This window comes from Pseudorhodoferax sp. Leaf274 (genome assembly GCF_001422445.1).
GTDB lineage: Bacteria > Pseudomonadota > Gammaproteobacteria > Burkholderiales > Burkholderiaceae_C > Pseudorhodoferax.
In genome coordinates this window covers 1-112,161 of sequence record NZ_LMNA01000005.1, presented here as the reverse complement: position 1 = coordinate 112,161, position 112,161 = coordinate 1, and the positions used below count along the sequence as shown (strand labels likewise).

General features: G+C 69.0%; 97 protein-coding genes, 1 tRNA gene and 2 pseudogenes (1 of these 100 only partly in view). 56 read left to right on the top strand and 44 right to left on the bottom strand.

The genetic code is table 11. The features are described from left to right. Positions 1-1,053: the 5' portion of an argininosuccinate lyase gene (gene argH / locus ASF44_RS09795; protein WP_056899029.1), read on the bottom strand. Its footprint begins 345 nt before the window's first position; 1,053 of the gene's 1,398 nt are visible here — the first part of the coding sequence; the start codon lies at positions 1,051-1,053; its stop codon lies beyond the left edge, outside the window. Positions 1,054-1,154: 101 nt separating this feature from the next. Here argH and ASF44_RS09790 point away from each other — a divergent pair, with 101 nt between their 5' ends. The 3 genes from ASF44_RS09790 (at position 1,155) to ASF44_RS09780 (ending at position 4,879) form a co-directional block, all read left to right on the top strand. Beyond that, the gene (locus ASF44_RS09790; RefSeq protein WP_056899028.1) at positions 1,155-2,192 is read left to right on the top strand and encodes a sensor histidine kinase; all 1,038 of its coding nucleotides are present in this window, start codon (positions 1,155-1,157) and stop codon (positions 2,190-2,192) included. A gap of 24 nt (positions 2,193-2,216) precedes the next feature. Further along, entirely contained in the window at positions 2,217-2,957 is a 741-nt protein-coding gene (locus ASF44_RS09785; protein ID WP_200930586.1) for a LytTR family DNA-binding domain-containing protein, read from the top strand. 104 nt (positions 2,958-3,061) lie between these two features. Next, positions 3,062-4,879, top strand: a complete 1,818-nt coding sequence (locus ASF44_RS09780) for a methyl-accepting chemotaxis protein (RefSeq protein ID WP_056899027.1) — start codon at positions 3,062-3,064, stop codon at positions 4,877-4,879. A gap of 16 nt (positions 4,880-4,895) precedes the next feature. On the opposite strand, the gene recJ is transcribed toward ASF44_RS09780, so the two are convergent. Next, positions 4,896-6,614, bottom strand: a complete 1,719-nt coding sequence (recJ, locus tag ASF44_RS09775) for a single-stranded-DNA-specific exonuclease RecJ (RefSeq protein ID WP_056899026.1) — start codon at positions 6,612-6,614, stop codon at positions 4,896-4,898. After that, a complete protein-coding gene (locus ASF44_RS09770; RefSeq protein ID WP_056899025.1) occupies positions 6,611-7,555 on the bottom strand; it encodes a hypothetical protein in 945 nt (314 codons plus the stop codon). The genes recJ and ASF44_RS09770 overlap by 4 nt, the downstream gene beginning before the upstream one ends. A gap of 71 nt (positions 7,556-7,626) precedes the next feature. On the opposite strand from ASF44_RS09770, the gene ASF44_RS09765 reads away from it, so the two are divergent. Both ASF44_RS09765 and ASF44_RS09760 read left to right on the top strand, forming a co-directional pair. Then, positions 7,627-8,883: a lipoprotein-releasing ABC transporter permease subunit gene (locus ASF44_RS09765; protein ID WP_056899024.1), complete on the top strand. Its 1,257-nt coding sequence runs from the start codon at positions 7,627-7,629 to the stop codon at positions 8,881-8,883. After that, positions 8,876-9,580 (top strand): ABC transporter ATP-binding protein, encoded by a 705-nt coding sequence (locus tag ASF44_RS09760; protein WP_056899023.1) that lies wholly within the window; start codon positions 8,876-8,878, stop codon positions 9,578-9,580. The genes ASF44_RS09765 and ASF44_RS09760 overlap by 8 nt, the downstream gene beginning before the upstream one ends. Positions 9,581-9,614: 34 nt before the next feature. Here ASF44_RS09760 and ASF44_RS09755 read toward each other — a convergent pair whose 3' ends face one another. Then, the gene (locus ASF44_RS09755; RefSeq protein WP_056899022.1) at positions 9,615-10,340 is read right to left on the bottom strand and encodes a glutathione binding-like protein; all 726 of its coding nucleotides are present in this window, start codon (positions 10,338-10,340) and stop codon (positions 9,615-9,617) included. Positions 10,341-10,493: 153 nt separating this feature from the next. Between ASF44_RS09755 and ASF44_RS09750 the strand changes: the two genes are divergently transcribed. Both ASF44_RS09750 and ASF44_RS09745 read left to right on the top strand, forming a co-directional pair. After that, positions 10,494-11,342, top strand: coding sequence for an N-formylglutamate amidohydrolase (locus ASF44_RS09750; RefSeq protein WP_056899021.1), 849 nt, complete (start codon positions 10,494-10,496; stop codon positions 11,340-11,342). Next, positions 11,342-12,457, top strand: a complete 1,116-nt coding sequence (locus ASF44_RS09745) for an NAD(P)/FAD-dependent oxidoreductase (protein WP_200930585.1) — start codon at positions 11,342-11,344, stop codon at positions 12,455-12,457. The genes ASF44_RS09750 and ASF44_RS09745 overlap by 1 nt, the downstream gene beginning before the upstream one ends. Before the next feature lie 12 nt (positions 12,458-12,469). Here ASF44_RS09745 and ASF44_RS09740 read toward each other — a convergent pair whose 3' ends face one another. From ASF44_RS09740 to ASF44_RS09730, 3 genes are all read right to left on the bottom strand, one after another. After that, entirely contained in the window at positions 12,470-12,859 is a 390-nt protein-coding gene (locus ASF44_RS09740) for a hypothetical protein (RefSeq protein WP_056899019.1), read from the bottom strand. Positions 12,860-12,997: 138 nt separating this feature from the next. Continuing rightward, complete coding sequence (locus ASF44_RS09735; RefSeq protein ID WP_056899120.1) at positions 12,998-14,389, bottom strand: MFS transporter; 1,392 nt, start codon at positions 14,387-14,389, stop codon at positions 12,998-13,000. 2 nt (positions 14,390-14,391) lie between these two features. Further along, entirely contained in the window at positions 14,392-15,513 is a 1,122-nt protein-coding gene (locus tag ASF44_RS09730) for a quinone-dependent dihydroorotate dehydrogenase (protein WP_056899018.1), read from the bottom strand. Between the two features lie 45 nt (positions 15,514-15,558). On the opposite strand from ASF44_RS09730, the gene rpiA reads away from it, so the two are divergent. Beyond that, a complete protein-coding gene (gene rpiA / locus ASF44_RS09725) occupies positions 15,559-16,254 on the top strand; it encodes a ribose-5-phosphate isomerase RpiA (RefSeq protein WP_056899017.1) in 696 nt (231 codons plus the stop codon). Here rpiA and ASF44_RS09720 read toward each other — a convergent pair. The 5 genes from ASF44_RS09720 to ASF44_RS09700 all read right to left on the bottom strand — a co-directional run bounded on the left by ASF44_RS09720 (position 16,251) and on the right by ASF44_RS09700 (position 23,134). After that, entirely contained in the window at positions 16,251-16,889 is a 639-nt protein-coding gene (locus ASF44_RS09720; RefSeq protein WP_056899016.1) for a glutaredoxin family protein, read from the bottom strand. The two genes, rpiA and ASF44_RS09720, sit on opposite strands and share 4 nt — an antisense overlap. Before the next feature lie 8 nt (positions 16,890-16,897). After that, positions 16,898-18,952 carry a M3 family metallopeptidase gene (locus tag ASF44_RS09715; RefSeq protein WP_056899119.1) on the bottom strand — a complete coding sequence of 685 codons (2,055 nt, stop codon included), beginning with the start codon at positions 18,950-18,952 and terminating at the stop codon, positions 16,898-16,900. Positions 18,953-19,033: 81 nt separating this feature from the next. Next, complete coding sequence (gene folD, locus ASF44_RS09710) at positions 19,034-19,885, bottom strand: bifunctional methylenetetrahydrofolate dehydrogenase/methenyltetrahydrofolate cyclohydrolase FolD (RefSeq protein WP_056899015.1); 852 nt, start codon at positions 19,883-19,885, stop codon at positions 19,034-19,036. Positions 19,886-19,949: 64 nt separating this feature from the next. Next, a complete protein-coding gene (locus tag ASF44_RS09705; protein ID WP_056899014.1) occupies positions 19,950-20,573 on the bottom strand; it encodes a response regulator transcription factor in 624 nt (207 codons plus the stop codon). After that, positions 20,570-23,134 (bottom strand): PAS domain S-box protein, encoded by a 2,565-nt coding sequence (locus tag ASF44_RS09700; RefSeq protein ID WP_056899013.1) that lies wholly within the window; start codon positions 23,132-23,134, stop codon positions 20,570-20,572. The genes ASF44_RS09705 and ASF44_RS09700 overlap by 4 nt, the downstream gene beginning before the upstream one ends. A gap of 200 nt (positions 23,135-23,334) precedes the next feature. Here ASF44_RS09700 and aceE point away from each other — a divergent pair, with 200 nt between their 5' ends. From aceE to lpdA, 4 genes are read left to right on the top strand one after another with little or no spacing between them, the layout of a single operon-like run. Continuing rightward, positions 23,335-26,055 (top strand): pyruvate dehydrogenase (acetyl-transferring), homodimeric type, encoded by a 2,721-nt coding sequence (gene aceE, locus ASF44_RS09695; protein WP_056899012.1) that lies wholly within the window; start codon positions 23,335-23,337, stop codon positions 26,053-26,055. Positions 26,056-26,085: 30 nt separating this feature from the next. Next, positions 26,086-27,768 carry a dihydrolipoyllysine-residue acetyltransferase gene (aceF, locus tag ASF44_RS09690; protein WP_056899011.1) on the top strand — a complete coding sequence of 561 codons (1,683 nt, stop codon included), beginning with the start codon at positions 26,086-26,088 and terminating at the stop codon, positions 27,766-27,768. A gap of 4 nt (positions 27,769-27,772) precedes the next feature. Then, entirely contained in the window at positions 27,773-28,357 is a 585-nt protein-coding gene (locus ASF44_RS09685) for a hypothetical protein (RefSeq protein ID WP_056899010.1), read from the top strand. Positions 28,358-28,393: 36 nt separating this feature from the next. Beyond that, positions 28,394-30,229 (top strand): dihydrolipoyl dehydrogenase, encoded by a 1,836-nt coding sequence (gene lpdA / locus ASF44_RS09680; protein WP_056899009.1) that lies wholly within the window; start codon positions 28,394-28,396, stop codon positions 30,227-30,229. 54 nt (positions 30,230-30,283) lie between these two features. Here lpdA and ASF44_RS09675 read toward each other — a convergent pair whose 3' ends face one another. The 12 genes from ASF44_RS09675 to mfd form a co-directional block, all read right to left on the bottom strand. Further along, a complete protein-coding gene (locus ASF44_RS09675; RefSeq protein ID WP_056899008.1) occupies positions 30,284-30,832 on the bottom strand; it encodes a hypothetical protein in 549 nt (182 codons plus the stop codon). A gap of 125 nt (positions 30,833-30,957) precedes the next feature. After that, positions 30,958-31,707: a sulfur oxidation c-type cytochrome SoxA gene (gene soxA / locus ASF44_RS09670; protein ID WP_056899007.1), complete on the bottom strand. Its 750-nt coding sequence runs from the start codon at positions 31,705-31,707 to the stop codon at positions 30,958-30,960. Next, entirely contained in the window at positions 31,704-32,024 is a 321-nt protein-coding gene (locus tag ASF44_RS09665) for a thiosulfate oxidation carrier complex protein SoxZ (protein ID WP_056899006.1), read from the bottom strand. The genes soxA and ASF44_RS09665 overlap by 4 nt, the downstream gene beginning before the upstream one ends. Before the next feature lie 21 nt (positions 32,025-32,045). Further along, on the bottom strand, positions 32,046-32,495 hold the full coding sequence (locus ASF44_RS09660) for a thiosulfate oxidation carrier protein SoxY (protein WP_056899005.1): 450 nt from the start codon (positions 32,493-32,495) through the stop codon (positions 32,046-32,048). Then, entirely contained in the window at positions 32,492-32,944 is a 453-nt protein-coding gene (gene soxX, locus ASF44_RS09655; protein WP_156374435.1) for a sulfur oxidation c-type cytochrome SoxX, read from the bottom strand. Before soxX ends, ASF44_RS09660 begins: the two co-directional genes overlap by 4 nt. Beyond that, positions 32,944-35,118: a xanthine dehydrogenase family protein molybdopterin-binding subunit gene (locus ASF44_RS09650; protein ID WP_056899004.1), complete on the bottom strand. Its 2,175-nt coding sequence runs from the start codon at positions 35,116-35,118 to the stop codon at positions 32,944-32,946. Before ASF44_RS09650 ends, soxX begins: the two co-directional genes overlap by 1 nt. Further along, a complete protein-coding gene (locus ASF44_RS09645; RefSeq protein ID WP_056899003.1) occupies positions 35,115-35,615 on the bottom strand; it encodes a (2Fe-2S)-binding protein in 501 nt (166 codons plus the stop codon). Before ASF44_RS09645 ends, ASF44_RS09650 begins: the two co-directional genes overlap by 4 nt. 93 nt (positions 35,616-35,708) lie before the next feature. After that, positions 35,709-37,244, bottom strand: coding sequence for a SpoVR family protein (locus ASF44_RS09640; protein ID WP_056899002.1), 1,536 nt, complete (start codon positions 37,242-37,244; stop codon positions 35,709-35,711). Between the two features lie 30 nt (positions 37,245-37,274). After that, positions 37,275-38,546 (bottom strand): YeaH/YhbH family protein, encoded by a 1,272-nt coding sequence (locus ASF44_RS09635; protein ID WP_056899001.1) that lies wholly within the window; start codon positions 38,544-38,546, stop codon positions 37,275-37,277. Positions 38,547-38,558: 12 nt separating this feature from the next. After that, positions 38,559-40,481, bottom strand: a complete 1,923-nt coding sequence (locus ASF44_RS09630) for a PrkA family serine protein kinase (protein WP_056899000.1) — start codon at positions 40,479-40,481, stop codon at positions 38,559-38,561. 199 nt (positions 40,482-40,680) lie between these two features. Next, positions 40,681-41,394, bottom strand: a complete 714-nt coding sequence (gene serB, locus ASF44_RS09625) for a phosphoserine phosphatase SerB (RefSeq protein WP_056898999.1) — start codon at positions 41,392-41,394, stop codon at positions 40,681-40,683. Between the two features lie 23 nt (positions 41,395-41,417). Beyond that, the gene (gene mfd, locus ASF44_RS09620; protein WP_056898998.1) at positions 41,418-44,894 is read right to left on the bottom strand and encodes a transcription-repair coupling factor; all 3,477 of its coding nucleotides are present in this window, start codon (positions 44,892-44,894) and stop codon (positions 41,418-41,420) included. Positions 44,895-45,001: 107 nt separating this feature from the next. Here mfd and ispD point away from each other — a divergent pair, with 107 nt between their 5' ends. Beyond that, positions 45,002-45,742 carry a 2-C-methyl-D-erythritol 4-phosphate cytidylyltransferase gene (gene ispD, locus ASF44_RS09615; protein ID WP_056898997.1) on the top strand — a complete coding sequence of 247 codons (741 nt, stop codon included), beginning with the start codon at positions 45,002-45,004 and terminating at the stop codon, positions 45,740-45,742. Continuing rightward, positions 45,739-46,221 carry a 2-C-methyl-D-erythritol 2,4-cyclodiphosphate synthase gene (ispF, locus tag ASF44_RS09610; RefSeq protein WP_056898996.1) on the top strand — a complete coding sequence of 161 codons (483 nt, stop codon included), beginning with the start codon at positions 45,739-45,741 and terminating at the stop codon, positions 46,219-46,221. Before ispD ends, ispF begins: the two co-directional genes overlap by 4 nt. Here the strand turns inward: ispF and ASF44_RS09605 are convergent, their stop codons facing one another. Together ASF44_RS09605 and ompR are read right to left on the bottom strand one after the other, a co-directional pair. After that, positions 46,222-47,643, bottom strand: coding sequence for a sensor histidine kinase (locus ASF44_RS09605; RefSeq protein WP_235579178.1), 1,422 nt, complete (start codon positions 47,641-47,643; stop codon positions 46,222-46,224). A gap of 18 nt (positions 47,644-47,661) precedes the next feature. Further along, entirely contained in the window at positions 47,662-48,393 is a 732-nt protein-coding gene (gene ompR / locus ASF44_RS09600; protein WP_056898995.1) for a two-component system response regulator OmpR, read from the bottom strand. A 170-nt stretch (positions 48,394-48,563) separates the two neighbouring features. Here ompR and ASF44_RS09595 point away from each other — a divergent pair, with 170 nt between their 5' ends. The 4 genes from ASF44_RS09595 to ASF44_RS09580 all read left to right on the top strand — a co-directional run bounded on the left by ASF44_RS09595 (position 48,564) and on the right by ASF44_RS09580 (position 52,718). Continuing rightward, positions 48,564-49,289, top strand: coding sequence for an SIMPL domain-containing protein (locus ASF44_RS09595; protein WP_056899117.1), 726 nt, complete (start codon positions 48,564-48,566; stop codon positions 49,287-49,289). A gap of 118 nt (positions 49,290-49,407) precedes the next feature. Then, the gene (locus tag ASF44_RS09590) at positions 49,408-50,325 is read left to right on the top strand and encodes an alpha/beta fold hydrolase (protein WP_056898994.1); all 918 of its coding nucleotides are present in this window, start codon (positions 49,408-49,410) and stop codon (positions 50,323-50,325) included. Between the two features lie 10 nt (positions 50,326-50,335). Beyond that, positions 50,336-52,582, top strand: coding sequence for a bifunctional (p)ppGpp synthetase/guanosine-3',5'-bis(diphosphate) 3'-pyrophosphohydrolase (locus tag ASF44_RS09585; protein WP_056899116.1), 2,247 nt, complete (start codon positions 50,336-50,338; stop codon positions 52,580-52,582). Positions 52,583-52,641: 59 nt separating this feature from the next. After that, positions 52,642-52,718, top strand: a tRNA-Val gene (locus ASF44_RS09580). 184 nt (positions 52,719-52,902) lie between these two features. On the opposite strand, the pseudogene ASF44_RS32815 reads toward ASF44_RS09580, so the two are convergent. Then, positions 52,903-53,695, bottom strand: a pseudogene (locus ASF44_RS32815) (IS3 family transposase); the annotation flags it as partial. Positions 53,696-53,883: 188 nt separating this feature from the next. Here ASF44_RS32815 and ASF44_RS09575 point away from each other — a divergent pair. The 4 genes from ASF44_RS09575 to ASF44_RS09560 are packed head-to-tail and all read left to right on the top strand — an operon-like array spanning position 53,884 to position 59,298. Beyond that, positions 53,884-55,212, top strand: a complete 1,329-nt coding sequence (locus ASF44_RS09575) for an MFS transporter (protein ID WP_056898993.1) — start codon at positions 53,884-53,886, stop codon at positions 55,210-55,212. Positions 55,213-55,269: 57 nt separating this feature from the next. After that, positions 55,270-56,703, top strand: coding sequence for an FAD-linked oxidase C-terminal domain-containing protein (locus tag ASF44_RS09570; protein WP_156374432.1), 1,434 nt, complete (start codon positions 55,270-55,272; stop codon positions 56,701-56,703). Between the two features lie 47 nt (positions 56,704-56,750). Next, entirely contained in the window at positions 56,751-58,310 is a 1,560-nt protein-coding gene (locus tag ASF44_RS09565; RefSeq protein WP_056898991.1) for a tannase/feruloyl esterase family alpha/beta hydrolase, read from the top strand. Between the two features lie 25 nt (positions 58,311-58,335). Next, a complete protein-coding gene (locus ASF44_RS09560) occupies positions 58,336-59,298 on the top strand; it encodes a LysR substrate-binding domain-containing protein (RefSeq protein ID WP_056898990.1) in 963 nt (320 codons plus the stop codon). Between the two features lie 37 nt (positions 59,299-59,335). Here the strand turns inward: ASF44_RS09560 and ASF44_RS09555 are convergent, their stop codons facing one another. After that, the gene (locus ASF44_RS09555) at positions 59,336-59,812 is read right to left on the bottom strand and encodes an Lrp/AsnC family transcriptional regulator (protein ID WP_056898989.1); all 477 of its coding nucleotides are present in this window, start codon (positions 59,810-59,812) and stop codon (positions 59,336-59,338) included. A gap of 113 nt (positions 59,813-59,925) precedes the next feature. On the opposite strand from ASF44_RS09555, the gene ASF44_RS09550 reads away from it, so the two are divergent. After that, positions 59,926-63,405, top strand: coding sequence for an indolepyruvate ferredoxin oxidoreductase family protein (locus ASF44_RS09550; protein WP_056898988.1), 3,480 nt, complete (start codon positions 59,926-59,928; stop codon positions 63,403-63,405). Between the two features lie 88 nt (positions 63,406-63,493). Then, complete coding sequence (locus ASF44_RS09545) at positions 63,494-64,633, top strand: acyl-CoA dehydrogenase family protein (protein WP_056898987.1); 1,140 nt, start codon at positions 63,494-63,496, stop codon at positions 64,631-64,633. Here the strand turns inward: ASF44_RS09545 and ASF44_RS33255 are convergent. The 3 genes and pseudogenes from ASF44_RS33255 to ASF44_RS09535 form a co-directional block, all read right to left on the bottom strand. Continuing rightward, a pseudogene (locus tag ASF44_RS33255) lies at positions 64,580-65,110 on the bottom strand (alkaline phosphatase D family protein); the annotation flags it as partial. The gene ASF44_RS09545 and the pseudogene ASF44_RS33255 overlap by 54 nt on opposite strands. A gap of 36 nt (positions 65,111-65,146) precedes the next feature. Then, positions 65,147-66,703, bottom strand: coding sequence for a long-chain fatty acid--CoA ligase (locus tag ASF44_RS09540; protein WP_369820913.1), 1,557 nt, complete (start codon positions 66,701-66,703; stop codon positions 65,147-65,149). 135 nt (positions 66,704-66,838) lie between these two features. Further along, positions 66,839-67,159: a 2Fe-2S iron-sulfur cluster-binding protein gene (locus tag ASF44_RS09535; protein ID WP_056898986.1), complete on the bottom strand. Its 321-nt coding sequence runs from the start codon at positions 67,157-67,159 to the stop codon at positions 66,839-66,841. A 122-nt stretch (positions 67,160-67,281) separates the two neighbouring features. Between ASF44_RS09535 and ASF44_RS09530 the strand changes: the two genes are divergently transcribed. The 8 genes from ASF44_RS09530 to ASF44_RS09495 all read left to right on the top strand — a co-directional run bounded on the left by ASF44_RS09530 (position 67,282) and on the right by ASF44_RS09495 (position 75,694). Continuing rightward, positions 67,282-68,571: a Rieske 2Fe-2S domain-containing protein gene (locus ASF44_RS09530; protein WP_082524640.1), complete on the top strand. Its 1,290-nt coding sequence runs from the start codon at positions 67,282-67,284 to the stop codon at positions 68,569-68,571. After that, the gene (locus ASF44_RS09525; protein WP_056898985.1) at positions 68,571-69,062 is read left to right on the top strand and encodes an aromatic-ring-hydroxylating dioxygenase subunit beta; all 492 of its coding nucleotides are present in this window, start codon (positions 68,571-68,573) and stop codon (positions 69,060-69,062) included. Before ASF44_RS09530 ends, ASF44_RS09525 begins: the two co-directional genes overlap by 1 nt. A gap of 23 nt (positions 69,063-69,085) precedes the next feature. Continuing rightward, positions 69,086-69,916 (top strand): enoyl-CoA hydratase/isomerase family protein, encoded by an 831-nt coding sequence (locus tag ASF44_RS09520; RefSeq protein WP_082524639.1) that lies wholly within the window; start codon positions 69,086-69,088, stop codon positions 69,914-69,916. An 18-nt stretch (positions 69,917-69,934) separates the two neighbouring features. Beyond that, the gene (locus ASF44_RS09515; RefSeq protein ID WP_056899112.1) at positions 69,935-70,657 is read left to right on the top strand and encodes an SDR family NAD(P)-dependent oxidoreductase; all 723 of its coding nucleotides are present in this window, start codon (positions 69,935-69,937) and stop codon (positions 70,655-70,657) included. Further along, entirely contained in the window at positions 70,654-71,592 is a 939-nt protein-coding gene (locus ASF44_RS09510) for an alpha/beta hydrolase (protein ID WP_056899111.1), read from the top strand. Before ASF44_RS09515 ends, ASF44_RS09510 begins: the two co-directional genes overlap by 4 nt. Beyond that, positions 71,589-73,049, top strand: a complete 1,461-nt coding sequence (locus ASF44_RS09505; RefSeq protein ID WP_056898984.1) for a 3-oxoacyl-[acyl-carrier-protein] synthase III C-terminal domain-containing protein — start codon at positions 71,589-71,591, stop codon at positions 73,047-73,049. The genes ASF44_RS09510 and ASF44_RS09505 overlap by 4 nt, the downstream gene beginning before the upstream one ends. A gap of 9 nt (positions 73,050-73,058) precedes the next feature. Beyond that, positions 73,059-74,261, top strand: a complete 1,203-nt coding sequence (locus ASF44_RS09500; RefSeq protein ID WP_056898983.1) for an acetyl-CoA acetyltransferase — start codon at positions 73,059-73,061, stop codon at positions 74,259-74,261. Positions 74,262-74,365: 104 nt separating this feature from the next. Beyond that, positions 74,366-75,694 carry an NAD(P)/FAD-dependent oxidoreductase gene (locus ASF44_RS09495; RefSeq protein ID WP_056898982.1) on the top strand — a complete coding sequence of 443 codons (1,329 nt, stop codon included), beginning with the start codon at positions 74,366-74,368 and terminating at the stop codon, positions 75,692-75,694. Positions 75,695-75,803: 109 nt separating this feature from the next. Here ASF44_RS09495 and ASF44_RS09490 read toward each other — a convergent pair whose 3' ends face one another. Beyond that, positions 75,804-76,406 carry a TetR/AcrR family transcriptional regulator gene (locus tag ASF44_RS09490; RefSeq protein WP_056898981.1) on the bottom strand — a complete coding sequence of 201 codons (603 nt, stop codon included), beginning with the start codon at positions 76,404-76,406 and terminating at the stop codon, positions 75,804-75,806. Positions 76,407-76,477: 71 nt separating this feature from the next. Between ASF44_RS09490 and ASF44_RS09485 the strand changes: the two genes are divergently transcribed. From ASF44_RS09485 to ASF44_RS09450, 8 genes are all read left to right on the top strand, one after another. Continuing rightward, complete coding sequence (locus ASF44_RS09485; protein WP_156374431.1) at positions 76,478-77,737, top strand: NAD(P)/FAD-dependent oxidoreductase; 1,260 nt, start codon at positions 76,478-76,480, stop codon at positions 77,735-77,737. 33 nt (positions 77,738-77,770) lie between these two features. Beyond that, complete coding sequence (locus ASF44_RS09480; RefSeq protein ID WP_082524637.1) at positions 77,771-78,523, top strand: NAD(P)H-dependent oxidoreductase; 753 nt, start codon at positions 77,771-77,773, stop codon at positions 78,521-78,523. 116 nt (positions 78,524-78,639) lie between these two features. Beyond that, positions 78,640-79,470, top strand: a complete 831-nt coding sequence (locus ASF44_RS09475; protein WP_056898980.1) for an ABC transporter ATP-binding protein — start codon at positions 78,640-78,642, stop codon at positions 79,468-79,470. Next, a complete protein-coding gene (locus ASF44_RS09470; RefSeq protein ID WP_056898979.1) occupies positions 79,467-80,252 on the top strand; it encodes an ABC transporter ATP-binding protein in 786 nt (261 codons plus the stop codon). The genes ASF44_RS09475 and ASF44_RS09470 overlap by 4 nt, the downstream gene beginning before the upstream one ends. After that, positions 80,245-82,107, top strand: coding sequence for a long-chain fatty acid--CoA ligase (locus ASF44_RS09465; RefSeq protein ID WP_056898978.1), 1,863 nt, complete (start codon positions 80,245-80,247; stop codon positions 82,105-82,107). The genes ASF44_RS09470 and ASF44_RS09465 overlap by 8 nt, the downstream gene beginning before the upstream one ends. 61 nt (positions 82,108-82,168) lie before the next feature. Further along, positions 82,169-83,041 carry a branched-chain amino acid ABC transporter permease gene (locus ASF44_RS09460; RefSeq protein WP_056898977.1) on the top strand — a complete coding sequence of 291 codons (873 nt, stop codon included), beginning with the start codon at positions 82,169-82,171 and terminating at the stop codon, positions 83,039-83,041. Then, positions 83,041-84,087, top strand: a complete 1,047-nt coding sequence (locus ASF44_RS09455) for a branched-chain amino acid ABC transporter permease (protein ID WP_056898976.1) — start codon at positions 83,041-83,043, stop codon at positions 84,085-84,087. Before ASF44_RS09460 ends, ASF44_RS09455 begins: the two co-directional genes overlap by 1 nt. Before the next feature lie 41 nt (positions 84,088-84,128). Then, on the top strand, positions 84,129-85,283 hold the full coding sequence (locus ASF44_RS09450) for an ABC transporter substrate-binding protein (RefSeq protein WP_082524636.1): 1,155 nt from the start codon (positions 84,129-84,131) through the stop codon (positions 85,281-85,283). A gap of 1 nt (position 85,284) precedes the next feature. On the opposite strand, the gene ASF44_RS09445 is transcribed toward ASF44_RS09450, so the two are convergent. Further along, positions 85,285-85,878 carry a TetR/AcrR family transcriptional regulator gene (locus ASF44_RS09445; protein ID WP_082524635.1) on the bottom strand — a complete coding sequence of 198 codons (594 nt, stop codon included), beginning with the start codon at positions 85,876-85,878 and terminating at the stop codon, positions 85,285-85,287. Positions 85,879-86,017: 139 nt separating this feature from the next. Between ASF44_RS09445 and ASF44_RS09440 the strand changes: the two genes are divergently transcribed. The 5 genes from ASF44_RS09440 to ASF44_RS09420 all read left to right on the top strand — a co-directional run bounded on the left by ASF44_RS09440 (position 86,018) and on the right by ASF44_RS09420 (position 94,328). Next, the gene (locus ASF44_RS09440) at positions 86,018-87,178 is read left to right on the top strand and encodes an acyl-CoA dehydrogenase family protein (protein WP_056898973.1); all 1,161 of its coding nucleotides are present in this window, start codon (positions 86,018-86,020) and stop codon (positions 87,176-87,178) included. A 112-nt stretch (positions 87,179-87,290) separates the two neighbouring features. Then, entirely contained in the window at positions 87,291-88,469 is a 1,179-nt protein-coding gene (locus ASF44_RS09435) for an ABC transporter substrate-binding protein (RefSeq protein ID WP_156374430.1), read from the top strand. A 143-nt stretch (positions 88,470-88,612) separates the two neighbouring features. Continuing rightward, positions 88,613-91,396: a LuxR C-terminal-related transcriptional regulator gene (locus ASF44_RS09430; protein ID WP_056898971.1), complete on the top strand. Its 2,784-nt coding sequence runs from the start codon at positions 88,613-88,615 to the stop codon at positions 91,394-91,396. A gap of 175 nt (positions 91,397-91,571) precedes the next feature. Next, complete coding sequence (locus tag ASF44_RS09425) at positions 91,572-93,128, top strand: class I adenylate-forming enzyme family protein (protein WP_056898970.1); 1,557 nt, start codon at positions 91,572-91,574, stop codon at positions 93,126-93,128. A 63-nt stretch (positions 93,129-93,191) separates the two neighbouring features. Continuing rightward, positions 93,192-94,328, top strand: a complete 1,137-nt coding sequence (locus tag ASF44_RS09420; protein WP_056898969.1) for an acyl-CoA dehydrogenase family protein — start codon at positions 93,192-93,194, stop codon at positions 94,326-94,328. A 9-nt stretch (positions 94,329-94,337) separates the two neighbouring features. Here the strand turns inward: ASF44_RS09420 and ASF44_RS09415 are convergent, their stop codons facing one another. Continuing rightward, a complete protein-coding gene (locus tag ASF44_RS09415) occupies positions 94,338-95,261 on the bottom strand; it encodes an acyl-CoA thioesterase II (protein WP_082524634.1) in 924 nt (307 codons plus the stop codon). Between the two features lie 90 nt (positions 95,262-95,351). Between ASF44_RS09415 and ASF44_RS09410 the strand changes: the two genes are divergently transcribed. The 6 genes from ASF44_RS09410 to ASF44_RS32525 all read left to right on the top strand — a co-directional run bounded on the left by ASF44_RS09410 (position 95,352) and on the right by ASF44_RS32525 (position 101,933). Beyond that, positions 95,352-96,158: an enoyl-CoA hydratase-related protein gene (locus ASF44_RS09410; protein WP_056898967.1), complete on the top strand. Its 807-nt coding sequence runs from the start codon at positions 95,352-95,354 to the stop codon at positions 96,156-96,158. Between the two features lie 81 nt (positions 96,159-96,239). Further along, positions 96,240-97,031 carry an enoyl-CoA hydratase/isomerase family protein gene (locus ASF44_RS09405; protein WP_082524658.1) on the top strand — a complete coding sequence of 264 codons (792 nt, stop codon included), beginning with the start codon at positions 96,240-96,242 and terminating at the stop codon, positions 97,029-97,031. A gap of 61 nt (positions 97,032-97,092) precedes the next feature. After that, positions 97,093-98,301, top strand: a complete 1,209-nt coding sequence (locus tag ASF44_RS09400) for an acetyl-CoA C-acetyltransferase (protein WP_056898966.1) — start codon at positions 97,093-97,095, stop codon at positions 98,299-98,301. 29 nt (positions 98,302-98,330) lie between these two features. Next, on the top strand, positions 98,331-100,457 hold the full coding sequence (locus ASF44_RS09395) for a 3-hydroxyacyl-CoA dehydrogenase NAD-binding domain-containing protein (protein WP_056898965.1): 2,127 nt from the start codon (positions 98,331-98,333) through the stop codon (positions 100,455-100,457). 8 nt (positions 100,458-100,465) lie between these two features. Next, on the top strand, positions 100,466-101,629 hold the full coding sequence (locus ASF44_RS09390) for a CaiB/BaiF CoA-transferase family protein (RefSeq protein ID WP_056898964.1): 1,164 nt from the start codon (positions 100,466-100,468) through the stop codon (positions 101,627-101,629). 67 nt (positions 101,630-101,696) lie between these two features. Then, on the top strand, positions 101,697-101,933 hold the full coding sequence (locus ASF44_RS32525) for a hypothetical protein (RefSeq protein ID WP_056898963.1): 237 nt from the start codon (positions 101,697-101,699) through the stop codon (positions 101,931-101,933). A gap of 130 nt (positions 101,934-102,063) precedes the next feature. On the opposite strand, the gene ASF44_RS09380 is transcribed toward ASF44_RS32525, so the two are convergent. Together ASF44_RS09380 and ASF44_RS31635 are read right to left on the bottom strand one after the other, a co-directional pair. Continuing rightward, on the bottom strand, positions 102,064-103,017 hold the full coding sequence (locus ASF44_RS09380) for a dioxygenase (RefSeq protein WP_056898962.1): 954 nt from the start codon (positions 103,015-103,017) through the stop codon (positions 102,064-102,066). Beyond that, positions 103,014-103,226, bottom strand: a complete 213-nt coding sequence (locus ASF44_RS31635) for a hypothetical protein (RefSeq protein ID WP_156374428.1) — start codon at positions 103,224-103,226, stop codon at positions 103,014-103,016. The genes ASF44_RS09380 and ASF44_RS31635 overlap by 4 nt, the downstream gene beginning before the upstream one ends. On the opposite strand from ASF44_RS31635, the gene ASF44_RS09375 reads away from it, so the two are divergent. Further along, positions 103,206-104,063, top strand: coding sequence for a LysR substrate-binding domain-containing protein (locus ASF44_RS09375; protein ID WP_235579177.1), 858 nt, complete (start codon positions 103,206-103,208; stop codon positions 104,061-104,063). The two genes, ASF44_RS31635 and ASF44_RS09375, sit on opposite strands and share 21 nt — an antisense overlap. Before the next feature lie 253 nt (positions 104,064-104,316). Here ASF44_RS09375 and ASF44_RS09370 read toward each other — a convergent pair whose 3' ends face one another. Then, a complete protein-coding gene (locus ASF44_RS09370; RefSeq protein ID WP_056899108.1) occupies positions 104,317-105,117 on the bottom strand; it encodes a GntR family transcriptional regulator in 801 nt (266 codons plus the stop codon). Positions 105,118-105,314: 197 nt separating this feature from the next. Between ASF44_RS09370 and ASF44_RS09365 the strand changes: the two genes are divergently transcribed. The 4 genes from ASF44_RS09365 (at position 105,315) to ASF44_RS09350 (ending at position 109,378) form a co-directional block, all read left to right on the top strand. Next, complete coding sequence (locus ASF44_RS09365) at positions 105,315-106,562, top strand: enolase C-terminal domain-like protein (RefSeq protein ID WP_056898960.1); 1,248 nt, start codon at positions 105,315-105,317, stop codon at positions 106,560-106,562. 13 nt (positions 106,563-106,575) lie between these two features. Continuing rightward, entirely contained in the window at positions 106,576-107,343 is a 768-nt protein-coding gene (locus ASF44_RS09360) for an SDR family oxidoreductase (RefSeq protein WP_056898959.1), read from the top strand. A gap of 23 nt (positions 107,344-107,366) precedes the next feature. Then, complete coding sequence (locus ASF44_RS09355) at positions 107,367-108,335, top strand: tripartite tricarboxylate transporter substrate binding protein (protein WP_056898958.1); 969 nt, start codon at positions 107,367-107,369, stop codon at positions 108,333-108,335. Between the two features lie 128 nt (positions 108,336-108,463). Further along, positions 108,464-109,378, top strand: coding sequence for an alpha/beta fold hydrolase (locus ASF44_RS09350; protein ID WP_056899107.1), 915 nt, complete (start codon positions 108,464-108,466; stop codon positions 109,376-109,378). 248 nt (positions 109,379-109,626) lie between these two features. Here ASF44_RS09350 and ASF44_RS31630 read toward each other — a convergent pair whose 3' ends face one another. From ASF44_RS31630 to ASF44_RS09330, 7 genes are all read right to left on the bottom strand, one after another. Continuing rightward, positions 109,627-109,824: an AlpA family transcriptional regulator gene (locus ASF44_RS31630; RefSeq protein WP_156374427.1), complete on the bottom strand. Its 198-nt coding sequence runs from the start codon at positions 109,822-109,824 to the stop codon at positions 109,627-109,629. A 59-nt stretch (positions 109,825-109,883) separates the two neighbouring features. Further along, positions 109,884-110,228 (bottom strand): hypothetical protein, encoded by a 345-nt coding sequence (locus ASF44_RS09345; protein ID WP_056898957.1) that lies wholly within the window; start codon positions 110,226-110,228, stop codon positions 109,884-109,886. Continuing rightward, the gene (locus ASF44_RS31625; RefSeq protein WP_156374426.1) at positions 110,221-110,427 is read right to left on the bottom strand and encodes a hypothetical protein; all 207 of its coding nucleotides are present in this window, start codon (positions 110,425-110,427) and stop codon (positions 110,221-110,223) included. Before ASF44_RS31625 ends, ASF44_RS09345 begins: the two co-directional genes overlap by 8 nt. Before the next feature lie 97 nt (positions 110,428-110,524). Next, positions 110,525-110,884, bottom strand: a complete 360-nt coding sequence (locus tag ASF44_RS09340) for a phage protein NinX family protein (RefSeq protein WP_082524632.1) — start codon at positions 110,882-110,884, stop codon at positions 110,525-110,527. Further along, positions 110,881-111,477 carry a hypothetical protein gene (locus ASF44_RS09335; protein ID WP_156374425.1) on the bottom strand — a complete coding sequence of 199 codons (597 nt, stop codon included), beginning with the start codon at positions 111,475-111,477 and terminating at the stop codon, positions 110,881-110,883. The genes ASF44_RS09340 and ASF44_RS09335 overlap by 4 nt, the downstream gene beginning before the upstream one ends. Positions 111,478-111,619: 142 nt before the next feature. After that, the gene (locus ASF44_RS31620; RefSeq protein WP_156374424.1) at positions 111,620-111,763 is read right to left on the bottom strand and encodes a hypothetical protein; all 144 of its coding nucleotides are present in this window, start codon (positions 111,761-111,763) and stop codon (positions 111,620-111,622) included. Next, positions 111,756-112,118, bottom strand: coding sequence for a hypothetical protein (locus ASF44_RS09330; protein ID WP_056898954.1), 363 nt, complete (start codon positions 112,116-112,118; stop codon positions 111,756-111,758). Before ASF44_RS09330 ends, ASF44_RS31620 begins: the two co-directional genes overlap by 8 nt. Positions 112,119-112,161: the final 43 nt, after the last annotated feature.

Genomic DNA, 112,161 nt, shown 5'->3' with positions numbered 1-112,161 from the left:
GGCGAAGATGCGCAGCGTGTCCTTCAGGGTGTCCACCGTGTCGAACAGCGGCTCCTTGTCTTCCTGGTTGTCCTTGTTGTAGGCCAGCGGCTGGCCCTTCATGAGCGTGATCAGGCCCATCAGGTGGCCGACCACGCGGCCGGTCTTGCCGCGCGCGAGTTCGGGCACGTCCGGGTTCTTCTTCTGCGGCATGATGGAACTGCCGGTGGTGAAGCGGTCGGCGATCCTGATGAAGCCGAAGTTCTGGCTCATCCACAGGATCAGCTCTTCGCTGAAACGGCTGATGTGCACCATGGCCAGGCTGGCGGCGGCCGTGAACTCGATGGCGAAGTCGCGGTCGCTCACGGCGTCCAGGCTGTTCTGGCAGACCTCGTCCATGCCCAGCGTCCTGGCCACGCGCTCGCGGTCCAGCGGGTAGCTGGTGCCGGCCAGCGCCGCGGCGCCCAGCGGCAGGCGGTTGACGCGGCGGCGCACGTCGGCCATGCGCTCGGCGTCGCGCGCGAACATCTCCACGTAGGCCAGCATGTGGTGGCCGAAGCTCACGGGCTGGGCCACCTGCAGGTGCGTGAAGCCGGGCAGGATCACGTCCACGTTCTGCTCGGCGATGGCCACCAGCGCCTTCTGCAGGTCGGTCAGCAGGCCGGCGATCAGGTCGATCTCGCCGCGCAGCCACAGCCGCACGTCGGTGGCGACCTGGTCGTTGCGGCTGCGGCCGGTGTGCAGGCGCTTGCCGGCGTCGCCGACGAGCTGCGTGAGCCGCGCCTCGATGTTCAGGTGCACGTCCTCCAGGTCGAGCTTCCACTCGAACTGGCCGGCCTCGATCTCGGTCGTGATCTGGGCCATGCCCTTCTGGATGGACGCCAGGTCGTCGGCACCGATCACCTTCTGCGCGGCCAGCATCTCGGCATGCGCCAGGCTGCCTGCGATGTCGGCCTGCCACAGGCGCTTGTCGAAGAACACGCTGGAGGTGTAGCGCTTGACCAGGTCGCTCATGGGCTCGGAGAACAGCGCGGACCACGCCTGGGATTTCTGGTCGAGTTGGTTGTGGGACATCGGATGCCGTCGTCGCAAGAGGAGAGGGGAGCAGGCTGGAGGCGGGCTGTGCCGCCGCGCCGGACGGTGCACCATAATCGAACGCCGCCCGCAGCCTGCGCATGAAGGATCCGCAAATTTTATCGACCTTCCAAGAGCCCGCCGCCCCGCCGCAGCGGGGCCGCACGAGTTCTGTCCTGGTCTTCGACGCCTGCCACCCGGGCGTGGTGCTGCGCGCCATCCTGTTCGTGGAAGCCGTCATGGCCGTGGGCGCCATGTTCGGCAGCGACAACCCCCTGCAATGGGTCGAGCGGCTCGCCCTGCTGACCGCCGGAGCCCTGCCGGCCACGCTGTTGTGGCTGCTGCTGGCCTGCAGCTTCAAGCACCGCCTGGGCCGCCTGGGCCGCCAGGCGCATTACCCCGTGGGGGTGGTGCTGGGCGCGCTGGCGGGGGTGGTCGCCTGCGCCGTGCTGGCCGGCATCGGCGTCACGGCCAGTCCGCCCTGGCTGGCCAGCGCGGTCACCGGCCTGCTGCTGTCGGTGCTGCTGGTGGCCGGGCTAGGCCTGCGCGCGCGTGCCCGCACGCCGGCCGCCACGGCGGCGTTGCTGGCCGAACTGCAGGCGCGCATCCGGCCGCACTTCCTGTTCAACACCTTGAACAGCGCAATCGCGCTGGTGCGCGCCGAGCCGGCCAAGGCCGAGGCGCTGCTGGAAGACCTGTCCGACCTGTTCCGCCATGTGCTCAAGAACCCTGGCGAGTCGGTGACCCTGGGCGAGGAGATCGCACTGGCCGAACGCTACCTGGCCATCGAGCAGGTGCGCTTCGGCAACCGGCTGCGGGTGCAGTGGTCGCTCGACCCGGCGGCCGACCAGGTGCGCCTGCCGCCGCTGCTGCTGCAGCCGCTGGTGGAGAACGCCGTCAAGCACGGCGTGGAGCCCAGCGACAGGGGTGCCGACATCCGCATCGCCAGCGAGCGGCGCGGCGAGACGGTGCGCATCACCGTCGTCAACACGGTGCCGGCCGGGCAGGGCGCCAGCGGCCACGGCGTGGCGCTGGACAATGTGCGCACCCGGCTCGGGCTGCTGCACGACGTGCGCGGCAGCTTCCGGGCGGGCCTGCGCTACGGTGTGTTCCGCGTGCGCATCGAAGTGCCGGCCTGAGCCAGAACGAGAAACGGAAGAAGCATGGCCCTGCGTGTGTTGATCGTGGACGACGAACCCCTGGCGCGCACGCGGCTGCGCACGCTGCTGGGCGACTGCAATTCGCCCTCGGCGCTGGTCTGCGGCGAGGCCGGCAACGCCACCGAGGCGCTGGCCCTGCTGCAGCGCGAACGCTTCGACCTGGCGCTGCTGGACATCCACATGCCCGGCAGCGACGGCCTGGTGCTGGCCAACACGCTGCGTGCGTTGCCGGCACCGCCGGCCGTGGTGTTCGTGACGGCCTATGCCCAGCACGCGCTGCAGGCCTTCGACGTGGAGGCCATCGACTACCTGACCAAGCCCGTGCGCCTGCAACGGCTGCAGCACGCGCTGCAGAAGGTCGAGCGCCTGCGCGGCCTGGCCGGGCAGCCGGCGGACGCCGACGCCGACGCCTTCATCCTGATCCAGGACCGCGGCCGCACCGAACGCGTGCCGCTGGCCCAGATCCTGTACCTCAAGGCCGAACTCAAGTACGTGACCGTGCGCACGCTGGCCCGCAGCTACATCCTGGATGGCGCCCTGAACGAGCTGGAGACGCGGCACCGGCAGCACTTCGTGCGCGTGCACCGCAATGCGCTGGTGGCGCGCAAGGCGCTGCGTGCGCTCGAGAAGCACCACGATCCCGAGGAGGGCGAGGGTTGGGCCGTGCGCCTGCATGGCCTGGACGAGCCGCTGGCCGTTTCGCGCCGCCAATTGGCCGCGGTGCGCGAGGTGCTGGCCGGCTGATCCCGTGCGATAGAAGGCAGGTTTCGGTCAAGTCTTCCCCCTAAACTGCGTGCGGATTTGTGCGCCAGTTGCGCCAATCGAGTGCGCAAACAAGGGAAGACAACATGAAGTGGAACGACATCGGGGTGGGGCGCCGGCTGTGGCTGGTGGTGCTGGGGCTGCTGCTGGCCATGCTGGCGATCGCTTCGTGGGCGCAGCTGAATTCGGCCACCGCCATGGACACGGCCCTGCGCGCGGTGCAGGACTACGAGGCGCGCATCTCCGATGCGATCCGCTGGCGCGGCCTCACCGCAACGGCCACGACCATGGTCGAGGGCACGGCCATGACCAGCGATGCGGCGCTGGCGAAGATGTACGACGGCCGTGTCAAGGCCCTGATCACGGAGATCTCGGCCGTGCAGGAGCGCGTCACCAAGGCCACCACCACCGAGGAGAGCAAGGCGGCGCTGCAGACCATCGCGGACCGGCGCACGCGCGTGCTGGCCATGACGGCACGGGTCACCGAGCTCAAGAACGCCGGTGGCGATGTGCAGGGCTTCGTCGAGCGCGACTACCGCCCGGCCATCGACAGCTACCTGAAGGCACTCGACGATTTCGTCGGCGTGCAGGAAGGGCTGCGCGACCGGGCCCGCGGGGCAGCCGAGGAGGCACGCCGTACCGGCTCGTTCGTGGGCCTGGGGTTGATCGGCCTGGTCTTCCTGGTCGGCATCGGGCTGACGGTGGCGCTGGTGCGCTCCATCGTGCAGCCGCTGCAGCGCGCGCTGAAGGCGGCCGACGCGATTGCCAGCGGCGACCTCACGCAGCGGCTGGACGATCCGCGCCGCGACGAGTTCGGCCAGCTGCTGCGCGCGCTGTCGTCCATGACGGAGCGGCTGCGCGGCCTGGTCAGCGAGGTGCGCAGCGGCGTGGAATCGGTGTCATCGGCCTCGGTGGAGATCGCCAGCGGCAACCACGACCTGTCGGCGCGGACCGAGCAGACCGCCTCCAACCTGGAGGAGACGGCCGCCAGCATGGAAGAGCTGACCAGCACGGTCACCCAGTCCGCCGACACCGCGCGCCAGGCCAACCAGCTGGCCAGCACGGCGGCCCAGGCTGCCACCCAGGGCGGCGAGGTGGTGGGCCAGGTGGTGCGCACGATGCAGGACATCAGCGATGCGTCGCGCAAGATTGCCGACATCATCGGCACCATCGACGCCATCGCGTTCCAGACCAACATCCTGGCGCTCAACGCGGCGGTGGAAGCTGCGCGCGCCGGCGAGCAGGGCCGCGGCTTCGCCGTGGTGGCCTCCGAGGTGCGCGCACTGGCCGGGCGTTCGGCCGATGCGGCCAAGGAGATCAAGGCGCTCATCGGCGCCTCGGTGCAGACCGTGGAGGCCGGCTCGGCCCAGGTCGAGCATGCCGGCACCTCGATGCAGGAGATCGTGGCCAGCGTGCGCCGCGTGAGCGACCTGATCGGCGAGATCAGCGCCTCGTCCACAGAACAGCGCGACGGCATCGCCCAGGTGAACCAGGCGGTCACGCAGCTCGACCAGATGACGCAGCAGAACGCCGCGTTGGTGGAAGAGTCGGCCGCGGCCGCGTCGGGCCTGAAAGACCAGGCGCAGCGGCTGGCCGAGGTGGTGGCCGTGTTCAACGTCGGCAGCGGGGTGGTGTCGGTGGCCCGTGCTGCGGCCGTGGCCGCGCCTGCGCCCGCCCGACCGGCCGCCATCGCCCCGGCCAGGCGGCCGGCACCGGCGGTGGCGGCGCCCGCCGCCAAGCGCCTGGGCACATCGCCCGTGGCCGGCAAGGCACCGGCCAAGCCCGCGCCCACGCCGCCGGCCAAACCCGCGGCGCCCAGGACGCTGGCTGCGCCGGCGCGCACGCTGCCGCCCGTCCGGGCCAAGGCCGCGACCGCCGAAGAAGGCGAGTGGGAGAGCTTCTAACCCGCGCTGGCGGCGTTCAGCCGGCCATGCCCTCGACCAGGAAGCGCACGCGCCGCTGACCCTGCCACTCGTCGGCATCGAGCCGGAACGCCAGCACGGCGCGGTTGGGCAGCGGCTCCACGCGGCCGAACCAGATGCCATCCACCGGCTGGCCCTGGTGGCGCAGCTTGAGCGCCAGGTGCCGTTCGCCGACCAGGCGCTGCGAAACGATCTCCACCTCCTCGCTGAAGGTCGGCGCGGCAAAGCCCTGGCCCCAGACCTCGCGGTGCAGCGTGTCGACCATCTCGGCACGGCGGTACTCGGGTGCCAGCGGACCGTCGGTCTCCAGGCGGCGCGTGAGCGCGGCCTCGTCCAGCCATTCGCGCGCGATGGCGCGCAGGCCGGCGTCGAACTCGGGCCAGCGCCCGGCCGCCACGGTGCAGCCGGCCGCCATCGCGTGGCCACCGAAGCGCAGCAGCACGCCCGGGTGGCGCTTGGCCAGCAGGTCGAGCGCGTCGCGCAGGTGGAAGCCCGCGATGGAGCGGCCCGAACCCTTGATCTCGCCCTCGTGGCCCGGCGCGCGCGAGGCCGCGAACACGAAGCAGGGCCGGTGCAGCCGGTCCTTCAGGCGCGAGGCGACGATGCCCACCACGCCTTCGTGGAAGGCGGGGTCGTAGACGCTGATGGCCGGTGGGGCCTCCTCGCCGTCCCCGAACAGCGATTCGGCCACCAGCTCGGCCTGCTCGCGCATGTCGGTCTCGATGCTGCGGCGTTCCCGGTTGATCGCGTCCAGCGTGCGCGCCAGCTCGGCGGCGCGGCCGGCGTCGTCGGTCAGCAGGCATTCGATGCCCAGCGTCATGTCGGCCAGCCGGCCGGCGGCGTTGATGCGCGGCCCCAGCGCGAAGCCGAAGTCGAAACCCGTGGCCTGGCTGCTCTTGCGGCCGGCGGCCTCGAACAGCGCGGCCACGCCGGCCGGCATCTGGCCGGCGCGGATGCGGCGCAGGCCCTGGGCCACGAGGCGGCGGTTGTTGGCGTCGAGCTTGACGACGTCGGCCACGGTGCCGAGCGCGACCAGCGGCAGCAGCGCGTCGAGCTTGGGCTGGGGCTGGTTGCCGTAGGCGCCGCGCGCGCGCAACTCGGCACGCAGCGCCAGCAGCACGTAGAACATCACGCCGACGCCGGCCATGCACTTGCTGGCGAAACCGCAGGCCGGCTGGTTCGGGTTGACGATGACCTCGGCCTCGGGCAGGGCAGGCGCGGGCAGGTGGTGGTCGGTCACCAGCACCGCCAGGCCCAGCGCGCGCGCATGGGCCACGCCGTCGATGCTGGCGATGCCGTTGTCCACGGTGACGAGCAGGTCGGCGCCGCGCGCGTGCACGCGGTCGGCGATCGGCGCGGTCAGGCCGTAGCCGTCCACCACGCGGTCGGGCACCAGGTAGTCGACATGGCGGGCGCCCAGCAGGCGCAGGCCGCGCATGGCCACGGCGCAGGCGGTCGCGCCGTCGCAGTCGTAGTCGGCCACGATGCAGATGCGCGCGTCGCGCGCGATGGCGTCGGCCAGCAGGCGCGCCGCGGCATCGGCGCCGAGCAGGCCCTGCGGGCCGGTGGGGGGCAGCAGGCGTGCCAGGCCGTCGTCGAGTTCGTCGAAGGCCTGCACGCCGCGCGCCGCGAACAGCCGCGCCAGCAGCGGGTGCACGCCGGCCTGCTCCAGCGCCCAGGCCGCGCGCGGGGGCACGTCGCGGGTGCGGATCTTCACAGGCCCTCCAGCAGCTGGGCCAGCGGCGGCTTGCGCCAGCCGGCCAGCCAGCGCGCCAGCGCGCCGCGCGGCTGGCCGTCGAACCGGCGGCTGCCCCTCGGGCCGCACAGCGTCAGGGCCACGGCTTCGCCGGCGCGCAGGCGCTGCAGCAGCGGTGCGCAACAGGTGCTGTCGATGTGCTGCCAGGCGGCGGCCCAGCCGGCCCAGTCGCCCTGCCGGGCGCTGGCGCGCAGCGCGTCCACGACCTGCGCGGCGGCTGGCCGGGGCGGCACGGCCGGCCAGGTGCCGCAGCCGCTGATCCACAGCGTGTTGACGGTCATCAGGCGCTGTGCCTCGCGCGCGTCGTTGACGGGGTGGGTGTAGAGCAGCATCTGCATTTCGTTCTGCAGGCGGCGCAGCAGCGGGCTGGCGGGCAGCCAGGCGTTCAGGTTGTCCTCGCCCAGCACGCGCTCGGGCGAGGCCGTGGCCAGGCCATGGAAGGGCGCGCCGTGGGCCAGCCAGCGGCCGTCCTGCCAGCACTCGACCACGATGCCGTCCTCGGCCAGGTAGGGCGCCATGCTGGCGAGCAGGGCATCGGCCTGGTCGGCCGGCAGTGCCAGCAAGGCCGGGTCGGCCAGGCGCACCTGGTTCATGCCGACCTCGAGGTGGCCAGGCGTGAGGAAGGCCCAGTCCTGCCCGGGCGGCAGGCCGGCCGCCACGGCCGCGGCGGCGGCCCAGGGCAGGCGGCCGTCCTCGCCGGCCAGGCCCTGGGCCTGGGCCAGCGCGCGCTCGGCCGGTGTGTCGAGTGCCTCCTCGGGCAGGCGCGCCAACGGCGCGGGCGCCAGTTCGGCCAGCAGGGCGGACAGCGCAGGCAGTTGCAAGGACGCCAGCGCGCTGCGGCAGGCGGGCGCATCGCTGGCGGCGTCGAGGATCAGCAGGTGGGCCGGGGGGCTCGGAGGCATGGGCGGGGACATCGGGGGGATTGTCCGGGATGCCACAATCCCTGCTTTTTTGCGGGCGCTGCCTGCGCGCGATGCACCTTCCCTACGAACTGGCCGTTGGCTGGCGCTACACCCGCGCCGGCCGCGCGACGCGCCGCAACGGCTTCATCTCCTTCATCTCCGGCGTCTCCATGCTGGGCATCGCGCTCGGCGTGGCGGCGCTGATCATCGTGCTCTCGGTCATGAACGGCTTCCAGAAGGAAGTGCGCGACCGCATGCTGGGCGTGGTCTCGCACATCGAGATCTACGCGCCGCAGGGCCAGGCCATCCCCGATCCCAAGAAGACCATGGAGGAGGCCAGGCGCAACCCCGCGGTGATCGGCGCGGCGCCCTTCATCGCCAGCCAGGCGCTGATCGCGCGCGGCGAGGACATGAAGGGTGCGCTGGTGCGCGGCATCGACCCGGCCACCGAAAGCCAGGTGACCGACGTGGCCGGCGGCGCTGGCGCCGCGGCCATCGCGCGGCTGGTGCCCGGCCAGTTCGGCATCGTGCTGGGCACGGACCTGGCGCGCAGCCTGGGCGTGCGCGAGGGCGACCCGGTGACGCTGGTGGCGCCCTCGGGCCAGGTCACGCCGGCCGGCGTGGTGCCGCGGCTCAAGCAGATGACGGTGGTCGGGCTGTTCAGTTCGGGCCACTACGAGTACGACTCGGCGCTGGCCATGGTGCACATCGAGGACGCCGCCCGGCTGTTCCGGCTGGAGGGGCCGAGCGGCGTGCGGCTCAAGCTGCGCGACCTGCACCAGGCGCGCGAGGTGGCCTTCGAGCTGGCCCGCACGCTCTCGGGCGACCTGCTGATCCGCGACTGGACGCGCCAGAACCAGACCTGGTTCGCGGCCGTGCAACTGGAAAAACGCATGATGTTCATCATCCTCACGCTGATCGTGGCGGTGGCCGCGTTCAACCTGGTCAGCACGCTGGTCATGACGGTGACCGACAAGCGCGCCGACATCGCCATCCTGCGCACGCTGGGCGCCAGCCCGCGCAGCATCATGGGCATCTTCATGGTGCAGGGCGCCATGGTCGGCATCATCGGCACCTTCGCCGGGCTGGCCCTGGGCCTGGCCGTGGCCTACAACATCGACGTGATCGTGCCGGCGCTGGAGAAGATCTTCCATGCCAGCTTCCTGCCGCGCGAGGTGTATTTGATCAACCGCATGCCCAGCGACCCACAGCAGGGCGACATCCTGCCCATCGCCGTCATCTCCTTGATCCTCGCCTTCCTGGCCACGATCTACCCGAGCTGGCGGGCCAGCCGCGTGAACCCTGCCGAGGCGCTGCGCTATGAGTGATGCGATCAAATCCGCCCCTGTCGGCCAGCCCGTGCTGCAGGCCCGGGGCCTGTCCAAGCGCTTCCACGAGGGCCGTCTCGACGTGACCGTGCTGCAGGGCGTGGACCTGACCGTGCACGCCGGCGAGACGGTGGCCATCGTCGGCGCGTCGGGTTCGGGCAAGAGCACGCTGCTGCACCTGCTGGGCGGGCTGGACGCGCCGACCACGGGCCGCGTGCAGCTGGCCGGCCAGGACCTGGGTGCGCTGAGCCCGGCCGCCCAGGGCGAGCTGCGCAACCGCGAGCTCGGCTTCGTCTACCAGTTCCACCACCTGCTGCCCGAGTTCAGCGCCCAGGACAACGTGGCCATGCCGCTGTGGATCCGGCGCCAGACCCGGGCCGCCGCCGGCGCCACCGCCGCCGCCGTGCTGGCCGAGGTTGGCCTGGCCGAACGCATGGCGCACCGGCCGGCCGAGCTGTCCGGCGGCGAGCGCCAGCGCGTGGCCATCGCGCGGGCCCTGGTCGGCGCGCCGCGCTGCGTGCTGGCCGACGAGCCCACCGGCAACCTGGACCGCGGCACGGCCGAGGGCGTGTTCGGCATGATGCTGCGGCTCGCGCGCGACCATGGCACGGCCTTCATCGTGGTCACGCACGACGAATCGCTCGCCGCGCGCTGCGGCCGGCTGCTGCGGCTCAACCGCGGGGTGCTGAGCGGTTAGGAGGCTGCCCGGCCGGGGCCAGGCCCGGCGCGCGCTAGTCGCCCCAGCGCTGGCGGGCCACGCCCTGCGCGCCGGAGCCGCTGCCGAACAAGGCCTCGCGGGCAGCCTCGCTGAGCACTGGCGCCCGCAGCTCGCGGCCCAGGGCGAGGCCGCGCTGCACCCCCGGACGCGCCAGCACGGTCTCGTACCAGCGACCGATGTGGGCGAACGCCGACAGGTCGATGCGCTGGGCGTTGTGCATGCGGATCCAGGGCAGGATGGCGATGTCGGCGATGGAGAACTCCGCTCCGGCCACATGGCTGCCGGTCTGGCCCAGCTGGTGGTCCAGCACACCGTACAGGCGGCGCAGCTCGTTGGCATAGCGGGTGATGGCGTAGGGCACCTTCTCGCTGGCGTACTGCAGGAAGTGGCTGTTCTGGCCCGTCATGGGGCCGAGGCCGCCGACCTGCCACATCAGCCACTGCAGCACCTGGAGCCTTCCGGCGCTGTCGGCCGGCAGGAAGCGGCCCGTCTTGCCGGCCAGGTAGACCAGGATGGCGCCGGCCTCGCTGATGTGCATGGGCTCGCCACCGTCCAGCGGTTCCGGGTCGATGATGGCCGGCATCTTGTGGTGCGGATTGATCAACGCCACGAACTCGGGTGTGAACTGCTCCCCGCGGCCGATGTTGACCGGCACCATGCGGTAAGGCAGGCCGCACTCCTCCAACATGATGGAACAAGTCCATCCGTTGGGCGTGGGCCAGTAGTGCAACTCGATCATGGAACCTTCACCAATGTGTACGACAGGACATCCCGGCGTGGGCCCCGCATGACGGATACAAGTATTCCATGTTTGGTTCCGCGCCAGTAGGACGGCATCGCAAGGCGGTGGCGTTGCGCGACTACGCGTGGGCGTGCTGCACAATCGCGCCCCATGTCCGCCGCCCTTCTCACCGCCGCGGGGACCACCCCGCTGGTTCTTGATTCCCCGCACAGCGGCACGGTCTATCCGGCCGATTTCGACCACGCCTGCGACCCCCTGGTGCTGCGCCGCGCCGAGGACACCCATGTCGAGAAGCTCTACGCCTTCGCGCCGGCGCTGGGCGTGGCCTGGGTCGAGGCGCTGTTCCCGCGCAGCTACCTGGATGCCAACCGCGACGTGACCGAGATCGACCAGGCGCTGCTGGACGCGCCCTGGCCCGGCCCGGTGGCCACCGATGCGCGCGTGCTGTCCAAGGTGCGCCTGGGCAAGGGGTTGATCTGGCGGACCACCGACGAGGGCACGCCGCTGTACGCGCGGCGGCTCACGGTGGCCGAGGTGCAGGCCCGCATCGCGCGCTGCTGGCAGCCCTACCACGCGGCGGTGAAGGCGGCCATCGACGCGGCCCACGCGCGGCACGGCTACAGCCTGCACCTGAACTGCCATTCGATGCCGGCCGTGGCCTCGCGCTTCGCGACCGATTTCCCGGGCCTGGCCCATGCCGACTTCGTGGTCGGCGACCGCGATGGCAGCACGGCGTCCGTGGCGCTCTCCGCCCGCATCGTCGACCACCTGCGCGGCTTGGGCTACGACGTGGCCTACAACCATCCCTACAAGGGCGTCGAGCTCGTGCGCCGCTATGGCGACCCGGCCCGGCAGCGCCACAGCGTGCAGCTGGAGATCAACCGCAGGCTCTACATGGACGAGGCCACGCTGGCCCTGCACGCGGGCGCCGAACCCCTGAAGGCCCACCTGCGCTCGCTGGTGGCGTTGCTGCTGGCCACCGACCCGCGGAGCCTGTGATGGACCGGGTCGATGCGGTGGTCATCGGCGCCGGCGTGGTCGGCCTGGCGGTGGCACGGGCGCTGGCACTGTCGCCGGCCTTTGCCGGGCGCGAACTCATGGTGCTGGAGGCGGCGGACGCCATCGGCACCGGCACCAGCTCGCGCAACAGCGAGGTGATCCACGCAGGCATCTACTACGCGGCCGGTTCGCTCAAGGCCCAGCTGTGCGTGCGTGGCAAGGCGCTGCTGTATGCCTACTGTGCCGAGCGCGGCATCGGCCACCGGCGCTGCGGCAAGCTGATCGTGGCCACCGACGAAGCCCAGGTCGCGCAGCTGCAGGGCATCGTCGCCAAGGCCGCTGCCAACGGCGTGGACGACCTGGTGCTGCTGTCGGCCGACGAGGCCCGCGCCCTGGAGCCGCAGCTGCGCTGCACGGCGGCGATCCACTCGCCGTCCACCGGCATCGTCGACAGCCATGGACTGATGCTGGCGCTGCAGGGCGATGTCGAGAACGCCGGCGGCCTGGTGGCGCTGAACACGGCGCTTGCGCAGGCGCGCTGCACGCCGGACGGCCTGGTGCTGGCCATGGCCGATGGCACCGAACTGCTGGCCGGCACCGTGGTCAATGCGGCCGGCCTGTCGGCGCAGGCGTTGGCACGGCGCTTCGAGGGCCTGGACGCGGTGCACGTGCCACCCAGCCATTTCGCCAAGGGCAACTACTTCACGCTGGCCGGCCGTGCGCCGTTCACGCGGCTCATCTACCCGGCGCCCGAGGCCGCCGGCCTGGGCGTGCACCTGACGCTGGACCTGGGTGGCCAGGCCAAGTTCGGGCCCGACGTGCAGTGGGTGGACGATCCCGGCGACCTGGTGGTCGATCCGCGCCGCGGCGACGGCTTCTACGCCGAGGTGCGCAAGTACTGGCCCGGCCTGCCGGATGGCGCGCTCCAGCCGGGCTATGCCGGCATGCGCCCCAAGATCCAGGCCCCGCACGAGGCGGCGCGCGACTTCGTGCTGCAGGGCCCCGCGGTGCACGGCGTGCCCGGCCTGGTCAACCTGTTCGGCATCGAGTCGCCGGGCCTCACGAGTTCGTTGGCCATCGGCGAGCAGGTGGCGCGCATGCTGCAGCCCGCCTGAACAGGCCGCCGCTCACAGCGCCATCGGCCGCGTCACGGGAAAGTCGGCCGGCGGCGCGGGGCGCGCGTTGGCGGCCAGCGCCATGCGGCGCGCGCGCAGGCGCTGCAGTTCCAGCGCCACGTCGTGGCCGAAGCCCCGGCGGTTGCCGCGGCGGTCGGCCTGCAATTCGTCCAGGTAGTCGAGGCAGCGCAGCGGCAGGCTCCACAGCGCGGCAATGTTGTTGAGCACGCGCGGATGCTGGCGCGCGCACTGGTGCGGTCGCAGCGGCTCGGGAAGGGCCTTCATCCATGCCATGGTCAGGCGCTGCAGGGAATCGTCCAGCGTGTCGTGGCCGCTGCGCTTCCAGCGCGGCACGGCCGGGGTCTTGAGCGCGAGCACGGTGGGGCGGACAGGGGGCAGCATGGCGGGCCGGACGGAGTGGGAGGCAACGGCAGCATAGGCCGCGCCGGCCGCCGCCGGAGCCCGCCACGGGCCCGCACCGACGGGCGGCGGCCCGTTGGCGACGGCCGCAGCGGTCGGCCATCGGTTCCGCAAACGCTCTCAGGCCCTGCGTGTCCGCAGCAGGCTGAACAAGCCGGCCCCGGCGGCCAGCATGGCGGCCAGGCCCAGCGCCAGCTTGGCGCCCGCGGCATGGCCGGCCTGCGGCGCCGACAGGCTGAACAGCATGGCCAGCAGCACCGCGCCGATGCTCTGGCCCGTCAGGCGCGCCGTGCCCAGCATGCCGCTGGCGCCGCCGGCGCGGTGCGGTGGCGCCGAGGTCACGATCAGGTAGTTGTTGGGCGACTGGAACAGCGCGAAGCCGATGCCGCACAGCGCCATGCGCCAGGCGATGTCTGCGTTGTGCGGCTGCTCGGGCAGCAGGGCCAGCAGCGCCAGGCCGCTGGCCATGGTCCACATGCCGGCGCAGCCCAGCAGCGCGGGCTGCACGCGGCCAATCAGCCGCCCGGCGATGGGTGCGGTGACGATGCTGCCCAGCGGCCAGGCCGTGATGAGCAGGCCCGTGTCCACGTGCGAGCGGCCGTAACCCTCCAGCAGCAGGAAGGGCAGCGCGATGTTGGACAGCATCTGCGCGGCAAAGGCCGTGACCGAGCTGCACATGGACAGCGCGAACACGCGGATGCGCAGTAGGTCCACCGGGAACAGCGGCACGGCCTGGCCGAGCTGGCGCCGCACATAGACCACGCCGACCCCCAGGCCGACGGCGATCAGCAGCGTGGCCTGCAGTGCCACGCCAGGTTCGCGCGCGCGGGTGCCGAGCTGGTCCACGCCCAGGAAGACCAGCGCGAACATGGCGGCGTTGAGCCCCACGTCGAGCAGCGACAGCCCGCCCTTGGCCAGCGGCAGCGGATTGGCCGGCAGCGCGCGCAGGCCCAGCAGCAGCAGCGCCGCCGTGATCGGCAGGTTGATGGCGAACAGCCAGGGCCAGCTGGCGACCGACAGCACGGCCGCGGCCACGCTGGGGCCGGCCACCGAGGCCACGGCCACGGTCATGGAATTGATGGCGATGCCGCGGCCCAGCAGCGCGCGCGGGTAGGTCAGCCGCACCAGCGCCGAATTGACGCCCATGACGCCGGCCGCGCCCATGCCCTGCAACGCGCGCGCCGCCACCAGCGTGCCGAGGTCGCGCGCCAGCACGCAGCCCAGCGAGCCCAGCAGCAGCACGGCCACGCCGGCCAGGTAGACGCGGCGGTAGCCCAGCAGGTCGCCCAGCTTGGCGCAGGGCAGCAGCAGCACCAGCACGCCGAGCTGGTAGGCGTTGACGATCCAGATCGCGTCGGATGCCGGGCGGTTCAGGTCGCGCGCGATGCCGGGCAGCGCCAGGTTGACGATGGTGGCGTCCAGCACCGAGATGCCGATCCCGAGCAGGATCACCGCCATCGACCAGTAGCGGGCCGGCGTCGGCAGGCCGTCCGCGGGCGGCGCGACGGCCATCATCAGGCCTTGCGGTCGCGGATCGCCTGCGCGGCCTCGCGCACCAGCGCCGGGCCCTGGTAGATGAGGCCGGTGTAGATCTGCACCAGGTCGGCGCCGGCCTCGATCTTGGTCAGCGCATCGCGCGCCGACAGTACGCCGCCCACGCCGATGATGGGGAAGGCCGGGCCCAGCGCCTGGCGCAGCTGGGCGATCACGCGGTTGCTGGCGGCCAGCAGCGGCGCGCCGGACAGGCCGCCGGTCTCCTCGGCATGCGGCAGGCCCTGCACGCTGTCGCGCGCCAGCGTGGTGTTGGTGGCGATCAGGCCCCAGCCGAGCTGGTCGGCCGCGTTGTCGGCATCCGCATAGCGCCGGAGCGTGGCGGCGATCACGGCGACCTGGGCTTCGTCCAGGTCGGGTGCGATCTTCACGAACAGCGGCACGCGGCGCAGCAGCGTGCGGCCATCGGCACTGGTGGTCGCGTGCTCGCGCGCGAGCAGGGCACGGCGTTCCGCCAAGGCGCCCAGCAGTGCGTCCAGCGCCGCGTCGGCCTGCAGCGTGCGCAGGTTCTGCGTGTTCGGGCTGGAGATGTTGATGGTGACGTAGTCGGCGTGCGGGTACACGCCGGCCAGGCCGGCCAGGTAATCGTCGGTGGCACGCTCGGTCGGCGTGGCGGCGTTCTTGCCGATGTTCAGGCCCAGCAGCATGGGCTGGCCGGGTTGCTGGCGGAACCTGGCGCGCTGCACGTTGGCGATGAACGCATCGAGCCCGTCGTTGTTGAAGCCCAGCCGGTTGATCAGCGCCTGCGCGCGCGGCAGCCGGAACATGCGCGGCTTGGGGTTGCCGGGCTGCCCCAGCGGCGTGACGGTGCCGACCTCGACGAAGCCGAAGCCCAGCGCGCCCAGCGCATCGATGCAGCGCGCGTTCTTGTCCAGGCCGGCGGCCAGGCCGACGCGGTTGGGAAAGTGCAGGCCGGCGACGGTGACGGGGTCGTCGACGCGGCGGTCGCACCAGGCCCACGACAGTGGCGTGCCGTGGCTGCGGGCCAGGGCGGACATGGTGGCGTCATGGGCGGTCTCGGCGTCCAGGCCGAAGAGCAGGGGCCGGGCCAGGGCGTAGGAGAGCCGGGTCGGCAGCAAGGGCATCGGATAATTCTCGGCCAGTTCTCAACAAACGCCGGATTCTCCCAGATGACTTCCAACGCTCCGCTGACGCAAGACCAACTCAAGGCCCTGGTGGGCCGCGCCGCCCTCGCCTATGTGGTGCCGGGCGAGATCCTGGGCGTGGGCACGGGCTCCACCGTCAACTGCTTCATCGATGCGCTGGCCGGGCTCAAGGACAGCATCCCGGGCGCGGTCTCGAGCTCGGAGGCCAGCACGGCCCGGCTCAAGGCGCTCGGCATCCCCGTGTTCGATGCCAATGCCGTCGGCGAGCTGGCGGTGTATGTGGACGGCGCCGACGAGATCGATGGCCAGGGCCACATGGTCAAGGGCGGCGGCGCGGCGCTGACGCGCGAGAAGATCGTCGCGGCCCAGTCGCGCCGCTTCGTCTGCATCGCCGATGCGTCCAAGAAGGTGCCGGTGCTGGGCCGCTTCCCGATCCCGGTGGAGGTGGTGCCGATGTCGGCGCAGCAACTCGTGCGCCGTTTCGCGGCCATGGGCGGCCAGGCCACTCTGCGCCAGGCCAAGGACGGCAGCGGCCCGCTCGTGACCGACAACGGCCAGCACATCCTGGACGTGGCCGGGCTGGCCATCGCCGATCCGCTGGGCTTCGAGACCCAGGTCAGCCAGTGGCCGGGCGTGGTCACGGTGGGCGTGTTCGCGCACCAGCGTGCCCAGGTCTGCCTGCTCGGCACGCCCGAAGGCGTGCAGACGCTGACGTTCTAGAACACGATGCCGGCCGGGTTGGACGGGGCCGGCGTGGAAGTGGGTGCAGGGGCGGGTGCCGCAGCGGGCGATGCGTTGCTGCGAGGCGCGGGCGGGTCCACCGGCTCGGCACTGCGCACGGCCACCAGCGGCTGCGCCGGCGGCGCGCGGTAGCCGGGCGGCAGCTGCGACGTGCGCGGGTAGCCCGCGCTGTCCAGGTACTGCGTCCATTCGCCGGGCGCGAAGCCCTTCAGGCGCTGGCCGCCGATGGTGACCACCGGCAGGCTGTTGTCGCCGGCCAGGCGGCGCAGGGCCTCGATGTCCTCGTTGCTTTGCACCGTGCGTTCGCTGAAGGGCACGCCCCGTGCCGCCAGCAACTGGCGTGCGCTGTCGCACGGCGCGCAGTCGCCACCGGTGTACAGCGTGACCGGAAAGCGGCCCGCGACCTGCCGCAGCTCGTACGGCAACGCGGGCACGGCCGGCGGAATGCCGCTGCGGCTGGCCGTGGTCGCGGTGTTGGGCCCCGTGTTCACCGGCCGGTCGGAGAACGTGACACGGCCGTCCGGCCCCACGCTGCGGTACACCGCCTGCGCCGCGCACAGCCCGGCCCCCAGAAGCAGCGAAACGGCCAGGGCATGCTTGCTGCCGGAAGCCATCCCCCCCATCAGGCCATGCCCTGGTGGCGCAGCAGGGCGTCCAGCGTCGGTTCACGCCCACGGAACGCCTTGAACGACTCCATCGCCGGCCGGCTGCCGCCAGCTTCCAGGATTGCCTCGCGGTAGCGGCGGCCGGTCTCGATGCTGGGCAGGCCGTCCGGCCCGGCGGTTTCCTCGAAGGCAGCGTAGGCGTCGGCGCTCAGCACCTCGGCCCACTTGTAGCTGTAATAGCCGGCCGCATAGCCACCCGCGAAGATGTGGCTGAAGGTGTTGGGCGTGCGGCTGAACTTCGGCGATGGCAGCACGGCCACCTCGGCGCGCACGCTGGCCAGCAGCGCCATGAAATCGGCGTCGGGCGCATGCTCGGTGTGCAGCAGCATGTCGAACAGCGAGAACTCGATCTGGCGCAGCGTCTGCATGCCGCTCTGGTAGTTCTTGGCGGCCAGCATCTTGTCGTACAGCGCACGCGGCAGCGGCGCGCCGGTTTCCACATGGGACGTCATGTGGCGCAGCACGTCCCACTCCCAGCAGAAGTTCTCCATGAACTGGCTGGGCAGTTCCACGGCGTCCCATTCCACGCCACTGATGCCGGACACGTCGCGCTCGTCCACCTGGGTCAGCATGTGGTGCAGGCCGTGGCCGAACTCGTGGAACAGCGTGGTCACGTCGTCGTGGGTGAGCAGCGGCGGATTGCCGTCCACGCCGGCCGCGAAGTTGCAGACCAGCTGCGCCACCGGGGTCTGCAGCCGGCCGTCGTCCGGGCGCAGCCAGCGTGCGCGCACGTCGTCCATCCAGGCACCGCCGCGCTTGCCGTTGCGGGCCGAGGGGTCGAGGTAGAACTGGCCGACCAGCTGCGGCGCGCCGCCAGCCTGCGCCGCCGCACGCTCGATGCGGTAGAACTCCACCGTGGGATGCCACACGGGCGCGGCGTCGCGCCGGATGCTGACCTCGAACAGCGTCTCGATGATCTTGAACAGGCCGGCCAGCACCTTGGGCGCGGTGAAGTACTCCTTGACCTCCTGCTCGCTGAAGGCGTAGCGGGCTTCCTTGAGCTGCTCGCCGACGTAGCTCCAGTCCCAGGGCTGCGGGTCGGCCAGGCCGAGCTTCTCGGCCGCGAAGGCGCGCAGGTCGGCCACGTCCTTCTCGGCGTAGGGGCGGGCCCGCTGGGCCAGGTCGCGCAGGAAGCCGACCACCTGGGCCGGCGAGTCGGCCATCTTGGCCACGACCGAGACCTCGCCGAAGTTGGCGTAGCCCAGCAGCTGGGCCTCCTCCTTGCGCAGGGCCAGGATCTCGCGGATCAGCGCGGTGTTGTCGAAGCGCGTGGCGTCGCCCTCTGCCTGGTCGGAAGCGCGCGTGGCATAGGCACGGTACAGGCGCTCGCGCAGCGCGCTGCTCCTGGCGAACTGCATCACGGGCAGGTAGCAGGGCAGCTTGAGCGTGAGCTTGAAGCCGGCCCGGTCATCGGCCTGGGCGGCGGCGCGCGCGGCCTGGCGCACGTCCTCGGGCACGCCGTCCAGCTCTTCTGCGGTGGCGTAGTAGGCATAGGCGTCGGTGGCGTCCAGCGCGTTCTCGCTGAACTTCTGCGACAGCTCGGCCTGGCGTTCCTGGATCGCGGCGAAGCGCTCCTTGGCCGCGCCCGTCAGCTCGGCGCCGCTCAGCACGAAGTTGCGCACGGCATTGCGCAGCGCTTGCTGCTGGGCCGGTGCCAGCGTCTTGGCGTCGATGGCCTTGTACTTGGCGTACAGGCGTTCGTCGGCGCCCAGGCGCGTCCAGAACTCGGTCACACGTGGCAGCGCCTCGTTGTAGGCGGCGCGCAGTTCGGGCGTGTCGGCCACGGCGTTCAGGTGGCTCACGGCGCCCCAGGCCCGGCTCAGCCGTTCGGTGGCCGTGTCCAGCACGCGCGAGATGGCACGCCAGTCGGCCGGGAAATCCGGCGCCGTGGCCTGCTCCAGTGCGGTGCTGGCGTCCGCCAGCAACTGGTCGATGGCGGGCGCCACGTGCTCGGGCCGGATCTGGTCGAACAGCGGGAGGTCGGAGAACGAAAGAAGGGGGTTGGACTGCATGAAGGGCATTTTGCGCCAGCCCCGGCAATCACAAGCCCCGGTTGCGGCTATCGCCGTCTTGGTGCCGTCCCCGGCGCCGGCTCAGGCGGCGGCGCGCTCGGCCGCCTGCAGCGTGTTGACCAGCAGCATGGCGCGGGTCATCGGGCCGACGCCACCCGGCACGGGGGTGATCCAGCCGGCCACCTCCTTCACGCCGTCGAAGTCCACGTCGCCGCAGAGCTTGCCCTCGGCATTGCGGTTCATGCCGACATCGATGACCACGGCACCGGCCTTGACCATGTCGGCCGTGACCAGGTTCTGCTTGCCGACCGCGGCGACGATCACATCGGCCTGGCGCGTGAAGGCGGCAAGATCCGGCGTGGCGCTGTGGCAGACCGTGACCGTGGCGCTCTGTGCCAGCAGCATCATGGCCATGGGCTTGCCGACGATGTTGCTGCGGCCGATCACCACCGCATGCTTGCCGCGCAGCGCGTAGCCGATGGATTCCAGCATCCGCAGGCAGCCGTGCGGCGTGCAGGGCCAAAAGCCCGGCTGGCCGACCATGAGCGCGCCGGCGCTGGCCACGTGGAAGCCGTCGACGTCCTTGGCCGGCGAGATCGCCTCGATGACCTTGTGGGCGTCCATGTGCCTGGGCAGCGGCAGCTGCACCAGGATGCCGTGCACCGAAGCGTCGGCGTTGAGCGCGTGGATGCGTGCCAGCAGGTCGGCCTCGGCCATGTCCGCGGGGTGGCGTTCGAGCGTGGCCTGCAGGCCGGTCTCGCTGCTGTCGTTGACCTTGTGCTTGACGTAGACCTGGCTGGCCGGGTCGTCGCCGACCAGCACGATGGCCAGGTGGGGCTGGACGCCGCGGGCCTTCAGCGCCGCCGTGCGGCCGGCCACGTCGGCGCGGATCTGGCGGGCGAGGGCATTGCCGTCGATCAGTTGAGCAGTCATGGGGATTCTCCAAGAACAACGCCCGCCAACCGCGAGGTTGGACGGGCGTGGCGGGGTAGGGTGGTCAGGCTTTGGCGGTCTGGCCCAGGGCGATCTTGAGCAGGTCGGCCACGGTGTTGGCGTTCAGCTTTTCCATGATGTTGGCGCGGTGCGCCTCCACCGTCTTGATGCTGATGCCCAGGTCGTCGGCGATCTGCTTGTTGAGCCGGCCGGCGACGATGCGTTCGAGCACCTGCGATTCGCGCGAGGTCAGCTTGGACAGCAGCGCCCCACGGCTGGCGGCCTGCTGGTGGTCGGTGAAGGCGTCCTTGGCATGGTCCAGCATGCGCTCGACCAGGGCCACCAGTTCCTCTTCCTTGAACGGCTTCTGGATGAAGTCCATGGCGCCCTTCTTCATGGTGTCCACCGCCATGGGCACGTCGCCGTGGCCGGTGATGAAGACGATGGGCAGGGGCGACTTGCGTTCGAGCAGCTTGTCCTGCAGTTCCAGGCCGGTCATGCCGCCCATGCGGATGTCGACCAACAGGCAGGCGACTTCGCGCGCGTCGTAGCGCGAGAGGAAGGCCTCGGCGGATTCGAAGCAGCGGACGCGGTAGTCCTTGCCCTCCAGCAGCCACTGGAGCGAATCGCGCACGGCTTCGTCGTCGTCGACAACATAGACCGTGCCTTTCTTGGGAATCAGGCTCATGCGGGTACTCCGGGGTTCTTGGCTGCGTTGGCTGGATTTGGCAGGGCGTTGGCGGCTTTTGCCAACGGGATCCAGAAGGAAAACCGGCACCCCATGCACTCGGCGCCATTGTAGATATTCTCGGCCTGCATCCTGCCCAGGTGCGACTCGACGATGGAACGGCACAAATTGAGGCCGATGCCCATGCCGTGTGCCTTGGTCGAGAAGAAGGCCTCGAACAGGTGCTCCATGACCTCGGGCGCCAGGCCCGTGCCGGTGTCGGTGACCGCGAACTCGATGCCGGGCACGTCGGCCTCCAGGCGCGGAAGCACGCGCAGCTCGATGTTGCGGCGTTGCGGCGCGCGCTGGGCCGAGTCGATGGCCTCGGCGGCATTGCGCAGCAGGTTGACGAGCACCTGCTCGATCAGGATGGGATCGACCATCAGCGGCGGCAGGCGTGCCGCGACGTAGTGGCTCAGGCGCACGTTGCGCCGGCGCAGTTCGATTCCCGCCAGCTCGACGGACTCCTGCACGATGTCCTGCACGTTGGTCAGGCTGCGCTGGGGCTCGCTGCGCTTCACGAAGGATTGGATGCGGTGGATGATCTGGCCCGCGCGCTGGGCCTGGCGCGAGGTCTTCTCCAGCGCGGCCAGCAGGTCCTCGTGCGCGATGCCGTTGCCCTTGAGGCGCGACACCATGCCGTTGCAGTAGTTGGTGATGGCCGCCAGCGGCTGGTTCAGTTCGTGGGCGACGCTGGACGCCATCTCGCCCATGGTGATGAGCCGGCTGGAGGTCTGGGCGCGCTCGGCGTGGTGCGCCGCCTGTTCCTCGGCCTGGCGGCGCTGGGTGATGTCGGTGGCGATCACCATCTGCACGAGGCGGCCGTCGACCCAGCTCAGGTAACGCGCCCGCACCTCCAGCCACTTGCCCATGTCGGGCACGTGGATCTCGGCGGCCTCGGTCTCGTTGCTGTCGATCAGCGAATCGGTGGGCAACCCGGCGAAGGCGTCGACATCGTCGAGATGCTCGTCGTTGGGCGGCGTGGTGGGCATGCCGGCCAGTGCCACCATGGTTTCGTGGCCGTGCGTCTGCGAGCCGAACCACTGGCGGTACAGCTTGTTGGCGAACAGCAGTTCGGGGCTGCCCAGCGGCGCCACGGACACGGCGGCATCGAGCGCTTCCAGCACCGTCGTGAAGCGCTCGTACGAGGCCGAGAGCTGCTCGCGGATGCGGTTGGGCTCGGTGATGTCGGTGATCGAGGCCATCCAGCCGGTCTGCTTGCCCACCGCGTCGATCAGCGGCGAGATGTACAGCCGTGCATCGAAGATGGAGCCGTCGCGCCGCTTGATGCGCAGCTGGAAGCCCGAGGGCGTGCTGCGGCCGTTCAGCTCGTCCTCCAGCCGGGCGATCAGGTATTCCAGGTCTTCCTCGGGCCAGTAGGGGAAGGGCGCGGTGCGGCCGACCAGTTCGCCCTCGCTCCAGCCCGTCATCTGGCAGAAGGCCGCGTTGACGTAGGTGATGCGGCCCTGCAGGTCCATGGCCCGCATGCCGGTCAGCATGGAGTTCTCCATGGCGCGGCGGAAGTTGGTCTCGGCCATCAGCGCCTGCTGGGCCTGCTGGCGCCTGCGCGTGTGGCTCCAGCTGCCGATCAGCATCCAGGCGGTCAGCACCGACAGGGCACCGACCAGCCAGAACAGTCCGCTGCCGACCACGCCCTGCGAGGTGCGGTAGGCCTGCGCGCGCAGCACCAAGCCGTTGCCGACCGGCGAAACCGGGATCTCGTAGGGCTCGGCCTGGCTCGACCAAGGCAGCAGGCGCGAGCCCGAGGTGGGCTGCGGCATGACCGTGCCGGCCAGCATGCGCCCGTCGCTGGCCACCAGGGCCACGGCGTACTTGTTGAGCACCTCGGCCGGTACGCCGTGGCGTAGCAGCGCGTCGGTGCCGTACTCGGCCAGCACCACGCCGGCGAAGCGGCCGCGGTCGGTCAGCGGGATGTGCAGTTGCAGCAGCGGGGTCGGATCGCCGGCCGTGCCCAGCGGCTGGCCGTAGACCGGTTGGTGCAGGTCGCGCGCCAGGCTGAAGTTGGTCTCGGTCTCGCCCGGGCGCAGCACGTCGTCCACCATGCGCATCAGCGGCGTGTGCAGGCTGGGCGCGGAATAGCTGGTCTTGATGCGGCGCCGCTCGTCGATCCAGCTGACGGCCTGCAGTTCGGGGTATTGCGAGATCAGCGACTGTGCGCGGCTGACGAACTCCTCGACGTCGATCTCTTCGTTGGCCACGTCGCGTGCCACGCGCATGAGCTGCTCCTGCCGCTCCAGCAGGCGCAGGCGGATCTGTTGCTGCGCATATTCGACATCGCGCTTGACGGCCTCCTGCTCGCGGTCGATCTCCTCCAGCCGCAGGTAGAGAAAGGACGAGGCGATGGCCGCGAGGAACAGCACCACCGCGACCAGCGGCGCAAGCGCCGCGAAACGGTCCTGCCGGTGGGGTGCCTGCCGTCCCCACCAGGCGCGCCAAGGCTCGCGCAGCGGTGCTGCGGCAGGCCTCGTTTGCGGCCGCTGGTCAGGGGGTGGAACGCGCATGGGCGGCAGTGTATGTGAGGGTTTGCAGCAGTTGCCCAGGGACGGGCTTGGTGTGTCGAATGGCCGGGCCTCTAAAGGCTTCGACTTTTCATAATACAAAATTGTAAATTGCTATTTGAAAATTAAAGTGCGTGTGCGACACTCGCCGCGCGGCCGAGAGTCGGCCCCCAAATACCGCCCATCTATTTCGAGGAGACCGCATGTCAGCCCAACCCCAGAACCTCTCTGGCGCCGCCAACGACCCCAAGGACACCGACAACCAGGAGACCCGTGAGTGGATGGACGCGCTGTCCGCCGTCATCGCCAGCGACGGTCCCGGACGCGCCCATTACCTGCTCGAGCAACTGCTGGAACACGCGCGCCAGAACACGGTGGACATGCCGTTCTCGGCCAACACCGGCTACGTGAACACCATCGAGCCCAGTGAGGAAGCCCGCAGCCCCGGCAACCTGGAGATCGAGCAGCGCCTGCGCGCCTACATGCGCTGGAACGCCATGGCCATGGTGGTCAAGGCCAACCGCCACCACCCGCCCGAAGGCGGCGACCTGGGCGGCCACATCGGTTCCTTCGCCTCGCTGGCCAGCATGTTCGGTGCCGGCTTCAACCACTTCTGGCAGGCCGAGAGCGAAAAGCACGGCGGCGACTGCATCTACATCCAGGGCCACGTCTCGCCCGGCGTCTACGCGCGCGCCTACCTGGAAGGCCGGCTGACCGAAGACCAGCTGCTCAACTTCCGCCAGGAAGTGGACGGCAAGGGCCTGTCGAGCTACCCGCACCCCAAGCTCATGCCCGAGTTCTGGCAGTTCCCGACCGTCTCCATGGGCCTGGGCCCGCTGATGGCGATCTACCAGGCGCGCTTTCTCAAGTACCTGCACGCGCGTGGCATCGCCGACACCGCCAACCGCAAGGTCTGGGTGTTCTGCGGCGACGGCGAGATGGACGAGGTCGAGTCGCTGGGCGCGATCGGCCTGGCCGCACGCGAGAACCTGGACAACCTGATCTTCGTCATCAACTGCAACCTGCAGCGCCTGGACGGTCCTGTGCGCGGCAACGGCAAGATCATCCAGGAGCTGGAAGGCGAGTTCCGCGGCTCGGGCTGGAACGTCGTCAAGCTGATCTGGGGCAAGGGCTGGGACGCGCTGCTGGCCAAGGACCATGACGGCGCGCTGCGCGACCTCATGATGAAGACCAACGACGGCGACTACCAGGCCATGAAGGCCAACGACGGTGCCTACGTGCGCAAGCACTTCTTCGGCCGCGACCCGCGCACGGCCAAGATGGTCGAGAACATGACGGACGACGAGATCTGGAACCTGCAGCGCGGTGGCCACGACTCGCAGAAGGTCTACGCCGCCTTCCACGCCGCGCAGAACCACAGCGGCCAGCCCACCGTGCTGCTCGTGAAGACCGTCAAGGGCTTCGGCATGGGCAAGATCGGCGAAGGCAAGAACACCGTCCACCAGACCAAGAAGCTCAGCGACGAGGACATCAAGTCCTTCCGCGACCGCTTCAACATCCCGATCCCCGACAGCCAGATCGCCGAGCTGCCGTTCTACAAGCCGGCCGACGACACGCCGGAGATGAAGTACCTGCACGAGCGCCGCAAGGCCCTGGGCGGCTACCTGCCGCACCGCCGCACCAAGGCAGACGAGAGCTTCACCGTGCCCGCGCTGGAGACCTTCAAGTCGGTCATCGAGCCGACCGCCGAAGGCCGCGAGATCAGCACCACCCAGGCCTACGTGCGCTTCCTCACGCAGCTGCTGCGCGACCAGGCCCTGGGCCCGCGCGTGGTGCCCATCCTGGTGGACGAGGCCCGCACCTTCGGCATGGAAGGCCTGTTCCGCCAGGTCGGCATCTACAACCCGCATGGCCAGCAGTACACCCCGGTCGACAAGGACCAGGTCATGTACTACAAGGAAGACAAGGCCGGCCAGATCCTGCAGGAAGGCATCAACGAAGCCGGCGGCATGGCCAGCTGGATCGCCGCGGCCACGAGCTACAGCACCAGCAACCGCATCATGGTGCCGTTCTACGTGTACTACTCCATGTTCGGCTTCCAGCGCATCGGCGACCTGGCCTGGGCGGCCGGCGACATGCAGGCGCGCGGCTTCCTGTTGGGCGGCACCTCGGGCCGCACCACGCTGAACGGCGAAGGCCTGCAGCACGAAGACGGCCACAGCCACATCCTGGCCGGCACGATCCCGAACTGCGTGAGCTACGACCCGACCTTCGCGCACGAGGTCGGCGTGATCCTGCACCATGGCTTGAAGCGCATGGTCGAGCGCCAGGACAACGTCTACTACTACATCACGCTGCTCAACGAGAACTACCCGATGCCCGGCCTGCAGCCCGGCACCGAGGAGCAGATCATCAAGGGCATGTACCTGGCCAAGCAGGCGCCCGCGCTGGCCACCGGCGCGCCCACGGTGCAGCTGCTCGGCAGCGGCACCATCCTGCGTGAATCGTTCTTCGCCCAGGAACTGCTGGAGAAGGACTGGGGCGTCGCGGCCGGCGTCTGGAGCTGCCCGAGCTTCAACGAGCTGGGCCGCGACGGCCAGGACGCCGAGCGCTGGAACCTGCTGCACCCGACCGACACGCCGCGCCAGAGCTTCGTGGCGCAGCAGCTGTCGGGCTCGACCGGCCCCGTGGTTGCCTCCACCGACTACATGAAGTCGTATGCCGAGCAGATCCGCCCGTACGTGCCGGCCGGCCGCAACTACAAAGTGCTGGGCACCGACGGCTTCGGCCGCAGCGACTTCCGCAGCAAGCTGCGCGAGCACTTCGAGATCAATCGCCACTACATCGTCGTGGCTGCGCTGAAGGCGCTGAGCGAAGATGGCACCGTGCCGGTCGCGAAGGTCGCCGAGGCGATCGCCAAGTACGGCATCAAGACCGACAAGGTCAACCCCCTGTACGCCTGATACCCACCCACAACGAGCGAGACGAACAACATGGCATTGGTGGAAGTGCAAGTCCCCGACATCGGGGATTTCGATGAAGTGAGCGTGATCGAGGTCATGGTCAAGCCGGGCGATACGGTCAAGGCCGAGCAGTCGCTGATCACGGTCGAATCGGACAAGGCCTCGATGGAGATCCCGTCCAGCGCTGCCGGCGTGGTCAAGGAGATCAAGGTCGCGGTCGGCGACAAGGTCAAGCAGGGCTCGCTGGTGCTGGTGCTCGAAGGCGCCGGCGAGGCGGCCGCTCCCGCCCCGGCGCCAGCCCCGGCCGCTGCCGCCGCACCGGCGCCGGCCCCCGCGGCCGCTGCACCGGCGCCCGCACCGCAGGCGCCTGCCCAGGGTGGCGGCACGGTCGAGATCCGCGTGCCCGACATCGGCGACTTCAAGGACGTGGCCGTCATCGAGATCATGGTCAAGCCCGGCGACAGCATCAAGCTGGAGCAGTCGCTGATCACGGTGGAGAGCGACAAGGCCTCGATGGAGATCCCGTCGTCCGCCGCTGGCGTGCTCAAGGAACTCAAGGTCAAGGTCGGCGATACCGTGAACATCGGCGATCTGCTGGGCACGGTGGAAGCCTCTGGTGCTCCGGCCGCTGCCAGCCCCGCACCGGCGGCCGCAGCGCCTGCCGCGGCCAAGAGCGAAACGGCCGCGCCGGCGCCCGCGCCCGCCGCGGCCCCCGCGCCCGCATCGGCACCCGCCGCCGCACACAACCCCACGGTCGCGCCCACCGGCGCGTTGCCGCATGCCTCGCCCTCGGTGCGCAAGTTCGCGCGCGAGCTGGGCGTGCCGCTGGCCGAGGTCAAGGGCTCCGGCCCCAAGGGCCGCATCACGCAGGACGACGTGCAGGGCTTCACCAAGTCGGTGATGAGTGGCGCCGTGCAGACCAAGGCCCAGGCCGCCAAGGCCCCGGCCGGCGGTGGCGGTGGCGGTGGCGACGGTGCTGCGCTGGGCCTGATCCCCTGGCCCAAGGTCGATTTCACCAAGTTCGGCGAGATCGAGCGCAAGCCCATGGGCCGGATCAAGAAGATCTCGGGCGCCAACCTGCACCGCAACTGGGTCATGATCCCGCACGTCACCAACCACGACGACGCGGACATCACCGACCTGGAGGCCTTCCGTGTCTCCACCAACAAGGAGAACGAGAAGTCCGGCGTCAAGGTGACCATGCTGGCCTTCCTGATCAAGGCTTCGGTGGCGGCACTCAAGAAGTTCCCCGAGTTCAACGCCTCACTCGACGGCGACGAACTGGTGTTCAAGAAGTACTTCCACATCGGCTTCGCGGCCGATACGCCGAACGGCCTGGTCGTGCCCGTGATCAAGGACGCCGACAAGAAGGGCGTGCTGCAGATCAGCACGGAGATGGGCGAGCTGGCCAAGAAGGCGCGCGACGGCAAGCTGGGCCCGGCCGACATGAGCGGCGCCTGCTTCACGATCAGTTCGCTGGGCGGCATTGGTGGGCGTTACTTCACGCCCATCATCAATGCACCCGAAGTGGCCATCATGGGCGTGTGCAAGAGCGCCATCGAGCCCAAGTGGGACGGCAAGGCCTTCCAGCCGCGCCTGATGCTGCCGCTGTCGTTGTCGTGGGACCACCGCGTCATCGACGGCGCGGCCGCCGCGCGCTTCAACGCCTACGTGGGCCAGGTGTTGGCGGATTTCCGCCGCGTCATGCTCTGAGCGGATGACAACGGTCGTCGTCGTCAAGAAGGGCGGGCAGGTCGCGATCGCGGCCGACACGTTGGTCACTTTCGGCGACACGCGGCTCACGCACCGCTTCGAGGCCAACAGCAAGATCTTCCCGCTCGACACGCCGGACGGCCCCACCTACGTGGGCATGGCCGGCACCGTGGCGCACTTTCCCGTGCTGCGCAAGGCCCTGGCGGGCCTGCCGCGCGAGGAGCTGCGCCTGTCGAGCAAGGACGAGGTGTTCGAGACCTTCACGCGGCTGCACCCGGTGCTCAAGGAGAAGTTCTTCCTGCAGACCAAGGAAGACGACGGCGACCCCTACGAGTCCAGCCAGTTCAGCGTGCTGCTGGCCAACGCCAGCGGCATCTACGGGCTGTACAGCTACCGCGAGGTGTTCGAGTTCAAGGAGTTCTGGGGCATCGGTTCGGGGCGCAGCTTTGCGCTCGGGGCCATGCATGCGGCGTCCAGCCATGCCAAGACGGCGCGCGAGCTCGCGCTGATCGGCGTGCAGACCGGCTGCGAATTCGACAAGAACTCGGCCGGCCCGGTCGAGGTCTTCACGGTCAAGATGAAGAAATAAGCCGCGGCGCGAACGCACGGCATTGGAGAGAGATTCATGGCAAGCATCGACATCAAGGTTCCTGACATCGGCGACTTCAGCGAGGTCTCCGTCATCGAGCTGCTGGTCAAGGTGGGCGACACCATCAAGCCCGAGCAGTCGCTGATCACGGTGGAGAGCGACAAGGCTTCGATGGAGATTCCGTCCAGCCACGGTGGCAAGGTCACCGCGCTCAAGGTCGCCGTGGGCGACAAGGTCGCGGAAGGCTCGGTCGTGCTGACGCTGGAAGCCGAAGGCGAGGCCGCTGCGCCCGCGTCCGCTCCCGCCCCGGCTCCCGCGCCGACCGCTGCAGCGCCTGCACCGGCCGCTGCATCGGCGCCCGCACCCGCGCCCGCACCCGCACCGGCACCCGCCGGCAGCTACGGCGGCGGCGTCGACCTGGAGTGCGACACGCTGGTGCTGGGCGCCGGTCCCGGCGGCTACTCGGCTGCGTTCCGCAGCGCCGACCTCGGCATGAAGACCGTGCTGGTCGAGCGCTACGCCACGCTGGGTGGCGTCTGCCTGAACGTGGGCTGCATCCCGTCCAAGGCGCTGCTGCACGTGGCCGCCGTGATGGACGAGGTCAAGCACTTCGCCGACCTGGGCATCGACTATGGCGCGCCCAAGATCGACCGTGCCAAGCTGCTCGCGCACAAGAACAAGGTGGTCGGCAAACTCACCGGCGGCCTCACGGCCATGGCCAAGATGCGCAAGGTGACCACCGTGCGCGGCGTCGGCAGCTTCATCGATCCGCACCACCTGGAGGTGCAGGAGACGTCCGGCGACGGCCAGGAGCTCAGCGGCAAGAAGCAGGTCATCAAGTTCCGCCACTGCATCATCGCGGCCGGTTCGCAGGCCGTGCACCTGCCGTTCATGCCCAAGGGCGATCCGCGCGTGGTCGACTCCACGGGTGCGCTGGACCTGGCGACCGACCCCAAGCGCATGCTGATCCTGGGCGGCGGCATCATCGGCCTGGAGATGGGCACGGTCTACTCCACGCTGGGCGCGCGCCTGGACGTGGTGGAGATGCTGGACGGCCTGATGCAGGGCGCCGACCGCGACCTCGTCAAGGTCTGGCAGAAGATGAACGCGCCGCGCTTCGACAACATCATGACCAGCACCAAGACCGTGGGCGCCGAGGCGACCAAGGATGGCATCAAGGTGATGTTCGAAGGCGCCAACGCCCCCAAGGAGCCGCAGGTCTACGACCTCGTGCTGCAGGCCGTGGGCCGCACGCCCAACGGCAAGAGGATCGGCGCCGAGAAGGCCGGCGTGGCGGTGACCGACCGCGGCTTCGTGCCGGTGGACATCCAGATGCGCACCAACGTGCCGCACATCTTCGCCATCGGCGACATCGTGGGCCAGCCCATGCTGGCGCACAAGGCGGTGCACGAGGCGCATGTGGCGGCCGAGGTGATCGCCGGCGAGCAGAAGGGCGACAAGGAACTGGCAAGCGCGGCCTTCAACGCCCGCGTGATCCCCAGCGTGGCCTACACCGATCCCGAGGTCGCCTGGGTCGGCCTGACCGAGGACCAGGCCAAGGCCGAGGGCATCAAGGTCAAGAAGGGCCACTTCCCGTGGACGGCTTCGGGCCGGGCGATCGCGAACACGCGCGACGAGGGCTTCACCAAGCTGCTGTTCGACGCCGAGACGCACCGCATCCTGGGCGGCGGCATCGTCGGCACGCATGCCGGCGACATGGTCGGCGAGATCGCGCTGGCCATCGAGATGGGCGCCGACGAGATCGACATCGGCAAGACCATCCACCCGCACCCCACGCTGGGCGAGAGCATCGGCATGGCGGCAGAGGTGGCGCACGGTACCTGCACGGACCTGCCGCCCGCGAGGAAGTAAGGCCGTCCAGGCCGCACCTGCAAGGGCCGCCGCGTGCGGCCCTTCTTCATGGCCTCATTCCAGCTGGATCTTGATGCCCTGGTCCAGCACGGTGATCGCGCTGACCTCGTAGGTCTTCAGGCCCACCGTCATCTCCTCCTTGGTGAAGCTGCGCAGCACATGGTCGTGCAGCAGCTCCTGCGCGACCACGGTGGCGATCCGGCGCAGCCGGTCGGCATCGCCGCCATGGAGGCCTTGCAGCTCCAGGCTTTCGACGTTCGGCCGGTCCAGCCGCAGCGCGCGGGCGGCCGCGTCCCAGCGCAACGCGCTGCTCATGGCCACGGTGCCGTCCACCTTGCCGCCGCGCAGCCAGGGGCTGGCGATCGACAGCGCCGCCGTGAGGCCCGTGCGCTGGGTGCTCGCGTTCAGGCCCAGCCGCGGTTCCTGCAGGCGCACGCGGAAGATCTCGGCATAGCGCTGTTCCAGCGGAAATTGCCGCTCCACCAGCGCCTGCAGCTCGGCATGGCTGGCGGTGTACTCGCCCGTGAAGAAGTTGAAGCCTGCATGGCCGATGGCGGGCAGTGCGGCGATGGCAAGCAGGCAGTGGCGGCGGGACAGGAGCATGGCGGTCGGGCGGGCGGAACAGCGCGGAACGGGCGGGTACGTGGAAGGGTGGACGGCTATTGTGGTCGGCCCATCCGGCGTGCGCCTGCAAAGGCAGCACCGCGCTGCGGGCTTGGCCGCGCGGCTCAGGGCCGCACGGCCGGTGTCTCCAGCGGCAGGCCACGCGCGCGCTGGGCCAGGTAGAGCTCCAGTTCCACGAGTTCGGCGGCGCCGAACGGCGGGGCCTGCGCGCGCACCCCGGTCATGCAGTTGCGCAGCCGGCGTTGCAGCGAGCCCATGCCCTGCCATTCCAGCCGGTAGATCGGATAGCCGGTGGCCTGGCCCTGCGTGATGGGGTTGCCCGCCAGCTTGCGGTCCCAGGCCTGGTCGTGGCATTGGGCGCAGGACATGTCGATCTGGCCGATGCGGCGTGCATAGGCCGCCTGGCCGCGCGCCGTGAAGGGCGCCAGCCGCGCATCGTCGGGCGGCGCGATGGGCAAGCCGCGCGACTGCTGGGCGACATAGGTCTCCAGGCTCAGCAAGGGCGCGCTCTCTGGCGCCCAGGGCGCAGCCTGCTGGTGCTGCACGCGGCATTGCAGGATGCGCTGCGACAGGTTGAGCGGCCCCTGGCTGGCGGTGTCGAAGGCCGGATAGCGCGTGGCCACGCCGCGCATCGCCTGGGCGGCATCGCCATGGCAGGACTGGCACGACTGCTGCGCACGGCCCTCGGGCCGCTGCCACAGCGCCTGGCCTTCGTGCAGCCACAGCATGGCCGGGTTCTGGCTGTCGTCGCGTTGCATGGCCTGGGTGGCCGGGCCCATGAAGTCCAGGCCCGAACGCGCTGTCTGCGCGCCCACTGGCGCCCACACCAGCAGCAGCGCGGCCAGTGCCTTCATTCGACGCGCACGGCGACCGTCTCGGCCTGCGCGAAGCCGTTGTCGCCTTCCCAGGTGATGCGCAGCTCGCCGCTGCGCTCGGCGCGCACCAGGAAGGCCACATAGGGGTTGGCGGCGATGGCGGGGAACAGGTCGGCGCCGAACACCAGCGCCCCGTCCAGCGTGCACTGCAGGCGCGTGACGATGTCGCGCGGCAGCACGCGGCCGTTCTCGTCGGGCCGGTAGCCGGTTTCCATCGGATGGGCGATGGTGGTGCGCACCTCGAAGGGCTCGCCGCGGCGCACGGTGGGCGGCAGGTGGATCAGGGTACGTGCCATGCGGGCTCCTGTTTGCGGCACCTATTCGATGCAGGCGGCCAGCGTGACCACCACGTCCACGGTGTGCGAGAAGGCCGAACCATCCTCCAGCAGCGCCACCGCCACGAGCTTCTGCGAAGTGGCCAGCCGGATGCGCGTGGCGGCCCAGGCCCGGCCGGCCGCAGGGCCGAAGCGAAAGCGCGCCACGTCGCGCTGCGGGTTGCGTTCGTTGAACAGGGCCAGGCTGCGCAGCTGCGGCAGTGGCAGGCCGTCGTCCACCGACAGCGTGACCGGCACCGCGTTGCCGTTTTCCACCAGCGTGGAGATGTCCAGCCGCACACGGCCGGGCTGCGGCGTGCGGCCCCCCGTGAAGGCAGCGATGGCGGCCGCCAGGTCGCCGGTGGCGGCGCTGCCCTGGCGCACCACCAGGCTGGCGGCCAGGCCCGTGCCCAGCACGAGGGCATGGCGGCGTTGCGGGTCGAAAGCGTTCACGGGGCAGGCTCCTTGAGGCCGGAGAGGTAGGCCACCACATCCTCGATCTGCTGCGCGTCCAGCAGCGGCTTGCCGCGCCATGCGGCGCCCACCTGCTGCAGGCCTTCGGTGCGGTAGTAGGCCGGCATCAGGGTGCCGGGCGCCAGCCGCTGCGGCTCCACCAGCCGCAGCCGCAGCTGGCCGGTGCTGAAGCGTGCGCCGGCGCCGGCCAGGTGGGGCGCCAGGTCGCCCTGGAAGCGCTCTTCGGGGATGGGCGCGCCATGGCACAGCAGGCACAGCCCCTGCTGCCGGCTGGCGACGATGGCGCGGCCTCGCGCGGCATCGCCCGCCAGGCCCGCCAGCGGCGCCGCGATGGCGTCGCCCTGCACCTGGTAGGGCGCCAGCGGCTGCGCGGCCGCGGGGCCGGCCTGCAGCAGCAGCCACAGCAGGGCGCACGCCGGACCGCGCATCAGGCCTTCTTGAGGTCGTGGTTCTTGAGCGGCAGCGTGCGGATGCGCTTGCCCGTGGCCGCGAAGATGGCGTTGAGCACGGCCGGCGCCGCCACGGCGATGGTCGGCTCGCCCACACCGCCCCAGAAGCCGCCCGAGGGCACGATCACGGTCTCCACCGCCGGCATCTCGTCCATCTTCAGCACCGGGTAGGTGGCGAAGTTGTCCTGCTCGATGCGCCCGTCCTTCACCGTGCATTCGCCATACAGCGCGGCCGACAGGCCATAGGCGAACGAGCCCTCGACCTGGGCCTCGATCTGCTGCGGGTTGACGGCGTAGCCCGGGTCGGTGGCGGCCACGATGCGGTGCACCTTGAGCTGGCCGTCGTTGTTGACCGACACCTCGGCGCAGGCCGCCACGTAGCTGCCGAAACCCATGGTCTGCGCCAGGCCGCGAAAGCGGCCGGCCGGTGCCGGCTTGTCCCAACCCACGCGCTCGGCCACGGCGTTGAGCACGGCCAGGTGCTTGGGGTGCTGCGCCATGAGCTTGCGGCGCAGGGCCAGCGGGTCCTGCTTGGTGGCGTGCGCGATCTCGTCGATGAAGGACTCCAGGTAGATCGCGTTCTGGTTCAGGTTCACCCCGCGCCAGAAGCCGGGCGGCACATGCGGGTTGCGCATGGCGTGGTCGACCAGCAGGTGCGGCACGCTGTAGCCGATGGAGGCCTCCGGCCCCGGCGCGTTGAGGCCCTGGAACACCACGGGGTCGCGGCCGTCCTTGATGTTCTGCGGAAAGATGCCGGCCACGATGGACTGGCCCGAGATGCGCATGTGCAGCGCCTGCAGCTCTCCCTGGGCGTCCAGCCCGGCCACCAGGCGGCACTGCGTGATGGGGTGGTACAGGCCGTGCTGCATGTCCTCTTCGCGCGACCAGACCATCTTGACGGGCACGCCCGGCATCTGCCTGGCGATCGCGACCGCCTGGCGCACCCAGTCGTGCACCGCGCCGCGGCGGCCGAATCCCCCGCCCAGGTGGATCTTGTAGACCTCGCACTGCGCCGGCGGCAGGCCGGCGGCCTCTGCCGCGGCGGCCAGCGCGGCCTCGCCGTTCTGCGTGGGCGTCCAGACCTCGCAGCGCTCGGGCGTCCAGCGCGCCGTCGCGTTCATGGTCTCCATGGTCGCGTGGTTCTGGTGCGGGTAGCTGTAGACGGCCTCGATGCGCCGCGCAGCACCCGCCAGCGCGGCCTTGGCGTCGCCATTGCTGTTGCCCACCACGGCCTGCTCCGCCGTGAGGCCGGCCTTCAGCACCTCGGCGAAGCCGGCGCTGGAGGCCTGGGCATGCTGGCCGAAGTCCCACTCGACGGGCAGGGCGTCCAGCGCGGTCTTGGCGCGCCACCAGGTGTCGGCCACGACGGCGACGGCGTTGTCGCCCACACGCAGCACCTTCAGCACACCGCGCCGCTTGTCCACCGCTGCCGCGTCGAAGGACTTGAGCGTGCCGCCGAACACCGGGCAGGCCTTGATGGCGGCGTTCAGCATGCCGGGCATCTGCAAGTCCATGCCGTAGACCTGCTTGCCCGTGACCTTCTCGACCGTGTCCAGCCGCGCCAGGCGCTTGCCGATGAGCTGCCAGTCCTTGGGGTCCTTGAGCGGCACGTCCGCCGGCGGCTTGAGCTTGCCGGCGGCTGCGGCCACCTTGCCGTAGGTGGTGCTGCGGCCCGACGGCTGGTGCGTGATGACGCTCTTGGCCGCGCGGCATTCGGCCACCGGCACCTTCCAGCCGTCGGCCGCGGCCTGCACCAGCATCACGCGCGCCGTGGCGCCGCCCTTGCGCACGTAGTCGTGCGATTCGCGGATGCCGCGGCTGCCGCCGGTGGAGAAGTTGCCCCAGGCACGCTGGCGCGCCAGGTTCTGGCCGGGCGTGGGGTACTCGGTCGTGACCTTGGCCCAGTCGCAATCGAGCTCGTCGGCGACCAGCTGCGCCAGGCCGGTCAGCGTGCCCTGGCCCATCTCGGAGCGCGCGATGCGCACGACCACCGTGTCGTCGGGTTTGACGACCACCCAGGCGTTGACCTCGTCGGGCAGCGGCGTCTGCGCCAGGCTCTTGCGGGGTATGTGGAAGCCGACGACCAGCGCGCCGGCCGTGGCTGCGGTGCCGCCGATGAAGCGGCGGCGGGTGGGCGCGAGGGCGGCGCTCATGTCACGCTCCCGTCCACATGGCGGATCGACAGCCCGGCGGACTTGGTGCTGCCCTGGGCAACGGCCTTGATCGCGGCGCGCACCCGGTTGTAGGTGCCGCAGCGGCAGATGTTGGTGATGGCCTCGTCGATGTCCTGGTCGCTGGGATTGGGCTTGGTCTTGAGCAGCGCGCTGGCGGCCATGACCATGCCGCACTGGCAGAAGCCGCACTGCGGCACATCCAGCGCCACCCAGGCCTTTTGCACCGGGTGCGAACCATCGGGCGACAGCCCTTCGATGGTGACGATCTTCTCGGTCGGCTCGACCGTGGAGACGGGCCGCACGCAGCTGCGCGTGGGCACGCCGTCCAGGTGCACGGTGCACGCGCCGCAGGCCGCGATGCCGCAGCCGTACTTGGTGCCGGTCAGGCCGAGCTGCTCGCGCAGCACCCACAGGAGAGGCGTGTCGTCCTCGACATCGACCTCGCGTTGCACACCGTTCACGTTCAATCGTCGCATCGGGGGGGCTCCTGGCTGTTGGCTGAGAACTGCGGATAGACGAGGCAAACCGGCCGGAGTTCCGCGGAACCGGCCGGGCAGGGGCTGTGGACTTCAGGCCGGGTCGCCGGCGCGCCGGCGCCTGTCCTGCCGGTGCTCGGCCACCAGCTCCACCGAGCCATCGGCGTTCTGGCGTTCGAGCCGCACGTTGAACCCCCACAGCGTGCCGAGATGCGAGAGCATGGTGCCGGCCGAATCGCCCAGCGGCCGGCGCTGGTGCGCGAAATGGCGCAGCGTGAGCGAACGGTCGCCACGCAGGTCCACGTTCCAGACCTGGATGTTGGGTTCGCGGCTGCCCAGGTCGTACTGCTCGGCCAGCTGGCGGCGCAGCGCACGGTAGCCCGTCTCGTCGTGGATGGCCTGGATCTCCAGCTTGCTGCGGCTGTCGTCGTCCAGCACCGAGAACAGCCGGAAGTCGCGCATCACCTTGGGCGACAGGAACTGCGCGACGAAGCTCTCGTCCTTGAAGTTCTGCATCGCGAAGTCGAAGGTCTTGCGCCAGTCCGAGCCCGCGAAATCGGGGAACCAGGCGCGGTCCTCGTCGGTCGGCTCCTCGCAGATGCGGCGGATGTCGCGCCACATCGCAAAGCCCAGCGCGTACACGTTGATGCCCGAGAAATGCTGGCTGTTGTAGGGCGGCTGGTAGACCACGTTGGTGTGGGACTGCAGGAACTCCATCATGAAGCCGTCCGACAGCTGGCCTTGGTCGTACAGCGTGTTCAGGATGGTGTAGTGCCAGTAGGTGGCCCAGCCCTCGTTCATGACCTGGGTCTGGCGCTGCGGGTAGAAGTACTGGCCGATCTTGCGCACGATGCGCACCACTTCGCGCTGCCAGGGCTCGAGCAGCGGGGCGTGCTTCTCGATGAAGTACAGCAGGTTTTCTTCCGGCTCCTTCGGGAAGCGTTCCTCCTTGGCCTGCTGCTCGGCCTCATGGCGCGGCGGCAGCGTGCGCCACAGGTCGTTGACCTGGGCCTGCAGGTATTCCTCGCGCTCTTTCTGGCGCAGAGTTTCCTTCTCCAGCGACAGGCGCGGCGAGCGCTTGTAGCGGTCCACGCCCACGTTGGTCAGCGCGTGGCAGGCATCGACCAGCCGCTCCACGGCCTCCACGCCATGGCGTTCCTCGCACTGCGCGATGTAGTTCTTGGCGAACACGAGGTAGTCGACGATGGCGTCGGCGCTGGTCCATTGCCGAAAGAGATGGTTGCCCTTGAAGAACGAGTTGTGCCCGTAGGCCGCGTGGGCGATCACGAGGGCCTGCATCGGCAGCGTGTTCTCGTCCATCAGGTAGGCGATGCACGGGTTCGAGTTGATGACGATCTCGTACGCCAGGCCCATCTGCCCGCGCTTGTAGCGGTTTTCCGTGGCGAGGAAGTGCTTGCCGAACGACCAGTGGTGGTAGTAGACCGGCATGCCGATGGAGGCGTAGGCGTCCATCATCTGCTCGGCGCTGATCACCTCGATCTGGTGCGGGTAGCAGTCCAGGCCGTAGTCGCGTGCCACGCGTGCGATGGCTTCGTCGTATTCCTCGATCGCCTCGAAGGTCCATTCCGAGCCGGCGGGAAGGGGTTTGAACTGGGCCTTGGTCAGCATGGGTCTCCCTTGGGGCGGCCGGGCAGGGGCTCAGGCCCGGCGCTTGAACAGTTCGCGGAACACGGGGTAGATGTCGGCCAGGTTGGCGATGCGTTGCATCGCAAAGCGGCCGGCCTGGGCCTCCTGCAGCTTCAGGTATTCCTCCCAAAGGTTCTGCGGCGGCCCGTCGGTGATCTCGATGTAGGCGAAGTACTGCGTGAGTTCCAGGATCTGGTTGCCCAGGATCTCGCGGCAGCGCGGCGAATCGTCGTGCCAGTTGTCGCCATCGGACGCCTGCGCGCCGTAGATGTTCCACAGGCTGCTGGGGTAGCGCGCCGTGATGATCTCGTGCATGAGCGTGAGCGCGCTGGACACCACGGTGCCGCCGGACTCGCGCGAGGTGAAGAAGTCCTCCTCGCTCACCTCGCTGGCCACCGTGTGGTGGCGGATGAAGACCACCTCGATGTGTTCGTAGTTCCTGTTGAGAAACAGGTACAGCAGCATGAAGAAACGCTTGGCCACGTTCTTGCGGCCCTCGTCCATCGAGCCCGAGACGTCGAGCAGGCAGAACATCACGGCCTGCGTCGACGGCTTGGGCGTCTTCACGCGGTTGTTGAAGCGCAGGTCGAAGGTGTCGACGAAGGGGATCTGGTCGATCTTGGCGCGCAGCTTGGTGATCTCCTTGCGCACGCGCTCGACCTCGGGGTCGTCCTCGGGCAGCTTCTCGCGCAGCTCGGCCAGTTCCTTCTCGAGCGCGCGCAGCTGCGTCAGGTAAGGGCCGCCGATGGCCACGCGCCGGCCGGCCGCGCCGCGCATGGTGCGCGTGAGGTTCACGTTGGTCGGCACGCCGGTCTGCACGAAACCGGCGCGCGTGCGCTTGAACTGCTCGATCTGGGCCAGCTGCTGCTTGACGAGGTTGGGCAGTGCCATCTCGTCGAAGAAGATGTCCAGGAACTCGTCCTTGGTCAGCGTGAAGACGAACTCGTCCAGGCTCTCGCCCTCGTTGCTGGCCTGGCCCTTGCCACCGCCCCCGCCAGTGCCGCCCTTGGGCCGGTCGACCTGGTCGCCCGCGTTGAAGCGGTCGTTGCCGGGCCGCACGGCGTCCCACACGCCGCCGCGTCCGTGCTCGAACTGCGGCTCGTCGATGTCCTTGCCGGGAATGCCGATCTTCTCGCCTTCGTCCAGGTCCTTGAGGCCGCGCTTGTTGATCGCGTCGGAAACTGCCTTGCGGATCTGGCCCTTGAACCGCCGGATGAAGCGGCTGCGGTTGACCGAACTCTTGTTCTTGCTGTCGTTACGCCGGTCGACGATGCGCACGGTCATCTAAGGCCTTTCTCACGAGGACTTGCGTACGCGCAGATACCACTCGCACAGCAGGCGCACCTGCTTCTCGGTGTAGCCCTTGGTGATCATGCGGTTCACGAAGTCCGCATGCTTCTTCTGCTCCTCGCCGCTGGCCTTGGCGTTGAACGAGATCACCGGCAACAGCTCCTCGGTGTTCGAGAACATCTTCTTCTCGATCACGGCGCGCAGCTTTTCGTACGAGGTCCAGGCCGGGTTCTTGCCGTCCTGCCGGGCCCGCGCGCGCAGCACGAAGTTGACGACCTCGTTGCGGAAGTCCTTGGGGTTGGAGATGCCGGCGGGCTTCTCGATCTTCTCGAGCTCGTCGTTGAGCGCGCCGCGGTCCAGGATCTCGCCCGTGTTGGGGTCGCGGTACTCCTGGTCCTGGATCCAGAAGTCGGCGTAGACCACATAGCGATCGAAGATGTTCTGGCCATACTCGGAGTAGCTCTCCAGATAGGAGGTCTGGATCTCCTTGCCGATGAACTCGGCATAGCGCGGCGAGAGGAATTCCTTGATGTAGCGCAGGTACTTCTCGCCGACCTCGGGCGGGAACTGCTCCTGCTCGATCTGCTGCTCCAGCACATACATCAGGTGCACCGGGTTGGCCGCCACCTCGCGGTGGTCGAAGTTGAACACGCGCGACAGGATCTTGAATGCGAAGCGCGTCGAGAGACCCGTCATGCCCTCGTCGACGCCGGCGAAGTCGCGGTACTCCTGGAAGCTCTTGGCGCGCGGGTCGGTGTCTTTCAGGTTCTCGCCGTCGTACACGCGCATCTTGGAGAAGATGGACGAGTTCTCGGGCTCCTTCAGGCGCGACAGCACCGAGAACTGCGACAGCATGCGCAGCGTGTCGGGTGCGCAGGGCGCATTGCCGAGCGAGGAGTTGAAGACCAGCTTCTCGTAGATCTTGATCTCGTCGGCCACGCGCAGGCAGTAGGGCACCTTGACGATGTAGATACGGTCGAGGAAGGCCTCGTTGTTGCGGTTGTTGCGGAAGGCCTGCCACTCGGCCTCGTTCGAGTGCGCCAGGATCAGGCCGTCGAACGGGATGGCGCCGAAGCCCTCCGTGCCCTTGTAGTTGCCTTCCTGCGTGGCCGTCAGCAGCGGGTGCAGCACCTTGATCGGCGCCTTGAACATTTCCACGAACTCGAGCACGCCGCGGTTGGACAGGCACAGGCCGCCCGAATACGAGTAGGCGTCCGGGTCGTCCTGCGAATAGGTCTCCAGCTTGCGGATGTCGATCTTGCCGACCAGCGCCGAGATGTCCTGGTTGTTCTCGTCGCCAGGCTCGGTCTTGGACACCGCGATCTGCTTGAGCACCGAGGGCCGGATCTTGACCACGCGGAACTTGGTGATGTCGCCGCCGAACTCCTGCAGCCGCTTCACGGCCCACGGGCTCATGATGGTGGACAGGTAGCGGTTGGGAATGCCGTAGTCGTCCTGCAGGATCTTGGCGTCTTCGCCGGGGTCGAACAGGCCCAGCGGCGACTCGTGCACGGGCGAGCCCTTGATCGCGTAGAACGGCACCTTCTCGATCAGGTACTTGAGCCGCTCGGCCAGGGAGGACTTGCCGCCACCGACGGGCCCCAACAGGTACAGCACCTGCTTCTTCTCTTCCAGGCCCTGGGCCGCGTGGCGGAAGTAGGCGACGATGCTCTCGATCACCTCTTCCATGCCGTACAGGTCGCGGAACGCCGGGTACACGCGGATCATCTTGTTGGCGAAGATGCGCGACAGGCGCGGATCGGTGCGCGTGTCCACCAGCTCGGATTCTCCGATCGCGAGCAGCATGCGCTCTGCGACGCTCGCGTAGGCGCTCGGATCGCGCTTGCACAGTTCCAGGTATTCCTGGACCGACATTTCCTCTTCCTGGGCGGCTTCGAATCGGTCCTGGTAACGGGCAAAGATCGACATCGTTTCTCCTGTGAATTGGGATCAGCTGTCAACGCTTTGGGTGGCGTTTGGCGAGAAGGTTCGAACCATCATAGTCCTTCCCCGAAAGGCACAAGCCACAAATGTGCAAGGTGTTGCGGGACATCCAAACGTGCCCGTGCAGGCACCCGCAGCGGGCCGCACAATGGCCGTCCCGCGCAGTCTGCGGGAGGCTGCCCGCTCAGGCGCGCAGCAGTTCCAGCAGGCGGTCCAGCCCGCCGGCTTCGATCGACACCATGGCCTGTTCGCGCACCTTGGGCTTGGCGTGGTAGGCCACCGAAAGGCCGGCTTCGCCCATCATGGGCAGGTCGTTGGCGCCGTCGCCGACCGCGATGCACTGGCCCGGCGCGGCGCCCAGCAGCGAGGCCACTTCCAGCAGCGTGCGGCGCTTTTCCGCGCCATCGCAGATGTCGCCCCAGGCCTGCGGCACCACGCGGCCCGTCAGCACGCCATCGGCCTCGGCCAGCAGGTTGGAGCGGGTGAAGTCGATGCCCAGGCGGTCGCGCACGCGGTTGGCGAAGAAGGTGAAGCCGCCCGAGACCAGCAGCACCTTGAGGCCCGCGGCCTTGCAGGCTGCCACGAGTTCGCCGGCGCCAGGGTTCAGCCGCAGGCGCTCGTCGTAGACCTGCTGCAGCGCGGCCACCGGCACGCCCTGCAGCAGTGCCACGCGGCGCGTGAGGCTTTCCTTGAAGTCGCGGATCTCGCCGCGCATGGTGGCCTCGGTGATGGCCGCGACCTCGGCCTTCTTGCCGACCGCATCGGCGATCTCGTCGATGCACTCGATGTTGATCAGCGTGGAGTCCATGTCGAACGCGATCAGCTTGAAATCGGACAGCGCGAGCGGCGGCGTGAAGCCGCGCACGACGAGGCCGGGCGCGAAGGTGGATGCAGTCATGGCGGTGGTGGGGTCGGTGGATGTCAGGCCGTCTGCGCGACGGGTTGGCCCAGGTGGCGCAGCACGTCGCGCACCATCTGGGCGCGGTCCTTGGGTTCGGGCAGTTCGCGCTCGATGCGCAGCTTCTCGTTGCCCACGAGCTTGATGTGCCTGTTCTTCTGGATCAGCTCGATGATGCGCATGGGCTCGATCGGCGCGTCGGGCTTGAACGTGATGTGGATCACGCCGGGCGCGGCATCGACCTTGACCACGCCGTAGGGCCGCGCCAACACGCGCAGGCGGTGCACGTCGATCAGCGTCTGGGCCTGCGCGGGCAATTTGCCGAAGCGGTCGACGATCTCCTCGAGCAGCCGGTCGACCTGGTCGCTGTTCTTGGCGGTGGCCAGCTTCTTGTAGAAGGACAGGCGCAGGTGCACGTCGCCGCAGTAGTCGTCGGGCAGCAGGGCTGGGGCGTGCAGGTTGATCTCGGTGGTGACCGACAGCGGCGACAGCAGGTCGGGCTCCTTGCCTTCCTTCAGGCTGCGCACGGCCTCGGACAGCATCTCGTTGTAGAGCTGGAAGCCCACCTCCAGCATGTTGCCGCTCTGGTTCTCGCCCAGTACCTCGCCGGCGCCGCGGATCTCCAGGTCGTGCATGGCGAGGTAGAAACCCGAGCCCAGTTCCTCCATCTGCTGGATGGCTTCCAGACGTTGCGCTGCCTGCTTGGTGAGGCCCTCGATGTCCGGCACCATGAGGTAGGCATAGGCCTGGTGGTGGCTGCGGCCCACGCGGCCACGCAGCTGGTGCAGCTGGGCCAGGCCGAACTTGTCGGCGCGGCTCATGACGATGGTGTTGGCGGTCGGCACGTCGATGCCGGTCTCGATGATGGTCGAGCACAGCAGCACGTTGCTGCGCTGGGCGGTGAAGTCGCGCATCACGCGCTCGAGCTCGCGCTCGGGCATCTGGCCGTGGGCCACGGCGATGCGCGCCTCGGGCAGCAGTTCTTCGAGTTTGGCGCGCCGGTTCTCGATGGTCTCGACCTCGTTGTGCAGGAAGTAGACCTGGCCGCCGCGCTTGAGTTCGCGCAGCACGGCTTCGCGGATCACGCCGTTGTTCTCGCTGCGCACGAAGGTCTTGATGGCCAGGCGGCGCTGCGGCGCGGTGGCGATGACCGACAGGTCGCGCAGGCCTTCGAGCGCCATGCCCAGCGTGCGCGGGATCGGTGTGGCCGTCAGGGTGAGCACGTCGACCTCGGCGCGCATGGCCTTCATGGCCTCCTTGTGGCGCACGCCGAAGCGGTGCTCCTCGTCGATGATGAGCAGGCCCAGGTTCTTGAACTTGACGGAGGCGCTCAAGAGCTTGTGCGTGCCGACCACGATATCCACGCTGCCGTCTTCCAGGCCCTTGCCCGCAGCCGTGATCTCCTTGGCGGAGCGGAAGCGGCTCATCTCGGCGATCTTCACGGGCCACTTGGAGAAGCGGTCCACCAGCGTCTGGTAGTGCTGCTCGGCCAGCAGCGTGGTCGGTGCGAGGAAGGCCACCTGTTTGCCGCCCGTCACCGCGACGAAGGCCGCGCGCAGCGCCACCTCGGTCTTGCCGAAGCCCACGTCGCCACAGACCAGGCGGTCCATGGGCTGCGGCGAGATCATGTCCTGGATGACGGCGTGGATGGCGGCCTTCTGGTCGGCCGTCTCCTCGAAGCCGAAGTCGTTGGCGAAGGCCTCGTAGTCCTGCGGCGCGTAGCGGAAGGCATGGCCCTCGCGCGCGGCGCGGCGGGCGTAGATGTTGAGCAACTCGGCCGCGGCGTCGCGCACCTGCTCGGCGGCCTTGCGCCGCGCCTTGTCCCATTGGCCGGAGCCGAGCTTGTGCAGCGGCGCCTCGGCTGCGCTGACGCCGGTGTAGCGGCTGATCAGGTGCAGCTGGCTCACGGGCACGTAGAGCACGGCCTTGTCGGCGTATTCGAGGTGCAGGAACTCGGTGTTCCCCTGGCCCAGGTCCAGGCTCACGAGGCCCAGGTAGCGGCCGATGCCGTGCGCGGCGTGCACGACGGGGTCGCCCACGTTGAGTTCGGCCAGGTCCTTGATCAGCGCCTCGACGTCGCTGACCTGCTCCTGCTTGCGCCGGCGGCGCGCGGTGGGGCCGGCGGCGAACAGCTCGGTCTCGGTGACGAAATCGATGCCGCCCTCGAGCCAGGCGAAGCCGGCGCCGAGCGCGCCCGTGGCCATGCCCAGGCGCTCGGTGCTGGCCTCGAACTCCGCGAGGCTGTCGAACACGGGTGGCTGCAGCTCGCTGGCGCGCACGAAGTCCAGCAGGCTTTCGCGCCGGCCGTCGGATTCGGCCAGCAGCAGCAGGCGCTGCTGGGTGTTGCGCAGGTGGCTGGACAGGCGCGCCAGCGGCTCGTCGGCGCCGCGCACCACGGACAGCGAGGGCAGCGGCGCGAATTCGGCGTAGGGAACGGCGTCCGCGGCCTCGGCCTGGGCCGGCCGCAGCGCCAGCTGGCTGTGCGCGTTGGCCTGGCCGTAGAACTGCTCGCTGGACAGGAACAGCGCCTCGGGCGGCAACACCGGCCGGTCCGGGTCGCCCACCAGCACGCGGTGGCGCTCGCGCGTGTCCTGCCAGAAGCGCTGGAACGCGGCCTCCAGGTCGCCGTGCAGCACGACGGTGGCGCCGGCGCCCAGGTAGTCGAAGACGGTGGCCGTCTCCTCGAAGAACAGCGGCAGGTAGTACTCGATGCCGGCCGTGGCCACGCCGTTGCCCATGTCCTTGTAGATGCGGCTGCGCGTGGGGTCGCCTTCGAGCAGCTCGCGCCAGCGGCTGCGAAAGCGCGCGCGGCCGGCGTCGTCCATCGGGAACTCGCGGCCGGGCAGCAGCCGCACCTCGGGCACGGGGTACAGGCTGCGCTGGCTGTCGGGGTCGAAGGTGCGGATCGAGTCGATCTCGTCGTCGAACAGGTCCACCCGGTAGGGCACCGGCGAGCCCATGGGGAAGAGGTCGATCAGGCCGCCGCGCACCGCGTATTCGCCGGGGCTCACGACCTGCGTCACGTGGCTGTAGCCGGCCAAGGTGAGCTGCGACTTGAGCCGCGCCTCGTCCAGCCGTTGCTTGGCCTTGAACTGGAAGGTGGTGCCGGCCAGGAAGCTGGGCGGCGCCACGCGGTACAGCGCGGTGGTGGCGGGCACCAGCACCACGTCCACGCCGGCCTCGGGATCGCCCTGGGCGGCGCCGGCGTACAGGCGCCACAGCGTGGCGAGGCGCTCGCTGATCAGGTCCTGGTGCGGCGAGAAGGTGTCGTAGGGCAGGGTTTCCCAGTCCGGGAACAGCGCGCAGCGCAGCGTGGGCGCGAAGAACGGCAGTTCCTCCAGCAGGCGCTGGGCGTCGTTGGCATCCGAGGTGACGATGGCGACGACCTTGCGGCCGGCCTTCTCGCGTTCGGCCAGCCGGGCCAGCAGCAGTGCGTCGGCCGAACCGGGCGGACGGGGCAAGGTGAAGCGCTTGCCGGGGATGAGCTTGGGGAGATCCATGGACGAAAAGCGGTGGGCGCGCAATGCAAAAAGCCCCCCGCCGGGCGAGGGCGGGGGGTGTTGCTGCGATTGTAGGCAGCGCGTCGCGGCTTTCTAGAATCGCGGCAATGACTGAATCACCGACCCCGGCGCGCTGCTACGCGCTGATCCCGTGCGCGGGCAGTGGCAGCCGCGCACAGGCGCCGGGCGCCACGACCGGCAAACCCCTGGCCAAGCAGTACCAGCCGGTGGCTGGCCAGCCCATGGTGATGCACACGTTGGCCGCCTTCGCGGCCGTGGCCTGCATCCGCGACGTGCTGGTGGTGGTGGCGCCGGGCGACGACTTCTTCGAGCGCCACAGCGCGCCCTGCGTGGTGCGCGACTGCGGCGGCGACTCACGCGCGCGCAGCGTGCGCAACGGCCTGCACGACCTGTTCGAGCAGGGCGCGCGCGGCGACGACTGGGTGCTGGTGCACGATGCGGCGCGCTGCCTGGTCACGCCCGGGCAGATCGAGGCGCTGATCGCAGCCTGCCGGGACGACCCGGTCGGCGGCCTGCTCGCGCACAGGCTGCCCGACACGCTCAAGCAGGAAGACGGCGCCGGCCGCGTGGCCCGGACGCTGCCGCGCGCCGACAAATGGCTGGCACAGACGCCGCAGATGTTCCGCATCGGCGTGCTGAGCCGCGCGCTCGATGCGGCCCTGGCGGCCGACCCCGACGCCGTGACCGACGAGGCCAGCGCCATCGAGGCCCTGGGCCTGACGCCGCTGCTGGTGCCGGGCGGCGCGCTCAATTTCAAGGTCACCTATCCCGAGGATTTCTCGCTGGCCGAGCAGGTGCTGCGCGGCCGAGCCAAGGACCAAGCATGAACTTCCGCATCGGCGAAGGCTGGGACGTGCACGCGCTCGTGCCCGGCCGCCAGCTCATCATCGGTGGGGTCACGATTCCCTACCACCTGGGCCTGCTGGGCCACTCGGATGCCGACGTGCTGCTGCACGCCATCACCGACGCCTTGCTGGGCGCGGCCGCGCTGGGCGACATCGGCACGCACTTTTCCGACACCGACCCGCAGTTCTCGGGTGCCGACTCGATGAAGCTGCTGGTCGAGGCCGCGCGCCGCGTGGCGGCCAAGGGCTGGCGCATCGGCAACATCGACAGCACCGTGATCGCCCAGGCGCCCAAGCTCTTGCCGCACATCGCGGCCATGCGCCAGGGCATTGCACAGGCGTTGGGCCTGGATGTGGACCAGGTCAACGTGAAGGCCAAGACGGCCGAGAAGCTCGGCCCCGTGGGCCAGGGCCAGAGCATGGAGGCGCGCGCCGCCGTGCTGCTGGAGCGCGCCGGCTGATCAGCGCAGCGCGCGGCGCAGCTTGATGTGGGCGGCCAGGCCGCCCGAGCGCGTGTTTGCCAGCTGGAACACGCCGCCCATGCGCAGGATGGCGGTGTCCACGATCGACAGGCCCAGGCCCGCGCCGGTGGCCGCGGTGCGCGCCGTGTCGCCGCGGAAGAAGGGCTTGGACAGGTCGGCCAGCTGCGATTCGCTGACGCCGGGGCCGCGGTCGCGCACCTTGATCAGCACCCATTCGTCGCGCGGCTTGGCGGCGATGTCGATCTCGGCCACGTCGGTTCCGGGCGTCTTGCCGTAGCGGCGCGCGTTCTCCAGCAGGTTGGAGAGCACGCGCGCGAGCTCGGTGGCGTCGGACATCACCACCAGCGGCTCGGGCAACTGCACGTGGATGCGCATGTCCTCGTGGTCGCGCACCGCATAGCAGCAGGCCTCGATGATCTTGTTCAACGACACGGGCTTGAGGTCGATGTGGTCCGGCCGCGCATAGTCGAGGAACTTGTCGATGATGCGGTCCAGCTGCTCGATGTCGGCCACCATGTGGGCGCGCGCGTCGGCATCGGCCACGCTCATCTCGGTCTCCAGCCGCAGCCGCGCGAGCGGGGTGCGCAGGTCGTGCGAGATGCCGGCCAGCATGACCACGCGGTCCTGCTCGATCTTGGCCAGCCGCTGCGCCATGCGGTTGAAGCCGATGTTGACCTCGCGGATCTCGCCCGTCACGCCGCCTTCGTCGAGCTGGCCGGCGTCGAAATCGCCTTCGCGCACGCGGCTCGTGGCCACCAGCAGGCGCTTGAGCGGGCGGTTGATGAGGCCGGCGATCAGCGCCGCGCCGGCCAGCGAGACGCCGCCGGTGGTCAGCAGCCAGACCAGCCAGGTGCGGCCGCCGCCTGGGTTGAAGCGCTCGCGGTCGGTGTGCAGCCAGTTCGGATCGCCGTTGATCGTGAAGCCCACCCACAGGCCGGGCTCGCCGTTGACGGAACTGGCCACCACGGTGCCGGCGCCCAGGCGCGACTCCAGCGCGGCGACGATGCGCCGGCTCAGCGCATCGTCGTCCAGCGGCACGAAGACGTCCTTGGGCTCGTGCGGCGCGATGCGCACGCGCTCCTGCTCGGCCATGGCCTTGAGCAGCGACACGCGCGCGATCGGGTCGGCGTACTGCAGCGCTGCACGCGAGAGGTTGACCAGGGCCGCGATCTGCTGGGCGGTCTGCAGCGCGCGGGGCTCGAATTCGAGCTCGCGCATGGTCTTGAGCCAGGCCAGCATGCTGCCCAGCAGAAGCACCGCCAGCAGGATGAAGGTGCGCCAGAACATGTTGATCGCCAGCAGCGACCGGACCACGCTCTTCTTGGGGGGCAGCAGCTCCAGCGGCGCCGGACTGGTGGCGTCCGGGAAATCTGGAGGCTGCGTGCTGCGACTGAACGCCACGTCAGCGAACGGGCGTGGTCAGTTCGCGCCGTCCGGTACGAAGACGTAGCCCACGCCCCAGACCGTCTGGATGTAGCGCGGCGCGGCGGCGTCCTGCTCCACCAGCTTGCGCAGGCGCGAGACCTGCACGTCCAGGCTGCGGTCGAAGGGCTCGAACTCGCGGCCGCGTGCCAGCAGGGCCAGCTTCTCGCGCGACAGCGGCTGGCGCGGATGCCGCACCAGGGCCTTGAGCATGGCGAACTCGCCGGTCGTCAGCGGCAGCTCGTCGCCGTTCTTGCGCAGCGTGCGCGCGCCCAGGTCGAAGGCGAACGGCCCGAAGTTGGTGACCTCGTTGTCGGTGGATGGCGCGCCTGGCGCCTCCTTGACCGGCCGGCGGCGCAGCACGGCATGGATGCGGGCCAGCAGTTCGCGCGGGTTGAAGGGCTTGCCCAGGTAGTCGTCGGCACCGACCTCCAGGCCGACGATGCGGTCGATGTCCTCGCCCTTGGCCGTCAGCATGATGATGGGCGTGCGGTCGTTGGCGGCGCGCAGGCGGCGGCAGATCGACAGGCCGTCCTCGCCCGGCATCATCAGGTCGAGCACGATCAGGTCGGCGGTCTCGCGCAGCATCAGCCGGCTCAGCGCCTTGCCGTCTTCCGCGAGGATGACCTCGAAGCCTTCCTGCACGAGGTAGCGACGCAGCAAGTCGCGGATGCGCGAATCGTCATCCACTACCAAAATCTTGTCGGGTCGGGAAGAAGTCTGGGACATGGGCAGGCAGAGAAATGTGTAACAGCGGCAATTCTGCAACGGTCTGGTGGCGATTTCGGCCTAAGACCCCGTTCGGCACACACTGTTACAAGTGCGCGCAGGGGCTTCACAGGATGTATGCGATTTGCGTCGACCATGCCGGCCTTGTCTTGAAAGAAGGGTTCATGTCCATGTCCGTTTCTCGTTTGCCGTCCTCGCTGTGGCTGGCCGCCTGCCTGGGCGCCGCCGCCTTGCTGCCTGCCCATGCCCATACCCAGGGCGTGCAGCCGGTGCCGCAGAACGTGGTGCAGCTGTCCGCCTCGGGTGTGGTGGAGGTGCCGCAGGATTTCCTGACCATGACGCTCAGCACCACGCGCGAGGCGCCCGACGCCGCCGCGGTGCAGAGCCAGCTCAAGGCCGCCATCGATGCGGCGCTGGCCGAGGCGCGCAAGTCCGCGCAGCCCGGCCAGCTGGACGTGCGCAGTGGCGCCTTCAGCCTGTCCCCGCGCTACAGCAAGGAGGGCCGCATCAGCACCTGGCAGGGCACGGCCGAGATCGTGCTGGAGGGACGCGACTTCGGCCGCATCAGCAGCGCGGCCGGGCGCGTGCAGGGGCTCACCGTGGGCCAGGTCGCGTTCAGCCTGAGCCGTGAGGAGCGGGCGCGCGTGGAGGGCCAGGCCCAGGCCCAGGCCATCGCGCAGTTCAAGGCCAAGGCCACCGACATCGCCAAGAGCTTCGGCTTTGCCGACTACAGCCTGCGCGAGGTGTCCGTGATGGCCGACGAGGGCGGCATGCCGCGCCCGCGCATGATGCCCATGCAGGCCAAGGCCTCCTACTCCGACGCGGCGCCGGTGCCCGTGGAGGCCGGCAAGAGCACGGTGACGGTGACAGTGTCCGGCGGCGTCCAGCTGCGCTGACCGCCTGCGGCCGATGGCGTACGCCATTCGGCGGACCTGCTAGGCGATGCGCGCCGCAACCGTGGCGCCTATCCTTTAGGATGGGCCAGCCGCTCGCATTCCAAACGAATTTCGCACCATGACTGCTCCCGTTCTGCACCATGTCGTCTGTCCTGGTTCCGCCGCTGCCGCGGGCGCGGCGGACAGCCACCGCATGGCCTACTGGCAGTGGGGCGACACGGGCAACCCGCACGTGGTGGTGTGCGTGCACGGGCTGTCGCGCCAGGGCCGCGACTTCGACGCGCTGGCACGCATGCTGGCGCCGCACGTGCGCGTGGTCTGCCCCGATGTGGTGGGCCGTGGCCGCAGCGACTGGCTGGCCGATGCGGCGCATTACCAGATCCCGGTCTACGCGGGCGACATGCTGGCCATGCTGGCGCAACTGCAAGCGCAGGCGCCGATCGCGCGCCTGGACTGGGTCGGCACCAGCATGGGCGGGTTGATCGGGCTGGTGGTGGCAGGGCAGGCCGGCCTGCCGCTGCCGGCGCCCGTGCGCAAGCTGGTGCTCAACGATGTGGGTCCGGTGGTGCAGTGGGAGGCGCTGCAGCGCATCGGCACCTACCTCGGCAAGGGCGGAACCTATGCCTCGCTGGAAGAGGCGGCGGCCGCGATGTGGGCCGTTTCCACCGGCTTCGGCCCGCACAGCCCGCAGCAGTGGCTGGACCTGTCGCGCCACATGGTGCGCCCTGCCGTGGCCGGCGAGCCGGATGGCCCGCTGGTGCTGCACTACGACCCGCGCATCGCCGAGCCGTTCGGCGCGCTGACGCAGCAGGCGGCCGAGCAGGGCGAGGCCATGCTGTGGCAGCTGTACGACCGCATCGCGGCGGACACGCTGCTGCTGCGCGGTGCCGACTCCGACCTGCTCACGCGCGCGACGGCCGGGCAGATGGCGCAGCGCGGCCCGCGCGCGCGGCTGCTGGAGTTCGCCGGTGTCGGCCATGCGCCCACGCTGGTGGCCGACGACCAGCGCCAGGCCGTCGTGGAATTCCTGAAGTGAAGAGTTGCAGGTGAAGGCTTCCAGCGCGCAGCCCTCCGGGCCCCTGACCACACCCGTTCCCGTCAACGACCTGATCGCGGCCAGCGAACGCACCCTGGCCGACCAGGTCCATGCGCTGGCGCGCGCGCGCGCCTTCGCCGAGCCGCTGATCGCCGACGAGACGCTGGATTCGGGCGAGAACACGCTGGCCCACGCCGACGCCGTGGCCACCATCCTGCGCGACGTCGGCGGCTCCGAGGCCATGCAGGCCGCCAGCTACCTCGTGCATGCCTGCGTGCACCTGAACCGGCCCCACGAGGTCATCGCCAAGGCCTTCGGCGAGAACTTCGCGACGCTGGCCGTGGAGACCACGCAGCTCATGCGCGTGCAGCGCCTGTCGCGCGGCGCGCTGTCGTCCGCGCACCTGGTCGACGACGCCGGCGTGCAGACCGAGACCGTGCGCAAGATGCTGCTGGCGTTCTCGCGCGACCTGCGCGTGGTCATGCTGCGCCTGGCCTCGCGGCTGCAGACGCTGCGCTGGCATGCGGCCAGCAAGACCCCCGTGGCCGAGGCGATGGCGCGCGAGTCGCTGCAGGTGTTCGCGCCGCTCGCCAACCGCCTGGGCATCTGGCAGATCAAGTGGGAGATGGAAGACCTGGCCTTCCGCTTCCTGGAGCCCGTGACCTACAAGGAGGTGGCGCGGCTGCTCGACGAAAAGCGTGTCGAGCGCGAAGCCGGCATGGCGCAGCTGCGCAGCGCGGTCGAGGCCGACCTGCGTGCACAGGACATCGCCGCCACCGTGCAGGGCCGGCCCAAGCACATCTACAGCATCGTCAAGAAGATGCGCGGCAAGTCGCTGGACTTCGGCCAGGTGTTCGACGTGCGCGCGCTGCGCGTGATCGTGCCGGCGGTGGCCGACTGCTACGCCGTGCTGGCCTGGGTGCACGCGCACTTCCAGCCCGTGCCGGGCGAGTTCGACGACTACATCGCCAAGCCCAAGGGCAACGGCTACCAGTCGCTGCACACGGTGGTGCGGCCGCGGCTGGACGGCGGCGCGCTGGGCCAGCCGATCGAGATCCAGATCCGCACCCAGGCCATGCACGACCACGCCGAGCACGGCGTGGCCGCCCACTGGGCCTACAAGGAGGCGGGTGCAAAGGGCTATGCCGGTGTCTCGGCCAGCGGCGCCTACGACGCCAAGATCGCCGTGCTGCGCCAGCTGCTGGCCTGGGAGCGCGACCTGTCGGGCGCCATGCGGCCCGAGGGCTTGCCGGCCAGCGGCCCCGTCGACCTGCTCAGCGACTGCATCTACGTGTTGACGCCGAATGCGGCCATCGTCGAGCTGCCGGCCGGCGCCACGCCCGTGGACTTCGCCTACTCGCTGCACACCAACCTGGGCCACCGCTGCCGCGGCGCGCGCGTGGACGGCGTGATGGTGCCGCTCAACACGCCGCTGCAGAACGGGCAGACCGTGGAGATCACGGCGGCCAAGGAAGGCGGGCCCTCGCGCGACTGGCTCAATGCCGACCTGGGCTACCTGGCCAGCCACCGTGCGCGCGCCAAGGCGCGGGCCTGGTTCAACGCGGCCGCGCTGCATGCCACCGTGGCGCGCGGGCGCGAGGCCGTCGAGAAGCTGCTGCAGCGCGAGGGCAAGACCGCGCTCAAGCTCGACGACATCGCCACCCAGCTGGGCTTCAAGTCGGCCGACGGACTGTTCGAGGTCGTCGGCAAGGACGAGTACTCGCTGCGCAACATCGAGCAGCTGCTGCGCCCGGCGGCGCCGCCGCAGGACGAGGCGCCGCTGCTCCGCAAGGCGCGCGGCGCGAGCAAGGGCGGCGTGCTGGTGGTGGGCATCGATTCGCTGATGACGCAGCTGGCCAAGTGCTGCAAGCCCGCGCCGCCGGATGGCATCGTCGGCTTCGTCACGCGTGGCAAGGGCGTCAGCATCCACCGTGCGGACTGCAGCAACCTGCGCGAGATGGCCGCCCGCAACGCCGAGCGCGTGATCGAGGTCGAGTGGGGCCAGCAGCGCAAGGAGGTGGCTGCCGTGTACCCGGTCGACGTGGCGGTGGAGGCCGCCGACCGCCAGGGCCTGCTGCGCGACATCTCGGAGGTCTTCACCAAGGAGCGCATGAACGTCATCGGCGTGCAGACCCAATCCGTCAAGGGCACGGCCTGGATGACCTTCACGGTGGAGATCGCCGATGCCGCCCGGCTGGCCCGCGTGCTCGGCGTGGTGGCCGAGGTGCAGGGCGTGCGCTCGGCGCGCCGCCGATAAATTTTTGGGCCGCGGATGACAGAAGCCAAAAACCATGGCTATAATCGTGGGCTTACGACAGGCGCGTAGCTCAGCTGGTTAGAGCACCACCTTGACATGGTGGGGGTCGTTGGTTCGAGTCCAATCGCGCCTACCAAATTTGGTAGATCAATGAAGCACTTAGCGGAAACGCTAAGTGCTTTTTTGTTCTTCGGCCTGGCTGAAAGCCCCAAGGGGTAAACGCAGAGGCAAACGCAGGGGTGAACAGATTTCGGGTTTCTGGGACTCTGAGTAAATTCGATTGATCCACGTGACCTTGCCTCGTTTCCACGTACAGCAAGTCATGCATCTAAACGGGTGTTCTCCCAGATCACCGAAGGCAGGAAGCCGTTGGCCGAGTGCAGGCGCTGGCGGTCGTACCAGCCCTCTATCCAATCGACGATGGCTAGTCTGGCCTGCGCCCGCGTGTCATAGCGTACCGGATGGATGCGCTCGACCTTCAGCGTCTTGAAGAAGCTCCCATGGGAGCGTTGTCCCAGGCGTTGACCTTCCTGCTCATGGACGTCGTGATGCCTAGTTCGGCGGCCAGCGCCCGGTAGCGCCCACCGGCATACTGCGACCCCCGGTCGGTGTGGACCAGCAGCCCCTTGGCAGGATTGCGCAGCCACCATGCCGACTTCAAGGCGGTGCACACCAGCGTGGCATCGATAGTCTCGGACATCGACCAGCCTACGATGCGCCGACCTGCCAAGTCCATCACGGCGGCCAACTACAGCCAGCCCCCTGCGGTGGGCACGTACGTGATGTCCGCTACCCATGCCTGGTCACGCTGCCAACCATCAAAGCGCCGATCCAGCAGATTCGGCGCCACCGGCAAGCTTCGCACTCGCTCGGCGCTGACGACTTCGCCCTGCTGGCGCAGCTTGCGAACGATCCGAGTACGGCCATAGCTTCGGCGACTGGCATCGTGGATGGCCGCTACCTTGACGTCCAGCGCTTGGTTGGCCAGTGTGCTGGGACTGGCAGGCGCACGCGCCATTGGCCATAGCCGCTGCGAGACACCTGCAAGCGCGCGGTGCGTGACCACGTTGGCAACAAGTGTCCGGTCATATGTGCGGTCACGTGTGCGGTCCTGGGCTGTGCGCGCATCTCCATTGTTACGCGCCACCATTCGTGAGCTGCGTCCGCAGGGATGACTGCCGGCATCTCGGCCCGAGATGGCACGTTCTCCCATCGGTATGCATTTCGCGAGTTAACCCGATAGGCCCTACGGGGGCGCGGATCGACCATGCAGGCCGAGCAGAACCATCCGAGGCAACACGATGACATCCACGACTCTGTCACCGCCACATGGCGGCAGCACTTCTCTCTCGGCCGCCGACGCGGTCTACCGCAAGGTCAGTTGGCGTCTGATCCCGCTGCTGTTCGTCTGCTACATCGCGGCCTACCTGGACCGTGTCAACGTCGGGTTCGCCAAGCTGCAGATGCAGGACGCGCTGCAGTTCAGCGAAGCGGTGTACGGCCTGGGCGCCGGCATCTTCTTCATCGGCTACTTCCTGTTCGAAGTGCCGAGCAACGTGATCCTGCACAAGGTGGGGGCGCGCCGCTGGATCGCTCGGATCATGATCAGTTGGGGCCTGCTGTCGGCCGCCACGATGTTCGTGAACTCGCCGATGACGTTCTACGTGATCCGCTTCTTCCTGGGCGCGGCCGAAGCCGGCTTCTTCCCCGGCATCATCCTGTACCTCACCTACTGGTACCCGGCTGCGCGCCGCGGCAAGGCGACTTCGCTGTTCCTGGCCGCCATTCCGTTCGCCGGCATCCTGGGCGGGCCGATCTCGGGCTGGATCCTGCAGGGCATGGCCGGGGTCAACGGCTGGCAAGGCTGGCAATGGATGTTCCTGCTGCAGGGCCTGCCCACCGCCGCGCTGGGTGTGCTGGTCTGGCGCTATCTCGACGACCGCGTCAAGGACGCCGCCTGGCTGAGCCCCGACGAACGCGCTTTGGTCGCCCGTGACATCGCGGCGGAAGGCACCGGCAAAGCCGAGGTCAGCATCTGGAGCGTGATGTCCAATGGCCGGGTGTGGCTGCTGGCGCTGGTGTACTTCTGCTTCGTGTCGGGCCTGTACGGCATCTCGTTCTGGCTGCCCAGCATCATCAAGGCCATCGGGGTGAAGGGCGCGCTCGACATCGGCCTGCTCAGCGCGATTCCGTGGTCCTTCGGCGTGGTCGCGATGTACCTGACAGCACGCAGCGCGGACCGCCGGCTCGAGCACCGCTGGCACTCGGCCATCGCCGCTGTCGTCGGTGCCGCGGGCCTGCTGATGAGCGTGGCGATGCACGGCAACGCCACCCTGTCGATGGTCGGCCTGACCATCGCGACGATGGGCATCATGTCCACGCTGCCCGTGTTCTGGGGCATGCCGACCGCGTTCCTGGGCGGTGCTGCTGCGGCGGCGGGCATCGCCCTCATCAACTCGTTCGGCAACCTCTCGGGCTTCTCCGCGCCGTTCATGATCGGCCTGATCAAGGACGCGACGAAGAGCACCGATGCGGGCCTGCACATGCTGGCGGCATTCCTGGTGATCGGCGCCGTGCTGGTGTTGCTGGTCAAACCGCCGAAGCAGCCCCTCAATTCCTCGACGCGCTAGCGCGACCTGCCGCGGGCGGCCTGCGCGCGGCTTCATCCCCTGATAGGAATCGACGTCATGAACGCTCATGTGATGGACCCTGTGCGCCCGTCTGCTGCTGGTACCCGCCGCCGCGCACCCTCTGCCGAACTGCTCGCGGCATTGCGGGGCCGCTTCGCGGCGCGCCTCTCCACCGCCGACAGCGTGCTGCTGCAGCACGGCAGCGACGAGTCGAGCTACCGCCCGCAGCCGCCCGATGCCGTCGTCTTCGTGCACGACACCGACGAAGCAGCGTTCGTGGTGAAGGCCTGTGCGGCCGAGCGGGTGCCTGTCATCGCCTTCGGTGTCGGCTCGTCGATCGAAGGCCACCTGCTGGCTGTCGAGGGCGGCGTGTGCATCGACTTCTCGCAGATGAACGAAGTGCTGGCGATCCGCACCGACGACCTGACGGCCACGGTGCAGGCGGGCACCACGCGCAACCAGCTGAATGCGGCGCTGGCAGGCACCGGCTTCTTCTTCTCGGTGGACCCCGGCGCCGACGCCAGCATCGGCGGCATGGTGGCAACCGCTGCTTCCGGGACCAACACCGTGCGCTACGGCACGATGCGCGACAACGTCGTGAGCCTGGCGGTCGTGACGGCGCAGGGCGAGGTCATCCGTACCGCATCGCACGCGCGCAAGAGCTCGGCGGGCTACAACCTGACGCAGCTCTTCTGCGGCTCGGAAGGCACGCTCGGGCTCATCACCGAGGCGACGGTGCGCATCCACCCCCACCCCGAAGTCGTGGCCGCCGCGGTGGTGCATTTCCCGAGCGTGCGGGCCGCCGTGGATTGCGTCATCGAGTCGATCCAGCTCGGCGTGCCGCTGGCCCGCGCGGAGATGCTGGATGCGCTGACGATCCAGGCCGTGAACGCACACAGCCGCACCACGCTGGCCGAGAAGCCGACGCTGTTTCTGGAGTTCGCGGGCAGCCAGGCGCAGATCGACGAGCAGGCCGCGGTGGTGCGCGAGATCGCCAGCGGCCACGGCGGCGGCGCGTTCCAGTGGGCCAGCCTGCAGGAAGAGCGCTCGCGCCTGTGGACGCCGCGCCACCACGCCTATTTCGCTTCGCTGCAACTCAAGGCCGGCAGCCGCAGCATGACGACCGACGCCTGCGTGCCCTTGTCCGCGCTGGCCAGCTGCGTCGAAGAGACGCTCGACGACATCGCTGCCCATGGCCTGCTGGCGCCGGTGTTCGGCCATGTCGGCGACGGCAACTTCCATTGCCTGGTGCTGGTCGATCCCGACGCACCCGATGAGGTGGCTGCGGCGGAGGCATTCAGCCACCGGCTGGTCCAGCGTTCGCTCGGGCACGGCGGCACATCGACCGGTGAGCACGGCGTGGGCCTGCACAAGATGCAGTACCTCGTCGAGGAGCACGGCGCGCATGCGGTGGCGCTGATGCGCTCGGTCAAGCGGGCGTTCGATCCGCAGAACATCTTCAACCCTGGCAAGGTCGTCAGCTTCAGCTGAGGGCCGGACGCGCTCACACAACCCATCCAATGACGGAGACAACCACCATGCAGATCGCCCTCAGTGCTTCCTTGATCGCCGTGCTGGCCTGCGCCGGCTGCGGCGGCAGCGACGACGACGCCCCCAAGCTGACGCTCGCCGAACAGTGCCCGCTGCTCACAGGCAAGACCTTGAGCGGCGGCGCCACCGTGCAGGAGGCGAAGGTGGTGGCCGCCACCGGCGCGCAGCCCGAGGCCTGCGTGGTGCAGGCCCGGCTCGATGGCTCGACCCTGCGCCTGGAGGCCCGCATGCCGACCAGCGGCTGGAACGGCAAGATCGCGTTCCTCGGCGGCGGCGGCTTCGACGGCGCGATGCCGGTTGCCACCGACCAGCAGTTCAGCCCGTCGATCCTCAGCGAGCGCTACGCGACGCTCGGCACCAACGGCGGCTACGACTACCCGGGGGCGCGCGGCCTCGACTACTTCAAGGCCACCTTCGCGCTCAATCCCGAGCAGCTGGCGGACTTCACCTACCGCTCGGAGCACCGTGCGCTGCCCCCGGGCAAGGCGCTGGTCGCCAGCTTCTTCGGCACGGCCGCTTCGCGCAGCTACTTCGAGGGTTGTTCGATGGGCGGGCACGACGCGCTGACGCTGGCCCAACGCTACCCGGAGGATTTCGACGGCATCGTTGCGCGTGCGCCGGCCGGCAACATCATGGGCTTGTTCATGCAGTTCAACCGCATCTCCAAGCAGGTGCGCACGCCGGCCAACACGCTCAACGAAGCCAAGCAGACCCTGCTCGCGAATGCGGTGCTGGCCCAATGCGACGGGCTCGACGGCGTGGCCGACGGCATCATCTCCAAGCCCGAGGCCTGCCACTACGACGCGGCGCCGCTGCGCTGCGCGGCCGGTGCGGACACCGGCGACACCTGCCTGTCCGACGCGCAGATCGCCACCGTCAACACCGTGACCTCGGCCATTGCCACGGCCGATGGCGCCTGGTCGCATCCAGGCTACAACCCCGGCGCCGAGAACGCGGCCAAGGGTTGGGGCGAGTACATCTGGCCCAGCGCGGCGCTGGGCGGCACGTCGGTGCAGGGCCTGTTCTCGGACGGCTTCGTGCGCTCCTTCATCACGCAGGACGCCAGCTACGACACGCTCGCCTGGAACTACGACGACTGGCTGCCGCGCATGGGCGTGGTCGGCGGCATGTTCCAGGCCTTCGACCCGAACCTGGCTGCCTTGAATGCGCGCGGCGCCAAGCTGATCCTGTGGAACGGCACGACCGACTCATCGGTCAGCGCGCGCGACACGGCGCGCTACTACGACAAGGTCGTCGCCTCGCTGGGCCAGGCCCGGGCCGACCAGACGGTCGAGCTGTTCATGGCGCCGGGTGTGGGCCACTGCTTCGGCGGCGCCGGGCCCGACAAGGTCGATCTGCTGAAGGCGGTGGCGACGTGGGTGGAGCAGGGCACGCCGGCGTCGGCGCAAGCGCTGGTGCACCGCAAGCTCGATGCGGGCGGCGCCACCACCGTCGCCCGGCCGCTCTGCAAGTACCCGGCCTATCCGCGCTACAAGGGCAGCGGTGACGTGAACGACGCAGCCAGCTTCGCGTGTTCGACCAGCTGAGCAGGGAAGGTCCAGAATCGAGGCGATGGAACTGCGCCAACTCAAGTACTTTCTTGCGATCGTCGAAAACAAGAGCCTGTCCCGTGCAGCGGAGCATCTGCACGTGGCGCAGTCGGCGCTGAGCAAGCAGCTCGCCGAACTCGAAGCAGAACTCGGCGTGCAGCTTCTGTCGCGCAGCCGCAATGGCGTCGCGACGACCGAGGCCGGCAGGGTGTTCCACGAATACGCCCAGGGCATCACCAAGCAGGTCAGCGATGCCCGGGCTGCGGTGCTGCGGTCTTCCGAGACCGTGGTCGGCTCTGTACTGGCGGCCTTGCCGCAGAGCGTCGCCGCCACGCTGGCGCTGCCCTTGATGCGCGCGGTGGCACGCCGCCATCCCGACATCCTGTTCCAGCTGAACGAGGAACTCACCGGCAACATGGCCGAACAGTTGCTCGTCGGGCGTGTCGACGTGGCCATCTTCACCGACACCATGCCTTCGCGCGACATCGCGTTCACGCCGCTGGTCGAAGAAGCATTCGTGCTGATGCATTCGCCCCAGGACCCGCAGGCACCCGCGCCCGGTGACGTCTCGCTCGACCAGGCCGTGGCGCGGCCGCTGGTGCTGCCAAGCCCGCAACATGGGCATTGCACACGCTGGATCGTCGACGAGGCCCTGCGACGCGCCGGCCACGCGCCGCAAGGCATCGCGGCGGAGATCAACTCGGTCTACGTGCTCAAGAGCGCGGTCGAAGCCGGCATCGGGCCGACCATCATGCCGCTCGGCCTGGCGCAGCGCGAGGTGGAGGACGGGCGCCTCGTGGCCCACCGCATCGCCTCGCCAGACATGGTGCGTGTGCTGGGCCTGTGCGTGTCGCGCCACCTGCCGACCACCAATGCCAAGCTGGCGATCTGCCGCCTGATCGGCAAGGTGGTGCGCGATCTCTGCGAGAGCGGCCAATGGTCGGGCGCGCGCTACCTCGCCAGCGACGCGCCGTTCGGCCGCTAGCGGTCGGCAGCGGCCGGGGCCGGAGCCGGTCGACCTCTCAGACCAGTGGCGCCTGCCGCACCATGATCGCCTTCAGCGCAAAGCTCGACTTCAGGTGCGCCACGCCCGGCATGCGCGCGAGCTTGCCGGTCAGGAACACCTGGAACGCCTCCACGCTGGGCGTGACCACACGCAGCAGGTAGTCGAAATCGCCGGTCATCAGAAAGCAGCTCATGACCTCCGGCGCCAGCTTGATCTGCTCCTCGAAGCGCACGAGCGCATCGGCGTCCTGCTTGTCCAGCGTGATGGAGACGAACACGCTCAGCGTGCCGGCCAGGCGTGCTTCGTCGAGCGTGGCCGTGTAGCCGCGGATGCAGCCCGATTCTTCGAGCGCCTTCACGCGCCGCAGCACCGGCGTGGTCGACAGGCCGACCTCGTCCGCCAGCTCGCGCCAGCTGATGCGGCCGTCCTTCACCAGTGTCTGCAGGATCTTGCGGTCGATGCGGTCGAGGTCCTGGGTTGTTTCGGCTTGCATTTTCTTGATTGGCTAGATGAAACGGCCAAGGATAAGGCGATTCGATGGCCGAATTGGAGCATCTTGCCACGCACTCTTCAATAAGCTTGTGGTCCTGAACAGGAGCACAAGACATGGGCGCGGACGACAGACTTTTCGAGAAGCAGGACATCTACGGCGCCGACGACGGCCCAGCCTTCATGTCCGGCATCCAGGCGCTGGTGCGCTTGCCGATGGTGCAGCGCCGGCTGGACCGCAGCCGCGGCCTCGCCACCGCAGGGCTGGTGTCCGGCTACCGTGGCTCGCCGCTGGGCGCCTACGACCAGCAACTCTGGAAAGCAGCGGCCCAGCTGAAGGCGCACGACATCGTGTTCCAGCCGGGGCTCAATGAAGACCTGGCCGCCACTGCCTTGTGGGGCGCGCAGATGCACCGCGCATTCGGGCCGGGCAAGGTCGACGGTGTCTTCGGCATCTGGTATGGCAAGGGCCCCGGCGTGGACCGCACCGGCGACGTGTTCCGCAGTGCCAACGTGATGGGAACATCGCCGCTGGGCGGCGTGCTCGCCGTCTCGGGCGACGACCATGCGGCCCAGTCGTCGATGTATCCGCACCAGACCGATGGCCTGTTCCAGGCCGTGTCGATGCCGGTGCTGCAGCCCGCAAGCGTGGGCGAAGTGCTGGAGCTGGGCCTGGCCGGCATCGCGCTCTCGCGCTTCTCGGGCCTGTGGGTCGGCATGAAGACCATCGCCGAAGTGGTGGAAGCCGCCGGCGTCGTTCAACTGGCGCCGCCCACGCCGTTCGTGGTGCCGCAGCACGACGGCGATACGACGCCGCTGAACTGGGATCCGGCCATCCAGTGGCCGGCCCAGCGCTTCGAGCTCGAGCGCAGGCTCATCGACGCACGCCTGCCGGCGGCGCGCCGCTGGGCCCGTGCCAACCAGCTCGACAAGACCATCGTGGCCGCCCGTGAGCGCAGGCTCGGCGTGGTGACGGTCGGCAAGGCACACCAGGACCTGATGCAGGCCTGTGCCGACCTCGGCCTCACGGCGGCCGACCTGCAAGGCCTGGGCGTCTCGGTCTACAAGGTCGCGATGAGCTGGCCTCTCGAAACCACTGGCATCGTCGAGTTCGCCAAGGGCCACCAGGAACTGTTCGTCGTCGAGGAAAAGCGCGCCACCGTCGAATCGCAGATCAAGGAAGCGCTGTACCACGCGCCATCGCATTCACGGCCGGCCGTGACCGGCAAGCAGGATCCCGCAGGCCGCGCGCTGTTGCCCGAGACGTCCGAATTCACGCCCATCATGGTGGCGCGCGCGCTGGTCGAACGCCTCGGTGGCGTGGCCGATCTGCCGCAGCGCCTGGCGCGCATGCAGGCACGCCAGACGCCGGTCGACGACATGGCCGTGCCGGCGCGCACGCCGTACTTCTGCTCGGGCTGCCCGCACAACACATCGACCCGGACACCCGACGGATCGATCAGCGGCGGCGGCATCGGCTGCCACGTCATGGCCTTGATGCTGCCCGAACTGAAGACCGACACCTTCTGCCAGATGGGCGGCGAGGGCGTGCAGTGGGCCGGTGCGCAGCCCTTCTCCGAGACGCGGCACATCTTCCAGAACCTGGGCGACGGCACCTACCAGCATTCGGGCGTGCTCGCCATCCGCGCCGCGCTGGCGCTGGGCACCAACATCACCTACAAGATCCTCTACAACGACGCCGTGGCGATGACCGGAGGCCAGCAGGCCGAAGGCACCAACGACCCCGCACGCATCACGCGCCAGCTGCATGCCGAGGGCGTCACGACCATCGCGCTGGTGTCCGACGTGCCCGAAAACTGGGAAGGCAATACCGAGCTGGCACCGGGCGTGACGGTGCACCACCGCGACGCGCTGGATGCCGTGCAGCGCCGCCTGCGCGAGATCGAAGGCGTGACCGCCATCGTCTACGTGCAGACCTGCGCGGCCGAGAAGCGCCGCCGGCGCAAGAAGGACAAGGCCTTGGCCGCGCCGGCACGGGCACTGATCAACTCGCGTGTCTGCGAGGGCTGCGGCGACTGCTCGGTGCAGTCCAACTGCATTGCGATCGAGCCGCTCGAGACACCATTCGGCCGCAAGCGGACCATCAACCAGTCGAGCTGCAACACCGACATGTCGTGCATCAAGGGCTTCTGCCCGAGCTTCGTGGAGATCGAAGGCGGCAAGCCTGCCAAGCCGGGCATTCTGTCGGCCGAGCGCGAGCAGCAACTCGTCGCGTCGCTGGCGCCGGTGGTGCCGTCGCCCATGCAGCATCGGAGCTACAACGTGCTGTTTGCCGGCATCGGCGGGTCGGGCGTCCTGACCGTCGGCGCCTTGCTGGGGGCGGCGGCGCTGGTCGACCGCAAGGTGTCCAACGTGCTCGACTTCACCGGCCTGGCGCAGAAGAACGGTGCGGTGCTGAGCCAGGTGCGCATCAGCACGGACGCAGCCGGAATCCAGGCCTCGCGCATCGGCCCAGGTGCGGCCGACCTGCTGATCGGTGCCGACCTCGTCTACTCGGCCTCGGACGACGTCGCATCGCGTCTGTCGCCCTTGCGCTCGGCCGCCGTGGTCAATGCCGACCTCACGCCCACCGCGGCCGTCGTGCGCAACCGGGATGCCGCACTGCCTGCCGAGCAGATCGCGCGGCGCGTCGAAGGCCGGTGCGCGCCGGACGCCTGCCACAGCATCAACGCGAGTGCCTTGACCACCGCACTGTTCGGCGACTCGACCTCTGCCCATGTGCTGATGCTCGGCTACGCCTGGCAGAAGGGCTTGCTCCCCTTGTCGATCGCGTCGCTGGAAATTGCGATCGACAGTGCAGTGGCGCCGGCCACGAACCGCCGCGCGTTCAGCTGGGGCCGCATCGCTGCGCAGTTCCCGCAGGCAGCGCAGGAGCTGATCGAAGCCACCGTGCCAACCCAGGGCGCGGCCCAGACCCTCGACCAGTTGGTGCAGATGCATGCCCTGGAGCTGACGCGCTACCAGAACGCGGCCTATGCCAAGCGCTACCTGCAACTCGTCAACCGGGTCCGCAATGCCGAACGCGACGCCGCGCCAGGTACGCAGGAACTCGCGCGCGCCGTCGCCGTCAATGCCTACCGCGTGATGGCCTACAAGGACGAGTACGAGGTGGCGCGCCTCTATGCGTCGGCGGATTTCAAGGCCACGGTGCACAAGCAGTTCGATGGCGTCGGCAAGGTCTCCGTGTGGCTGGCGCCGCCCGGCATCGCACGCATCGACGCGAACACCGGCCGGCCCAGGAAGATCAAGTTCGGGCCCTGGATCTTCAAGGCGTTCGCGGTGCTCGCCGCGTTCAAGGGCTTGCGTGGCGGCATGTTCGATCCGTTCGGCCGGAACCACGAGCGTGTCGCCGAGCGTGAACTGGTCGCCGACTACTTCGACCTGGTCGATGGCCTGGTCAAGGAGCTGAAGCCACGCACGCACGCCAGCGCGGTGGAGCTGGCGAACCTGGTGTCGCAGGTGCGCGGGTTCGGCCCGGTGAAGCTGCAGGCCTTGCAGGCGTACCGGCACGACAAGGAGGCGCTGCTGCAGGAGTTCCGCGCGCCGGCCCGCATCGCCATTGCCAAAGCGGCATGACCCGGACCCTGCACGCCGCGCACCGACCATTGCCGGACCCGCTTGCGGCAGTCCGCTTCCTTCCACCTCCAAAGAGACGCTAGCCGCCATGCTGCTCAACCCCGACCAGGAAGCCATCCGCGACGCAGTGCGCGCCTTCGCGCAAGCCGAACTGTGGCCGCACGCCCCCACCTGGGACCGCGAGCACCACTTCCCGAAAGCCGCACACGCGGGCCTGGCCGCACTCGGCGCCTACGGCATCTGCGTGCCCGAGGAAGACGGCGGCGCCGGCCTGGACTACCTGACGCTGGCGCTCGTGCTGGAGGAGATCGCGGCTGGCGACGGCGGCACCAGCACGGCGATCAGCGTGACCAACTGCCCCGTCAACGCCATCCTCATGCGCGACGGCAACGCGCAGCAGAAGAAGCAGTGGCTGCAGCCGCTGGCGCAAGGCCGCATGCTGGGCGCCTTCTGCCTGACGGAGCCGCAGGCCGGCAGCGATGCAGCGTCGCTGCGCACCGTGGCCAGGCGCGACGGCGATGGCTATGTGATCGACGGCGTCAAGCAGTTCATCACCAGCGGCAAGCACGGCCAGGTCGCGATCGTCATCGCGGTGACGGACAAGACGGCAGGCAAGCGCGGCATGAGCGCCTTCATCGTGCCGACCGACACGCCGGGCTACCACGTGGCGCGGCTCGAAGACAAGCTCGGCCAGCACAGCAGCGACACCGCGCAGATCAACTTCGAAGGCTGCCGGATCCCGGCAGGCAACCTGATCGGCCAGGAAGGCGAGGGCTACCGCATCGCGCTCGGCGCGCTGGAGGGTGGGCGCATCGGCATCGCGGCGCAGAGCGTCGGCATGGCGCGCAGCGCATTCGAGGTGGCGCTGGCCTATGCGAAGGAGCGGCAGGCCTTCGGCGGCGCGATCTTCGATCTGCAGGCCGTCGGATTTCGCCTGGCCGACTGTGCCACGCAGCTCGAGGCCGCACGCCAGTTGATCTGGCATGCCGCCAGCCTGCGCGACGCCGGGCGGCCGTGCCTGAAGGAGGCGGCGATGGCCAAGCTGTTCGCCAGCGAGATGGCCGAGCGCGTGTGCAGCGCCGCGATCCAGACGCTGGGCGGCTACGGCTACGTCAACGACTTTCCGCTGGAGCGCATCTACCGCGACGTGCGCGTGTGCCAGATCTACGAAGGCACGTCGGACATCCAGAGGCTGCTGGTCCAGCGGGCATTGCTCAGCCAGTCCTAGATGCACGTCCGCGGTCAGCCACACCGTGCGGCGGATGCGCTGGCGTTGGATGAAACGCAGCAGCGCCGCGATCTCCCGTTCGCGGCCCAGCGGCGGGCCGTTGCCGTTCGCGACGGTCTCCCAGCGCGTACGGCCTTCGGTGTCTTTGCCATCGGGTACCTGCAGGCCGATCGGCATGTCCGACGCGATCACCTTCCACGTGGCCTGGCTCGCGGCGAGCCCCTGCTGCAGCCAGCGCAGTGGGGCGGGGCCGGGCAAGGCGCTGTCAGGGCCGCCCTGTTCCTGCCGATTGGGGCCATCCGCGCCACGGTAGCTGCGCATGTCGATCACGAACACGTCCAACAGCGGGCCCCAGGCGATGCGCCGGTAGATGCGCTCGTCCTCGACAGGCCGGCCCAGCGCATGGGCGCGTTGTTCGGGAAGGCGCGCGTGCCACGTGCCGTCAGCAGCGCACGTTCTTCTGGCGGTAGCGCGCATCGCCCGAGAGGCCAGGCCCACCCCGAAACGGTGCGATCAGTTCACACGTCGGTTGGCTTGGCTCCAATGGGCCTCGCGCAGCCTGTTCTTCATGATCTTGCCAGCCCCTGACAGCGGCAACTCCGACCGGAACTCGATGCTGCGCGGGCACTTGTAGCCGGCGATCAGGTTCTTGCAGTGCGTGCTCAGCGCGTCCGGCGTGCAGTCCATGCCGGGCTTGAGCACCACGACGGCGTGTACGCGCTCGCCCCATTTGTCGTCCGGCACGCCGATCACGGCGCAGCTGGCGATGGCGGGGTGCTTGAGCACTGCGTTTTCCACCTCGGCCGAGTACACGTTCTCGCCACCGCTCACGATCATGTCTTTCAGGCGGTCGACGATGAAGATGAAGCCGTCCTCGTCCATGTAGGCACCGTCGCCGGAGTGCACCCAGCCGTCGCGCAGCGTGCGCGCGGTTTCCTCGGGTTTGTTCCAGTAACCGAGCATGGTGGACATGCCGCGCGCCGCGATCTCGCCGACGGTGCCACGCGGCAGCTCCTGACCTTCGGAGTCGACGATCTTCACCTCCGCCATCGGCGCGGCGCGGCCGGCTGAGCGCAGCTTGCCGCGCGCGCGCCCCGCCGGGGTATGGAACTCGGGGCCCAGGTAGGTCACGCAGCCGGACAGCTCGGTCATGCCGTAGCCCTGCATGAACTGCAGGTCGGGGAAGGCGGTGGTCGCGCGGTCCAGCAGGGTCTCGCTGATCGGCGACGCGCCGTAGACCAGGAACTTCAGGCTGCCGAGGTCGTAGGCGGAGAACTCCGGGTGGTCCAGCACCATCTGCACCATGGTCGGGACCAGCAGCGTGTCGCTGACCTGCTCCTGCTGGACCGCCTGCATGAAGTCCAGCGGCGTGAAGCTCTTGATGACCATGTGGGTGCCGCCCGATACGAACTGCCAGAACACGCCCATGGCCCCAGCCAGGTGGAAGAGCGGGGCGGCGTGCAGGTACACCGGACCGACCGGATGGCCCTGCGCCAGCCGGTTCAGGGCGGCGCCCATGATGCTTTCGTGCGACAGCTGCACGCCCTTCGGGAAGCCGGTCGTGCCGCCCGTGTAGAAGACGGCGGCCAGGTCCCGGTCGGCCGCGCCGACGTCGTCCACGGGTGCCGTCGCCATCAGCGGCTCGTAGGCCTGCATCGCGGCGGGGCAGGGCGCATCGCCCAGGTAGATCCATTGCTGCACGCAGGGCGCCTCGGCGTGCACGGCATCGGCCAGCGGCAGATGTGCGTCGTCGATGAACAGCACGCGGGTGTCGCAATCGCGGAACGAGTAGGCCAGTTCGTGCGCGCTCCAGCGGGTGTTGGCCGGGTTGATGGCGGCGCCCAGCCAGAACACGGCCAGATAGACCTCCAGGTAGCGGTCCGAGTTCAGCGACAGGATGCCGACCCGGTCTCCCTTGGACACCCCCATTGCACGCAGTGCACCGGCCAGGCTCGCGACACGCGCGTGGATCTCGCGGTACGTCCGGCGTCGCGATGCGTGGATGGTCGCGAGCCGGTCGGGGTACTGCTGCAGTGCGCGGTGCAGGCACTGGGTGAGGCTCACGGTCATCGTCGGTTCTCTGCAGGATGGGAAGTCGTGTGGCGGCGCGTGCGTCGCAGTGCGACAAATAATAGACCGACCAGACGGCTTATTTATTGGGGTTGACCCTTTGTGCCGGCCTGCATGGCGGGCTGTGGTGCTTGCTCAGACCTGTTCGTCGGGCAGCTGGATGCGTATGCCGTCGAGTTCCGGCGCCATGCGCAGCTGGCAGCACAGCCGGCTGGTCGCGCGCAGATCCGGCACGCCTTCCAGCATGAATTCCTCGGTCTCCGTGCGCGCCGGCAGCCGCTCGGCGAAGGCCGGGTCGACATAGCCGTGGCAGGTCGCGCAGCTGCATGCGCCACCGCAGTCGCCCAGGATGCCGGGCACGCCGTGGTCGACGGCGATCTTCATGAGGCTGCGCCCCGATGGCGCTTCCACGCGGTGTTCGGTGCCCTGGGGATCGGTGAAAACAACGGTCGGCATGGGATGAAAGTCCTTCGAAAAAACTCCGCGACGGCGGTTTGACATAGACCGTCTCGTCGGACTATTATCGCGCCAACTCGGCCGCCGAACAACACATCCATCCCGTACGGAGGAACCCTGACGTGGACAACTGCCACCCCCTGATTCCGATTGCCAGCGCACCGGTCGCACAGCCACGCTGGGACGCGCTCGTCCGCGAGCAGCAGGTGCATGGCTCGCTCTACACCGACCCCGCCATCTACCAGGCCGAACTGGAGAAGATCTGGTTCAAGACCTGGGTTTATGTGGGCCACGAGAGCGAGGTGCCCCAAGCCAACGACTTCGTCATGAAGTCCATCGGCCCCGAGCCGGTGATCATGACGCGCGACCGCACCGGCCAGATCCATCTGCTGCACAACCGCTGCCCGCACCGCGGCAACCGCGTGTGCATGAAGGACCATGGCAACGCGCGCTCTTTCACCTGCCCTTACCACGGCTGGACCTTCGGCAACGATGGCGCGCTCAAGGGTTGGCCCTTCCCATCGGGCTATGACGGTGTCGACCGCAGCCAGCTCGGCATGGGCAAGGTTGCGCGCGTGGCCAGCTACCGCGGCTTCGTGTTCGGCTCCATGGCGGCCGAAGGGCCTGGCCTGCAGGAGCACCTGGGCGCCGCGATGCAGTCCATCGACGCGCTGTGCGAAACCTCGCCCGAGGGCGAGATCGAGATCACCGCAGGCTTCCTCAAGCACAAGGTCAAGGCCAACTGGAAGTTCCTGGTCGAGAACGAGACCGACGGTTACCACCCGTCCTTCGTGCACGCCTCCATCTTCGAGGTGGCGCAAAGCGGCATCGGCACGCTGTACAGCGCCGAGTCCACCGCCGTGTCGCGCGACCTTGGCAACGGCCACACCGAGAACGACCTGCGGCCCGAGTTCCGCAAGCGCGATGTGCCGATGTCCTGGTTCGGCACCACCGAGGACCGGCTGCCCGACTACGCCGCCAAGATGCGCGCGGCCTACGGCGAGGAGAAGGCCCGCAGGATCATGGTCGACGGGACGCCGCACGTCATGATCTACCCGAACCTGTTCATCGCGGAGATCCAGATCTTCGTGATCCAGCCGCTGTCGGTGAACGAGAGCGTGCAGCATGTGACGGCCCTGCAGTTCAAGGGCGCCCCGGACCTGAACCGCCGCATGCGCCAGCAGACCATGGGCTCGGTCGGCCCGGCCGGGTTCCTGCTGGCCGACGACGCCGAGATGTACGAGCGCACCCAGATGGGCGTGCAGATGCGCAACCCGGAATGGCTGTTCCTGGGCCGCGGCAAGCACCGCGAGCGGCGCGACGAGAACGGTTTCCTGATCGGCGACAACACCGACGAGGTGCCCACGCGCGGCATCTGGCGCCACTACCGCCAGACCATGGAGGCCGCGTGATGCCGATGACGCCGGAGCAACGCGCCACGCTGGAAGACGTGACGCAGTTCATCTACCGCGAAGCACGGCTGCAGGACGAGCACCAGTACGACGCCTGGGAAGCCCTGTGGGCCGACGACGGCGTCTACTGGGTGCCCGCCAACGGCAACGACGGCGACCCCGAGCTGGTGATGTCCATCATCTACGACAACCGCTCGCGCATCGCGTTGCGCATCCGCCAGTTCCACACCGGCAAGCGCTTTGCGCAGACGCCGCAGTCGCGCCTGCGCCGCCTGGTCTCCAACGTCGAGGTGCTGCAGGACGAGGGCGCGGAACTCAACGTCGGCTGCAACGTGCTGATCTTCGAGAACCAGACCCGCGGCGACGTGCTGTGGGCCGCCCGCCTGGACTACCGGCTGCGCCGCAACGGCGACAGCTTCCTGATGGCCCGCAAGAAGGTCAGCATCGTCAACAACGCCGACGCGCTGTATTCGATGGCCTTCCTCGTCTGAGACACCCCACTGGAGAACGACACATGGACACATCCCTCGCATCGCCGGCCGACACGCTGGTGGACGACGGTTTCGTGCGGCTGGCGTTGCACGCCGATGGCGTGGCCCACCTGCATCTGAACCAACCCGGCTCGGCCAACGGGCTGAACGTGGAGATGCTGCGCGCCCTGCACGCGGCCGTGCTCCGCGTGCACGGCGACGGCCGGGTGCGCGCGCTGCTGCTGAGCGGCGAGGGCAAGAACTTCTGCGCCGGTGGCGACGTGCACACGTTCCTGGCCCAGGGCAAGGGCTTGCCGGACTACATCCGCGTGGCGACCGCGCTGCTGCAACTCGCCACCGGCGCATTGATGCGGCTGAACCCGCCGGTCGTCACCGTGGTGCAGGGCTATGCGGCCGGCGGTGGCGGCATGGGCCTGGTGTGCGCGTCCGACTTCGTGGTGGCGGCGGAATCGGCGCGCTTCCTGGCCGGCGCGACCCGCGTGGCGATGGTGCCGGACGCCGGTGTGTCGGTCACGCTGACGCAACTCGTGGGCCTGCGGCGCGCGACCGAAATCCTGATGCTCAACCCGGTGTTGACGGCCCGCGAGGCGAAGGAGATCGGCCTCATCACGCGCGTCGTCGCCGACGGGCAACTGCAGGCCGAGGCCTGGGCGCTGGCACGCCAGCTTGCGGCCGGCGCGCCCAAGGCCCTGGCGAACACCAAGCGCCTGCTCTGGAACGGCATTGGGCAGACGGTCGAGTCGGCCATGCCGGAAGAGAACCACGCGCAGGCCATGCTGTGCGGTATGGACGACGCGCTGGAAGGCCTGGCGGCCGTCATCGAGAAACGCGCGCCGGTCTTCAAGGGGCATTGAATGGCGGCGGCTTCCAACGTGCGCCGGCGCGCACTGGTGACCGGTGGCGCCAGCGGCATCGGCGCTGCCATCGTGCGACGCCTGTCGGCCGATGGACTGGACGTGGTCTGTGCCGACCTGCAGGCCGAAGCGGCGCAGCGCGTGGCGGAGTCCTGTGGCGCCACCGCCGTGGTGCTGGACGTCTGCGACTTCGCGCGTGTGCAGGCCGAGGTGGCGCGGCTCGGCCCGTTCGACGTGCTCGTGAACTGTGCCGGTGTGGACCAGCATGCCTTCTTCACCAAGACCGGGCCGGCGGACTGGCGCCGGCTGCTGGCGGTGAACCTCGAAGCGGTGCTGAACACCACGCATGCCGTGCTGCCCGCCATGCAGGCGCAGGGCTACGGGCGCATCGTGAACGTGGCATCGGAGGCGGGCCGGCTCGGCTCGCGCGGCGGCTCCGTGTACGCAGCGGCCAAGGGCGGGGTGATGGCCTTCACCCGCTCGATCGCGCGGGAGAACGGCCGCAAGGGCATCACGGCCAATGTCGTGGCGCCGGGCCCGATCGACACGCCGTTGCTGCGCCAGGCCGTGCATGCGGGCGGGGAGCGGCTGCTCGGTGCCATGACCGATGCCACGCTGACGGGCCGGCTCGGCACGGGCGAGGAGGTGGCCGCCGCCGTGGCCTTCCTGGCTTCGGACGGCGCGGCCTATGTGACGGGCGAAGTGCTGGGCGTCTCCGGCGGCATGGGGTGCGGCGCATGACACAGCCGGTCGACACGCCGGCCGTCGAGGCCGTCATCGCGCGCGTCAAAGCGGTGTACGGCCGCTGGCGGCGCGATACCCCGGTGGCGCAGATGCGTGCCGATTGGGACCAGTTGTTCGGCGCAGCGGGCGAGGGCACGTTCGCGCCATTGCAGCTCGGCGGCGTGCCCTGCGCCTGGATCACAGCGCCTGGCGTGGCGCACGACCAGGCCATCGTGTACTTCCACGGTGGCGGCTTCCAGGTCGGCTCGCTGCAGTCGCACCGTGAGCTGATGCTTGCGCTGTCGGCGGCTGCGGGGGTGCGCGTGCTGGGCGTGGACTACCGCCTGGCGCCTGAGCACCGTTACCCGGCCGCGCTGGACGATGCGCTGGCGGTGCTGCAGGCGCTGCGGGCGCAGGGCTTCGCGGCGCAGGACCTGGCCTTGGCCGGCGACTCTGCCGGTGGTGGCCTGGCACTGAGCACGCTGCTGGCCTTGCAGGCGCAGCAACGGCCCTTGCCCGCGGCCGCATTCACGATGTCCGCCTGGACCGATCTGGCGGCCACCGGGGAGAGCTATGTCTCGCGGTCGGCGGCCGACCCGATCCACCAGCGCCCGATGGTCCAGGCCATGGCCCGCAACTACCTGGGCAGCACCGGCCAGGCGGACGATCCACTGGCCTCCCCGCTGTACGCCGACCCGGCGCAACTGCGTGCCCTGCCGCCCTTGCTGCTGCAGGTCGGCGACCGCGAGACGGTGCTGAGCGACACGGAGCGCTTCGCCCAGCGCGTCAACGCCGCCGGTGGCCAGGCCACCGCGCAGGTCTGGCCCGGCATGGTCCATGTGTTCCAGCAATTTCTGCACGCGCTGCCGCAGGCGCGCGATGCGCTCGGCCAGGGCGGCCGCTTCCTCGCGTCGCAGCTGCAGCGCCATCACCCAGGAGAAAGTCGACCATGATCGGAATCACCGCCTACGGCGGCTACGTGCCGCGGCTGCGCCTGTCGCGCCAGGCGGCTGCGCAGGCCAACGCCTGGTACGCGCCGCAGTTCGCCGGGCGCAAGGGCACGCGGGCCTTCGCCAATTGGGACGAGGACAGCATCACCATGGCCGTGGCCGCCGCCCGCGACTGCCTCGGTCCTGCCGAGGCGCGCAACCGCAGGGCCGTGCGCGGCCTGCTGTTCGCCTCGGACACCCTGCCATTCGCAGAACGCCTGAACGCCGGCATCGCGGCCGGTGCGCTGGCACTGGCGGAGGACATCGACGCCGTCGACCTGGGCGGCACGCAGCGCGCCGGCCTGTCGGCCCTGACCCAGGCCGTGGCCCGCGTGCAGGCCGGCGGTGGCGACACGCTGGTGCTGGCGGCAGACAACCGCCGCACGCGCGCCGGCAGCGCACAGGAGCTGGACTACGGCGACGCGGCCGCGGCCTTGGTGGTGGGCCGCGAGAACGTGCTGGCCGAGTACCTCGGCGCCGGCACCGTGACCGCCGACTTCGTCGACCGCTTCCGTGCCACCGGCGAAGACGTCGACTACCACTGGGAAGAACGGTGGGTGCGCGACGAAGGCATCGCCAAGCTGGTGCCGCGCGCGGTCAAGGCGGCGCTGGCGAATGCCGGCGTGCAGCCGGCCCAGGTCGACCACTTCATCTTCCCGAGCAGCTTCGCCAGGATGGACCAGCAACTGGCCAAGGCCTGCGGCATGCGCCCTGAGGCCGTGGTGGATGCCCTGACCGACACCGTGGGCGAGACCGGCGTGCCGCACGGCCTGCTGCTGCTGGCCCAGGTCCTGGAGGGCGTGCAACCGGGCCAGTGCATCGTGCTGGCGCAGTTCGGCAGCGGCGCCCAGGCCCTGGTGTTCCGCGCCACCGACGCCGTCCGCACGTTTCAGCCTGCGCGCGGTGTCAGCGCCTGGATCGCGCGCGGCGTCGAGGACCGCCAGTACACGCGCTTCCTGTCGTTCAAGGGCCAGCTGGCGCTGGAGCGCGGCATGCGCGGCGAGCAGGACAAGAAGACCGCGCTGTCCACCGCCTGGCGCCACCACCAGGCGCTGCAGGCCCTGGTGGCAGGGCGCTGCGAGGTGACGGGCAGCGTGCACTTCCCGCCCTCGCGCCTGAGCTACGACGCCCAGCCGCTGCAGGACACGCAGAAGCCCCATCCGCTGGCCGACCGGCCCGCGCGCATCCTGAGCTGGTCGGCCGAATACCTGTCCTGGCACCCCGCGCCGCCGCACCACTATGGCCAGATCGACTTCGAGGGCGGCGGCCGCATCCTGATGGACTTCACCGACCTGGACGTGGGCGAGGTCGATGCGGGCAGCGCCATGGAGATGGTGTTCCGCATCAAGGACGTCGACGAGCGCCGCGGCTTCACGCGGTACTTCTGGAAAGCCACGCCGGTGCGTGGCGCGCAAGGCTGAGGACGGAACATGGCACAAGGCATCAAGGACAAGGTCGCCATCCTCGGGATGGGTTGCAGCAAGTTCGGCGAACGCTGGGACGCCAGTCCCGAGGACCTCATGCTGGAGGCCTACAACGAGGCCATGGCCGACGCCGGCATCGCGCCCGACCAACTCGGCGCGGCCTGGTTCTCCACCCACATCGACGACGTGGGGACCGGGCGCGGCGGCACGCCCATGGGCATCGCGCTGCGCCTGCCCAACATCGGCGTGACGCGCGTGGAGAACTTCTGCGCGGGCGGCTCCGAGGCCATCCGCGGCGCCGTCTACGCCGTGGCCGCAGGCGCCTGCGACATCGCCATTGCCCTGGGCGTGGAGAAGCTCAAGGACACCGGCTACGGCGGCCTGCCCGTGGCCACTGTCGGCACCTACATTCCGCAGTGGTACCCCAATGCCGTGGCGCCCGCCAACTTCGCGCAGCTGGCCAGCGCCTACCGCGCCAAGCACGGCATCGACGCGGCCCTGCTCAAGCGCGCCATCTCGCACGTCTCGATCAAGAGCCATGCCAACGGTGCGAAGAACCCCAAGGCCCATCTGCAGAAGGCGATCACCGAGGAGCAGTGCATGAAGGCGCCGACGATCGCCGCACCGCTGGGCCTGTTCGACTGCTGCGGCGTGTCGGATGGCGCCGCCGCCGCGATTGTCACCACGCCCGAGATCGCGCGGGCGCTGGGCAAGAAGGACCTGGTGACCTTCAAAGCGCTGCAGGTCGCGGTCTCCAACGGTTGGGAGATGCAGTCCAACGGCTGGGACGGCAGCTACTTCCACACCACGCGCATTGCCGCCCGGCGTGCCTACGCGGAGGCCGGCATCGCCAGGCCGCGCGAGGGCATCAGCATGACCGCGGTGCACGACTGCTTTTCGATCACCGAGCTCGTGACCATGGAAGACCTGGGCCTGTCGGATGAGGGCCGGGCGGTCCACGACGTGCTGGATGGCGACTTCGACGCGGCAGGCCGCGTGCCCTGCCAGATCGATGGCGGCCTCAAGTGCTTCGGCCATCCTGTGGGGGCCAGCGGCATCCGCATGCTCTACGAGATCTACCTGCAGCTGCAGGGCCGCGCTGGGCCGCGCCAGCTGGCCAGCCCCAAGACCGGTCTGGTGCACAACCTGGGCGGGCAACCGTCGCAGAACATCTGTTCGATCTCCATCGTCGGCCAGGAAGGGGCTTGAGCCCTGGCCGATTCCGTGGTGCTGCTGGAACGGCCCACGCCGCGCGTGGCGGCCGGGCTCCTTTGGCTCCGACCCTCTCGACACATTCCTACACAGGAGAAGACATGACCCCAGCCCAGCAGACAGCCCACTACGACGCCATCGTGATCGGCGCCGGTGCAGGCGGCATGAGCGCCGCAGCCCACTTGGTGGCGGCCGGCCGCAAGGTGTTGCTGGTGGAATCGCAGGACCGCCTGGGCGGGCGCGCGTCCAGCGAAGAGATCGACGGCTTCATCGTCAACCGTGGCGCCATCGCCATCGAGCGCGGCAGCAGCTTCGAGCAGACGTTCGACCTGCTGGGCGTGCCGCTGGATGTGCGCGAACCCCAGCCGGCCACCGTGTTCCGCATCGACGGCAAGATCATCGACCCCAGCAAGGGCGGTGGCTGGAGCCTGATCCTCGGCGGCCTGACCAAGGCCGCCGCCAAGATCGGCGCCAGCTTCGGCGACGTGCGCAAAGGCAACGCCGAGTTGCCGGAAGAAACGCTGTCCACCGAGGACTGGCTCAAAAAGTTCACCAAGAACGAGACCGTGCACCGGTTGTTCCGCAACTTCTGCGCCGCCATCTGGGCCGCCAACGCCAATGAGTTGCCGGCGCGCGCCTTCCTTACCTACTTCGCGTTCAAGGGCGCCTTCAAGCGCTTCGGCTTTTGCCCGCGCGGCACGATCGGGCTGTGGAACGACCTGGGCGCCGGCATCCGCGCCAAGGGCGGCGAGATCTGGCTCGACGCACCGGTGCGCAAGATCCACGTGGCCGATGGCCGCGCCACCGGCGTGGACGTGGTGCGCGATGGCGTGACGCAGCGCGTCGGTGCCCGCGTGGTCATCAGCAACGTCGGGCCCAGCGCCACGATCCGGCTGGTCGGCGAGCAAGCCATGGGCGAGGCCTACGTGGCCAAGGCCCGGCGTGTGCTGCGCCCGGCGGCCAACATCGTGGTCAACTTCGCCACCCGGCAGCGCCTGATCGACCAACCCGGTCTCATCACCTTTGCCAACACCGAACGCCTGTGCAACCTGGGCGAGCTCAGCGCCATGTGCCCTGAAATGGCGCCCCCGGGCTGGCATCTCTACGTGGCCTACGTGGTGCCCAAGCCCGCGTTGGGCGACTTCGACGAGAAGGCCGAAACCGAACTGGGCCTGCAGGACCTGCGCAACGAGTTCCCTGGCTTCGCCGGTGCCAGGATCCTCTCCATCCGCGTGATGCGCGACGAATGGCCCGCCCAGCGCTCCTGCGCCGGCTACGACATGCCGCAGGAAACGCCGCTGGCCAACCTCTGGAACGTGGGCGACGCGGTCAAGGACTACGGCGGTGGCGGCACCCAGGCGTGCGTGGACACCGGCGAGGCGGCAGCGCGCATGGCGCTCGGCGTGCTGGGTGTGGGGCAGGCCGCCTGATGTCCGGCATGGTCCTGCCGGTGCAGGAACGTGTGCCGGGCGGCGATGCCGTGGCCCACGGCCACCTGCACGACCGTGGCGTGGCGGGGCGACGCCCATGAGCCGGCGCTCACGGAAACCGGCTGCCGCGAAAGCCCTGGATGAACAGTTGCGAGATGCGCGCCGCCAGTTCCTGGGGCTTGATGGCGCCGGTCTGCTGGTACCAGGTGAAGGTCCAGATGATCATGCCGAACAGCAGCATGGCGTAGGGCGTCTTCACCGTCTCGGGGGCCATGAGCCCGGGATTGATTTCTTCGAGCAGGCCGATCATCAGGCCGATCAGTTGCGCTTCGAGCGTGCGCACCTGTTGGCGCTCGGCATCGGGCAGGAAATTCAGGCAGCCCATGAGGACCAGGTGCTCGCTGCGCGACGCCGCGGAGCGCGCCACGAAGGCGGAGACGAACAGCTCGAAGCGGTCGAGCGCCGGCAGCGGACGCGCGACGATCTCGCCGAGTTCGGCGGCCTGCTGCGCAATGTGTTCGCTGACGATGGCGAACAGCAGCACTTCCTTGCTGGGGAAGTAGTGGTAGAGGTGCGATTTGGACGCGCCGCAGGCCGTGGCCACTTCCACCATGGTCGTGCCATCGAACCCCTTGCTGGCGAACAGGTCCGCTGCGCGGTCGAGGATGAGCTGCTTCTTGGCGTCGTAGTCGCCCGCGCGTTCTCTGGTCATGTGGTGCGGTGGGATGCGTGCAGCGGATCGCCAAAAGTATAGACCGACCCACGCGTCGGTGAATGAAAGGAATGCAGATGTCTTCCAATGGTCCCCTGGTCATCGTGGGCGCAGGCCATGCCGGTGCGGAGTTGGCCCTGTCCGCGCGGCAGCAGGGCTGGGCCGGCACCATCACGCTGGTGGGTGAGGAGGTGCACCTGCCTTACCAGCGCCCGCCGCTGTCCAAGGCCTACCTGTCCGGCAGCGCCGACGGCGCGGCGCTGGAGCTCCGCTCGCCCGAGGCGTTCGACAAGGCCGGTGTCACGTTGAAGACCGGCACCCGCGTGTTGCGCATCGACCGCGCAGCACGGCAGTTGCTGCTGGCCGATGGCAGCCACCTGGCCTACGCCAAGCTGGCCCTGTGCCTGGGCGGCCGGCCACGGCCGCTGACGGCGCCGGGCCTGGTGCCCGGCAGCACGCCGCCCAACCTGCACTGTCTGCGCACCCGCGGCGACGCCGATGGCCTGCGCGCGCAGCTGGCCCCGGGCCGGCGCCTGGTGGTGGTGGGCGGTGGCTACGTGGGCCTGGAGGTGGCGGCATCGGCGCGCAAGCTGGGTGCGTCCGTGGTCGTGGTCGAAGGGCAGCCGCGCGTGCTGGCCCGGGTCACGGGGCCGGCGCTGTCGGCCTTCTACGAGGAGGTGCACCGCGCGGCCGGCGTCGACCTGCGCACCGGCGTCACGGTAAACCGCGCCGAGTGTGCGCCTGGCAGCGGCGCCATCGAGGCGCTGGTCTGCAGCGATGGCAGCGTGCTGCACGCCGACCTGGTGCTGGCCGGCATCGGCATGTTGCCCAATGTCGAGCTGGCCGCCGCGGCCGGCCTGGCGGTGGCCGACGGCATCGTGGTGGATGCCTTCGGCTGCAGTTCCGATCCCGACATCCATGCCGCAGGCGATTGCACCAATCTGCCGAGCGCGCTCTATGGCCGGCGCCTGCGCCTGGAGTCCGTGCCCAACGCGCTGGAGCAGGCGCGCGCGGTCGCGGCTGCGCTGTGCGGCAAGCCCAAGGCCTACGACCCGGTGCCCTGGTTCTGGTCGGACCAGTACGAGCTCAAGCTGCAGATGGTGGGCCTGTCGCACGGCGAAGACCAGTGTGTGTTGCGCGGTGCGCCGGGCACGCGCAGCTTCATCGCCTTCTACCTGCGCGCGGGGCGCGTCGTGGCGGCCGAAGCGGTCAACCGGCCGCAGGACTTCATGGTCGCCAAACGGCTGGTCGCGGCCTCAGCGCCGGCCTTGCCGCAGGTGCTGGCCGACGAAAGCCAGCCGCTCAAGGGCCTGCTGGCGGTGCCGGCCTGATCCGTCCCGACCGATGTTCCGTGGAGTTGCCCGATGAAAGTACTGATCGTCTTTGCACACCCCGAACCCAAGTCGTTCGGCCGCGCCCTGCTGGACCGCTCGGTCGAGACCTTGCGCGGCTGCGGCCACGCGGTGGCGGTCTCGGACCTGTACGCCATGCGCTTCAATCCGATCGCCGCGGGCGAGGACTTCATCGAGCGGCGCTTCCCGGACGCGCTGCAGTACGACCGAGAGCAGAAGCAGGCTTCGCAGCGCCGCACCTTCACGTCCGACATCCAGACCGAGATCGACAAGCTCCAGGCCTGCGACCTGCTGATCCTGCAGTTCCCGCTGTGGTGGTTCTCGGTGCCCGCGATCATGAAGGGCTGGATCGATCGGGTGTTCGCCAACGGCACGGCCTACGGTGCGGGCGGCATGCGTTTCGACCAGGGCGGGTTCAAGGGCAAGAAGGCGATGCTGGCGTTCACCACGGGCTGCTTCCCGGACATGATGGAGCCGGACGGGTTGCTGGGCCAGCGCGACGTGGTGCTGTGGCACCTGCAGCACGGCACCTTCGGCTACAGCGGCCTGCAGGTGCTGCAGCCCTTCGTGGGCTGGTCGCTCCAGTATTCGGACGAGGCGCAGCGCCACACCTACCTGGACGCGTACGCAGAACGCCTGCGCGGCATCGAACACGAGGCGGTGATGCCGACGCATCCGCTGGCCGATTTCACGCCGGCGTGGCGCCTCAAGCCCGAGATCGCTCCGCGCACGGCCGGCCACCGGCGGCCAGGCCACAGCACCTGAGCCCGCCCGCGGTTTTTGGCACAACCTAGGGGCAACCCCTAAAACATTTTGGGCCCCGCTGCTTTCATAATCCGCCCGAGAAAAAGACCGACGAGTCGGACTAATTATTCACCGTGATGAGCGCACCACCTGTCCATTCCAACTCCGCGCCGCTGGCCCTGGCGGCGCACAACCTGCAGATCGTCTACGGCGGCGCGATCGAGGCTGTGCGCGATGTGTCGCTGGAGGTTCGCCCCGGCCAGATCGTGGCGCTGCTGGGGTCGAACGGCGCCGGCAAGTCCACGGTGCTCAAGGCCATCTCCGGTGTGCTCGATGCCGAGGACGGCAAGATCGAGAAGGGCTCGGTCCAGCTCTTCGGCGAGGCCATCGAACGCGCCCCGGCGCCGCAGATCGTGCGGCGCGGCATGGTGCAGGTGCCCGAGGGCCGCCGCCTGTTCGCGACGCTGACGGTCGAGGAGAACCTGGTCGCGGGCGCCCATCTGCAGAGCGCTGCCAGGATGGCGCAGGCGCGCGACGAGGTCTTCGCGCTGTTTCCGCGCCTGGTCGACAAGCGCCGCCAGATCGCCGGCTACCTGTCGGGCGGCGAGCAGCAGATGGTGGCCATCGGCCGCGCGCTGATGAGCCAGCCCAAGGTGCTGGCGCTGGACGAACCGTCGCTGGGCCTGGCGCCGCTGATCGTGACGGAGATCTTCAGCGCCATCTGCCGCCTGCGCGAAACCGCCGGCCTGACGATCCTGCTGGTGGAGCAGAACGCCAGCCGGGCGCTGGCCATCGCCGACTACGCCTACATCATGGAAAACGGCCGCGTGGTGCTGGACGGCAGCAGCGAGCAGCTGCGCCGCAACCAGGATGTGCGCGAGTTCTACCTGGGCCTGTCCTCGCAGGCCGGGCATACCCACATGAAAGACGTGAAGCACTACAAGCGTCGCAAGCGGTGGCTGTCATGAGCAGCCTGCAACCCGTCCTGGACGTGCGCCAGGTGTCCAGGCGCTTCGGCGGCGTGAAGGCCGTCAACGGCGTCAGCCTGCGCGTGATGCCTGGCGAGATCGTGAGCCTGATCGGCCCCAACGGCGCCGGCAAGACCACCACCTTCAACCTGATCAGCGGCGTGCTGCCGCCCAGCGATGGCCAGATCCTGTTCGAGGGCCGGGACGTCGCCGGCCTGAAGTCCTCGGACTTCGCCGGCCTGGGCATCGGCCGCACCTTCCAGAACCTTGCGCTGTTCCGCCATGGCACGGTGGTCGAGAACCTGCTGGTCGGCCGCCACATCCACTTCCGCTATTCGGTGCTCGAGTCCCTGCTGCACTGGGGGCGGCCGCGCCGCGCGGAGATCGCCGCGCGCGAGAAGGTGGAACGCATCATCGAGTTCCTGGAGATCGAGGAGCTGCGCGACAAGCCCATCACCCAACTGGCCTATGGGCAGCAGAAGCGTGTGGAGCTGGGGCGTGCGCTGGCCTGCGAGCCGCGCCTGCTGCTGCTCGACGAGATCGTCGCGGGCATGAACCGCGAGGAGAAGGAAGACATCGCGCGCTTCACGCTCGACATCCGCGACGAGTTCGGCATCGCGGTGCTCATGATCGAACACGACATGCAGGTGGTGATGGACTTGTCCGACCGCGTCTACGTGCTGGACTTCGGCTCGCTGATCGCCGAGGGCACGCCGGCCGAGGTGGCCGCCGACCCCAAGGTGCTGCAGGCCTACCTGGGCGAGGAGGCCGCCCATGCTTGACCACGACAGACTCATCCGCGGCGAGGCGACGATGCCGGGCCTGCTGCGCCTGTGCGCGCAGCAGCGCGGCGGGCAGGTCGCGCTGCGCGAGAAGATCCACGGCATCTGGCGCGGCCGCACCTGGGCCGACTACTACCGCGATGCGCGCCGCGTCGCCTTCGGCCTGACGCAGTTGGGCCTGCAGCGCGGCGACCGCATCGTCATCGCGGCGGAGGACGTGCCCGAATGGTTCTACGCAGACCTGGGCGCGCAGATGGTCGGCGTGCAGGTCGTCGGCATCTACCCCACGAACCCCTGGCCCGAGGTGCAGTACATCGCCGGCCATTGCCAGGCCAGCCTGGCCGTCACGGGCGACCAGGAGCAGACGGACAAGGTGCTCGACGCCATCGCCCAGGGCAACGGCCTGCCACACCTGCAGCACATCTTCTGCGTCGACATGAAGGGGTTGCGCCGCTACACGCCGGGGCGTCCGCATGCGTTCGAGCACCTGATGGCGCTGGGCGACCAGCATGTCGCCGCGAACTCCGGCGCGGAGCGCTGGCTGGACAGCCTGATCGATGCGCTCCGGCCCGACGACGTCAACATCCTGGTCTACACCTCGGGCACGACCGGGCCACCGAAGGGCGCGATGCTGACACACCGCAACTTCGTCTACGGCGCCTATGCGTACATGGTGGCGCGGCGCATGGCAGGCAAGCCCTTCGAGTCGGTCTGCTACCTGCCGCTGTGCCACGTGGCCGAGCGGACGTATTCCACCGTGCAGCACCTGATCTCCGGGGGGTGCGTCAACTTCGCCGAGTCCATCGACACGGTGGCCAGCAACATCCGCGAGATCGCGCCGACCTTCTTCCTCGGCGTGCCGCGGATCTGGGAGAAGCTGCAGCAGGGCTTCGAGTTCCGCATGAAGGACAGCGGCCGGCTGCAGCGCTGGCTCTACCGCAAGGGCATGCAGCGCGGCCGCGTGCTGTCGGACCGCCGGGCGGTTCGGGGGCGGCTCACGGTACCGGGCGACCGGCTGGAGTTCGCGCTGTGGTACCTGCTGCTGTTTCGCAACATGCAGCGGCACATGGGCCTGAACCGCACCCACACCCGCATGTGCGGCGGTGCCTCGGTGTCGCCGGAGACCTTGAAGTTCTTCGACATCCTGGGCCTGCCCGTGGGGCAGGGCTACGGGCTGACCGAGGCTGGCGGCCTGTGTTTCGTGCAGGTGCCGGACCGGCCCTTCATCCAGGGCAGCTGCGGCCCGGCGATGGAAAACGTGGAATGGAAGCTGGGCGAGGATGGCGAGGTCTTCGTGCGTTCGCCGGGCGTGTTCGCAGGCTACCTGTTCGACGACAAAGGCACGGCCGACATCCTGTCGGCGCAGGGGTGGCTGGCCACGGGCGACATCGTCGAGCAGCGCGGCGAGGGCGAGATCGTGGTGGTCGACCGCAAGAAGGCCATCATCATCACCAGCGGCGGCAAGAACATCGCGCCCTCGGAGATCGAGAACGCGCTCAAGGACAGTCCGTATGTGCGCGAGGCCATCGTGGTCGGCGAGGGCAGGAAGTTCCTGGGTGGCCTGATCCAGATCGACTTCGACAGCGTCGGCCGCTGGGCCGGCGAGCGCGACCTGCAGTACACGACCTTTAAGTCGCTGACCCAGATGGCGGAGGTGCGCGAACTCATCCAGGGCGTGGTCGACGAGGTCAACGGCAAGTTCGCCCGGGTGGAGAACGTGCGCCGGTTCGTGCTGCTCGAGAAGGAGCTGGACCACGACGACGGCGAGCTCACCGCCACGCAGAAGGTGCGCCGCGGCTCCATCAACAAGAAGTTCGCACGCGAACTTGAGGTCATCTACGGGGCGGCGGCATGAGCGCCGCGCCGGGCTGCCCCAAGCAAGCGCGCACCGCAGTGCGCAGCACGGAGGTGATTCAGTGAGCTACTTCATCGAACTGGTCATCTCCGGCCTGGCCGTGGGCGCGATCTACGGCCTGGTCGCCATGGGCTTCGCGGTCATCTACAAGGCCACCGGCATCGTCAACTTCGCGCAGGGCGAGATGGGGATGCTGAGCGCCTACACCGCCTGGTCCATCGCCGTCACGTTCGGCACGGGGGCCGTCGCCACGGTGCTGGTGGCGGTGTTGATCGGCGCATTGCTCGGGCTGGTGTGCGAGCGCTTGGTCATGCGGCCCATGCTGGGCGAGCCCGTGCTGTCGGTGGTGCTGGTGACCGTCGGCCTCGCCGTGGTGTTGCGTTCGCTGGTCACCATGGTCTGGGGGGCCGCGCCCCACAAGTTCGAGGTGGCCGGTGCGGACACGATCGTGCGCTTCGCCGATGTCGGCATGCGGGCCAGCCAGCTGGCGGTGGTGGCCGTGTTGCTGCTGGCGCTGGCCGGCTTCTGGTTCTTCCTGCGCCGCAGCCGCTTCGGTGTGGCCATGCGCGCAGTGGCCGCCGACGAGAAGACGGCGCGGCTGATGGGCGTTTCCACGGCCCGCGTGCAGGCGGTCGCCTGGGCTGCGGCGTCGGGTCTGGCCGCGCTGGCCGGCGCGTTCTTCGCCGTGATCTACGGGCTGGCGCCGACGATCTTCGAGCTGGGCCTGAAGGCCTTCCCGGCCACGGTGCTGGGCGGCTTCGACGCCGTGCTCGGCTCTGGCTTCAGCGGCCTGGTGATCGGCGTGCTCGAAAACCTGGTCGGCGGCTACCTGCCCAGCACGCTCAAGGAAATCGCGGGCTTCGTGCTGATCCTGGTGGTGCTGATGGTGCGGCCGTTCGGCCTGTTCGGTGAAAAACGGATCGAGAGGGTCTGATGCGCAGCGGCTACTTCAAACAAGGCTACGCGGACCTGCTGGTCCTGACGGACTCGCCGGCCGTCAAGGCGTGGTGCGCGGTCCTGTTGCTGGGACTGGCGGCAGCACCGCTGTTCGTCGGCAACTTCCTGCTGTCGCACCTGACGATCATCCTCTACACGACGGTCGGCGCGCTGGGGCTGATGGTGCTGACCGGCTTCACGGGCTTGATCTCGCTGGGGCATGTCGGCTTCCTGATGTTGGGCGGCTATGCCTATGCCATCGGCGTCGCTCGGCTGGGGCTGCCGCCCGAAGCCGCACTGGGGCTGGCGGCCGTGGTGCCCGCGGCCTTCGGCCTGCTGGTGGGCGTGCCGTCGCTGCGGCTGCACGGGTTGTACCTGGCCATCACCACGCTGGCGTTCAGCCACATCGTGAGCGCCGGCATCCTGGGCGGCGGCGCCTTCACGGGTGCAGGCCGCGGCATCATGGTCGAGCGGCCCGTGCTGCTCGGCATGAGCCTGGCGAGCGACCAGGCCTTCTACTGGTTCTGCCTGGCGGTGGCGGCGCTGGCGATCCTGCTGGTGCTGAACCTGCGCCGCTCCTACATCGGCCGCGCCTTGATGGCATTGCGCGACAACGACATCGCAGCCCGCACCATGGGCATCAGCCTGGTGCGCTACAAGCTGCTGGCCTTCCTGATCAGCGCGGCCCTGACCGGTGTGGCGGGCGCGCTGATGGGCATGTACATGGGCATCGTCTCGGTCGAAGGCTATCCCTTTCTGCTCAGCATCGAGGCCTTGGCGATCATCATCGTCGGCGGCATCGGTGCGGTGCTGGGGGCGGTCCTGGGCACCATCTTCATCGTCACGCTGCCGGAAGTCTTCGGGGTGCTGACGGGCCTGCTCGGCGGCCGGCTGGCCGATGTGATGAGCACCAGTGCGCACGAGGTCAAGACCATCCTGTATGGCCTGGCCATCATCGGCTTCCTGCGCTTCGACCCGCGCGGACTGCGCGGCATGTGGCACGACCTGCGCCACACCTGGGTGCATTGGCCGCTGCGCTACTGATTCCCGCCACCTTCCCCGTTTCCACCACCAGGAGCCCCCGCATGAACAGGAGACTGACTTCCCTCGCCGCCGGCGTGCTTGCCGCCTGCACGGCGCTGCCAACCATGGCCCAACAGGGCGTCACCGACAGCGAGATCCTGCTGGGCGACATCCTGCCGCTGACCGGGCCACCCGCGCTGCTGGGCGTGGCCCACAACCTGGGCGTGAAGCTGGCGCTGGCGGAGGTGAACGCGGCGGGCGGCCTGCACGGGCGCAAGCTGCGGCTGCTGTCCGAGGACGATGGCTATGTGCCGTCCCGCACCATCCAGGGCGTGCGCAAGCTGGTCAACAGCGACAAGGTCTTCGCGCTGACCTCCATCTCTGGCACCGCGCAGGCGCAGGCCGCCATGCCGGTCCTCAAGCAGTCGGGCATTCCCGCCATGGCGCCGATCACGACCTACGAAGGCCTGTACCGGCCGACCATCAAGAACGTCTTTGCGGTCGGCTACGACATGGCGGACGCGGTGGCCGAACTGGTCGGCCGCATGGCAGACCTCTACCCGAACAAGAAGTGGGCCGTGGTCTCGCAGGACGACGACTACGGCGACAACGTGCGCCAGGGCTTCGAGCGCGCGGCCAAGGAGAAGAAGTTCCAGGTGGTCTCCTCGCAGATCTTCAAGAAGGGCCAGTCCGACTTCTCCTCGGAGATGCTCAAGCTCAAGCAGGCCGGTGCCGAGGCGCTCATGGCAGGCGGGGTGCTGGGCGAGAACATCGTGATGACCAAGGAGCTGGAGCGCATCGGCCACAAGATCCCGGTCGGCGTGACCTATGTGTCGCGCGTGCCGGCCAGCGCCAAGATGATGGGCACGGCGGGCGAGAACGTCTACACGGTGGACTACGTCTACCTGGAAAGCTCGCCCCAGGGCAAGGCCTTCGGCGAGAAACTGGCCAAGTACCTGTCGCCGGAAGAAATCGCCAAGGTCAACCGCTACACCTTCACGGGCTACGCGTCGACGCGCGCACTGCTGGACGCCATGGGGCGCTGCGGCAAGGCATTGAGCTGGGACTGCACCAATGCCGAACTGGCCAAGGTCGACAAGCTGGACACGGGCGTCATGACGCCGATCAGCTTCAGCGCCACCAACCATCTGGCGGCGCCCAAGCTGTTTCTGCTCAAGGCCGACCCGGCTGCGGTGACCTACAAGTCGATGGACTGATTCAGGCCTTCTCGGCCAGCAGGCCCTTGAGGAACAGCCGCGTGATGCGGTCGCACAGTTCCTGGGGCTTGACCTTGCCCGAGGGCTTGTACCAGAGGTCGGTCCAGTTCAGCATGCCCAGCAGCATCATGGTGTAGGGCTTGTAGACCTCGTCGGGCAGGCCGGGATGGAGCGCGCGCAGCAGCTGTGCGACGCGCTCCGTCAACTGCCGTTGCAGGGCCAGCAGCGGCGCCTGCTGGGCCTTGGGCAGGAACTTCACGTCGTTCATCGCCACCACATGGCGCCTGCGCGTCTGTGCCGACTTCTGGGTGTAGACCTCGACCAATGCCTGCAGGCGCTCGCGCGGTGTGCCGGGCTGCGCCAGCGCTTCGTCCAGGCCCTGGATGATGCGCTGCAGATGCTCCTCGAGCATGGCGAACAGCAGGTCGTCCTTGGTCGGGAAGTAGTGGTACAGCATCGACTTGGTCGCGCCACAGGCCTTGGCCACATCCTGCATCTTGGCGGCCGGATAGCCCTCCTTGGCGAACAGCGCGGCCGCGCAGTCCATGATGGCTTGGCTCTTGGTCTCGTAGTCGTCCGAACGCACTCTTGGCATGGCTTCTCCAGTCGGGCGAGTTTAGCAACGCGCTTGCGCGCAGACGGCCTCGACTTCTAAAATAGACCGACGTGGCGGTTAATTTATAGCGAGCCGCCGTCAGAACAACGCCGATGGCAGAACCCCTGGGACATTCCACATGACCGCGTTTGAATTCAACGAGCCCGATGTGCTGAGCGAGGAGCTGCGCATGGTGCGCCAGCAGGTGCGCCGTTTCGTCGACGAGGTGATCGTGCCCCAGGGCGATGCCTGGGAGGCGGCCGGTGAGATCCCGCGCTCGGTGTTCCGCGCGCTGGGCGAACTGGGCTTCCTTGGCATGCGGCATCCGGTGGAGTTCGGCGGCGGCGGCATGGGCGCCATGGCCTCGGTCGTGCTTGCCGAAGAGCTGGCCCGTTCGTCGTACGGCGGCGTGGCCTCCGCGCTGACCGTGCACAGCGACATGTCGATCTCCCACATCGCGCACCGCGGCTCGACCGCGCAGAAGCAGAAGTACCTGCCCCTGGCCTGCGCGGGCAGCCATGTGGGCGTGATCTGCGTGACCGAGCCGCACGCCGGCTCCGATGTCGCCGCGATCAGGACGCGCGCCGTCAAGACCGCCGACGGCTGGGTGATCAACGGCTCCAAGACCTTCATCACCAACGGCGTGCTGGGCGACATCTACATCGTGGCGGCGCGCACAGATTCCGAGGCCAAGGGCAGCCGCGGCATCTCGATGTTCATCGTCGACAAGGGCAACCCCGGCCTGAAGGTGGCGCGCAAATTCGACAAGCACGGCTGGCGTTCGTCGGACACGGCCGAGCTGTTCTTCGACGACCTGCAACTGCCGCACGATGCGCTGCTGGGCGAGGAGGGCAAGGGCTTCTACTACATCATGGGCACGTTCCAGAACGAACGGCTGGTGGTGGGCGGGCTGGCGTCAGGCACCTGTTCCAAGGCCATCGAACTGACGGTGGACTACCTGCGCAACCGGCAGGCCTTCGGCAAGTCGCTGTGGGAGCAGCCCGTGGTGCGCCACAAGCTCGCCTGGGTCGCAGCCAAGGCAGCGGCCGTGCGGGCGCTGACCTACCAGTGTGCCCAGATGATCGACGAGGGCAAGGACACGGTGCGCGAGGTGTCCATGCTCAAGGCCTTCGGCGCGGAGACGCTGCAGGAGGTGGTGCACACCTGCCTGCAGCTGCACGGCGGCACGGGCTACATCACCGGCACACCGGTGGAGCGCATGGCGCGCGATGCGCGCATCCTGACCATTGGCGGCGGCGCCACCGAGGTGATGCTGGAGGAAGTCGCCAAGCGCATGTGAGGTCGACGCCAGGGTTGATCCGGGCCGGGGATCGTCGGATCGGACGATATCCCGCCCAGGCCTGAAGCCTAGATTCGCTGCAGCGCCGATCACAACCACGAAGGAGATGGGCATGAAACCCGTGTTGCTTGCGCGCTGCCTGGCCGCGCCCCTGTTCTCCCTGACCGCTGCCTGCGTCCTGGCACAGACCCAGGGTGTCTCGGCCAACGAGGTGCTGGTCGGCTCCATCAGCGACCTGTCCGGCCCGGTGGCCGGCTACGGCAAGGACGTGCGCAACGGCCTGCAGATGCGGGTCGCCGAGATCAACGAGAAGGGCGGCATCCACGGCCGCAAGCTGCGCCTGCTGGTGGAGGACAACGCCTATGACCCCAAGCGCAGCGTGCTGGCGGCGCAGAAGCTGGTCAACCAGGACAAGGTGTTCGCCGTGGTCGGCACCTTTGGCACGGTCCACACGCTGGCCGCGATGCAGGTGCAGTTCCCCAAGAACGTGTTCAACCTGTTTCCGATGGCCTTGTCGCGCGACATGTACGAGCCACTGCACAAGCTCAAGTACGCGATGATCTCTTCCTACTTCGACCAGGTGCGTGCGGTCGTGCCCAAGCTGTACAGGAGCAGCAATGCGCGCAAGGCCTGCGTGCTGTTCCAGGACGACGACTACGGCCACGAAGTGGTGAAAGGCGCGGAGGCCGGCCTGCAGCTCGCGGGCACCGAGGTGGCGGAACGCACCAGCTTCAAGCGTGGCGCCACCGACTTCTCGTCCCAGGTGGCGCGGCTGAAGGCGGCCAACTGCGACTTCGTGGTCATGGGCACGCTGATCCGCGAAACCGTGGGCGCCATCGCCGAGGCACGCAAGCTGGACTACGCGCCGACCTTCCTGGCCGCCTCTTCGGCCTACACCGACCTGATCCCCAGGCTGGGCGGCAAGGCCATGGACGGCTTCTATGCTGCCACCACGGCTCAGCACCCCTACCTGGACGACGCCTCCGAGCCGATCCGGGTCTGGGCCAACCGTTACCAGGCCCGGTTCAAGGAAGCGCCCACGGTGTTTTCGGTCTATGGCTACACCATGATCGACCTCATGGGCCGTGCGCTGGAGAAGGCCGGCACGGCGCTGGACACCGACAGCTTCGCACGCGCCATGGAGGGCTTGAGCGATGTGCCGGGCGACATCTTCGGCAACCCGCCCATGCGCTTTTCGCCGACCCAGCACCTGGGCTCGGACAAGGTGCGGCTGTCGCAGCTGCAGAACGGGCGCTGGAAGGTGGTGCTCGACTACGACCAGATGAACTAGCCGCGGACCTCGGAGCCTGGGCGAGGCTTGTGGCGTGGCCTGGCTTGCCCGAGCATGGGCCGCTTGCACGACCGCTCGCCGACGGCCTTGCACGTACGCCACGGAGCAACAGAATGCACGCGATCGCGAACACCCACAGGCCGATGCCTGCCTTCAACGGCACCCCGTTCGCCGTGCCTGCCGCGGCCCTGCGCGAGCCGGCGCGCGCCGGCGCGCTGGCGGCCAAGCTGCAGCCACCGTCGCGCCAGTCCTTCGAGGTGCCGCGCACCGTGGTGTGCGACCAGATCTTCGACGCCGCCGCCGCCCGGCTGATCCTGTTGCGCGCCCCGGCGGGCTTCGGCAAGACCACGGCCATGCAGCAGGTCCGCCAGCGCTTCGCGGACAGCGGCGTGCCCACGGCCTGGCTGACGCTGGACAGCGCCGACAACGACGTCGGCCGCTTTCTGTCCGTGCTGGCGGCGGCGCTGGACCCGCTGGTGCCCGGGCTGACAGCCCTGCAGGGCGGCGGCTGGTCGGACCTGGATGGCAGGGCGCTGGACCTGATCGACCGCGTGGCCGCGCATCCCGCGCCGTTCACGCTCTTCCTGGATGATTTCGAGGCGCTGCAGAGCGCTGCGGTGCTGGGACTGGTCAACGCGCTGATCGCGCAGCTGCCGCGCGGCGTGCAGCTGGTCGTGGGTTCGCGCGGCGTGCCGGAGCTGGGGCTGGGCTGGCTGCGCGCACGCGGCCGCCTGCTCGAGATCGACCCGACCCAGCTGCGCCTGTCGGCCGACGAGACCGGGCAGATGCTGCGCGCGCTGCACGGCGACGTGCTATCGGCCGACGACATCGAGCGCCTGCACCGCAGCACCGAGGGCTGGGCCGCGGCGGTCTGGCTGGCCTCGGTGTCGCTGCAGCACCGCGAGAACCCCAGCGACTTCATCGCCGGCTTCTCGGGCTCCAACACGGCGGTGGTGGACTACCTGGTCGAGGACGTGCTGGCGCGCCAGCCCGAGGACGTGCGCCTGTTCCTGCTGCGCACCAGCATCCTCGGGCAGCTGGACGCGGCGATCTGCGACCACCTGTGCAGCCGCGACGACAGCCACACCGTGCTGCAGCGCCTGGAGCGCGCCCACCTGTTCCTGGTGCCGGTGCAGGGCAGCGGGGGCGCCTACCGTTACCACGGCATGTTCGCCGACTTCCTGCGCGGGCAGTTGCAGCGCTACCACCCGGACCAGGTGCCGGCCCTGCACCACGCGGCATGCGCCTGGTACCTCGGGGAAGGGCGCCCGGTGCCGGCCATCGGCCACGCATTGCAGACCGGTGCGCTGGACCAGGCCATCGCACTGCTGCAGGCGCACGCGCCGCAGCTGCTGGAGCAGGGGCGCGTGCGGCTGCTGCTGCGCTGGATGGACCCGCTGGTGGCCCAGGGCGCACTGGACGGCCAGCCGATGCTGCGCGCGATCCACGCATGGGCCGTGTGCTTCGGTCGTGGCGGCCGACATGCCTGGCCGCTGCTGGAATGGCTGGAGCGCGCCGAGACCTGCGACCCGCAGATCCAGGCCCACCGCTTGGTCATGCGGCCACTGCTGCTGGCGGTGATGGACCGGTTCGACGAAGCCGACCCGCTGGGCAACGCGGTGCTCGACCGGTTGCCGTCCAATGCCACCTTCGCGTTCGCACGCAGTGTGCTGGAGATCGCCATGGCGACCTTCTCGATGTACAGCGGGCGCTACCACCATGCCCTGCGCCTGGTCGATGCGGTGCGCAAACGGCAGGCGCCACAGGAGGGGCGCTTCAGCTTCATCCTGTCGGACGCCGTCGAAGGAGCCGTCGACCTGGGCCAGGGGCGCTTGCGCCAGGCGCTCGGCCGGCTGCGCCTGGCCGTGCGCAACGGCGCCGCCAGCGGCGCGCGCGCCACCAATGGCAACACCATGGCGGCGGCGCTGCTCGCCGAGTCGTTGTACGAAGCGGGACGTTGCGAGCAGGCCGAGCGCCTGCTCAGTGTCAATGTGCCCCTGATCCGCCGCGTGGGGGTGCCGGACCAGATCATCACGGCGCATGTGGTGCTGGCGCGTATCGTGCTCAGCCGTGGCGAGGGGGAGCGGGCCCTGCAGGTGCTGGCCGAACTCGAACACATCGGCTACCGCGAACAGCTGCCGCGCGCGGTGGCGAGTGCGCGCCTGGAGCGCGTGCGCATCCTGGCCGTGCAGGGCCGGATCGCGGCCGCGCGGGCCGAGCTGGCACGTTGCGGCGACAGCGCGCTATGGGAGCGTGTGTCGCGCATGGCGATGCGCGCCAACGACGTCGAGACACCCGACGTGGCGGCGGCGCGCTGTGCCATCGCGCAGGGCAACGGCGCCGAGGTCGTTGCCAGCCTGCGCACGGCGCTGGACCAGGCCGAGCGGGTGTACCGCGAGCGGCGCATGCTGACGCTGCGTTTGCTGCTGGCGCAGGCCCATCACCAGGACGGCCAGCACAAGAAGGCCATGCGCGTGCTGGCCAAGGCCGTGCGCTTCGCCGCGTCGGAAGGCTATGTGCGTGCCTTCCTGGACGAGGGCCCCGGGCTGATGGCGCTGCTGCACGAACTGCACCAGTCGCCCACGGTGCTGCTGGAGGAAACCATCGACGGTGGCGCGCAAGGCCCGGACGAGTTCATCGAAGCCCTGCTGCGCCAGAGCGGACGCCAGGTCGATCCGCTGGCGGTCCGAGCGGGCGCGCAGGCATCCAGCGGCGCGCAGCCGACAGCGGCCGAGGTGCTGACCGGCAAGGAGACCCAGGTGCTGCGGTTGGCGGCGCAGGGCTTGTCGAACGAGCAGATGGCGGAGCGCCTGTTCGTGGCGGAAACGACGGTGCGCACGCACCTGCGCAACATCAACGTCAAGCTGGACGTGCGCAACCGCATGGAGGCCGTGCAGGCAGCGCGGCGCCAACGCCTGATCGACTGAGGAGCGGCCGGCACGGCCGGCCCGCGCGGATCGTCGCATGCGACGATTTTCCAGCCATGGCACGCCGCCACACTGCGACCGGCTGCACGCACAGCGCAGTCTGGAGACAAGCAGGGCCGGCCGATGCAGATCCGCCGGGTCACCCATCGACCACGACCGACGAGAAAGCTGATCCATGCAACTGACGCAATCGCTGCACAAGGCACGGCGCGAGCATCCCGACCGTACGGCAACCATCTGCGGTGCGCGTCGCCAGACCTATGCAGAACTCTTCGCACGTGTACAGCGCCTGGCCGGGGCGCTGCGCAGGCTGGGGGTGCAACCGGGCGACCGCCTCGGCGTGCTGTGCGGCAACACGGACCGTTGCCTGGAAGCGTTCTACGCGGCCTGGTGGGCAGGGGCCATCCTGCATCCCATCAACCTGCGGCTGAGCCCCGAGGAGCTGGGCTTCGTGCTCGAGGACAGCGACACCCGCGTGCTGCTGGCCGACGACGCCGCCCTGCCGCTGATGGCGGCGGCGCGCGCGCGGATCCCGCAGCCGCTGACCGCGGTCTATCTGGGCGAGGAACGCGCGCCGGCCGGCTTCCTGGACGGCCACGCCTTGCCGCAGGCCGCGTCCGCGCTCCCCGACGCGCGCGCTGGCGGCGAGCAGCCCGCGGTGCTGTTCTACACCGGCGGCACCACCGGCCGTGCAAAAGGCGTGGTGCTGACGCATGCGGGCCTGTACGCGTCGACCCTGGCCTCGGTCTGCGTGGCCGGCCGCGCGCCGGGGGTGGTCTGCCTGCACGCGCTGCCGATGTTCCATGTCGGCGGCATGGCGGTGGTGCTGCAGGCGATGGCGTGCGCCGACACGCAGCTGATGCTGCCCGTCTTCCATCCCGATGCGTTCCTGGACCTGATCGCGCACGAGCGCGTGGTCGAAGCCGCGCTGGTGCCGACCATGCTGCGCCGCGTGCTCGACGCGCCGGCGTTCGGCGCGTCCGACCTCTCGTCCCTGCAGCGCCTGTTCTACGGGGCCTCGCCGATCGACGGCACCTTGCTCGCGCAAACGGTCGAACGCATGCCGGGCGTGGAGCTGACGCAGTTCTACGGCATGACCGAGACCTCCGGCATTGCGGTGGCGCTGCCGCACCGGTGCCACACGGCGCAGGGACGGGCGCAGGGCTTCCACCTGGCAGCGGGCCTGGCCACGCCGTGTTGCGAAGTCCGCATCGTCGATGCCGACGGCGACGAGCTGCCGACCGGCCGGATCGGCGAGATCGAACTGCGCGGCCCCGGCGTGATGCAGGGTTACTGGAGGCAGCCGGAACTGACCGCGCAGGCGCTGCACGACGGCTGGATGCGCACCGGCGATGCCGGCCGGCTGGACGCCCATGGCCTGCTGTACATCGTCGACCGGCTCAAGGACATGATCGTGACCGGAGGCGAGAACGTGTACTCGGTGGAGGTCGAGGCCGCCGTGCTGTCGCTGCCCGGCGTGGCCCAGTGTGCGGTGTTCGGCGTGCCCGACGCGCAATGGGGCGAACGGGTGCATGCCGTGCTGGTGCTGCAAGCGGGGGCGCAGGTCGACGAGGCGGCGGTGATCGCGCACTGCAGGCCGCGCATTGCAGGCTACAAGTGCCCGCGCAGCGTCGAATTCCGCAGCGAGATGCCGGTGTCCGGCGCCGGCAAGCTGCTCAAGTACAGGCTGCGCGCGCCCTATTGGGAAGGTCAGGCGCGCCGCGTTGGCTGAGCTGCCGTTGCCCTGGTCCTGGCGCCTGTGCGCTGCCGCTCTTTGTCCTTTGTGAAAGCATCCATGTCCCCCCGTGATCTCTTCGGCCCCGAGCATGCGCAGTTCCGCGCCACCGTGGCGCGCTTCCTGGAGCGCGAAGTGGCGCCCCATGTGGAGCGCTGGGAAGCGCGCGGCGGCTTCGAGCGCGAACTGTTCCACCGCGCCGGCGCCGCCGGCCTGCTGTGCCCCACGGTGCCGGAAACCCATGGCGGGCCGGGTGCCGACCGGCTGTACACCGCGGCGCTGCTGGAAGAGGCCGCGCGCTACAGCAACATCGGCCTGTCGTTCGCCATGCATTCGGACATCGTGAGCAACTACCTGATGCACTACGGCAGCGAGGCGCTCCAGCAGGCGTATCTGCCCCGCATGGTGGCGGGCGAGGTCGTGGGCGCCCTGGCGATGACCGAGCCCGGCGGCGGCTCGGACGTGAAGGCGGTGCGCACGACGGCGGTGCGCGACGGCGGGCATTACGTCGTGTCCGGGTCCAAGACCTTCATCTCCAACGCCACCGTGTGCGACATGGTGGTGGTCGTCGTCAAGACCGACCCGCGTGCCGGGGCCAAGGGCGTGAGCCTGCTGGTGGTCGATGCGGACTCTCCAGGTCTGACCAAGGGGGCGCCGCTGAAGAAGATCGGCCTGAAGTCCCAGGACACCGGCGAGCTGTTCTTCGACCAGGTGCGCGTGCCGGTCGCGAACCTGCTCGGCGAGGAGAACCAGGGCTTTGCCTACCTGATGCGCGAGCTGCCCTGGGAGCGGCTGCAGATCGCGGTGTCGGCGATTGCCGCGGCCGAGGCGGCCTACGGCTGGACGCTGGAATATGTACGCCAGCGCCAGGCCTTCGGCCAGGCCGTGGCGGACTTCCAGGCCACCCGCTTCACGCTCGCGGAACTCAAGACCGAGCTGCAGATCGGCCGTGTGTTCGTCGACCGTTGCCTGCAGCTGCTCATGCGCGGGGAACTCGACGCGCAGATGGCGTCGATGGCCAAGTACTGGACCACCGACCTGCAGGGCAAGGTGGTGGATGCCTGCGTGCAGCTGCACGGCGGCTACGGCTTCATGGCCGAGTACCCGATCGCGAAGGCCTATGTCGACGCCCGTGCACAGCGCATCTACGGCGGCACGAACGAGATCATGAAGGAACTCATCGCACGCGACCTGTGAGGGCCTGGCTCAGGCGTCCAGCCGCGCGGCCATCAGGCATTCCTGGCTGATGGTGGCGACCCGCCCGCCCTGTGCGTCGTACACCGCCGCCAGTGCCAGCCCGCGCCCGCCCACGGCGCGTGGGCTGTCGCAGGCCAGCAGCATCCATTCGCGCGGATCGTGGTGGCGGTGGAACCAGATGCTGTGGTTCAGGCTGGCGACGTAGATGGCGTCGCCGCTGCGCTGCAGGCCGGCAATGTGGGCAGACAGGCTCGGAAAGTTGATCCACCAGTCTGAGAGATACGCCAGGCCGACGGACTGGCCATGCAGATCGTCCGCGGGCAGGGACCTGGCGCGCATCCAGAACTCGAAGCGGTTGCAGCCGCCGGGTGCTGCCAGCTGCTCGGGCCGGGGCAGCCGGAACTCGATGCAGGACTTCTCCGCGAACGAGTAGCTGCCCAGGCCCTCCAGTGCGGCTGCGCTGGCAGGCGGCAGGTCGGTCACACGCACCGAAGCCTGCGGGCCTGGCAGGTCGGCCGGTGGCGCGTCGGCGTGCGCGAGCCGGTCTGCCGGCGCGGGCCGCGCGAACGTGGCGTGCGCGTCGAGGACGGCCTGGCCGTTCTGCAGCGCGCGGATGTGGCGCGACGAGAAGCGCTTGCCGTCCTGCAGGCTGGTGACCTGGTAGTCGACCGGGACGCCAGGCAGCACGCCCTTCAGGAACATGAACTGCAGCATGCTGGCAGGGCGGTCCGCCGGCACGGTGCGGCTGGCCGCCTGCAAGGCTATGGCGATGCTGTGCCCGCCATAGGAGCGGCCGTTGCGGTTGCTGTCGTTGGGAATGTTGCGGAATTGCCCCGGCGCCAGCGTTTCCAGTTCCAGCAAACGGTCCATCGGCAGGTCGGTCCATTCCACGGGAGGCAGCGGCTTCATGGTCGGGTCGGTGTTTGGGAGCATGCGATGTCCTGTAATATAACCCGACGCGTCGGGTTATTAATGGCCGCATGGCCACGGATGCGACGCGGCGTTCACAGCAGGAGCATCGGCATGGAGTCCTTGGTCGATTTCGAGGTGGTGGAGGGCGTGGCCACGTTGGCGCTGAACGATCCCGGGCGCATGAATCCGCTCGGCGAAGCCTTGGTCCGTGCGTGCCTGCAGGGCCTGCAACGCGTGCGCGACGACCCGGCCATCCGCGTGCTGGTGCTGGCGGGTCGGGGCCGCGCGTTCAGCGCGGGGGCAGACCTGCCGTCGCTGGCCGCCCCGCGTCCCGCCGGCCAAGCCAGCCGGGGCGAAGAGATCGCGGCGCTGCTGACCGATGGCGGCAACCGCCTGGTGCGCGAGTTGCGCGCGCTGCCGGTCCCGGTCCTCTGCGCGCTGCAGGGTGCGGCCGCCGGCGGGGGCGTCGGTCTGGCCCTGGCGGCCGACATCGTCGTGGCGGCACGGTCGAGCTACTTCTACCTGCCCTTCATCCCTGCGCTGGGGATCGTGCCGGACATGGGCAGCAGCTGGATGCTGCCGCGTGCCGCGGGGCGTGCGCGGGCCTTGGGGCTGTCGCTGCTGGGAACGCGCCTGTCCGCCGAACAGGCGCAGCAATGGGGGCTGGTGTGGGCCTGTGTCGACGATGACGCGCTGCCGGCCGAGGTGGCCCGGCTGGCTGCGCAGTTGGGCGAGCTGCCGCCCCATGCGGTGCAGGAGGCCCGGGCGCTGTTCGCAGCGTCTGAGCACAACACGCTGGCACAGCAGATGGACTACGAGCGCGACCGGCAGCGCGAACTGATCGACGGGCCGTCCTTCGAAGAGGGCCTGCAGGCGTTCCTGCACAAGCGCCGCCCGGTGTTCGCGCGGCGCGGCTGACGCCACCGCGCGGATTCGTCGGATGCGACGATATTCCGCGGGGGCGGGGCGGACAGACTGGGTTCCATGGAGACCAACCGCATGCGCACAGTGGCAGAAGACACCCCCTTGGGCGGGATCCACCTGCACCGCCAGGGTCCGGTGGCAGAAGTGGTCATCCACCTGCCGTCGCAGAAGAACAGCTTTCGCGCCGGGGATGTGGTGCGCCTGGGCCAGTTGCTGGACGAGGTGCAGGCCGGCGATGCGCGCTGCCTGCTGCTGCGCGGTGGCGCGGACGTGTTCTCGGCCGGCTGGGACTTGTCGTCCCTGGACATGGCGAGCGCCGATCCCATGGCGGTCATCGGCGAGGTCGTGAGCCCTTTTTGCAAGCGCCTGCGGGAGTTTCCCCTGCCCACGCTGTCGGCCGTGGCGGGGCCGGCCCTGGGCTTCGGCCTGGGGCTGGCGCTGGCCTGCGACCTGTGCATTGCGGACGAAGACGCCCTGCTGGGCAGCCCGTTCCGCAACATCGGCTTCGTGCCAGACACGGGGGCGCACCACTTCCTGCTGGAGCGGCTGGGCTACCACCACGCGGCCGAGCTGATCTACACGGGGCGGTTGCTGAGCGGCCAGGCCGCCGCCGAGGCCCGCCTGATCAACCGGGCCGTGCCGGCGGGCACGGTGGTCGCAGAAGCCCGCAAGCTGGCCGAGTCCATCGGCTCCGGTCCCACGCAGGCGTTCCGCCTGTCCAAGGACATCCTGCTGCGCGGTGGCAGCTTCGACGAGATGCTCGACCGCGAGGCCCGCCACCAAGCCAGCGTGTTTGCCACGGCCGACACGGCCGAGGGCCTGCAGGCGTTCCAGCAGCGGCGCAAACCGGTCTTCACCGGCCGCTGAGGCCGCGCGGCCACCCATGCCTTCTTCCTTTTTCTCAGCCCGATGACGACCCGGACCGACCATGACTGATGCCTACATTTTCGATGCCGTCCGCACACCGCGCGGCAAGGGGCGCCCCTCCGGCGGCTTGCACGAAGTGGCGCCCGTGCGCCTGGCCGCCGGCTTGCTGGCGGCGCTGCGCGAGCGCCACGCGCTGGACACCTCCAGGATCAACGACGTCGTGCTGGGCTGCGTGGAACCGGCCATGGAGCAGGGCGGCGACATCGCCAAGGCCGTGGTGTTCGCGGCCGGTTACGACCAGGCCGTGCCCGGCGTGCAGCTCAACCGCTTCTGCGGCTCCGGGCTCGAGGCCTGCAACTTCGCGGCCGCGCTGGTCAAGTCCGGGCAGGCCGAGCTGACCATCGGCGGCGGCGTGGACAGCATGTCGCGCGTGCCCATGTTCACCTCGGGCGGCGCCTGGATCACCGACCCGCAGATCACGATTCCGAACCGCTTCGTGCCACAGGGCATTTCGGCCGACCTGATCGCCACGCTGTACGGTTACAGCCGCACGGATGTGGACAGCTATGCCGTGGAAAGCCAGCGGCGCGCCGCGCAGGCCTGGCAGCACGGCTACTTCGCGCAGTCGGTCGTGCCGGTGCGCGACCTCAACGGCCTGGTGGTGCTGGAGCGCGACGAGCATCCGCGCGCGGACACCACGCTGGACTCGCTGGCAGCGCTGGAGCCGTCCTTCATCGCGCAGGGCGAGAAGATGGGCTTCGACGCGGTGGCGCTGATGCGCTACCCGCAACTGGCTGCCATCGCGCACGTGCACCACGCCGGCAATTCCTCGGGCATCGTGGACGGCGCCTCGGCCGTGCTGATCGGCAGCGCCGAGGGCGGCAAGGCCCAGGGCCTCAAACCGCGCGCCCGTGTGCTGTCCTTCGGCACGGTGGGCACCGAGCCGACCATCATGCTGACCGGTCCGGCGCCGGCGGCGGAGATGGCGCTCAAGCGCGCCGGCATGCGGGCCAGCGACGTGGACCTGTTCGAGTGCAACGAGGCCTTCGCGTCCGTGGTGCTGCGCTTCATGGACGCGCTGGGCGTGCCGCACGACAAGGTGAACGTCAACGGCGGAGCCATCGCCATGGGCCATCCGCTCGGCGCGACCGGCGGCATGCTGCTGGGCACCCTGCTCGACGAGCTGGAGCGCCGCGACAAGACCGTGGGCCTGGTCACGCTGTGCGTGGGCGGGGGCATGGGCTCCGTGATGCTGGTCGAGCGCGTCTGATCACCGAACCAATCCAAGGAAGCAAGAACATGGTGGACTATCAAGTCGATGGCGACGGCGTCGCGACGCTGGCCTGGAACGTCGCCGACCGGCCGATGAACGTGCTGAACGAGGCCTCCATCGGCGCGTTCGCGCAGGCCGTGGCCAGGACCATCGCCGATCCGGCGGTCAAGGGCGTGGTCGTGACCTCGGCGCGGCCCGAGTTCGTGGTCGGCGCCGACCTGGACCTGGTGCGCAGCGTGAAGACGGCGGAGCAATCGATGGCGATCACCGCGCCGATCAGCCGCGTGCTGCGCACGCTGGAGCGTTCGGGCAAGCCTTTCGTGGCCGCATTGAACGGCACGGCACTCGGCGGGGGCTACGAGATCGCGCTGGCCTGCCACCGCCGCATCGCCGCCGACGACGCCAGGATCCAGATCGGGCTGCCCGAGGTGACGCTGGGCCTGTTGCCGGCCGCGGGCGGCACGCAACGACTGCCGCGCATGATCGGCATCCGGGCCGCGTTGCCTTTCCTGCTGGAAGGCCGCAAGCTCGCGCCCCGGCAGGCGCTGGAAGCCGGGCTGGTCGACGAGGTGGTGCCGGCCGCGGAGCTGCTGGCGCGTGCCAGGGCCTGGGTGCTGGCCGACGGACCGGCCCACGCCGTCAAGCCCTGGGATGCCAAGGGCTTCCGGTTCCCAGGCGGTACGCCGCAGGCGCCGGGTCCGACGCAGCTCTTCTTCGGCGTGTCGGGCGGCCTCTTGGGCAAGACCCAGGGCCTGTACCCGGCGCCGGAGGCGATCCTGGCCTGCCTGTACGACGGCTGCCAGGTCGACCTGGACAACGGCCTGAAGATCGAGCAGCGCCAGTTCGCGCGGCTCGCGACCTCGGCGGCGACGCGCAACATGATCCGCACCCTGTTCTATTCCATGGGCGAGGCGAACCGCCTGGCAGACCGCCCGAAGGATGTGCCGGTGCGCAAATTCGCCAAGGTGGCGGTGCTGGGCGCGGGCATGATGGGTGCCGGCCTGGCCCATGTGAGCGCGCAGGCCGGCCTGCGGGTGGTGCTGCTGGACGTGCAGCAGGCCGCGGCCGAGAAGGGCAAGGCCTACTCGCAGAAGCTGCTGGACGCGCAGGTGGCCAAGGGCCGGCTGTCGGCCGGGAAGCGCGACCAGGCGCTGGCCCTCATCGCGCCGACCTCCGACTACGCGGCGCTGGCCGATTGCGACCTGGTCATCGAGGCGGTGTTCGAGGACCGCAAGGTCAAGGCCGAGGTGACGCGCCAGGCGGAGGCGGCGATGTCGCCGGGCGCGGTGTTTGCCACCAACACCTCGACGCTGCCGATCACCAGCCTGGCCGAGGTCTCGGTGCGGCCGGCGCAGTTCGTCGGCCTGCATTTTTTCTCGCCCGTGGAGAAGATGCCGCTGGTCGAGGTGATCCGTGGCCAGCAGACCAGCGAGGCCACGATCGCCCAGGCACTGGACTTCGTCAAGCGCATCCGCAAGACGCCCATCGTGGTCAACGACTGCCCCTCGTTCTATGCGAACCGTGCGTTCGCCATGTTCCCCTACGAGGCCATGACCATGCTGCGCGAGGGCGTGAACCCCATCCTGATCGAGAACGCGGCGCGCATGGCCGGCATGCCGATGCCCGCGCTCGCGCTGACCGACGAGATCTCGGTCGAGCTGCTGCACAAGGCGCTCCAGCAGGCCCGCGCCGACCAGGGCGCGGCCTACCGCGCGCAGCCGCAGGACCAGGTGCTGGACGACATGGTCGGCAAGTTCGAGCGCATCGGCCGCAAGGCAGGAAAAGGCTTCTACGACTACCCGGCAGACGGCCGCAAGACGTTGTGGCGCGGCCTGGCTGAGCACTACCCTGTGGCCGCGCAGCAGCCCGACGTGGAAGAGGTGCGCAAGCGCCTGATGTACGCACAGTCGCTGGAGGCCGCGCGCTGCGTGGCGGAAGGCATCGTCAGCGTGCGCGATGCCGACGTGGGATCGCTGCTGGGTTGGGGCTTCCCGGCAGCGCTGGGTGGCGCCATCGGCTACATCGATACCGTAGGGGCACCGGCCTTCGTGGCGGAATGCGACCGCCTGGCGACTCGCCATGGCGAGCGGTATGCGGTTCCGGATGCCTTGCGCGCGATGGCGGCGGGCGGCTCCCGCTACTACGCCGTCTGAGGTCGCCGATGGCAGGGCCACTGAAGGGTGTGACGGTGATCGAACTGGCTGGCATCGGGCCAGGCCCCTTCGCCGGCATGATGCTGGCCGACATGGGGGCCGACGTGATCCGTGTCGACCGCCCGCCCGCGGGCGACGGCGGGGCGTTGGGGGCGTTGATGCGCAACGACGGCGTGGTCGACCGCGGGCGCCGATCGATCGCACTGGACATGAAGGATCCGCGTGCCGTCGAGATCGTGCTGCGTCTGGTGGAACGCGCCGACGTGTTGATCGAAGGCTTCCGTCCCGGCGTGACCGAGAAGCTGGGCCTGGGGCCGGAGGCATGCCGGGCGCGCAACCCACGGCTGGTCTACGGTCGCATCACGGGCTGGGGCCAGACCGGTCCGCTAGCGCAGGCAGCCGGACACGATCTGAACTACATCGCCATCTCGGGTGCGCTGCATGCCATGGGCAAGCGGGACCAGCCGCCCACGCCGCCCCTGAACCTGGTGGGAGACTACGGCGGTGGCGGCATGCTGCTGGCGCTGGGCGTGGTGGCGGCGCTGTTCGAGGCGCAACGCTCAGGCCAGGGCCAGGTGGTCGATGCGGCCATGAGCGATGGCGCCGCGGTGCTCATGGCCGCGCTGTACGGCATGCAGGCCAAGGGATTCTGGAACGACGCGCGCGAAAGCAACTTCCTGGACGGCGCCGCGCCGTTCTACGGGTGCTATGCGTGTGCGGACGGCAGGTTCATCTCGATCGGACCGATTGAGCCGCAGTTCTACCGCGAGTTGCTGGCGCGTTGCGGGCTCGCGACCGAGGCGCTGCCGACGCAGTGGAACGCGCAGGAATGGCCCGCGCTCAGGGAGCGGCTGGAGGCCTTGTTCCGCACCCGCAGCCGCGATGCATGGTGTGCGCTGCTGGAAGGCAGCGATGCGTGCTTTGCACCCGTGCTGGAGATGCGCGAAGCGCCGAACCACCCGCACAACCTGGCCCGCAGGACGTTCGTCGAAGCCCCGGGAGGCATGCAGCCCGCGCCGGCGCCTCGCTTCCAGCGCACGCCGAGCGTGTTGCCGGGTGCCGCGCCGGGGGCAGGGCAGCACAGCGTCGACATCCTGCGGGAGTTCGGCTATGCGATGCCGGACATCGAGAGCCTGGTCCAGGCTCAGGTCGTCGGAGCCGGCGCAAACTGACATCGCACAAAGCACGGCCCTACGCGGAGAAGGAGACGCCGATCGAACCCAGCGGCCCGTCGTCCGCATGGATGGTGTCACCGGCACGAAGGCCAGCTCCACCTCCAGGCGCGGCAGGTGGAACTGCGCGGCCGAGATCCGGGCGCCGTCCGCATACACCATGCTGTCGAGCAGCACGCCGTCGTCCGGCTCGTTCATCTTCGAGGCCATCTGCATCGCGCGCGAGGTCAGGCCGATCTTGTGGCCGACGATGCGCGCGCCGGATCTGACCTTGGCCTCGGCCCAAAGCTGCTGCACGGCGTAGGCATCCTCGATCTCCATGGCGGGCCAGGTGCGGATGACCTGCTGGATGGGCTTGCGGTCGACTTCGGCCTGGAGCAGCGCCTGGGCGGCATCGTGGCGTTCTACGGCATTGATCATGGATGGTGGTTCTCTCACGTGGGATCGGTGGAACGTTCGAGCACGGCGAGCGTGGGCCGGTCGCCGCTGGCCTTGCCGGTGATCGGGGGCTTGGGCAGCCTGGCCTCGCCTGGCTCGATGACGAAATGGTGGTCCAGCGTGTACCAGGGCCCCTCGACGTCCGGCGCCGGCGGTGTCTCGCCCGAATGCAGCACGTACTGGCCGACCAGCGCGCGCGTCACGCCGAATTGCACATCGGTCTCCAGGTGGGGGTCGTCGCTGGAGTAAACCTGCGCGAACTGCGTCTTGAAGCCGGGCTTGAACACCATAAAGTGGATGTGCGCGGGCCGCATGTTGTGCCGCCCCTGCGCACGCAAAAGCGCCCCGACCGGACCGCTGAGCGGGATGGGGTAGCCCACGGGCTTGATGGTGCGGAACCCAATGCGCCCGGTGGCATCCGTCCTGAACTTGCCGCGCAGGTTCATGTCGGCCTGGCCCGGGTCCTGGTTCTCGTAGAACCCTTCGGACGAGGCGTGCCAGACATCGACCTCGGCGTCGGCGACGGGCCGGCCCTGCGGGTCGCGCACCCATGCGTTGACGAACACGGGCGCGCCGGGTGTCGGCGAACGCACGATGGATCCACCGTTCTCGGTCGGCGGGGAATCCATGCGCCAGAACGGGCCCATCAGGTTGGCCGTGGTGTCGGTCTGGCCGTGGTCGCCGTTGTTGAGCAGGCAGACGAGCGCGGAGATGCCCAGCGAGCCGGCGATCAGCACCACCTCGTTGTGCGAGGCCGTGGTCAGCTGTCCGAGCTTGGCGATGAGCGCGCAAGCCTGGTGGAACTCGGCCTCGGACAGGCGTGCGTCGCGCACGAAGCCGTGCAGATGGTTGACCGCCGCGGTCATGATCTGCTTGAAGCGCGGATCGCTCGCACGCTGCAGTTCGGCCAGCACGGCCGCGGTTACATCGCTCTGCTTTTCGATGATCATGGGGTTCTCCTAGTCGAGTCGGACGCCGGATGTCTTGACGAGTTCGGCATCGGCGGCTTGCCGGCGTTGGGCAACACCTGCCCGCCGATGCCACCGAGCACCTTGACGCCTGACAGCACCATCTGCAGCTGCGCCAGGTCCACCACGGGTGTGAAGTCGGCCATGCTGTCGCTGAGCTTGCGAAACAGGTGCGGGTTGAGCGTGAACACGCCATCGTCGCACAGCAGCAGGGGCCTCCGCTGTCGCGCCAGATGCGGCAGATGGAAGACGAACTCGGCGTCGAGCTCTTCGTGCGCACCGCGCGAGGCATCCAACTGACCGAGGCTGCGCAGTCGCTGCTGCACGATGTACCGAACATCCTGGAACTTGCGCGGCTTGCACGCGAACGTGCACTGCGCGCGGGCAAGGGGATGCTCGGCGACCTGCACGTCGGCATCTTCGGCTCTGGTGTGCTCAACGTCATCCCGAAGCTCATCGGCGCGTTCCACGCGCAACGGCCAGAGGTGCGCATCCGGCTGCGCAACCTGACCAAAGGCGAGCAGATCCAGGCCTTGCGCGAGCACCGCATCACGGTGGGCTTTCACCGCCTGCCGCCAGTCGAGCCCGATCTGGCCGTTCTGCTGGTGTTGCGCGAGCCGATGTATGTCGGCATGCACGAAAGCCATGCGCTCGCCAGACAGGCCGAGGTCTCGATCCGCGACCTGGAACGCCAGCCGATGGTGCTGTACCCGAACACGCCGCTGGCGGGCCTGGCGCAGGAAGTGATGGGGGCGTTCCGGCGCGAGAAGGTGCAGATTGCCGTGGAGCAGGAGGTCGAGGATGTCACGACCTGCGTGGGACTGGTCTGCGCCCGGCTCGGCCTGTGCATCACGACGGAATCGGGCACGATGCTGCGCTTGCCGGGCGCGGTCTTCCGTCCACTGCGATCGCGCTTCCTGAAGGACATCGAACTCAGCTGCGTCCACCGCAAGGCGGACCACTCTCCGGTCCTGGCCGCCTTCATGGAGGTCGTGCGAGGCTACGCTGGCGATGCCGATCGGTCTTGATGCAAACCTGGGTGAGGGCCAGCGCCAAGCGTCGAATGGCGGGCGGCGCCCCGCCACCAGGCGAACGCTTGTGCAGTCTGCTCGACCTTCCAAGTCCCGGGATGCTCGCGGCTCAAGACTTGTCCGGCATCGCCTTGCGTCACTGTGCCTGCTTCGGCAAGTTCAGGGCTCGCAGAAGGGGCACCCAGCGGTCGAACTCTGTCTTGACGAATTGGGACAGTTCCTCCGGTGTTCCACCGCGCGGCGCGTGCCTTCAGCGCGGGCCCGCGATGGCCTTGGTGAGTTCCAGCATGCGGTCGTCTGCGTCGAGGCTGCAATCGAGCCTGCTCGGAGGCACATCGCGCTCGAGCACGTCGAACATGCTGTCGACAAAGTCCATCAGGCGATCTGATGCTGCCATCGCGGCCTCCACCTGGCCGCTGGCCACGGCCTCGATGACCGCGATGTGTCCGTCCACGGTTCCCTGCAGCTGCACATCGTCCGGCTTGTGCATGTGGTAGATCCAGCCGATGCGGCGAAAGATCGTGTGCAACGGCCGCAGCGTGCCTTCCACGAATGGCTCTTGCGCGGCCGCCAGGAACTGCTGGTCGATCAGGCGGTCGACGACATTGAACTGCTCCACGGTCATGCGCGCGCCATGCTCGACGAGCTGGCGCTTGATGTGCTGCATGCGGTTGCGCTCGGATGCGCCGGAGCGCTCCGTGGCGAGCCGGATCACGAAGCGCTCCATCTCGCGGCGCAGGCGCAGCAGCAGCCGTTCGCGCGTCAGGTCGATCGGCGCGATGCGGAAACCATGGCGCGGCGTGATCTGCACGAGCGTGTCGGCAGCCAGGCGGCTCAGCGCCTGGTGCACTGGCGTCCGCCCATAGCCAACCATGGCCTGCAGCTCGTGCATGGCCAGAAAGCGGCCAGGCGCGAGCGTGCACGAAACCAGCAGCTCCTCGATGCGGTCATAGGCCTGGCCCGCCAGGTTGGATGCGCTCTTGCCCGTGCGTGCAGGCGCGTCTTCGTCGACGGACACCAGTTTCGGACGTGCAGTGGATCGGTTCGCCATGGCTTCCTCGGTGGAGCCGTCAAGCATAGCGGACTCTGCGTCGATATATCTCGGAAGGATCGCCATCCACCACTGAGGACGGGTTGCCGGTGAACCGGTTCAGGCACAGGGTAAGTACTTAAGAATATTGTGAAATATCACAGTATTCTTTGTTCGGACGCACGGCATCGCCTCCGTGTCTGCAACCCAAGGCTTCCATGGCAACCCTGATTTCCGATGTGAAGGTCATCCTGACGGCGCCCGAGGGCATCAACCTCGTCGTCGTCAAGGTCGAGACCAACCAGCCAGGCCTGTACGGCCTGGGATGCGCCACCTTCGCCTACCGGCACCTGGTCGTGCAGTGCCTGGTCGAGCAGTACCTCAAGCCACTGTTGGTCGGGCGCGATGTGCACGCCATCGAAGAGCTGTGGCAGCTCATGCACCAGAACGCCTACTGGCGCAACGGCCCGGTCGAGAACAACGCGATCTCGGGCATCGACATGGCGCTGTGGGACATCAAGGGAAAGATGGCGGGCATGCCGGTCTACCAGCTGTTCGGCGGCAAGGTCCGCGAAGGCGTGCCGATCTACCGCCATGCCGACGGACGCGACCTGGCCGAGCTGTGCGAGAGCATCCAGCGCTACCAGGAACAGGGCATCACGCACATTCGTTGCCAGAGCGGCGGCTATGGCGGTGGCGGCTTCGGCCCGGCACCGGCCACGGCACCGGCCGGCGCTCCGCCCGGCGTCTACCTGGACAGCCGCAGCTACATGCGCGGCACGCTCAAGCTGTTCGACGGCATCCGCAGCAAGGTCGGCTTCGACGTCGCCCTGTGCCACGACGTGCACGAGCGCCTGAGCCCGGTCGACGCGATCCGCTTCGCCTGCGACATGGAGCGCTTCGACCTGTTCTTCCTGGAGGATGCGATCCCGCTTGAAGAGGGCAGGTGGTTGCGCCAGCTGCGCGACAAGACGCGGATCCCGCTGGCGCAGGGCGAGCTGTTCAACAACCCCTACGAGTGGAAGACGCTGATCGCCGAACAGCTGATCGACTTCATCCGCGTGCACCTGAGCCAGATCGGCGGCATCACGCCCGGCCGCAAGCTGCAGCTCTTCGCCGAGCAGTTCGGCGTGCGGACGGCCTGGCACGGCCCCGGCGACATGTCGCCGATCGCGCACGCGGCGAACATCCACATCGACCTGGCGGCACGCAACTTCGGCGTGCAGGAATGGTCGGGCATCGAGCCGCCCAACTTCGTGATCCAGAACCTCAAGGGCCCGCGCGGCGCGCTGCTGGACGTGTTCCCGGGCCTGCCGGAGTTCCGCGCTGGCTACGTCTACGCCAACGACAAGCCCGGCCTGGGCGTCGACCTCGATGAGGTCCAGGCTGCGAAGTACCCGTGCGAGAACACCGTCACCACCTGGACCCAGACCCGCCTGGTGGATGGCACGCTGCAAACCCCCTGAAAGAAGCTGCTCCATGTCCCATCCACTCTTCAGTCTCGCCGGCAGGACTGCGTTGGTCACCGGCTCATCGCGAGGCCTGGGCTTTGCCATCGCCGAAGGCCTGGCCGATGCCGGCGCGGGCGTGGTGCTCAACGGGGTCGATGCCGCCCGCCTCGATGCCTCTGCGGCCGCCCTGCGCGCCAAGGGCCACGCGGTGCAGGCGCTTGCGTTCGACGTCTGCGATGAGGCCGCCGTGGTCGCCGCGTTCGCCCAGCTCGACGCAGCTGGCATCGAGGTCGACATCCTGGTCAACAACGCCGGCGTGCAGTTCCGCAAACCGATGGTGGAGCTCGCCACCGAGGACTGGCGACGCGTGATTGAGACCAACCTCACGAGCGCTTTCGTGGTCGGGCGCGAAGCCGCCAGGCGCATGATCCCGCGCGGCCGCGGCAAGGTCATCAACATCGGCTCGCTGACCAGCGAACTGGCGCGCGCCACCGTGGCCCCCTACACGGTGGCCAAGGGCGGCATCAAGATGCTGACCCGCGCCATGACGGCCGAATGGGCGGCGCACAACATCCAGGCCAACGCCATCGGCCCGGGCTACATGCTGACCGACATGAACCAGGCGCTGATCGACAACCCGACCTTCGACGCCTGGGTCAAGGGCCGCACGCCGGCAGGGCGCTGGGGCCGGCCGGACGAGTTGATCGGCACGGCGGTCTACCTCGCATCCGCTGCGTCCAACTACGTGAGCGGCCAGATCATCTATGTCGATGGCGGCATGGTGTCCGTGCTTTGACCGACGACTTTCAGGAGACTTCGATGAACAAACGACACACTGTCTGCACGCTGGCAGCGGCCTTCGCCGCCGGCCTGCTTGCCCCCCTGGCCGTGCAGGCTGCCGACTACCCGGTCCGACCGATCGAGATCGTGGTGCCGTCCTCCGCGGGCGGCGGTACCGACGTCATGGCGCGGCTCTTCGCCGAGGCCGCGAAGAAGCTCGTGCCGCAGCCCATCGTGGTCAGCAACAAGCCTGGTGCGGGCGGTGGCATCGGCATGACCGAGGTCGCGCGTGCCGCGCCGGACGGCTACAAGATCGGCGTGATCATCTCCGAGCTGGCCATCATTCCGCACCTGAACATGACGAAGACGACCACGGCCGACTTCATCCCGATCGCGCGGCTGAACGGCGACCCCGGCCTGATCGCCGTGCGTACCGACTCGCCGCACAAGACGATCGACGACCTGCTGGCCGCGGCGCGCAAGGACCCCGGCGCCGTGTCCATGGGCAATGCCGGCACCGGCACGATCTGGCATCTGGCGGCCGCCGCCGTCGAGCAGAAGACCCACGTGCGCTTCAACCATGTTCCGTTCCAGGGCGCGGCGCCCAGCGTGCTGGCGCTGGTTGGTGGGCATGTGGATGCCATCGCGGTCAGCCCGGCGGAGATCGGCTCGCATGTGGCGGCAGGCAACGTGCGCGTGCTGGTGTCGATGGGCGAACGCCGCTCTCCTGCGCCGTACGACCAGGTCGCCACCTTCAAGGAGAAGGGCGTCGACCTGGTGTTCGGCACTTGGCGCGGCCTCGGTGCGCCACTGAAGACGCCGCCCGAGGTGGTGAGGTACCTGCGCGATGCCAGCCGCAAGATCGGCGAGGATCCGGCGTTCAAGGAGGCGCTGCAGCGCGCCAACCTGCAACCGGCCTACCTGGACGGCGAGGCTTTTCTGGGCTTCATGAACAGCCAGTCGGACTACTTCAAGGGCCTGCTCGCCAGCGTGGATCTGAAGAAGTAGTCCTGGATCATCGACCAGCGGATCGAGATCTTCAACAGCACCCTTGCCGGCTTCGGTCTGGAAGGTCGAACGATCTGGCGCCACGAGCACAATGCGTTCATGCGCACAAACTGATGGAAGACTTGCCCATGGCCAGCACCCTCGGCCCCCTTCATCACATCCGCGCTGGCGTGCTCCAGATCGCATTGCACCAAAGCGGCCCGACCAATGGCCCCCCGGTGTTGTTGATGCATGGCTTTCCGTACGACGTGCAGGCCTACGCCGAGGTCGCGCCGATCCTTGCCGGGAAAGGTTGCCGCGTCATCGTTCCGTACCTGCGCGGCTTTGGGCCCACGCGATTCGTAGACGCTCAAACGCCGCGTTCAGGCGAACAGGCGGCCCTGGGCGCGGATTTGCTGGCGCTGCTGGACGCCCTTGCAATCAAGCGTGCCGTCCTCGCAGGCTACGACTGGGGCGGCACGGCGGCGTGCGTGGCTGCGGTGTTGTGGCCTGAGCGTTGCGCGGGGTTGCTGTCGATGAACGGCTACAAGATCCAGGACCTCACGATCGCGCAGCAACCGGCCACGCCGGAGATGGAGCACCGCTGGTGGTACCAGTACTATTTCCATGGCGAACGGGGTCGGACCGGACTGGCCCAGAATCGACATGCACTCTGCAAGCTGTTGTGGCGGCTGTGGTCGCCAACCTGGGCGTTCGATGACGCGACCTACGCGCGCAGCGCGGCCGCGTTCGACAACCCTGATTTTGTCGAGGTGGTGATCCACTCGTACCGCCATCGTTTCGCGCTCGTCGATGGCGACCCAGCGTATGCGCGACTGCAGTCGCGGCTGGCGCAACGTCCGCCCGTGACAGTGGCTTCGATCACGCTCGATGGCGCAGAAGATGGTGTGATGGGCCAGCCGAACAGCGCCAACCATGGCCCACATTTCACGGGCCCACACGATCACAGGGTGATCGCTGGGGTGGGCCACAACCTGCCGCAAGAAGATCCGGCGGCCTTCGCCGACGCAGTGCTCTCGCTGGTGCGCAGTGCAAGCTTCTGAGTCGACGCGCGTGTCGGCTTCGCGGCGGTGGAGGGCTGTCCCCCGGAGGCTGAAGTTGTCGAAAACTTCATTCTGGGTACACCTTGGGGGACACGCAAACATGGGATCTGGTGAAGCGGCTTGGAGCCGCTTGAACCGTCATTTATCTTGTAAGTCCCTGATTTAAAAGGACTTTGGAGCGTGGTGAATCGCTTTGAACTGAAGCGATGGTGCCCGGGGCCGGAACGCAAACCAAGCATCCATGCGGGTTACGAGGCGCTGTTCGCCTTTTGTGCGGGCTTGCCGGAGAAAAATTTCCTCACAGCATGCTCGGGCCACCGAGGTTTCCGCGGGCCGGTGCCTGGAGCCGGTGGCGGAAAACCTGGCGATTTCACCACTACATCCCGCACGTGGTAGCGGCTGAGCTTGGTCATCTCGGTGATGTCGTCAATGGTCAGCAGGTTCATCACTTCCTCCATTAAAAAAGCCCGCACGGGGCGGGCTCGGGTGTGTTGGTTGGTCTGGGCTATTTCGGCCCGGCGAGGGAGATGATGGGAATCTCCAGAGCGCGGTCCCGATCTGCGATGTAGGCCGGCGACCCGATGTCCGAAATCAGGTCATCGCGCATGGCCCAGTCTCTGGCGACGATCCGCCAGCCGGCTTCGAAGCCGCGCTCCAGCGCCTCCCGCACCCGCTCATCTGCCACGGCCTGGGCTTGCTCGGCGGTGTACAGGGGCTTCTCGTAGCCGGGCTCTGCCTGGCGCTTGAGCGCGATATGGCATTCGCTGCCATGGGCGGACATCCATGCGAAGCCGCTGTGAAAGCCGAACGCCTCAGGCAGGGGCGGCATGCTGGGGGTCTGGTCAGGCATGGGCCCTCCGCTCGAACAGTTGCTGCTCCTTCTTGATCCACTCCTGTTTCGTCGGCAGCTGCGCCAGCTTCGTCGTGCGGGCGCACGACTGGCATAAAGCAACATCCGAGCGGTGCCAGAACGGGGTTGGGCTTCGGCACATGCAGCAGCGCTCCCGAGGCTCCCCCGGTGATGATTCGTCATGTTCGACCTTCAGCATCACGCCCCTTCCTTTCCATGGGGCCAGACCGTCCGGTACTCGGGCCAGTTCTCCTTGATCGCGTCTTCGGCGACTTCGATGGTGATCGTCTTTTTGGTCATGGCTTGGGGCCCGCCTGCTCTGGGGGTAGAAATTCAGCCTGGCCGCCGTTGAGGGCGACGATCAGACGCATGGCCGCCACAAGCGGACCGGTGTCGTGGTAACCCATGCCGCGCCGGCCATCCGCGCCGCGCAGCTTCCAACTGGTGGCGGCCCAGGTTCCACGCTGGCCCCAGCCGGCCTTCGGGCCGCCGTTGCGGTGCACGCTGGACTCGGGGCCGGACAGGTGGATCTGGAAGCGCTCGATGAGCGGGCCGCCGTGGCTCCAGTCGGAGCTGTAGGCGGCACCGGGCTCCACGCCCAGCGCCTTGGCCACTGCTGCGTCCAGCTCAACACCTTGGAGTTCGCAGAGGGTCATGCCGCGCCTCCATGGGCCTTGGAGCTGCGGGCCGCGTCGATGGCAGCTCGAAACTCTGCTTCATCCGCCGTGTCGGACAGCTCGCCTACGCAATAGCGCAGCGCATCGCCGGGCAAGTGCCGCAGAAGCCAGTCCAGCCGAGCCGCGTCCGGTGCCACCACCTGTGCCTGCACATTGGAATCCACCGGATCGTGGTCCAGGCGCTCGACCTCGTAGAACTCATCCTCGGTTACGGCGTCGGCTGCCGCCAGCAGGTCAGCCCAGGTGCAGCCATCGTCCTGATGGAACACGCGCCGCATCTCGGCTGTCATGTGCATCGGCACCAGCACCTTGCCCGGAGGCGGCACCGGCTCGGCCGCAGGCGCCGCTGCAGCGCCGAGCAAAGCCTCGATGCGCGCCACGCCGTCTTCGATTCCTTCGCCGGGGACCAGCTGAGCCGCCACCCAGACCTCGTGTGCGTCGGGGGCCGCTGGCGCAGATGCGAGTGCTGTTCGGGCGTCATCGACCAGCTTGAGGCCACTATCCAAGCGAGCGGCGAACAGGCCGCGGTCGAATGCGGCGACGATTGCGGACAGGGCGTCACGGGGTTGCATGGGAATCTCCTGGGGTGGCGGCCGATCAGCCATTGCGGGCGCCCTTCTCGATGAGAGCGAGGTCGGCGTCGGTCGGCGGGACGACGGACACCGGGCCGTACCAGCTGCTGCCGTGCTTAAACAGCTGGACGGGCTGGATCGGTCAGTCCGAGCCCATCACGTAGCCCCTGGAACCGACGCGCCGCGCCGTGGCTTCGGTCTCGCAGTAGTGGGTGACGTACTGCCGGCCGCGGCCTTCGGTCAGGTCGGTGTTTGTGTAGACGGCGTACACGGTGCGCTCATCCATTGCTTTGCTCCTTCACGAATCGGCCGCCAGCGATGGCTGCGGTGTGCTCTGCCTGGCACTCCAGGGAGTGCTCTTGGTCGGTGCGGGTGATGCCGCAGGCCATGCCCTTGCAGGGCGCGTGTGTCGCGACCGACCCGTAGCCCTCGGGGGTAGAAGCCTGCCGCCTGGCATCCGCCAACCCGGCGCGATAGGCCTCCCAGCCATCGCAGACGGACCCGTACACGTAGTCTCCAAAGCTGTCGCGGTCGATGACCCAATTCTGGCTAGAGGCCCAGGCTTCAAAGCCAGGTCGGGCGGCCTCGGCCGCGCCTTGTTCTGTTTGGTTGGTCATGGTGCCAATGTTATTTAACTGCATCACAAAAAATTCCTTGCAATCTCAGTTTTCTGCATTACAATAA

What these genes read in the sequence shown, in the direction of transcription:
- ASF44_RS09520 (WP_082524639.1), top strand. Translation starts at nt 69,086, where the DNA reads ATGGACACATCCCTCGCATCGCCGGCCGACACGCTGGTGGACGACGGT.
- ASF44_RS09455 (WP_056898976.1), top strand. Translation starts at nt 83,041, where the DNA reads ATGCGCAGCGGCTACTTCAAACAAGGCTACGCGGACCTGCTGGTCCTG.
- ASF44_RS09475 (WP_056898980.1), top strand. Translation starts at nt 78,640, where the DNA reads ATGAGCGCACCACCTGTCCATTCCAACTCCGCGCCGCTGGCCCTGGCG.
- ASF44_RS09760 (WP_056899023.1), top strand. Translation starts at nt 8,876, where the DNA reads ATGAGTGATGCGATCAAATCCGCCCCTGTCGGCCAGCCCGTGCTGCAG.
- ASF44_RS09380 (WP_056898962.1), bottom strand. Translation starts at nt 103,017, where the DNA reads ATGATCATCGAAAAGCAGAGCGATGTAACCGCGGCCGTGCTGGCCGAA.
- rpiA (WP_056899017.1), top strand. Translation starts at nt 15,559, where the DNA reads ATGACTTCCAACGCTCCGCTGACGCAAGACCAACTCAAGGCCCTGGTG.
- ASF44_RS09565 (WP_056898991.1), top strand. Translation starts at nt 56,751, where the DNA reads ATGCAGATCGCCCTCAGTGCTTCCTTGATCGCCGTGCTGGCCTGCGCC.
- ASF44_RS09420 (WP_056898969.1), top strand. Translation starts at nt 93,192, where the DNA reads ATGTCCCCCCGTGATCTCTTCGGCCCCGAGCATGCGCAGTTCCGCGCC.
- ASF44_RS09505 (WP_056898984.1), top strand. Translation starts at nt 71,589, where the DNA reads ATGATCGGAATCACCGCCTACGGCGGCTACGTGCCGCGGCTGCGCCTG.
- ASF44_RS09575 (WP_056898993.1), top strand. Translation starts at nt 53,884, where the DNA reads ATGACATCCACGACTCTGTCACCGCCACATGGCGGCAGCACTTCTCTC.
- ASF44_RS31630 (WP_156374427.1), bottom strand. Translation starts at nt 109,824, where the DNA reads ATGAACCTGCTGACCATTGACGACATCACCGAGATGACCAAGCTCAGC.
- ispF (WP_056898996.1), top strand. Translation starts at nt 45,739, where the DNA reads ATGAACTTCCGCATCGGCGAAGGCTGGGACGTGCACGCGCTCGTGCCC.
- ASF44_RS09780 (WP_056899027.1), top strand. Translation starts at nt 3,062, where the DNA reads ATGAAGTGGAACGACATCGGGGTGGGGCGCCGGCTGTGGCTGGTGGTG.
- ASF44_RS09570 (WP_156374432.1), top strand. Translation starts at nt 55,270, where the DNA reads ATGAACGCTCATGTGATGGACCCTGTGCGCCCGTCTGCTGCTGGTACC.
- ASF44_RS09750 (WP_056899021.1), top strand. Translation starts at nt 10,494, where the DNA reads ATGTCCGCCGCCCTTCTCACCGCCGCGGGGACCACCCCGCTGGTTCTT.
- ASF44_RS09495 (WP_056898982.1), top strand. Translation starts at nt 74,366, where the DNA reads ATGACCCCAGCCCAGCAGACAGCCCACTACGACGCCATCGTGATCGGC.
- ASF44_RS09510 (WP_056899111.1), top strand. Translation starts at nt 70,654, where the DNA reads ATGACACAGCCGGTCGACACGCCGGCCGTCGAGGCCGTCATCGCGCGC.
- ASF44_RS09445 (WP_082524635.1), bottom strand. Translation starts at nt 85,878, where the DNA reads ATGCCAAGAGTGCGTTCGGACGACTACGAGACCAAGAGCCAAGCCATC.
- ASF44_RS31625 (WP_156374426.1), bottom strand. Translation starts at nt 110,427, where the DNA reads ATGCTGAAGGTCGAACATGACGAATCATCACCGGGGGAGCCTCGGGAG.
- ASF44_RS09640 (WP_056899002.1), bottom strand. Translation starts at nt 37,244, where the DNA reads ATGCTGACCAAGGCCCAGTTCAAACCCCTTCCCGCCGGCTCGGAATGG.
- ASF44_RS09410 (WP_056898967.1), top strand. Translation starts at nt 95,352, where the DNA reads ATGGAGTCCTTGGTCGATTTCGAGGTGGTGGAGGGCGTGGCCACGTTG.
- ASF44_RS09770 (WP_056899025.1), bottom strand. Translation starts at nt 7,555, where the DNA reads ATGCCTCCGAGCCCCCCGGCCCACCTGCTGATCCTCGACGCCGCCAGC.
- ASF44_RS09665 (WP_056899006.1), bottom strand. Translation starts at nt 32,024, where the DNA reads ATGGCACGTACCCTGATCCACCTGCCGCCCACCGTGCGCCGCGGCGAG.
- ASF44_RS09435 (WP_156374430.1), top strand. Translation starts at nt 87,291, where the DNA reads ATGAAACCCGTGTTGCTTGCGCGCTGCCTGGCCGCGCCCCTGTTCTCC.
- ASF44_RS09555 (WP_056898989.1), bottom strand. Translation starts at nt 59,812, where the DNA reads ATGCAAGCCGAAACAACCCAGGACCTCGACCGCATCGACCGCAAGATC.
- ASF44_RS09735 (WP_056899120.1), bottom strand. Translation starts at nt 14,389, where the DNA reads ATGGCCGTCGCGCCGCCCGCGGACGGCCTGCCGACGCCGGCCCGCTAC.
- ASF44_RS09440 (WP_056898973.1), top strand. Translation starts at nt 86,018, where the DNA reads ATGACCGCGTTTGAATTCAACGAGCCCGATGTGCTGAGCGAGGAGCTG.
- ASF44_RS09685 (WP_056899010.1), top strand. Translation starts at nt 27,773, where the DNA reads ATGACAACGGTCGTCGTCGTCAAGAAGGGCGGGCAGGTCGCGATCGCG.
- ASF44_RS09675 (WP_056899008.1), bottom strand. Translation starts at nt 30,832, where the DNA reads ATGCTCCTGTCCCGCCGCCACTGCCTGCTTGCCATCGCCGCACTGCCC.
- ASF44_RS09590 (WP_056898994.1), top strand. Translation starts at nt 49,408, where the DNA reads ATGACTGCTCCCGTTCTGCACCATGTCGTCTGTCCTGGTTCCGCCGCT.
- ASF44_RS09425 (WP_056898970.1), top strand. Translation starts at nt 91,572, where the DNA reads ATGCAACTGACGCAATCGCTGCACAAGGCACGGCGCGAGCATCCCGAC.
- ASF44_RS09745 (WP_200930585.1), top strand. Translation starts at nt 11,342, where the DNA reads ATGGACCGGGTCGATGCGGTGGTCATCGGCGCCGGCGTGGTCGGCCTG.
- ASF44_RS09330 (WP_056898954.1), bottom strand. Translation starts at nt 112,118, where the DNA reads ATGCAGTTAAATAACATTGGCACCATGACCAACCAAACAGAACAAGGC.
- ASF44_RS09450 (WP_082524636.1), top strand. Translation starts at nt 84,129, where the DNA reads ATGAACAGGAGACTGACTTCCCTCGCCGCCGGCGTGCTTGCCGCCTGC.
- ASF44_RS09485 (WP_156374431.1), top strand. Translation starts at nt 76,478, where the DNA reads ATGCAGATGTCTTCCAATGGTCCCCTGGTCATCGTGGGCGCAGGCCAT.
- ASF44_RS09785 (WP_200930586.1), top strand. Translation starts at nt 2,217, where the DNA reads ATGGCCCTGCGTGTGTTGATCGTGGACGACGAACCCCTGGCGCGCACG.
- ASF44_RS09350 (WP_056899107.1), top strand. Translation starts at nt 108,464, where the DNA reads ATGGCCAGCACCCTCGGCCCCCTTCATCACATCCGCGCTGGCGTGCTC.
- ASF44_RS09715 (WP_056899119.1), bottom strand. Translation starts at nt 18,952, where the DNA reads ATGCAGTCCAACCCCCTTCTTTCGTTCTCCGACCTCCCGCTGTTCGAC.
- ASF44_RS09720 (WP_056899016.1), bottom strand. Translation starts at nt 16,889, where the DNA reads ATGGCTTCCGGCAGCAAGCATGCCCTGGCCGTTTCGCTGCTTCTGGGG.
- ASF44_RS09790 (WP_056899028.1), top strand. Translation starts at nt 1,155, where the DNA reads ATGAAGGATCCGCAAATTTTATCGACCTTCCAAGAGCCCGCCGCCCCG.
- ASF44_RS09700 (WP_056899013.1), bottom strand. Translation starts at nt 23,134, where the DNA reads ATGCGCGTTCCACCCCCTGACCAGCGGCCGCAAACGAGGCCTGCCGCA.
- ASF44_RS09365 (WP_056898960.1), top strand. Translation starts at nt 105,315, where the DNA reads ATGGCAACCCTGATTTCCGATGTGAAGGTCATCCTGACGGCGCCCGAG.
- ASF44_RS09360 (WP_056898959.1), top strand. Translation starts at nt 106,576, where the DNA reads ATGTCCCATCCACTCTTCAGTCTCGCCGGCAGGACTGCGTTGGTCACC.
- ASF44_RS31620 (WP_156374424.1), bottom strand. Translation starts at nt 111,763, where the DNA reads ATGGATGAGCGCACCGTGTACGCCGTCTACACAAACACCGACCTGACC.
- mfd (WP_056898998.1), bottom strand. Translation starts at nt 44,894, where the DNA reads ATGGATCTCCCCAAGCTCATCCCCGGCAAGCGCTTCACCTTGCCCCGT.
- ompR (WP_056898995.1), bottom strand. Translation starts at nt 48,393, where the DNA reads ATGTCCCAGACTTCTTCCCGACCCGACAAGATTTTGGTAGTGGATGAC.
- ASF44_RS09525 (WP_056898985.1), top strand. Translation starts at nt 68,571, where the DNA reads ATGCCGATGACGCCGGAGCAACGCGCCACGCTGGAAGACGTGACGCAG.
- ASF44_RS09345 (WP_056898957.1), bottom strand. Translation starts at nt 110,228, where the DNA reads ATGCCTGACCAGACCCCCAGCATGCCGCCCCTGCCTGAGGCGTTCGGC.
- ASF44_RS32525 (WP_056898963.1), top strand. Translation starts at nt 101,697, where the DNA reads ATGGATGGTGTCACCGGCACGAAGGCCAGCTCCACCTCCAGGCGCGGC.
- ASF44_RS09545 (WP_056898987.1), top strand. Translation starts at nt 63,494, where the DNA reads ATGCTGCTCAACCCCGACCAGGAAGCCATCCGCGACGCAGTGCGCGCC.
- folD (WP_056899015.1), bottom strand. Translation starts at nt 19,885, where the DNA reads ATGACTGCTCAACTGATCGACGGCAATGCCCTCGCCCGCCAGATCCGC.
- ASF44_RS09755 (WP_056899022.1), bottom strand. Translation starts at nt 10,340, where the DNA reads ATGATCGAGTTGCACTACTGGCCCACGCCCAACGGATGGACTTGTTCC.
- ASF44_RS09630 (WP_056899000.1), bottom strand. Translation starts at nt 40,481, where the DNA reads ATGTCGATCTTTGCCCGTTACCAGGACCGATTCGAAGCCGCCCAGGAA.
- ASF44_RS09645 (WP_056899003.1), bottom strand. Translation starts at nt 35,615, where the DNA reads ATGCGACGATTGAACGTGAACGGTGTGCAACGCGAGGTCGATGTCGAG.
- ASF44_RS09415 (WP_082524634.1), bottom strand. Translation starts at nt 95,261, where the DNA reads ATGCTCCCAAACACCGACCCGACCATGAAGCCGCTGCCTCCCGTGGAA.
- ASF44_RS09470 (WP_056898979.1), top strand. Translation starts at nt 79,467, where the DNA reads ATGAGCAGCCTGCAACCCGTCCTGGACGTGCGCCAGGTGTCCAGGCGC.
- ASF44_RS09390 (WP_056898964.1), top strand. Translation starts at nt 100,466, where the DNA reads ATGGCAGGGCCACTGAAGGGTGTGACGGTGATCGAACTGGCTGGCATC.
- ASF44_RS09740 (WP_056899019.1), bottom strand. Translation starts at nt 12,859, where the DNA reads ATGCTGCCCCCTGTCCGCCCCACCGTGCTCGCGCTCAAGACCCCGGCC.
- ASF44_RS09595 (WP_056899117.1), top strand. Translation starts at nt 48,564, where the DNA reads ATGTCCGTTTCTCGTTTGCCGTCCTCGCTGTGGCTGGCCGCCTGCCTG.
- ASF44_RS09535 (WP_056898986.1), bottom strand. Translation starts at nt 67,159, where the DNA reads ATGCCGACCGTTGTTTTCACCGATCCCCAGGGCACCGAACACCGCGTG.
- ASF44_RS09370 (WP_056899108.1), bottom strand. Translation starts at nt 105,117, where the DNA reads ATGGCGAACCGATCCACTGCACGTCCGAAACTGGTGTCCGTCGACGAA.
- ASF44_RS09340 (WP_082524632.1), bottom strand. Translation starts at nt 110,884, where the DNA reads ATGACCCTCTGCGAACTCCAAGGTGTTGAGCTGGACGCAGCAGTGGCC.
- aceE (WP_056899012.1), top strand. Translation starts at nt 23,335, where the DNA reads ATGTCAGCCCAACCCCAGAACCTCTCTGGCGCCGCCAACGACCCCAAG.
- ASF44_RS09500 (WP_056898983.1), top strand. Translation starts at nt 73,059, where the DNA reads ATGGCACAAGGCATCAAGGACAAGGTCGCCATCCTCGGGATGGGTTGC.
- ASF44_RS09400 (WP_056898966.1), top strand. Translation starts at nt 97,093, where the DNA reads ATGACTGATGCCTACATTTTCGATGCCGTCCGCACACCGCGCGGCAAG.
- ASF44_RS09430 (WP_056898971.1), top strand. Translation starts at nt 88,613, where the DNA reads ATGCCTGCCTTCAACGGCACCCCGTTCGCCGTGCCTGCCGCGGCCCTG.
- ASF44_RS09405 (WP_082524658.1), top strand. Translation starts at nt 96,240, where the DNA reads ATGCGCACAGTGGCAGAAGACACCCCCTTGGGCGGGATCCACCTGCAC.
- ASF44_RS09395 (WP_056898965.1), top strand. Translation starts at nt 98,331, where the DNA reads ATGGTGGACTATCAAGTCGATGGCGACGGCGTCGCGACGCTGGCCTGG.
- soxX (WP_156374435.1), bottom strand. Translation starts at nt 32,944, where the DNA reads ATGCGCGGTCCGGCGTGCGCCCTGCTGTGGCTGCTGCTGCAGGCCGGC.
- ASF44_RS09550 (WP_056898988.1), top strand. Translation starts at nt 59,926, where the DNA reads ATGGGCGCGGACGACAGACTTTTCGAGAAGCAGGACATCTACGGCGCC.
- ASF44_RS09650 (WP_056899004.1), bottom strand. Translation starts at nt 35,118, where the DNA reads ATGAGCGCCGCCCTCGCGCCCACCCGCCGCCGCTTCATCGGCGGCACC.
- ispD (WP_056898997.1), top strand. Translation starts at nt 45,002, where the DNA reads ATGACTGAATCACCGACCCCGGCGCGCTGCTACGCGCTGATCCCGTGC.
- ASF44_RS09335 (WP_156374425.1), bottom strand. Translation starts at nt 111,477, where the DNA reads ATGCAACCCCGTGACGCCCTGTCCGCAATCGTCGCCGCATTCGACCGC.
- ASF44_RS09540 (WP_369820913.1), bottom strand. Translation starts at nt 66,703, where the DNA reads ATGACCGTGAGCCTCACCCAGTGCCTGCACCGCGCACTGCAGCAGTAC.
- serB (WP_056898999.1), bottom strand. Translation starts at nt 41,394, where the DNA reads ATGACTGCATCCACCTTCGCGCCCGGCCTCGTCGTGCGCGGCTTCACG.
- ASF44_RS09355 (WP_056898958.1), top strand. Translation starts at nt 107,367, where the DNA reads ATGAACAAACGACACACTGTCTGCACGCTGGCAGCGGCCTTCGCCGCC.
- ASF44_RS09730 (WP_056899018.1), bottom strand. Translation starts at nt 15,513, where the DNA reads ATGCCCTTGCTGCCGACCCGGCTCTCCTACGCCCTGGCCCGGCCCCTG.
- ASF44_RS09635 (WP_056899001.1), bottom strand. Translation starts at nt 38,546, where the DNA reads ATGACCGTGCGCATCGTCGACCGGCGTAACGACAGCAAGAACAAGAGT.
- ASF44_RS09465 (WP_056898978.1), top strand. Translation starts at nt 80,245, where the DNA reads ATGCTTGACCACGACAGACTCATCCGCGGCGAGGCGACGATGCCGGGC.
- ASF44_RS09560 (WP_056898990.1), top strand. Translation starts at nt 58,336, where the DNA reads ATGGAACTGCGCCAACTCAAGTACTTTCTTGCGATCGTCGAAAACAAG.
- ASF44_RS09480 (WP_082524637.1), top strand. Translation starts at nt 77,771, where the DNA reads ATGAAAGTACTGATCGTCTTTGCACACCCCGAACCCAAGTCGTTCGGC.
- lpdA (WP_056899009.1), top strand. Translation starts at nt 28,394, where the DNA reads ATGGCAAGCATCGACATCAAGGTTCCTGACATCGGCGACTTCAGCGAG.
- aceF (WP_056899011.1), top strand. Translation starts at nt 26,086, where the DNA reads ATGGCATTGGTGGAAGTGCAAGTCCCCGACATCGGGGATTTCGATGAA.
- ASF44_RS09705 (WP_056899014.1), bottom strand. Translation starts at nt 20,573, where the DNA reads ATGAGCCTGATTCCCAAGAAAGGCACGGTCTATGTTGTCGACGACGAC.
- soxA (WP_056899007.1), bottom strand. Translation starts at nt 31,707, where the DNA reads ATGAAGGCACTGGCCGCGCTGCTGCTGGTGTGGGCGCCAGTGGGCGCG.
- ASF44_RS09765 (WP_056899024.1), top strand. Translation starts at nt 7,627, where the DNA reads ATGCACCTTCCCTACGAACTGGCCGTTGGCTGGCGCTACACCCGCGCC.
- ASF44_RS09490 (WP_056898981.1), bottom strand. Translation starts at nt 76,406, where the DNA reads ATGACCAGAGAACGCGCGGGCGACTACGACGCCAAGAAGCAGCTCATC.